This is a genomic window from Vibrio sp. TRT 1302, assembly GCF_050113875.1.
Lineage (GTDB): Bacteria > Pseudomonadota > Gammaproteobacteria > Enterobacterales > Vibrionaceae > Vibrio.
Genome location: NZ_JBNJOF010000001.1, coordinates 57,672 through 173,014, shown reverse-complemented (window position 1 = coordinate 173,014; position 115,343 = coordinate 57,672). Strand labels below are relative to the sequence as shown.

Sequence of the window (115,343 nt, the reverse complement as noted above, 5' to 3'; positions counted from 1 at the left end):
ATTACCTAAGAAAGCGGATGAAATGAGTTTAAGGCTATTTAAGCTCAAAGAGGCGATCAACTCATCGAGAAAAAAACTGTCGCAGACTATTATCAGCATGGATTCCAGTGAAGATGCGACGTTGGAAAGAATGCAGGCATGGGCTGAATACTTTACTGCTGTTCAAGAAGTACAGCACTATCAAGACAAGTTGCGTGAAACCTTGGTGCATGTCCAAGAAATAACCAAAGACGTTGAGTGGTTCTTGGCATCCTGTGAAGCGGCAACGGAGCAGATGACAGCGGAAAACCTACCGAAACTTGAAGAGGCGTTTGACCAAATAAGAAGAGGTTACGGCAACATAAACTCACTCAAGCAATTACAGAATATGATGCTAGAGAAAAACTTAATTGACTCTGGCTTGATGGACCCAAGCATGGCGAAGTACAAGTATTCTGTGTAGTGATGACTTCAGTTACAGAAAAACCGCATCATGGGATGCGGTTTTTTTTTCATATTAACCACGATAGTTTATCGGCTATCAACCACGAGTAGTTTGGCTGTGCGATAAGCGAAAGCCATGCTTTCCACTTCGTTTGGTCGCTGGATGAGATGATCGACAGAAGGTAGCACGACGAAGAACACCAGTGGTTCTGGATAAATGTACTTCCACGTATGGTCACTAGAGGACTTTTTGTATGCCTTGAGATTGATGGTCAGTACCAATTGTTCAGGGGCGAGTCTACTGCCTTTAAATTTACCCAGTTCGTGAACGGCTCCCCACAGAGAGTCTAATGAACGCTCATGGGTACTCTTGAGAAACATCTCTAACTGTAACGTGTCCTGCTTATTCTGTTTTATCGTGCTAATGCGTTGGGTGAAACGTAGTCCTTGTTCAAAAGGGAGGTAATCGAGAGAATTGTCGACAATCTGATTTTGCTGTGGGCATAGCTGAACAGAATCGCCAGCTTGTTGGCTTGCATAAAGTTCACAAGTGAACTGTTTGATGATCTCTTCTAAAGCTAGATGAAATTGTTCACTTTTTAGATCTTCTACCGTTACCGCTTGGTTTTCTATCGCTTCAGCGAAGACCTGCTCGAAAGACTGATTCACACTGTGTTTGTCTTCAACCAGCACGAACTCGTTATGCACAATCGCTGCTTTGAGCACATTGTCCGATTCGATAACCGTGATGTCATCGTCTGAGTACGTTACGTCTCGTATCTGGGGATAGTAGGGCTGACGTTCCGCCGGAGAAAACATCGAGCAACCAGCCAAAGTAACTACTGTTAACCCTAATAGTATGGTTTGAACCTTACCAACGCGCATAAGCCTTTGTCGTTATTTATTCGTGAATGTATCTAGGATACTAATCGCATACTGACTGCGAGTCATTGATATCATTGCAATAATGTCGCCCTAGGTCACATCACCGTTTTTCTTTGCCTTTGTGTGCTTATCTCATTGCTGGCATTTAGCCTACTACCTTAGTCTAAATTGTCGACAATCTACTTGATTGTCGACAATATAATGGTCTATTTTAAACCTGTACCAACAAATTGTAGACAGTCTGCTGTCGTTAGCGTGAGTAATTCAGATATGAACCTAGAACTTAAATCTCGTCGTAAAGAAGGCGCGGCCGAAAAAGAGAATACTAAGTCTGAGACGCTGACAGAGTCTTTGGTCGAGGCCATCGTCAATGGCGATATTGCACCAGGTAGCAAAATTTCTGAGCCGGAACTGGCAAAGAGTTATCAAGTTAGCCGTGGCCCGTTGCGTGAAGCGATCATGCGCCTTGAGGGGTTAGGCTTGATTGAGCGCATTCCTCATGTCGGTGCACGTGTGATTACCTTCTCTCCCGAAAAACTTATCGAGCTCTACTCAGTGCGAGAAGCTCTAGAAGGGATGGCGGCTCGTTTAGCCGCTAGACATATTACTGCTGAGGAGTTGGCGGGCCTTGAAGCCGTTTTGTCGACACATTCAAATCATATTGATGAAGTGGAAGGCGCGTCCTATTTTCACCAGCATGGTGATTTCGACTTTCATTACCGAATCATTTTAGCCAGTCGCAACAGCCAGCTGATCTCGTTGTTATGCGATGAGCTTTACCACTTACTGCGCATGTACCGCTATCAGTCACCGCGAGCACAGTCTCGTCCGGTAGAAGCGTTGGATGAGCACAAATACATTTTACAGGCGATCCGTAACCGTGATGAAGAATTAGCTGAAATGCTGATGCGTCGTCATATCTCTGGAAGCCGCACACTGATTGAACAACAAATCCTAAGGGACTAGAGGAAACAGTCATGAGTTTATCTCAAGGGGCGAAGTTCAGACTTGCCGTCGAGCAAAATAACCCACTTCAAATCGTCGGAACGATTAATCCGTACTGCGCCATGATGGCGAAAAACTTAGGTCATCAGGCGATTTACTTGTCCGGTGGCGGTATCGCCAATGCTTCGTATGGTTTGCCTGATCTGGGTATCACCACTCTAAACGATGTTTTGGTTGATGTAGAGCGTATTACAAACGCATGTGACTTACCGTTACTGGTTGATATCGATACCGGTTTTGGTGGAGCGTTTAACATCGCGCGTACCATCAAAGCGATGGAGAAGGCCGGTGCGGGTGCGGTACATATGGAAGACCAAGTTGCTCAAAAGCGTTGTGGTCACCGACCGAATAAAGCGATTGTTAGCCAGCAGGAAATGGTCGACCGAGTCAAAGCGGCCGTTGACGCCCGTAATGATGAAAGCTTTGTCATCATGGCACGCACCGATGCCTTGGCTGTTGAAGGTATCGACAGTGCCATTGAGCGTGCTATCGCTTGTGTTGAAGCTGGGGCGGATATGATTTTTCCTGAGGCGATGAACAAACTAGAGCAGTACGTTCAGTTTTCACAAGCGTTAGAGCAGGCGACGGGCAAACATGTTCCAATTCTTGCCAACATTACTGAATTTGGTCAAACGCCTTTGTATGGTTGTGAAGAGCTCGCTAAGTCACGAGTGGATATGGTGCTTTACCCGTTAAGTGCGTTCCGAGCGATGAACAAGGCGGCGGAAACCGTCTACAAACACTTGTTGGAAGTAGGGAACCAAGAAGCGCTCACGGAATCGATGCAGACGCGCAAAGAGCTCTACGCTCACCTCAAATATCACGATTATGAAGATAAGCTGGATCAGCTATTTTCAGAAGGAAAATAATCACTCGGAAGCCCAGGAAAACGAATTCGGAATTAATCCAATAACGTGAAATCGTCGGCTATCAAATCGCTCCGCTAAAGAGAGCAGTAGCCGATGGAAAAGGAGTTCAAAATGTCTCAAGCATCAAACAAAACAGCAGAGTTAGGCGGCGCAGGCCTACGTGGTCAGAGCGCAGGTAGCACGGCGTTGTGTACTGTCGGAAAAACGGGAACAGGACTGACGTATCGTGGTTACGATATTACTGACCTCGCTAACAACGCGCAGTTCGAAGAAGTTGCACACTTATTGTTACGTGGTCACCTTCCAACTCAAACAGAACTGGATGATTACAAAACACGCCTCATCAGTTTACGTGGCCTGCCAACAGAGCTAAAGCAGGCACTGGAGTTGATCCCAGCCTCTGCGCATCCGATGGATGTTATGCGCACAGGTTGTTCTGTGCTGGGTAACTTGGAGCAAGAGACCAGCTTTGACGAGCAGGTAGCTGCGACAGAACGTATGCTAGCGCTATTTCCTGCCATTATTTGTTACTGGTATCGCTTTAGTCACGATGGTGTGCGCATAGACACGGCAGATCAATCTGAGACTTGTATTGGTGGCTACTTCCTTAAAATGCTGACAGATAAAACACCCACAGACATGCACAAGCAGGTGATGCACTGCTCATTGATTTTATATGCAGAGCATGAGTTCAATGCGTCGACGTTTGCGGCGCGCGTGTGTGCATCCACATTGTCCGATTTGCATTCATGTATCACGGCGGCTATCGGCACATTGCGTGGGCCACTTCACGGCGGTGCGAATGAAGCGGCTATGGAGATGATTGAGGATTGGCAAACGCCTGATGTAGCTGAAGCGAATATCATGCAGATGCTAGCCAATAAGGACAAGATCATGGGCTTTGGTCATGCGATCTACCGTGAGAGTGACCCTCGTAACGCACTGATCAAACGTTGGTCAAAAGAGCTCTCACAGGCTGTGGGTGATACTCATTTGTACGCGGTTTCCGAGCGCGTAGAAGCGGTAATGAAGCGCGAGAAAGGATTGTTCTGTAATGCAGATTTCTTCCATGCTTCGGCGTACCACTTTATGGACATCCCAACCAAACTGTTTACTCCCATCTTTGTTATGAGCCGTTTAACTGGCTGGGCAGCGCATGTTTACGAACAGCGTGCAAACAACCGCATCATCCGTCCGAGCGCGGATTATACAGGCCCTGATCATCAAGATTGGGTACCAATCGAAAACAGGTAACCCCACAAAAACTGCTCCCTCGCGGTTCGAGGGAGCGAAGAAAAACGATTTACCTGAATGGAAGCCGCTATGACTGTTAACACCCAATATCGCAAACCGCTTCCGGGAACTCATCTTGATTTTTATGATGCCCGAGAAGCTGTCAATGCCCTTTGTGAAGGGGCATATGAAACATTACCCTATACTTCACGTGTCCTTGCCGAACAGCTAGTTCGTCGCTGTGATCCAGACACGTTAACTCAAAGCCTGCAACAGATTATCCAACGCAAGCGTGATCATGATTTTCCTTGGTATCCCGCTCGTGTTGTATGCCATGACATTCTTGGTCAAACTGCATTGGTCGATCTGGCTGGTCTTCGCGATGCCATTGCAAAGCAAGGCGGCGATCCTGCCAAAGTCAATCCAGTGGTTGAAACTCAGTTGATTGTTGACCACTCGTTAGCCGTTGAGCACGCGGGTTTTGAACCTGATGCATTTGAGAAGAACCGAGCAATCGAAGAGCGCCGTAACGAAGATCGCTTCCATTTCATTGAATGGTGTAAAACCGCATTTGAGAACGTAAGCGTGATCCCTGCTGGTAACGGCATCATGCACCAAATCAATCTAGAAAAAATGTCTCCGGTTGTTCAGACAAAAGACGGCATTGCCTATCCAGATACCTGCGTTGGCACCGATAGTCATACTCCACATGTGGATGCTTTGGGTGTCATAGCGATTGGTGTGGGTGGTTTGGAAGCAGAAACGGTCATGCTAGGTCGTCCTTCAATGATGAGATTGCCAGATATCGTTGGTGTGAAGTTGATTGGTAAACGCCAACCGGGCATCACAGCAACGGATATTGTATTGGCGATTACAGAGTTCTTACGCGCTGAACGGGTTGTTTCATCCTACTTGGAGTTTTTCGGAGAGGGCGCTCGAGACCTTACTATTGGTGATAGAGCAACGATCTCGAACATGACTCCGGAATATGGGGCAACGGCAGGTATGTTCTACATCGATGAACAAACCATCAACTATTTAAAACTCACCGGTCGCGATGAACAGCAAGTTGCGTTGGTGGAGCAATACGCAAAACAGACGGGTTTATGGGCTGATGATCTTGAAAGCGCGCACTATGAACGTGTGTTGGAGTTCGATTTATCAAAGGTCAGCCGCAATATGGCCGGCCCGTCGAACCCTCACCGCAGATTGCCAACCGCTGAACTGACTGAACGTGGCATTGCGATGCCTCAGCAAGACCAGCCTAGGGTTGAAGAAGGTCAACTTCCAGATGGAGCCGTGATTATCGCGGCCATTACCTCGTGCACGAATACGAGTAACCCACGCAATGTCGTTGCAGCGGGTCTTGTGGCGAAAAAAGCCAACCAGTTGGGGCTTGTGCGTAAACCTTGGGTGAAATCATCGTTCGCGCCGGGTTCTAAAGTTGCCAAACTCTACCTTGAGGATGCTGGTCTGCTTCCTGAGCTGGAGAAGCTCGGATTTGGGATCGTGGCGTATGCCTGTACGACTTGTAATGGGATGAGTGGGGCGCTAAACCCAGATATTCAACAAGAGATCATCGATCGCGATGTCTATACGACGGCTGTGTTATCAGGTAACCGAAACTTTGATGGCCGTATCCATCCTTATGCCAAGCAGGCCTTCTTAGCGTCGCCTCCTTTGGTTGTTGCTTATGCCTTAGCCGGAACGATGCGTTTCGATATTGAACGTGATTCGCTAGGTAATGATCAAAATGGCAATCCTATCTACCTCAGTGACCTTTGGCCAAGTGATGAAGAAATTGATGCAGTTGTCGGCAAGCATGTAAAACCTGAGCAGTTCAAGCAGGTTTACATCCAGATGTTCAAACTTAATGATGAGCAACGCAACAGCAATCCTCTTTATGACTGGCGTGAGAAGAGTACATATATCCGTCGTCCTCCATACTGGGAAGGGGCGTTAGCGGGAGAACGCACGTTATCAGGCATGCGTCCGCTGGCGGTATTGGGCGACAACATCACAACGGATCACTTGTCACCATCGAATGCGATCTTGGCAAGTAGTGCGGCTGGAGAGTATCTCGCTTCAATGGATGTTCCTGAGGAGGACTTTAACTCCTACGCTACGCACCGTGGCGACCACCTTACCGCGCAACGCGCAACCTTTGCCAACCCGAAACTGTTTAATGAAATGGTCAAGGAGAATGGTGAGGTTGTACAAGGCTCTTTAGCGCGAATCGAACCGGATGGCAAAGTGACACGCATGTGGGAAGCGATTGAAACTTACATGAATCGTAAGCAACCACTGATTATTGTTGCTGGTGCAGACTACGGCCAAGGCTCCTCTCGTGACTGGGCTGCTAAAGGGGTTCGCCTTGCGGGTGTCGAAGCAATAGTTGCCGAAGGTTTCGAGCGTATTCACCGAACCAACTTAGTGGGTATGGGCGTTTTGCCGCTGCAATTCAAACAGGGGACAGACCGCAAAACTCTTGAACTTGATGGCAGTGAATTGTACGACGTAATCGGTGAGATCAAGCCGGGAGCGGATCTTGCGCTTGTCGTTACTCGCGCAAACGGTGAGAAATTTGATGTGCCTGTGACATGCCGATTAGATACGGCTGACGAGGTGAATGTCTACAATGCGGGCGGCGTATTGCAACGCTTTGCTCAAGACTTCTTAGCTCAGTAGGTGACGGTCATGAAACTACGTCAGATAAAAGTACCCGCCACCTATATGCGAGGCGGAACCAGCAAAGGGGTGTTTTTCAGTCTGCAAGACCTGCCGTTGGAAGCTCAACAGCCCGGTGAAGCGCGTGACCGTCTGTTAATGCGTGTCATTGGCAGTCCTGATGCTTACGCTAAGCAAATTGATGGCATGGGCGGCGCAACGTCCAGCACCAGTAAAACGGTGATCGTTTCTAAGAGTGAAAAACCGGAACACGATGTTGACTATCTATTTGGTCAGGTCGCGATAGATAAGCCGTTTGTCGATTGGAGCGGTAACTGTGGCAACTTGTCTGCGGCTGTTGGCCCGTTTGCGATCCATGCAGGGCTAGTTGACCCGGAACGTATTCCTGACAATGGTATCGCTGTTGTTAGAGTGTGGCAGGCGAACATCGGCAAGACGATAGTGATTCACGTGCCGATTGTTGATGGACAAGTGCAGGAGCTTGGAGAGTTTGAGCTAGACGGTGTGACCTTCCCAGCAGCGGAGATTCAGGTTGATTTTATGCAGCCAGGGGACAGTTCGGGCAGTATGTTTCCGACCGGCAATGTTATTGATGAACTCAATGTACCGTCGGTTGGTAGTTTCGAAGCGACGATGATTAATGCTGGTATTCCAACCATCTTTATTGATGCTCATGCCCTTGGCTATACAGGCAGTGAGCTACAGCAAGACATTAACAATGATCAAGATGCTTTAGAGCGCTTTGAAACAATAAGAGCATACGGTGCGCTCAAAATGGGTTTGATTGACTCGGTCGAACAAGCGCAAGCGAGACAACACACGCCGAAAGTGGCCTTTGTCAGTCAGGCGAAAACGTATGTTTCTTCGAGCGGTAAAGTGGTTGAAGAGCAGCAGATTGATCTGCTGGTCCGTGCACTGTCAATGGGCAAGTTGCACCACGCGATGATGGGCACAGCGGCGGTAGCCATTGCTTCTGCTGCATGTGTACCAGGCACGATAGTAAACAGAGCCGCAGGAGGAGGTGAGCGTGAGTCGGTCACATTTGGTCACCCTTCTGGCACTTTGAAAGTAGGTGCTAAGGCGAGCGAGAGCGACAACGGATGGCTCGTTGAAAAAGCGGTGATGAGCCGAAGTGCTCGAATCATAATGGAGGGATTTGTGTACGTACCCTCCGATGTCTTTGCGTAGTTGACTGAATCTGACTACCTACAAGCAATGTCGAGACATACTGGAGGAAGCAATATGTCTGCATATGAAAAAGAATATCAATGGGCCCTCAATCAACCACAAGCGTTTTGGGGTGCACAAGCAAAACATATCGATTGGTTCAAAGCACCGGAAACCATATTGGCGAACGACGAGAATGGCGTAGAGCGCTGGTTCCCTGATGGGTTACTGAATACCTCGTGGCTTGCACTTGATTATCACTGTGAGCAGGGGCGTGGTGAACAAACTGCGCTCATTTATGATTCTCCCGTCACTGACACCAAGCGAAGCTACAGCTACCGTGAGTTACGTGATCAGGTGGCAAAAATCGCTGGCATGCTTGCTCAGCAGGGCGTTGAAAAGGGCGATCGCGTTGTTATTTACATGCCGATGATACCTGAAGCGGCCATGGCGATGCTGGCTTGTGCTCGTCTTGGCGCTATTCATTCGGTGGTATTTGGCGGATTCGCTGCCAATGAACTTGCGGTACGTTTGGAAGATGCTGAGCCCAAAGTGGTTATGACAGCGTCGTGTGGAATTGAAGTGAACAAAGTCATTCCATACAAACCATTGGTCGATAAAGCGATTATGGACAGCCGTTGGAAGCCTGAGCACGTCATTGTACTGCAAAGGTCTCAGTGTGAAGCTTCTTTAGAGAGTGAACGCGATATTGATTGGCAGAAAGCGTATCAATCTGCGTTGCCACATGCTTGCGTTCCTGTTCTGGCAACGGATCCGCTTTATATCCTTTACACATCAGGTACAACGGGCAAACCAAAAGGGGTTGTGCGAGACAATGGTGGTCATGCGGTCGCGATGAAGTACTCAATGACCTCTATCTACAACATCCCACAAGATGGCGTGTTTTGGGCAGCATCCGATGTGGGATGGGTGGTTGGACACTCTTACATTGTGTATGCACCACTGATACACGGCTGTACCACGGTGCTGTTTGAGGGCAAACCAGTGCGTACTCCAGATCCGGGTGCCTTCTGGCGAGTGTGCGAAGAGCACAAGGTTGATGTGTTGTTCTCAGCGCCAACCGCGTTTCGTGCGATTAAAAAAGAAGATCCGGATGGTAACTTCATTAAGCAGTTCGACCTATCAAAATTAACCACAATCTTTATGGCCGGTGAGCGTCTTGATCCACCAACATTGGAATGGGTTGAAAGCAAGGCCGACAAGCCGGTGATTGACCATTGGTGGCAGACTGAAACCGGTTGGGCAATTGCCGGAAATCCGACCGGTATTGAGATGATGCCAGTGAAAGCGGGCTCAGCGACTAAGCCTATCCCAGGTTATCAGGTAGAGATCCTTAATGAGCTTGGCGAGGCTGTTGAGGCGAATCAACAGGGCTTTGTCGCTTTGAAGCGTCCACTGCCACCAAGTTGTTTACCTACGGTGTGGCGTAACCATGACCGTTTTGAATCGGGGTATTTGAGTCAGTTCCCTGGCTACTATGTTTCTGGTGATGGTGGCTATCTCGATGAAGAGGGTTACCTATTCATTATGGGGCGTATCGATGACGTGATTAACGTTGCGGGTCACCGTCTATCAACCGGTGAGATGGAAGAGATAGTTGGCGGTCACCCTGCGATTGCCGAATGCGCTGTCGTTGGCGTGCATGATGATTTAAAAGGTCAGTTACCTCTTGGTCTAGTCGTACTTAAAGATGGCGTGAAGGTTGATGATGCACAACTCGAGGGTGAATTGATCAGCAAGGTACGCGAACAGATTGGTGCGGTAGCCTGCTTTAAACACGCGCTGGTGGTTGAGCGTTTACCTAAAACACGCTCTGGTAAGATTCTACGCCGTACTATTCGCCAGATTGCTGATGGTGAGCAATACACGGTGCCATCAACCATTGATGATCCAACGAGTCTAGAAGAGATCGAGAAAGCACTGCACTCTTAGTTGACGCATCTTACGTAGTTCAAGCCCCTCATGCAAAGGGGCTTTTTTGTTGAAAAAATTTTACTAAACCGCCACACTGTCACTTTATTTTCAACGCAAAAATATTTATGCACCCAGTATCAATTCGTTCTGCAGGCGAAAACGATCTCGAACAGCTTAATGAACTGATGTATCAGCTTCATGATGAGCACCATCGTCAATGCCCTAACTACTTCAAAACAGCAGAAGAGATAGAGCAAGAAAAAAGTATTGCTCGCTATTTAGACGATCCTGAATGTCTTGTTTTTGTGGCATGTCAGGCTAACGACATCATAGGCTTTATCACGGGGCATTTTTGCGAACTCATTTCTACAGTTAGTAAGCCGATTCAAATGGGGAGCATTGACGAGCTATATATCTGTCCTGAATATCGTGGACAAGGTGTGGCTAATCAACTTTGCCAAAAAATAGAACAACGCTTTGTCGAGTACGGTGTACAGGAAATTTTTGTTGAAGTGTGGCAATTTAATGCTTCAGCGGTCGAATTCTATCAGCAGTTCGGTTTTGAACATCACATTCATTGGTTACGTAAGTCAGTCGGGAAGCACAAGCCAGCATCATGAGTTTTTATTCTAATATAGTTATCACCTTTATATTTCTGATCTCAGTCTTCTTTTCTCTTTCATCTGTGGCTGAGTCCGACTCTTCAAATTTAAAGGGTGCGGTGTGCGTTATTCGCTCAGGCGAGAAAGTGGTGATGGTTAATGAAATTATTACCGGCAAGCTTTCACTGCCTGCAGGCACTATCGCCAGCGGTGAAGATCCAAAGCTGGCGGCTCAGCGCGAAGCATGGGAAGAGACTGGGCTGGTGGTTTCTGTAGGCAATGAATTAGGCCGTAGTGATAACGCTGCATTTTATGATTGTGTTGCGGACTCAGATATTGTCGCTTTCCAATACAACAATCTTCTCGATGGTAACGAGTTACCCATTTGGTTTGCGCCACATTATGGCATCGAGATATCGTCAGCAATGTTAGTCGATCCTCAACTGGTCCCTAAGGAAGACTATCGTTTTCCAGAGCAACTTCAGTGGTTGATTGATGCTTTGCCCACTGCCACCGATCAGAGCGTGCTTTACGTGGGCAATCTCGTCGAAGCAGCGCCTTTTTTCAATCAGTTAGAACTTGGTTGGATGGTGCAACTGCAACACTCTTTGCTCAAGATGCCTGAGTATATTTACACAGTTTTAGACCTGATGTTGATCGCGGGTAATTATCTTGCGAATCCGCTAATTTTATTGGGGTTATTTCCTCTGCTTTATTGGCGATTTGGTAAGGAGTTTTGTTATCGAGCGTTCTTTGCCGTTACCGTAACATCACTGCTTAGCCTCGTTGCTCAACAAGGGTTTGCACTTCCGCGGCCGCATGTGTATCTGCCTGCTGTAGAGTTGGCATCAAGCTATGGATTTGGTTTACCGAGTTTACCGATGGCAGTTTGGCTTTGCGTGGGTGTCTTGGTTCTGGATGCACTGAAAAAACTGTATCTTAATCGTTGGTCAATCCTATTCCTGATTGCCGTGAGTTGGCTCGCTATTGCCAAGTTTTACAGTGGTGCTGCTTTCATGATTGACAGTATTAGTGGCGCGTTATTAGGTGCTTTATGCGCATGGCATATCATTAGGTTACAAAGCCGAAGCGAAGTGGATGCGATGGTATTGCTCTCATCGAAGCTGGTTTGGGGTATGCTGGTTTTTGCCGCGACACTGCTTACCATCTTTTGGCCAATACCTGTATTTACTTATTGGTTAGCAATAATAGTGACGGTGTTCGGTTTGGTTTCAACCCAGCGTACAGAGCAGAAAAAGGCGAATGGCAAAGATACGGTGATTGCGATGTTTGCTATGGTAATAACCTATTTGGTGGTCAGTTATGCAGCGACCTTTGTGTCCTCAAGTGGCCTCTATTCGCTGATTGTTGAAACACTTAGATACCCGTTATTGCTGATTGCGTTCGCAATACTTATCAGAGCAAAAGCAAAGGCAGCGTAACGCTGCCTTTGTGCATTAGGGCTTATTTGTTCAAAATGAATTGCTCAATAACTTTTGCTACTCCGTCGTCATTGTTGCTCGACGTAATGTAGTTGGCGATGGCTTTGGTCTGTTCCATCGCGTTTTCCATCGCAACCCCAAGCCCAGCATATTCGAGCATGTGGTGATCATTTTCAGCATCACCCATGCAAATCACCTCGTCAGCCTTAATGCCTAGATAATCTGCAATGGCTTTGACGCCAACGCCTTTATTACTGTCGAGACTCAGAAACTCTAAGAAAAACGGCGCACTTTGAACGATGGTAAATTCCTCTCGCACCGATGGTGGGATCTGATCAACGAGTCTAGTTAGAGCTTCTGGCTCGGCAACAATCATGGCCTTGATGATAGCGTGGTTGTCATCAAGTTGATCAAAGTCCATTTCGGTTACTGGAATTTGGTTAATAGTGGATTCAATTTGAGTGAATTCATTGTGCTTTGGGGTGATAAGCCCTAGCTCTGCACTAAAGGCATGACAGTAGGCACCTAGCTGTTGCGCCAGTGCCGCAACTTGTTTAGCGCGCTTACCATCAATGATGGCAGTGTGAATCAGCTTGTTGGTGCCCAGTTCTTTCACCATTGAGCCGTTGAAGTAAACAACGAACTCATTGTCACCTTCAATGTTGAGCTCCGTTAGCTTCGTTTGCATGCCGTCCAGAGGACGACCAGAGGCAAGAACTACCTTTACGCCACGTTGACGTGCTTCGGCAATCGCGCGTTTTGTTCTCTCGCTAATGGTCTTTTCGCTGGTGAGCAAAGTGCCATCCATATCAAGAGCAATCAATTTATACATAACTTACCTTAAAATAGAGCGTAGACGACGCAAAAGAGCCCAGCATAATGGCTGAGATTCGAATGATCAATTTATGAATTAGTTGACCTTCAACTTGGAGTCCTTTAAGGTCTCGTTCCTGCAAATTTTTGATGATGATTTAGGCTGAGTTTAAGTTGTACAAGATTAACGAAATGTTTCAAACCATTCAGGGAGAAGGGGTCTTTACGGGCGTTCCTTCAGTATTTGTCAGATTGCAAGAGTGCCCAGTGGGTTGTGCTTGGTGTGATACTAAGCAAACTTGGGATGCGACCCCGCAAGACGAATGCTCGCTTGAAGAAATCCTAACCAAGAAAGAGGACTCTCCGACTTGGTGTAGTGTATCAGCACAAGACATTGTTAATGAGTACAACAAGCAAGGCTACACCGCTCAACATATTGTGATTACTGGCGGCGAACCTTGTATTTACGATCTTCGTCCTCTGACGGCTGCGTTTGAAGCTATGGGTTGCCAATGTCAGATAGAGACCAGCGGAACTTATGACGTTGTAGCTAGCGAAAATACATGGGTGACAGTGTCACCGAAAGTGGCTATGAAAGGCAAACTGCCAGTGTTAGACAGTGCATTATTGCGAGCGAATGAGATTAAGCACCCAGTAGCGACCGAGAAAGACATCGACCAGCTGGATGCTTTGCTAGAACGCGCTCAAGTGCCAAAGTCGACAACCATTGCGCTTCAGCCAATCAGTCAAAAACCACGTGCAACCGAGCTATGTATTGATGTCTGTATCGCTAGAAATTGGCGTCTGTCGATCCAAACTCACAAATACCTCAGCATTGCTTAAAGGAAACAAACATGAACAAAGCCGTTGTAGTATTCAGTGGTGGTCAAGATTCAACTACATGTCTTGTCCAAGCACTTAAACAGTTTGATGAAGTTCACGCGATTACTTTTGATTATGGTCAGCGTCATAAGTTAGAAATCGAAGTGGCACAAAGCTTAGCGAAAGAGTTGGGTGTTAAGGCACATAAGGTGATGGATGTCAGCCTATTGAATGAACTGGCAATCAGTTCCCTCACTCGTGATGACATTCCGGTTTCTCATGAGCTGCAAGAGAATGGCCTACCAAATTCGTTTGTACCTGGTCGCAATATCCTGTTTTTAACCCTAGCGGGTATCTATGCTTATCAGATTGGTGCGAAAACAGTGATTACTGGTGTATGTGAAACGGATTTTTCTGGCTACCCAGATTGCCGTAATGATTTCGTTAAAGCGATGAATAACGCATTAGCTCAGGGTATGGACTACCAACTAGAGATTGCGACCCCTTTGATGTGGCTGAATAAGGCCGAGACTTGGGCGTTGGCGGATCAGTATGACGCTCTGCAACTTGTACGTGAGAAAACCCTGACTTGCTACAACGGGATTATTGGTGACGGATGTGGTGACTGCCCATCATGCGAACTGAGAAAAGTCGGTCTGAATGATTATTTAGACAACCGTGAAGCGGTGATGGCCGCCTTAGTGGCCAAGCAATAAGAACAAGAACTAAAAAGCGTCCCGAGGGACGCTTTTTTGTCATTAGTCTAGGTACATTTTCGCTAGATCTGATGGCTCCATCTCTTTACCTTCAAGTTGAGCATTCCAGTTAGTACCAACTAAAACACCATCTTCAGCAAGAGTTAGCAACCAATCTTCAACGAAAATATCCAGTGGGATTTCTAGTACTTCGAAGTCTGCCCACTCTTCAACATTGTGCGCTTGTGCATCTTCTTTATTTGACCAGAATGGCATTACTTCACTGTTTTCAAATTCAGTAGAGTCACAAGACAGCCAGCCTTCTTCATTTCGCATGCCCCAAACTAGCTTAGATTGCTTAGTTTCTGAAACGAATAGCTCAAGGTTTGCTTGAATATCAGAAGTTAATTTGCTCATTGGTTTTATCTCATACGTTTAATTGCTGCTAGGGTAACACTCATCACCCAAAAGCAAAATAAAAAAGGGAGCCGAAGCTCCCTTAATATAAAACAAATGGTTATTTCTCAATCTTAGTGAAGATTGACCACTCTTCTTTAACATTACCTTTGTGGCCGACAACCGTTGCCACTACCTTGCGGTTTTTCGCATGGCTGATTTCGTCTGTGCCTAATGCTTCAAGCGCTGTGTCACCGAAACCTACAATGCGGACACGGTCTGAAGCAACACCGTTTTCTAGCAATGCATTTTCGACTGCTTTTGCACGACGCTCAGATAGCGCCATGTTGTATTCCGCTTTACCTACTTTACTCGCATAGCCACGAAGTTCGATCGACGTTGACGGGTAAGATTCAAGGAAGGCAGACATCTCACGAATCTGAGCTAAGAAAACGGGTTGAATCTGATCCGAGTCATTAGCAAACAGAATATGCAGATTTAGCTGCTCTTCTGTTTTGATGTAAGTACCACATCCGTCGTTATCGATATCGGCTTTAGCCGGAGTTTGAGGACATAAATCTCGCGCATTAATCACACCATCCTTATCTTCGTCCAGCAGGTCTGCTAGCTGATTCGGAGTCGGAGTTGCACGGTACTCGTAAGTGTCTTCGGCTTTGAGTGGTGCTGCAAAAATCGTTGCAGTGATAAGCGCTGAAAGTACTGTTTTTTTCATCTTAGTATTCTACCTTCTTATTCCACTCTTCAGGTGTATCCACACGTAGTGCCGCCATCAAGTTGCCCGTTGCATTCATAACGCGGTACTTTGCGTATTGCTCGTCATACTTAGCATCTAGGTAACCTTTTCGAGCCTCGAACAACTCATTCTCAGTGTTGAGCAAGTCAAGTAGGGTACGTTTGCCGAGCTTGTACTGCTTTTGGTATGCAATAACGGTGTCAGATGCCGAGTCTACGTGGTCAGCAAGAAACTCTTTTTGCTGAACGGTAAGATCAAGAGCGCTCCATGATAGACGCAAACCTTCTTCAACAGTGCGGAATGTACGATCTCGGAAATCTTTCGCTTTATTCAACTGATATGCTGCGCTCTCTGATCGGTCTGCATCAGAGCCGCCGTTGTATAGGTTATAGCGCATACGTAGCATTGCAGAGAATTCGTCGCTTCCACCTTCAATACCGCCTGCATCATCGCGCCAAGTTTGGTTGGCTTCGATTGACAGTGTTGGGTAGTTAACGCCTTTAGTTTGGTCATATTGGAATCGAGCAGAATCAACGTCAGCTTGGGCTATCTTGATCACTGGATGTGAGTTAAATGCGGTGTCTAAAGCTTCATCCACCGTAAAAGGAATTGCTGTTTGATCGGCACGAGGGAAGATTAACCCTTGTGGAGCTTGACCAACGATACGCTTGAATTGAGTGTGGACATCAAACAGGTTGTTTTGCGCAGCGAGCAAGTTGCCGTGCGCTTTGGCTAAACGTGCTTCTACTTGTGATAAATCCGCTGTTGAACCTATGCCTGAATCAACACGCTTGCTGATATCACGATAAATCTCTTTGTGCACAGCCAGATTACTTTCAGAAAGAGCTAACACTTCATATGCTTTTGTCGCGTCCAAGTAAATCTTTGTCACTTGAAGAGCGATATCTTGCGCGTCGGAAAGAAGTTGGAATCGAACAGACTCGGCGTCTGCAGCAGTTCTATCCATGTCGTTAAGAGTAGCAGAACCGTCCCATAACAATTGTGTAAGCGTCAAAGTCGCTTCTTTACGGGTCAATTCATTTTCGGTCCCTGATGCCAAGTCAACCGCTTCATAACCAATACCTGCATCTAAATCCAATTTAGGCATGTAAGCGCCAGTTGATGCTTCTGAGTCATAAAACTTACTCATAAACTCATTGTATGATGCTTTAATTTCAGGATTAGTAGTAATGGTGTAGGCAACTGCTTGCTCTAATGTTTGACTATGTGCTGGAAAGCTAAGTGCAACCGCGCAACTTAGTACTTTCAACTTATTCCAATTCACTCTGACTCTCCTCGAAGTGCTCGTAATTGAGGATAATACTCAACTTTTTTGTCTCGTTTGTGAGATTTATCCATCGATAGCGCCAATAAAATAACACTCTTAGTGCCAGAAAACTAATGAAAAACGCATTTATTGTGTTGCTAACTTGTTAATTATCGACAAGGATTAAAAAATTGGGTGCATATTGGTTAAAGAGTCATCATTTAGACTGTATGGTGCTAAAAGTGTGATCTTAATTCATGGTCTCATTGTTGAGAAATGCAACTTGTGTCGTGTTTGTTGAGGTTTTTATACAAAAAATGTGTTTAGCCGAATAGTTAAAGATGTTAATTTATAACTTGCATGAATTTTTAACATTGCCAAATTTTTGTCGGCAATGACATAAGCAAGAATTTAGTCAAGGATAAAGGGCTTAAAATATGGGTTTTGGTACTTACGTAGCAGTAGGCAATTTAGCAGCAAACCAAATCATCGTTATTGATGCAAACGGTAATGTTCGAGTTTTGGCAGAGGGAGAGCTTCCAAAACCGGGTGAGGTGATTGTTCAGGGAAATCCTGAATTTGCTGAAGATCAACAACTACAAGTCAACCTTGTTGGCGACAACGGCGAGAACCAAGATATCTCAGCAGAAATAGCAGATATCTTTGCTGCGTTAGAAGAAGGCCAAGACCCGACTGAGTTAGGTGAAGACTTTGCAACGGCCGCTGGTGGGCAGAGTGGTTCGAGTTTAACGTCATCAGCGTCTGTTAGCCGCGATGCCGCCGAGACTATAGCGTCGACTAATTTCGATACTTCAGGTTTTGAATCATTAGGCCTTTCTCAGACACAAAGCCTTGCACTCCTAGAACAATTCCGTCTATTCAATCCCGTTTTCGTTGATCTAAACAACGACCCACTAGGTGATAGCCTTGCCGTTGTTACTGACGAAGATACACCTATCAGCGGTACGCTGACTGCTACAGACCAAAATGCCCAAGATATCCTAACTTTCTCCCAATCTTCTGCGCCTTCAAATGGTACCGCTGTCGTAAACCCAGACGGCACTTGGACATATACGCCGAATGAAAACTACAACGGCCCTGATAGCTTCACTGTCATTGTCAATGACGGCAATGGTGGTACAGATACGCTGGTAGTCAATATTGATGTTACGCCAGTGAATGATCCTGCAACAGTTAGTGATGATGCTGGTTTGGTTGTTGAGGACTCCGAGAATCAAACAGTAGCGACAGGTACACTTGACATCGTGGATGTGGATGCTGGCGAAGCATTTGTACAGGCATTCGAATCAACAAATGAATATGGCACATTCAAAGTAGAGGCTGACGGTAGTTGGTCTTTCACAATTAACAATGAGAGTCCAGCGGTTCAAGCACTGCCTGACGGCAAAGAGATTCCGTTAAGCTTTGATGTCACGTCACTAGATGGAACAGGTACTGGTACAGTTTCAATTACTGTTAAAGGCACCAATGACACAGCGACGATTTCAGTTAAAGATGCTCAGAGCAAAGATGTTATTGAAGCGGGTATCGACAAAGATGGCAATGCGATTGGGAATGATTTCGCAGAAGGTAAGCTGTCTGTGTCGGATGCGGACGCAGGTCAGAGTATCTTTGGCAAGGTGACACCAGAAGCCTTGCAAGGTGAATACGGTACCTTTACGTTCGATAGCGATACTGGTGCGTGGACATACCAACTGGATGACAAAAAAGCGGACGCTCTAAAGCAGGGGGAGACGTTTACCGAAACGTTGACCGTTGCGTCAGTGGATGGCACAGACAGCCATAAGATTGAAGTCGAAGTCAAAGGCAGCAACGACGCGCCAACGGTGGAAGGCTCGCTGACTAAGAGAACAAACGAAGACGCGAAACAGAAGCAGCTTGACCTATTGGATGGCGCTGACGATGTAGATAAAGACGCGCAGCTATCTATTGATCTCGATAGCATGAAAGGCTTGGTTAAAGGGCTGAGTATTGCGGATGATGGCCATACGTTGATTATCAACCCAGAAGACTTTAGCTATCTCACTCAAGGTGAAAAAGCGGTCATTAAACTAGAGTACAACGTGATTGATGGTTTGGGTGGTGTGACTGCTCAAACGGCGAAGATTGTGATCAAAGGCCGTGATGATGACGCAGAAATCAGCGTAGAGAATGAGCAAAGCGCCGACATTATTGAAGCGGGTATCGACTCACAAGGCGATGCCATTGGTAATGACTTCGCAGAAGGTAAGTTGTCTGTGTCGGATGCGGACGCAGGTCAGAGTATCTTTGGCAAGGTGACACCAGAAGCCCTGCAAGGTGAATACGGTACCTTTACGTTCGATAGCGATACTGGTGCGTGGACATACCAACTGGATGACAAAAAAGCGGACGCTCTAAAGCAGGGGGAGACGTTTACCGAAACGTTGACCGTTGCGTCAGTGGATGGCACAGACAGCCATAAGATTGAAGTCGAAGTCAAAGGCAGCAACGACGCGCCAACGGTGGAAGGCTCGCTGACTAAGAGAACAAACGAAGACGCGAAACAGAAGCAGCTTGACCTATTGGATGGCGCTGACGATGTAGATAAAGACGCGCAGCTATCTATTGATCTCGATAGCATGAAAGGCTTGGTTAAAGGGCTGAGTATTGCGGATGATGGCCATACGTTGATTATCAACCCAGAAGACTTTAGCTATCTCACTCAAGGTGAAAAAGCGGTCATTAAACTAGAGTACAACGTGATTGATGGTTTGGGTGGTGTGACTGCTCAAACGGCGAAGATTGTGATCAAAGGCCGTGATGATGACGCAGAAATCAGCGTAGAGAATGAGCAAAGCGCCGACATTATTGAAGCGGGTATCGACTCACAAGGCGATGCGATTGGTAATGACTTCGCTAAAGGTACACTTAAGGTCGAGGACGCAGACAGTGGCCAAGACACGTTCGCGGCTGTTGATGGCGCGAAGCTGTCGGGTAAATATGGTGATTTTACCTTCAATGCGTCAACGGGTGAGTGGACATATACCCTTGATGATACAAAAGCGAATAAGCTTGATCACAATGACACATACGAAGAGAAGCTGACGGTTAAGTCGCTTGATGGTAGTGCGAGTCATACTATCAGTGTTGAAGTTCAAGGCAGTAACGATGCACCAACAGTGGTAGGTGCACTGAGCAAGTCAACGCATGAAAATGCTGCTAAAACGACGCTGGACCTATTGAAAGGCGCGGACGATGTGGACGAAGATGCGACGTTATCCATCAAAAACATCTCTGGTCTGGTTGACGGGTTAACCCTTGATGCAGACGGTCACACGCTGAATATTGATCCATCATTCTTTGATTATCTCTCCGTGGGTGAAACCGAAACCCTAGTTTTGTCTTACAATGTAGTTGATGGTCTGGGTGGTATTACTCCACAAACCGCGACCATTACTATTACCGGAACCAATGACGGCCCTGAAGCAAATGATGATAAATACGGGGTAGAAACTACAACGCTACTCTTCTCTGAGTCATTCGAGCATATGGCGAATACTGGTAAGTGGACAGTCGTACATGGCGATCAACTGGATGATTGGGACGGCACTAACGGTCTCGAAATACAACGCGATGGGCTTATCGCCAAGGCTACCGATGGCGATTATATTGCGGAGCTAGACGCTCATCAAAATACTGCGATTACAACTACAATAGACACTGCTGGTCAAGACAGGATCCGCGTAGAGTTTGATTACAACCCTCGCAAAGACGGTAATGAGTCGTCGAACATGACATTTACAGTGGGCTCCACTGTGATAACTGTAAATGCGGATGGCATGCTATCCAATGTCCCTCCTGGCGTGGTGGTTTCAATCACCCCAGCGGATAATGGTTGGTTTAGAGTGTCCGGTGAGTTTGATGTTAACGATAGTGCGACGACACTACTCGGTTTCGCCGGTGATGGTACTTCCGACAGCTATGGTGCTTTGCTAGATAATATTAAAGTGACAGGTATCAACCAGCCAAATCTTGTTACTGAAGAAGAGCAGACGATCACGATTTCGTTTGACGAGCTTTTGGCAAACGACATTGACATCGATGGCGATGATCTCATTATTGTCGAAGGTTCGATTTCGCTACCTAAGCACGGTGAAGATTATGTCGAGTACAAAGATTTTATCGTCGATTACGAAAACGGAACGATAACGTTCACACCAGCAAAAGACTTCAATGGCGAAGTGACTTTCACATACAAAGTCACAGATGGTAACGGTGGTTTTGACGACGCTACAGTTACTCTGAACGTCACGCCAGTTAATGATGCCCCAGAGTTCACTAATGAAAACGGCGTTAACGGTGGCTACGAATTCAGTTATGACGAAGGCATTGACGGAACAACAGTCATTGGTACCGTAACGGCAGAAGATATTGATAACACGCAAGATCAGCTTTCATTTAGGTTTAAGTCAGGTAATGAACAAGGTTGGTTCGAGATTGACGATCAGGGCCGTATTACGCTAACTGACGCAGGTGTTGAATCACTTGCTAACGATTTTGATGTCACGGCAAATATTCATAATTTAGTTGTTACCGTCAGCGATGGTACAGATAGCGTTGATACGATTGTCAAGTTGATGGAAAACAACTTGAATGATGAAGATACTAAGTTTGATTCGGATAAAGTTAGCTTCAACTACCAAGAAAACCACGAGCCTAACGTAACCATCGGTACGGTGACCGCCACAGACAAAGATGGCGACAACATCAGTTACTCAATTGCTGAGGGTGACAACGTATATATTGATGGTAAGCCTTTGTATCAGGTAGATGCTAAGACAGGTGAGATTAGCCTGACTGAAGAAGGTGCGGCTGCGTTCACTAATGACTATGAGATTGCGACCAATACACATGTAATAAAAGTTACAGCTAAAGGATTCGATGGTGCAGGTGACCCTACAGTAGGGACAGTGGAAGTTACTCTCAATGAAACTGATGATGAAACAGACAACAAGCCACAAGCTAAGGACTTTACCGTCTCGCTAGACGCACAGGGTAAATCTGATGTCCTATTTGATTCTAGCGATGAGTCTACGGATCAAATCAGCGACAAAGAAGACGATAGAGATGGCGAGCAGCTTAGCGTTGTCATCACTGAACTTCCTGATTCTGGTAAGCTTTACTACATCGAAGGCGATAACAAGACTGAAGTTGTCGTCGGCCAGAAGTATGCTAACCCGAACAATATCGTTTACGAAGATGATCAGGAATCAACGGGCTTCTTCTTAGGTTTAAATGACACATCTAACCTTGAGAAAGGCAAAGAGAGCACTACGGATTTCCATAACTGGGGTGAAAGAGTAAGCGCTACAGAACGCGTGGTAGAGTTTGCAAATGGTGACAAAGTCACTATTACGTCTGAAACTCGCGACGGTGCCCCAGGTAAACCTTTAGTTCAAGACAACGCTCAATTGGGTCATATGGGATTCGGTATATCTGCTGGCAAAGACCAAGGTATAGATAGCGATGAAGTTATTCGCATTAATTTCGAATCTCGCCCTGCAGATTCAGTGACGCTTGGTTTAAGCGGATTAGGTGGTTGGTTTGCGCCAAATGCAGCTGATAATGTTATCTCTCGAGCAGAGATAACTGTGACTTTTGACTATGGTGATCGTACAGAACAAGAAACTTTCTTTTATGATGACACTCACAACAATCAGACGGTAACCATCGTTGCTCCAGAAGGTGCAGAGATCGTGGCGGTTGAAGCAAGCACGAAAGGACCTGGCAACTGGGAGTTAACTTCTCTTGAAGCTAAAGCGTCTGATTCGTTTGACTATAAAGCGGTAGATAGCGACGGTAATGAGAGTGATGTTAAGACTGTTACCATCGTTGAAGGCAACACCGCCCCATTCGCTAACGATGACCCTGATGGTTACAGTATTAGCTTAGGTTCTTTGAATAATAATGACTGGTCAGGTTATGAATCGGTTGTGTCAGCACACTACCAAGGCTCTGATAAAGCGGTAAATATCTCAATGGACGGCGACCTTAAGATGGGAGTTGATTCAGACGCTAATGGTGGCCCAGGTGCACAAATCCAATATAACCGTGATACAGGCGTTTCTGAGCAACTAGTCTTTAATCTTGGCAAACCATCTACGGAATTCTCGTTTACAGTCTCAAACCTGATTAAAGGTGAAGGTGGACCTGGTAACCACGAACAAGGTAAGTGGGTTGCTTACTTTGGCGACACTGCGGTAGCTAGTGGTATGTTTATTGCCAACGACGCTAATAACACAGGTAGCTATTCATTCGATGCTAACGGAGAGTTTGCGTTCGATAAGGTTGTATTCGAGGCTGTTGACTTTACGGATGTTCCTGCGAAAGGCACGGATTCTTCTGACTACTTCGTCACGGGCTTCAGCGCTTCAAGCGATGGTGGTGCCCATGTCATCGAGCAAGATCCAGATGGCACCACTGAGTTTAGAATTCCGGTTTCTGAGTTGCTAAGCAACGACGGTGATGTGGACGGTGACGAAATTCGTATCACGTACGTATTTGGCGAACAAAATGGTGATGCGTACATCGATGGTGATGAAGTCGTATTTAACTTAGAGCGTGATCACGTAGGTCCTGCTGAGTTTAAATACCAGATCACTGACGATAAAGGCGGTTTTGCCGAAGCAACGGTTAAAGTGATTGTTAACCCTGTTGAACCGAATGATGTCACTGTGAAGTCTATTGAAGGTACGGATGCACTAGAAGGCGATAACTTAGTTTACAAAGTGACTCTAAGTGAAGGTCCTCTGAGCGCCCAGTCTTTCAAACTGACATACGGTGGCGCCAATGATTCGGCTGATAAACAAGCGGATGTTGACTTAAGTAAAGTGGTATTTACTAATGGTGTTAAGTTCGAGAACGGACAAATTACTGTACCAGTTGGCGTTAGTAGTTTCTCTATCTTGGTTCCAGCACTTAAAGACGGTACCTACGAGAACCCAGAAACCTTTAGCATTACGCTAGGTGAAGGCTCGAGCGCAGTCAGTGAGTCAGCAACGATTAGCAATATTGATATTCCTGGGCTAAAAGTGAAACCTGCGGGTGACGTTAGCGAAGGTTCAAATGCAGTATTTGAGGTTGAGCTTACTAAAGACACTGAAGTTAGTGTGAAGATCAACCTTGGGCTTACAGCGGAAAGCGACGGAGCCACTCTGAGCGGTGATGGTGTTGATGTAGGAACTATTAAGGTTGAGTACTACAATCCTGAAACTAAAAAGATTGAAACGCTCGATGTCGCTGACAACGGTGACGTTATTGTACCTAAAGGTGTTACAGAGCTAACTGTGACGGTGCCAACTTTGGACGATAAGCAAGCTCCAGTATTTGAAGGCGAAGAAGCGTTCAACTTGGTAGTTAAAGGTGTTGAAGGTGTATCTAGTGAACAGGTTTCTGGTGAAGCAGTAATTGTTGATGATGGACGAGAGATTGGCGGGGACACAGGCTCACCTACAAACTCAGATGATGACCGTCCTGTCGTTGAGTCGGTAAGTGAGCCGACTATTGAGGAAGCCGTTGGTGCTGCCGCTGAATTTGAAGTTGAATTGTCAGCTAAGAGCGAAACTGAAACAACTGTAACGATGAAACTAACTGAACTTGAGGCGACCTTCTCCGAGGACTTTAATGGTGATCAAGTAAAGGTTGTTTACGACCAAGACAAAGCTCCATTAGTTGTCGACAAGATAAACGGTGAGTTCACATTCACGCTGCCAGCTGGTTATGACAGCTTTAAAGTCCAGGTTGAGATTAAAGATGACTCTGTCTCTGACAATAACGAACAGTTTAAGTTAACAGTTTCTACTGAATACCAAGATGTTGCGGAGTCTGGTAAAGCAACAATTACGGATAATGAGCGTCCTAGCGTTGACTTGAATGGTGTCCAGTATCAAGTAGAAATGGTTTCTGAAAGCGCCGAGTTTAGTAATGTTTTTGGTTATTACATTTGGGATGACGCAACGAAATCAGCAGAGCTTAAAGTGCTAATTCATAACTCACATGATGTCGATAACCCAGATGAGCTTGCATTGCTAGATTCGTTGGATAACGTTGAGTACTTTATTTTGCCAAACGGGGCTAGCTCCATTGACGCGGCTGACGTTCTAACAGTCAATGCCGAAGGTAAACTGCTGGTTAACGGTAATGAAAGTAGTCAGGCGGCTTACTTTAGCCATATCGATACTGAGCAATTCGATATTTCTGATGATAAATCAGAGGTCAGAGTTGCGATGGAAGACTTGCTTTACGATGGCAGTGATAAGGATTTTAATGACTTAGTTATCGCAATCCGTCCTGTCGATGGCGGTATTGATTATTCGACGACTTATGTTGAAGGACAAGGTGCCGTTGCTATCGCCGATGTTGATGCGGATATTTTCGATGACCACAACTTGATTACGTCTATGTCAGTTAAGTTGACAAATGTACAGTCGGGTGATGTCGTTGATTACTCGCGTATAGGTGCTAACTTCTTAGTCGATAATACGAGTCCAGATCTTCTTGTGATTACTGTGTTTGGCGGAGGTGCATTATCAGCATCGGATTTTGAAACGGCGCTAAAAGCGATTACGTTCAGCAATACAAATGCCGATCCAGATAATACCGATCGTGTCATTGAAGTAACCGTAGCTGATGATAAAGGTCAGGCTTCTGCAACAGCGAAAGCAACCGTTGTGGTACAAGATGCGCCAGACTCACAAAACAATACTCCTCCAAAAGCATTCGGTGATGCGTTCGACACCGTAGGGGGAAGTCGAGAAATTAAATTTGATAGCCTAGTTTTGGACGCTGAAGATGACTTAGATGAGAATGATGTTATTCGTTTAGTCATCGAATCCGAACCAAAGTTTGGGGATATTTACTATTTCAATGAGGATGGTGTCCGTACTGAATTGTCCGTTGGGGATATTATTTCTGAAACCACAAGCATTCACTACAGCGTGAATCCCGAACTTATTGCTGTTAACGGCACAATAGTGGCAAAGGATATTGACTCTAGCCTACTTGGTACATCCAGTCTTACAGTTAATGGTTTATACACAATTTCAGGTGGAACTGTCTTAAAAGGGGATATTGCCGAATCCCACCAGTTCACTGAAACAGGGAAGCTTATATATGATCACGCTAAAGGTGAAGAAGGCTTAGCTATCTCTACTACGAAAAACGATGCAGGTAATGGTGATGAAATTAATCGAAATGAATACATATCGGTTAAATTTGAGTCTGTGGAAGTCAACAAAGCAGTGGTATCTCTAGGCAGTATAAATGGTTTGTTTAACAATGATAAATCGTCACTTACTGCACTGTTTTTTAAAGATGGAAAATTTGTTGGTTCTGATGAGCTAGATATTGTTAGGGGTGAACATAATAAGGAAGGTTCAGCTCAGCTACAAAATGGTGTAGCATTTGACGAAGTACGTTTTGTACTAAATGCGAAAAACAATAGTGCTGGCTATGTCTTGCAGGGAATAAAAGTGGTTGAAGTTACGGATGTAGCTGATTCATTTGACTATAAGGCTGTTGATTCAGAGGGCTTAGAGAGTGATAGTGCGACAATTACTCTAAATAGTAGCAACTTGACTATTTCATCTAACCCGAATGCGATCGATCATGTACGAATTAATCATTATGGCGATCAAGTTCATGAACATGTTAGTTGGAGTGCTTCTGGGATTAGTAATCCTATTAGTAATAAGGTGCTAGAAGGACATAAGCAAGGGTTATTTGTTGATGTAGGTGATGCAGGCGATAGTGTTTATTTAGGCGAAGGAAACGATACGATCTATCTTGGACGTAGTCATGCTGGTTTAGATGAGCACGAAGGTCAAGGAGACTTGGTGAGTGGTACGCAACAGACATTAGTAAACATATTCTCGTCCGGAGCAGATGGAAAGCACTTGGAAGCTTCAGATGATAAGTTTGTTGACGGCGTAGAGTATGTTGAACTCACAACAGCTGAAGAAAACAGTGATCTCAATATAAATAGTCTTAGCACTGCCAATATTGACATTGCTCACGGTGGCGGTGGCGATGATATCATCTTTGGTGAAGGTGGCATTGATGCGATCTTTGGAGGTTCTGGTGATGACCAAATATATGGTGGCGCTGGTGTTGATGTTCTTCGCGGTGGTACTGGAAATGACTATATTGATGGTGGTGAGGGTAAAGACTATCTGATAGGTGGTAGTGGCGACGATATTCTCATTGGTGGAGATGATGCAGACATCTTCAAGTTCGTTGACCAGGGCACAGGTGTTCGTGATGGTGAAGTTGATACGATTAAAGACTTTACTGCTCATGAAGATAAGATTGATATCTCTGAACTGCTTCATACAGATGCTAACGACTCAATTACTACGCTGTTAGATAATCATGAGATTGGACTCGCTCTTAATGGCGACAATCTGGAACTAACTATCTCTGATGGTGCGAAGAGTCAGACTGTTATTATTGAAGGTGGTAAGGCTGAGTACACTGAAGAGTTGGCCGGTGGTCCGCTTGATAGTGCAAGTACTACAGCAATCCTGAACGACTTGCTCAAAGTGTACGACACAACTAACCACTAAACCAAAAAGGGCCGCAAGGCCCTTTTTTAATGCACGTTACTTAGGTTGTGTATTCTTCAGTAGCAGTAAAAAGAAAGGGTTGGCATCAAATGCCAACCCTTCAGAATTTTCTCGCAACTCGCAACTCGCAACTCGCAACTCGCAACTACAAAACTTTACAAGCAAACCCTTTTAGGTAGAAACCTTCAGGGTACGCGCTGTCAGTAGGGTGGTCAGCCGCTTGTTCAAAGCGTTCGACAAACTTCACTTGGCGACTAGAGTCTACCGCTGCATCAGCGATCACTTTCTGGAATAGCTCACCGCTCATTAATCCTGAGCAAGAGTAGGTCAGTAGTGTGCCGCCTGGCTTAAGGATTTGCATTGCCAGCATGTTGATGTCTTTATAGCCGTTAGCACCTGAAGTTAGATTGTTCTTGCTGGACACAAACTTAGGCGGATCCATGATTACAACATCAAATTTGGTGCCTTGATCGCGATATTCGCGCAACAACTTAAATACGTCGGCATTGAGGAATACAGCACGTTTTTTAGAGATATCAAACTCGTTGAGTTCAGCGTTGTACTTGGCAGTATCCAGTGCAGGTTGAGAGACGTCTGCGTTGATCACACGTTTGGCGCCGCCTTTAAGAGCGTACAAGCCGAAGCCACCAGTGTATGAGAAACAGTTAAGTACTTCTTTGTCTTTAACGTATTTCATTGCTTGCTGACGGCTATCACGTTGGTCAAGGTAGAAGCCAGTTTTGTGGCCTTCGATGATATCGACGCTGATCTTTACACCGTTTTCTTCAATGACGACTGAGCGCGGTGGCTCTTCACCGTGCAATACACCCGTTGTCTCCTCAAGACCTTCTTTCTTACGTACTGCCACGTCAGAGCGTTCGTAGATGTTGCAATCAGGGAACACTTTTAATAGCGCATCAACTAGGGTTTGCTTGTGGTACTCTGCACCTGCGCTCAGCAGTTGACATACCAAGTAGTTTTGAAACTTATCGATTGTAATGCCTGGTAGACCATCAGATTCTGCCGCAATCAATCGGTACCCGGTTAAACCGTCACGCTCGATGATGTCTTCACGCAGCAACTGCGCGTCTTGAATGCGTTTAACAAAGAAATCGGTGTCGATGTCTTGTTTGTCAAAACTCCAGACTCGTGCACGAATCTGAGAGTTTGGTGAGTAGGCCGCTTTCGCCAGCCACTTTCCATCGTGAGTGTATACATCAACCGTTTCACCTAATGTCGGTTCACCCTCAACACGGTGGATACCACGAGAGAATACCCATGGGTGTTTACGGCGAAGTGATTTATCACGGCCTTTGACTAGATAGATAGCTGGAGTCATTGGTTTACTCAATTGTTTGTTTTTCAAGGTGGGGTATTTTCAAGGAACTACTAGGGAAAAGCAAATAAAAGAGCCGCTTAAAAGCGGCTCAATCGATTAGGCTTTAAGGCCCGTTAGCAGTGATTCCATCTGGTCACTCTGACTTCTGAGCTGGGCGATGTTAGCGTTGGTTGTGTTAATCATGTTGTGAACATTGTCAGCCTGTACGCGAATCTCTTCAACGCTAGCGGCAATGTTGTCGGCAACCACGCCTTGCTCTTCAGCGGCCGTAGCGATTTGTACACTACTGTCTGAGATGGATTGGTTCTTCTCAGCCAATGCGCCAATCTCAACATCGACTTCAGACATCAACTGCTGACCTTCTGAAGCATTAACGACGGTAGTCTCCATCAAACGAGTTAAAGATTGGCTATTGCGCTGCAGCGCTTCGATCATGCTCTGGATCTCAACGGTTGCTTGTTGAGTTCGTCCCGCTAATGCTCGTACTTCATCTGCAACGACGGCAAATCCTCGACCTTGTTCGCCAGCACGGGCAGCTTCAATCGCCGCGTTAAGCGCGAGAAGGTTAGTTTGCTCTGAAATAGCGTTAATGGTTGTCACTACTTCATCGATTTGCGCCGCATTGGCGTCAAGTTCAGCAACGGCTTCAGAGGCAGACTGAATCTCCTTCGACAGCTGTGAAATCGAAGAAAGGGTGTGGCCGACTTTGGCCTGTCCTTGAGTTGCAACGCTACGAGCATCTTCAGTTTGTGTGCTTGAGTCATGTGCTAGAGTGGCCACTTCGCGAATTGTTGATGCCATCTGTTCAGTCGCACTTGCGAGCGAGTTAAGGTGCTCTTGTTGAGTACCCGACACTTCAGCACTCTGTTGGTTAGACAAGTTTAAATCGGAACTAATTTGTTGCATGAGCGCGACAGATTCTTGGATAGAGATAACCATGTTCTGTTCACGTTCAGCAACTTTATCAATGGTAATCGCGATTTCACTGAACTCGTCGCGTACTTTAAAGAAGTTCATACGGCTAGTCAGATCGCCGTTTGCTAATGTGGTCAATGCTTTATTCATGGTAAACATCGCGCCACCAATAAAGGTCATGATGTAGTAAACACCTAAAGCAATAAGTGACAGGGTGACTAAAACAATTGCCATTTGAGTTGTCGACATTGCTGACCATAAATTCTGCTCATGGGAAGCGACGAGGTTGAATGCACCGTTGTTGACACTCACAGAGTTAAGCCCCTTGCCGATTGAAATCGTATCGGAGCTCGCCACAATACTTGCTACCTGTGCTTGCGTCAGGTTGCCTGCTTCAATCAGATGGCGCATCAGGCTCAGTTCATCTTGATAGAGATGAGTAAGCATGGTGTTCGCTGCACTGTTAAGTACCAGCGTTAGAATGATCACAGCCAGTAGGGGTAGAGCAAACAGTAAGTAGAATTTTTCCTGAATTTTGAGATGAATGAGATATTTGTCAATCCAGCGAAACGGTATTTCTTTCATTGCGAACATCCTATTATTGAGAACATGCAAACATTAATACATTTTATATTGAAATATACACAGATAACGTACGGCAGCATAGATAACTGTGATAAATATGCGCGCTTTCAACATCAGCGATTAACTTGTCATCGAACCTTGGTGTGAAAATAGACAGTAACCACTTGTGCATTTCAGTGAATCTATGCTCGCTATAAGTAATAATAGTTAAAGCGGCCTGAAGAGGTGAATGGTGCGAAATATCCAAGACGGTCTGATTGCGAATATATCGACCACAGATTCGCATCGGAATGAATTGATTACTTACTAAAAGTCCAACGGTGGGAGGCGTAAATCATGCAGGAGTGCAGTGCGAAGTTTATCGTTTCAGGAGTGGTGCAAGGTGTAGGGTTTCGTTACCACACTTCGTATCAGGGGAAAAAGTTAGGCCTAGTTGGCTACGCTAAAAACCTCAACAATGGTGACGTCGAAGTCGTGGTTTGTGGGGCGCAAGCGAAAATTGATGAGATGGCTGACTGGCTGACTCAAGGACCTAAAACGTCAAGCGTTGACCATGTTCAAAGGCAGAGCGTTTCCTACAAGCCATACAAAGGATTTCAGATCCTGTAGCGTGGCAGCAGGATCTGAATAGCATATTTTTATAAGCACTTGGCAGGCTTAGGTAGACCCGCTAATTTGGTGGCCTGTTTAGCCGGCCCTTGTTTAAACAACTTAAACAGATATTTGCTGTTGCCTTTTTCTGGGCCGTGGGCTTTTTCCATCGCCTTAACCAGCATTCGAACGGCTGGAGATGTGTTGAATTCTTCATAAAAATCACGCACGAAATGAACCACTTCAAGATGTGCTTCAGTTAGCTCAATGCCTTCTTGTTGAGCCAATAGCTCTATCATGCCTTCTTCCCACTGAGTATGATCCAGTAAGTAGCCCTGAGCGTCAGTTTCGATTTGTTTGCCGTTGTATTCAAACATCCTACGATCCTAAATAGTTTGATATTCAATAGGGTAGCGCAGCATACCGCGATTCGACAATATGGCAAGAAAGAAAAAGCCCGAAAGACGGACTTTCGGGCTTTTGCTGTTCAGTTAACCACTGACTTTAGTCGTCATTCATGATGCCAAGAATGCTTAGCAAGCTAATGAAGATATTGTAGATCGATACATAAAGCGTAATTGTCGCGGATATGTAGTTTGACTCACCGCCACGAATGATGCCTTGAGTGGTCATTAGAATCGCCATCGTAGAGAACACGATAAATAGGCTACTCATAGCAAGATGCAGGATTGTCGACTGAATAAAGAAGCTAGCAATCATGCCCACAACCAGTACGACAAACAATGACAGCATCAAACCGCCCATCATAGACAGGTCGCGGCGTGTCGTTAGAGCATAAGCAGATGCCGCCATGAAGGACAGAGCAGTACCGCCAAGTGCTGTTAGGATAACATCGCCCATTCCTGCACCAACGTATGCGTTAAGGATTGGACCAAGCGTGTAGCCTAGGAAACCAGTAAACAGGAAGGTAAATACCAAACCCATGCTGTTATTACGGTTCTTTTCGGTTAGGAATAGCAGGCCGTAGAAGCCAACAAGTGTGATGATGATGCCAGGACGAGGAAGATTCATCGCCATAGAAACACCAGCAACCACTGCAGACCAAAGCAGAGTCATAGAGAGTAGCGCGTAAGTATTACGCAATACTTTGTTTGTTTGCAGAGCACTTTCTTGCGTTGAAGTGCGAGTAAACATAGGACTGTTCATAATCTTCCTCGTAAGGTTTTATGTTTATATCTACTTTATGAGGTTTAACGACCAAAAGATCAAGCCCCAAGTTAGTGAGTAGTAGTTAAAATAATAATAGAAATAAAAACTTATGTATTTTGAAAGATGTAACACAATATAACAACTGAAAAGGGCGACCGAAGTCGCCCTTGTGTTATGCCATCTTTCGAAATTAGTGGTGTAGGATCTGAGCAAGGAAATTTTGCGTTCGATCTGACTGTGGGTTTTCGAAGAACTCAATTGGGTTGTTCTCTTCAATAATCTCACCAGCATCCATAAAGATAACACGGTCAGCCACCTCTTTAGCAAAGCCCATTTCGTGTGTTACACACAACATGGTCATGCCTTCTCCAGCTAACTCAACCATAACGTCAAGTACTTCACGAACCATTTCTGGGTCGAGTGCCGACGTTGGTTCATCAAACAGCATAACTTGCGGGCTCATACAAAGTGAGCGAGCAATGGCAACACGCTGCTGCTGACCACCAGATAGCTGACCTGGATATTTGTCCGCTTGATCTGGAATCTTAACGCGTTCTAGATATTTCATCGCAATCGCTTCTGCTTCCTCTTTAGGCATTTTCTTCACCCAAATTGGAGCCAGCGTACAGTTTTCTAAAACAGTTAGGTGAGGGAACAGGTTGAAGTGTTGGAAACACATACCAACTTCACGACGAACCGCTTCGATGTTTTTCAGATCTTCTGTCAGCTCATTGCCAGAAACGATAATCTGTCCCTTTTGGTGTTCTTCCAAACGGTTAATACAGCGAATCATGGTAGATTTGCCAGAACCAGAAGGGCCACAAATAACGATCTTTTCGCCTTTCTTAACGTTTAGGTTGATGTTTTTCAGTACGTGGAATTCGCCGTACCACTTGTTCATATCCTTTATTTGGATCATGTAATCTTGTTGTTGCGTCATAATACGTCCTTGAGCTCTAATTATCGTTTGTGACCGGTATGAAGTTTGTTTTCTAGCCAGATCGAATATCTCGACATGCCGAAACAAAATACCCAGAACACTAACGCGACAAATACATAACTTTCCGTTGCAAAGCCTAACCACTCTGGGTCAGTGTTTGCAGCTTGTCCGATACCCAGTACGTCAAACATACCGATGATAAGCACCAGACTGGTGTCTTTGAACAATCCGATAAAGGTGTTCACGATAGATGGGATAGTAATCTTCAGTGCTTGTGGAAGAATAATTAGCCCCATCTTTTTCCAATAACTTAGACCTAACGCGTCTGCGGCTTCGTATTGTCCTTTTGGAATAGCTTGAAGACCACCACGAACCACTTCCGCCATATAGGCAGCACTAAACATCACCACACCAATCAACGCGCGGATAAGTTTGTCTGTTTCTGATCCTTCAGAAAGGAACAGTGGCAGCATAACTGAAGCCATAAACAGAACCGTGATAAGAGGTACACCACGCCATACTTCAATGTAGACAGTACACATACTGCGAATGATCGGCATTTCTGAACGACGTCCTAGTGCCAGAGCAACGCCGATAGGCAGTGAAACGACAATACCGACAAGTGCGATAATCAGTGTAACAAGCAAGCCGCCCCATTTGTGCGTCTCGACAACTTCTAGGCCAAATACACCGCCATAAAGTAAAGCAGCAATGATAAATGGGTAGACGTTCACGAAGAATAACCAAATCCATAGACGCTTAGGTGTTTTCTCGTAAGCCAGCAATACCGTAAAGATAGCCAGTGTCACGTAGAAAAACTGAGGTCGCCAAAGCTCGTCAGAAGGGTAGAAACCATACATGAACTGGTCCCAGCGAACGCTGATAAATACCCAGCACGCACCTTCACGACTACATGCGTCACGGGTTGTGCCAACCCAGTCTGCATTGAGAATAGCCCAGTTAAACACGTTCCATAATAACATCGCGGATAAAACGGCGAGGATAATCGTTACGACTGAGTTTATTGGACCATTAAATAGGTTTTTTCTTAGCCAACCTACCAGACCAACCGTATTTGCTGGCGGCGGAAGGCTAGGCTGAAATTGATGTACTTTCATTCTATCTCTCCACCAAAGCCACTTTCTTATTGTACAAGTTCATCAGAGCAGATGTGACTAGGCTGAGTGTTAAGTAAACACCCATAGTCATCGCAATGATTTCAATCGCTTGACCAGTTTGGTTAAGCGTTGTACCGGCAAATACTGAAACCAAGTCAGGGTAACCAATCGCCATCGCAAGCGATGAGTTTTTGGTTAAATTCAAGTATTGGCTAGTTAGCGGTGGAATAATGATACGCAGTGCTTGAGGGATAACCACCAGCTTTAGCGTACGAGAACGTGGTAGCCCTAGTGACATAGCGGCTTCTGTCTGACCATGACTAACGGCATTGATACCTGAACGTACAATCTCAGCAATGAACGATGCCGTGTAAACACTCAGCGCGATGAGCAGAGCCGCCAGCTCAGGGATGATGGTAACACCACCTTTAAAGTTAAAGCCTTTGAGCACAGGGTATTCGGCAGAGATTGGTGAACCCGCTAAGAAGTAAACTATGACAGGTAGAACAACACAGAGCCCCAGCACGATACGTCCCATAGGCGTTTGCTGACCGGTCAGTTTTTGCTTGTTTTTCGCCCATACACCGATCAAAAGTGTCGCGATAATGCCAATAATTACACTTGCGACAACAATGGAAGAACCTTCGCCAAAGACTGGAGCAGGGAAGTAGAGGCCGCGAACGTTAAGGAAAATGGCTTCACCCAGACTTAAACTTTGGCGAGCTGGCGGAAGTGCTTGCAGAACCGCGAAGTACCAGAAGAAAATCTGAAGAAGTAAAGGAATGTTACGGAATGTCTCAATATAAACAGCAGCAAAACGGCTAACTAACCAGTTAGACGAAAGGCGTGCGATACCCATCAAAAAGCCAATAACCGTCGCAAGGATAATACCAAAAAACGAGACTAGCGCCGTGTTGAGTAGCCCGACCATGAAGGTGCGGCCGTAAGAGAAGGTTTCATTGTACTCAATCAGCGTTAAGCCAATCCCAAAGCCGGCTTCTTGAGTTAGAAAGTCAAAACCCGTGGCAATACCACGTGCTTCTAAGTTGGTTAGTGCATTATTGACAATTGTGTAAAAGAAAAAGACGAGTGCTGAAATCGCTATGATCTGGAAAACAACAGCTCTAAAGGTGGGATTGTATAAAAGGTTAGCGTTTGAATTCGGTCCGTTATCCGATTTCGTCGCAAAATTAGTAGGTTTCATACAGCTATAACCTCAAATCCATTTTTATAAAAAGGGCGGCCAAAACCGCCCATTTTCTATTGTAACTATCTAGAAGTTAACGGATTGGTGGAGCGTACATGAAGCCACCCGCATTCCACAGTGCGTTTACGCCACGTGAAATTTGTAGTGGTGAACCTTCACCGACTGTGCGCTCGAAGCTCTCGCCGTAGTTACCCACTTGTTTCACAACTTGGTAACCCCAATCGTCACGGATGCCTAGGCCTTTACCTTTAGGACCGTCTACACCAAGAATACGCTTGATGTTTGGATCTTGAGACTTAAGCATTTCGTCTGCATTTTTAGAAGTGATGCCGTATTCTTCAGCATTCACCATTGCAGCTAGAGTCCACTTAGCGATGTTGAACCATTGATCGTCGCCTTGACGAACCACTGGGCCTAGAGGCTCTTTAGAAATGATTTCTGGAAGAACTTGAGCAGATGCAGGATCTTGAAGATTCAAGCGAAGTGCGTAAAGACCTGATTGGTCAGTTGTTAGTACGTCACAACGGCCAGCGTCGAAACCTTTCGATGTTTGAGCGGCTGTATCAAATACAACTGGCTTGTAAGACATACCACTGTTACGGAAGTAGTCCGCTAGGTTAAGTTCAGTTGTTGTACCAGACTGAACACATACAGAAGCACCGTCTAGCTCTTTAGCGCTTGTTAGACCAAGGTCTTTCTTAACCATGAAGCCTTGACCATCGTAGTAGTTAACACCAACGAAGTTTAGACCTAGAGCTGTATCACGGTGAAGCGTCCAAGTTGTGTTACGAGAAAGAACATCGATCTCACCAGATTGAAGTGCAGTGAAACGCTCTTTCGCTGTTAGAGGAACGTATTTAACTTTTGATTTATCGCCAAGTACTGCCGCAGCAAGAGCCTGACAGTATTCAACGTCAATGCCTTCCCATTCACCTTTAGAGTTAGGGTTAGAGAAACCTGGCAAGCCAGTACTTACACCACAAGTTAGGAAACCTTGTTTAGTTACTTTATCTAGCGTGCTATCCGCAGCAGCAGCGCTTGTAGACATCAGTGCAGTAGATGCCGCTACAACTGAAGCAAGAAGTGTTAGTTTATGTGCCATTTGTATCCTTCCTGTATGATCCATGTTAAATCAGGTTCAACCTGATACAACGATTAAATGGTGTTGTGTTTCTTAATTATTAGGTTGCGTATGCCCATATTTGAGCCTTAAACAAATCAACCAGTTATAAGCGTAGGAAAGGATCCGCAATTTCTCAAATGTATAATTTAAAAAGATTTTTGAATGAAATCACAAATCCTGACAGACTTTAGAATGACGAAATGTTGCTTAAATGTAAATAGTGCAAGAGTTCACAAATTTGGTGCGACAGGATGGTGTAATAAATTTATCAATACATATAGGGTTCAAATTGGCATCACTGTTATCAATTAGTTCAAAAAGCTAAAAATAGTTCGAAATTTGGTCATTTATTAGGTGTGATCTGAATTGGGAATGAATCTATTGCTCTATTTTTGGTAGTATCAAGGCTGAAGATGTTTTTAGTAACTCAAGGAATGAAATGCAGTATTTTCCACTGTTTATAGACTTAACTCATAAACCCGTTCTGGTCGTTGGTGGGGGCGAGGTCGCAAGTCGCAAAGTAGATAGCCTAGTTAGGGCGGGCGCGAATGTTACGATCGTCTCACCCAATGTGGAGTCTTACCTCGCCAACTTGATTGAAAAAGGGGACTGCCAATGGATCCAAGGGTTCTATTCTGCCGAGTTACTCGAAAGTCGCTATGTTCAAGTTTGGGCGACAACCGATAATCCAGATTTGAATCATCAAGTCCATCATGACGCTAAGCGTAAAGGGATATTGGTGAATGTCGTAGATGACCTACCATACTGCGACTTTATAACACCTTCGATGATTAACCGTGGCCGGATACAACTCGCGATATCGAGTGGTGGCTCTTCACCCGTTTTGATTAGGAATGTGAGAGAAAAGCTAGAGGCTGTATTACCGCAAAACTTAGCGATACAAGCCGACTTCGCTGCCTCTAAGCGTAATGACATTAAAAGTCGTTTTGCTAGCGTTGAAGAACGACGTAAGTTCTGGGAAGCTTATTTTGCGCGCTCAGATGTTGAAAGAGCGACCAACAATGGCGATCTAGAGAGAGCCTATCAAGCGCTGTTACAAGAGGGTGTCGACCAGAGTGGTTCGGTAACTTGGATTGAGTATGGAGAAGATGTCGAGCTTCTTACCTTGAAAGCATTGAGATTGATGCAGCAGGCCGAGATAGTGTTGCATGACCCGAACTGTCCTTTCGCGTTTATTGACCTCGTTCGCCGTGATGCGGAAAGAGTTGAATGTCAGAGTGAGGCAGATTTTAGTAATGAGCTACAGAAAGCTCGAAGTCACGATCAAAGAGTGGTGGTGTTAATGCCGCCTAAATCGAAAAGAGTTACCTTCTTGCAGGGCAAGGACCTGCTAATAGAGCTGGGATCGGTGAAGTAGAAAAGGGCCACTTAGATGTGGCCCTTTTACTTATCAAACAGGCGAATAAAAGATATTAGTCGCGGAAGTTTTCATACTGGAATGGTTGACCTAGATCTGATTCACGGATCAGTGCAATAGCGGCTTGCAGATCGTCACGCTTCTTACCGGTTACACGAACCTTGTCGCCTTGAATTGACGCTTGAACTTTCATCTTGTTGTCTTTAATCAGCTTAACGATTTTTTTCGCCATTGGCGTTTCGATACCTTGCTTAAATACAACGATTTGATGCCAGTTTCTTCCTGATGCTTCTTCTGGTTTGGCTTCCATTGCATTAACATCAACGCCGCGTTTAGTTAAGTTACCGCGTAACATGTCGCGTAGTTGCTTAAGCTGGAATTCACCTTCTGCGCTTAGCTTCACCGATTCGTCTTTTTGCATCTCGAATGACGCTTCAACGCCACGAAAATCAAAACGAGTCGTGAGCTCGCGTGACGCATTGTCTACTGCGTTACGTAGTTCAACTGTATCGATTTCAGAAACAATATCAAATGATGGCATGTTGGAGTCCTTAATTATTACGAGCGAGCTTTTACGGCATTTGCCAGCATGTCAAGCATAGTGGCTGTATCATCCCAGCCCAAGCAAGGGTCTGTGATTGACTGACCGTAAGTAAGATTACTCAGGTCTTCCATGGATTGATTACCTTCGTTAATGAAGCTTTCAGCCATGATGCCTGCTACTTGATTCTTACCTGACTTGATTTGTTCACAGATGTCTTCCGCGACTTCAAGTTGCTTTCTGTGCTGCTTTTGGCAGTTAGCATGGCTAAAATCAACCACAAGGCGTTCAGGTAGGCCAACCTCGCCCAGTTGTTTACATGCTGCATCGACGGATGCTGCATCAAAGTTAGGGCCTTTTTCACCGCCACGAAGGATAACGTGACCAAACGGGTTACCGCTAGTGCGATATACGGTCATTCGGCCGTTTTTGTCTGGTGAATAAAAATAGTGAGACGCTTGAGATGCACGAATCGCATCGATAGCGATCTTGATGTTCCCGTTGGTACCATTTTTAAAACCAACTGGGCAAGAGAGTGCTGACGCCATTTCACGATGGATTTGTGATTCGGTCGTACGTGCACCAATCGCACCCCACGTAATTAGATCGGCAATGTACTGGCCAGTGATCATATCTAAAAACTCGGTAGCAGTTGCTAAACCAAGCTTATTGATATCGAGCAATAGCTTACGGGCTTTGTTCAAACCTGTTTCTAGCGCGTAAGAACCATCAAGATTTGGGTCAGTAATTAACCCTTTCCAACCTACAACAGTGCGTGGCTTTTCAAAATAGGTGCGCATAACGATGAACAGTTCATCTTTATACTGATCTTGCACAGCGGCTAGACGCTCTGCGTAGTCAAGGGCGGCATCGGTATCGTGCACGGAACATGGGCCGACAATGACCAATAGGCGCTGGTCTTCCCCTGTAAGGATATTTTCAATTTGGCGACGTGACTGTGCGATACGCTCAGCGACCTCATCGGTGATTGGATGGGCGCTTCCTAATTCTGCCGGAGTTGGCATCGGACCCAATGGTTGGGTTCTTAATTCATCGGTTTTTAATGGCATACGACAGCCTGTTCTTTTTATTACGAAGCGGTAAAGATAACGGAAACCAAGATAGGAATAAACCACTTATCGCGATTCTTATTGGTATCAAACTGTAAAGTGCAAATTTATGCACTTTTATTTACTAAAAATGCTTCTAAGCCCTTGTGTTATCGAGATACGATAGGTATGTTGAGGAATAGAAATACAACGAAAACCTTTGCCTGGAGCAGTAATGAGTTTAACCCGTTCTAGCAGTATGCATCCTGCGCTAAACCTTGGCGATTCACTTCCTCAGCTTGATCAAGCAACCAGTGGTTCGCACCTTTTTGTCTCATTGTCAGAAATGATTTTAGAACATGTCTTCTACCATCCCGATCATGCAGCGATTTTGTCATCACTTGAAGAGAGTGAAGTGGCATCAATTAATGCCATCTTGGGAGAGCAGACGCTAGAGTCGCACTTCGTATCGACACTGACTGAACAGATTTTGACGGCCGTGAAGCCACAGCATCAGTCGGTACGCATCGATCTAGGTGGTGCTGACAGCTACAGTTTCCGAACACTACTGGGGGGACAACTTGAGCCAAGTGAAGTTAACCCAGCGCTTGGTTTACGCGGTGTCTCTCGTTTTGCACATGAGAAGTTTGTCCAGCTGTTTACGCTAGAGTGTCAGGTGATTAAGGCATTGCAGCAGCAAGGTTGTGATGTTGATATTGTCGTCCCTTTTGTTAGAGGATTGTCTGATGCTGCTAAAGTGATCGACTTACTCGCAGAACAAGGTTTACCAAGGGGCCTCAATGGTTTGAAAGTTCTCTATACCGTTGATGTACCATCGGGCGCGTTGTTATCAGAACGATTGCTTCATTACTTTGATGGCTTGGTGATCAACGTGGAAAACTTAGCTCAATTCACCTTAGGGGTTGATCGCCTCAGTGAGGAGTTGGAGTATCTGTTTGATCCGGAAAGTGAAGCTGTCATGATGCTGATTGAGCAGGCTGTCGACGCGGCGACGAACAGCAATAAGCCTATTGTTTTAGTCAGCAACGGGTTAGCCCAATATGCTCGGTTACAAGAGTACATCGTTGAGCATCCACAGATAGAAACTGTGGTGACGTTGTAACTCAAACTGGTTGTTAAGTCACTGTTTATAACGCCCGATGTTAACGAAATGTTGACATTGGGCGTTATTCGTTATGAACTAAGATAAATTCCACTGGTCGGACTAGTTCAATGTTATCAGCTCTCTCAAAAGCAAATCTCTATCTCAATCTGTTCGGATTTTTTAAAGTGCCGTTTATCTGGCTGGCTCGGCCAAAGATATTGGAACTGAATGCCGAGCGTGTTGAAGTTAAAATTCCCCTAAAAAGAAGAACCAAAAATCACCTTAACAGTATGTATTTTGGTGTATTGGCTGTGGGGGCTGATGTCGCGGGTGGTTTTATGGCGATGAGTAAAGCTGAGCAGTGCGGCAAAAGGGTGTCACTAGCCTTTAAAGCAGTAGAAGGGCAGTTTCTCAAACGTCCCGAAGCGGATGTTCATTTCGTTTGTGAAGATGGCAAGTTGATCGATGAAATGCTAGAGCAGACTTTTGCTACTGGTGAGCGCGTCAATCAAGCAGTGAAAATTACCGCCATTTGCCCAAGTCTGCACGGAGATGAACCTATGGCGGAATTTCTACTTACTCTGTCACTGAAGAGAATGGATGGCTAACGTCATCCACTTCAATTTGTTCAATCGCGACGATCTTGCTTCGGTTAAGAATGATTTTCCAACGATAGTAGCGTGGCTGGCCGTCGTGATTGTCTTCTTTGGCAATCAGATTGATAAGATGACGTTTTTCAACAGACTCGCGACTTACCTGCCCGTTATTGTTCATGTATACCTTATTAGAGCCTTTGTCCATCAAGCGAGTTAATTCACGCATGCTAACCAACAAAGACTCACGTGTCTCTTCATAACCACTCATAAACTTCGATGTCGACATTTCAGTTTTGGAGCTGTAGTGAAGCACTTGTTCTTCACGCTGGACAACGCGTTTCTTTCGGATTGACTGAATTCGGTCAGGTAATTTATCGAGAACCTTATAGTCTAGCCATTCGAGTTTCTGTCCCACCGCTTTCATTGTTGTCGGGTCTAAGTAAAGTTTACGCCATTTGGGGCGGCCTTTGCGAAGCCATCGCCACATCACATCACGCAGGTCATCTTTAAAAATTTCCCTTAATGCGTAAACAAATGACATTAAGACAATGAAAGAGGCGGTGATCTCTCCCCAGTAGTCACGAGCAAGAATGGCTGTAATGGTAACAAATACCATGACAAAGCCAGTCGCACTGCCTTTAACGACTCGCTTCATATTCTTACCCAGCGACTGCGTGCGCTCTTTCAGTACCACCGGATGTTCTATCAGGCGGCGCAATAGGCGCATTTTGTTGCTGAGTCGAGTGACGTCGTCACGAACGCTTTTGGAGTTATAATTATTGAGCTTTCTGTGCGCTGCTTCTTTTTCTACAATCGCGAGTAAGCTCTCTTTAAGGCTCTTATACTCGCTGTCACGAGGCATATGCGCGACAAGCGACATCAAACGTTGTCCTGTGTACCAAGAAAGATAGTTGTCTATATTGGCGTAGTAACGCTTTAAGCTCTCTTCGTAAGGAATACTACGGCGCAGTTTCTTGAGAATATCGAGAGAGAGGTTGATGACTTCGTCGACATCGTCAGTAGTGACAGATTCGGTATTGTGTTTATTGAGTTCATTGACCGCTTTGTCTAGCGCGATAACGTACTGATAGGCGAACAAACTCAAACTGACACGGTATTGAGTTGAAGAGAGCCTACCTCGTTTAGCTAAGCGGCTGTGTACGAGAGGAAGGAGAGTTTTGTCACTGTAGTAAGCGCGTTTTTGAGATATCGACTCATAGTAGAATTCACTCTCTTTAAGTATGTCCGGCGAAAGGCCAAGCTCACCAGGCACGAAAAAATAGAGATCTAAATCGGATTTCTTTGTCGCTGCCATCGCATGAGAAATCTTGAGAGTGATGCCGTCCTGCTTATCAACGGTGATCAATTAATGCTCCTAAAAAAGGTATAAATATCTGGCGCAAGCATAACAGAGATTCGCTATAATCACCGCAAATTTAACAAGAGACAGTTGAAATGATTAAAGTTGGTCAGACGAACCACTTAGAAGTAGTAAAAATAGCCGATTTTGGCGTATTTCTCGATGCCGGAGATTACGGTACGACCTTGCTTCCAAAACGTTTTGTACCTGAAGGTGTGGAAGTTGGTAGCTTTGTTGATGCATTTTTATACTTTGATTCTGACAGTCAGTTAGTCGCAACAACTGAAACCCCTGTTGCCCAAGTCGGCGAATGGGGATTGATGAAGATCGAAGGTGTCAACTCTACCGGTGCTTTCGCTGACTGGGGTATCAAAGGTAAAGACCTGTTGATACCTTTTAGTGAGCAACGTGCACGTTTTGCGGCGGGGCAAACCGTACTTGTTTATGTCTACAGCGATAAAGCTTCTGGACGAATTGTTGGAACGACGAAGTTTAATAAGCTGCTGGATAAAACACCGGCAAATTACACACGCAATCAACAGGTTGATTTAATCATCGCAGAGCGTAGCGAACTTGGTTACAAAGCCATTGTGGAAGGCCAGCACTGGGGTATGATTTTTAAATCAGATGTGTTTGGTAAGTTATTCATTGGTAAGCGACTTAAAGGTTACATCAAGAATATTCGCGAAGATGGCAAAATCGACCTGTCCCTGCAAAAAATCGGGGTTGGTAAGATGGATGAACTGAGCCAGAAGGTGCTGGACTTATTGGAGAAGAAGGGTGGATTCTTACCTCTTAATGACAAGTCATCGCCAGAAGCTATCTTTGCCGCTTTCCGCACCAGTAAAGGCACGTTCAAGAAGACGATTGGCGGTCTGTACAAACAGGGTAAAATTGTGATTGAGAAAGAGGGCATTCGCCTGAGTTAACACAATGGTTTGACTGTTAAGCCGAAAAAAAGGCCCAGAGCTGATCCTGCTTTGGGCCTAGGGGAACGGCTCCTACAGAGCCTGCGCTAACTGTCTGATATATTGTATATATCGATAACCTAATTGTAGTTTATGATTGGCAATGCGCTAGGCTTTTGTAGAATTTCATACTATTTAATGACCGATTAAAACAAGTTTTTATCTCTTACCAACTCTCTTGGTAGTCCATTCTTGATACGGTTACCCACCCACTTTCCTAATCCAATCACATCGTTAGCGAGTGTTACGATCACTTCACCTTGACCGGATAGGTCAGCAGGGCGAACATCACGTCCCATAAACCACTCTCGAGCCTCATCAATAGAAAGTGCTACGGCTGTTCTCTCTTTACCCGTAGCTAATGCCGTTGCAACTTGATGCTGCCAGCGATAGCCCTTTTTGTGGGCTTCAGCGATTTTGATCCCCATTCGGGAGAATCTAAGCTCACCGAGCATCGGTTCAAGAGCATCAGGGAACAGCCAAACGTCGTTGTCTCGTAACCAGATAGACGCGGCTTGAGGTAAGTTAATGTCCAGTTGAGTGTGGAGCTGTTTAGCAATGTCTTCTTGTACTTTAGCGCTCGCTTTCTCAAACGGAAATTTACCTAAACGCTTTTTCACTTGAGGGGCGGTGACTGACGCAAGTTTGCGCATACGTGCAACAAAGAAACCTTCACAATCATATACCTGAGGGAATATGTGTAGAAAACCGTCTTCGGTAAGGGCTTTATCGGCATCAGGGAAAAGGGAAGCGAGGTTATCGAACTCTACAGCATCACCAAAGGTCGCTTTAAGGTGATGACATACTTGTTGATTCTCTTCGATGCTGAGCGTGCAGGTTGAGTAGACCATAACGCCGCCAGGTTTTAACGCGTGAAAAGCGCTTTCAATCAGATCTTTTTGTGTGTCAGAAATCGAAAGGACCGACTCTTTGCTCCAGTTCTTCATGGCGTCTGCGTCTTTACGTACTGTACCTTCACCTGAACACGGTGCATCAATCAATACTGCATCAAAGTGCTCGGGCAACCAGCCACCAAACACACGACCATCAAAGTTGCTAAGGGCGGCGTTACGTACGCCACAGCGCTCAATGTTGGCGTGGAGTACTTTAACACGGCTTGCGGAAAATTCGTTGGCGACGAGCATACCTTGGTTGTTCATCTTTGACGCAATCTGAGTGGTTTTCGAGCCTGGTGCAGCCGCCATATCGAGCACACTAGTGAAGTCGTCTTGGTCATCTAAGAATAAGGCGGATACGGGCATCATAGAGCTGGCTTCTTGGATATAAAATAGGCCAGACATGTGTTCTGCCGAGTTACCTAAAGGGACTTCCGACTCGTCTGCGTCAATCCAGAATCCTTCCTCACACCAAGGTACAGGTTGAAGTTGCCATCCTTTGTGTTCTGCTCGTTGAACAAACTCATCGATTGTGATTTTGAGTGTGTTGACCCGAATACTCTTACGCAATGGGCGCTGACATGCGGCTATAAAATCCGCCATGTTCAGTCCTTGGGGTAGGATTGATTGCATTTCAGCGAGAAAGTCTTCTGGTAGGTATACGTTCTGGTGCAAGGTTCTGTCTCTACAAGCGTAAAAGGTCGGTGATTATAGCTAATTTCAATAAAAAACGCAGCGAATTCGCTGCGTTTCCCATGGATTAAGGCTTTGGTATCGCTGTACGCCATGAGCGCCAGCTGTCTTCTGCTTTGGTATATAAGTAGAACGACTGACCTTGACGAGCGATTGGTTCCAATTGTTTTTGTTCTGGCGTCGCAAAAGTTATTCCACCACGAACAATACTATCAATTGTTCCAGCTCTCACATTGGCACCGGTAATGCCGATCGATACGTCGACGCCAGATGTGTTCCAGAAAACACTGTTTTGACGAACTAAATAGGCGTATTGAGGCTCAATAGCAATGGTCGATATGACGCGATCAGCAAACTCACCTAACTGAACATTGGTTACTTCACCGACTTCTATCTCACGATAGAGTACAGGTGTACCAACAGTGATAGAGCCGCGAGATTCACTTTGTAGGGTGAAGGTAACGCCGTTTATCGCTTGTTGCTCGTGGTTAAGTTCAAAGGCATATGTCGCTTTGCCGTTGCCCGGTAGCACGTTGATGGATTGCGACAGGAGATTCTGAATGTTCTTCACACCACTAAGACCCACTTGCACTTTAGGTAACCAGAAGTACGAACCTGCTACGGCTATTGTATTTGTGTATTCAGGTAATATACGCGCTTTGACTTCTACTCTGTCGAGTTTGAAGTCTGGAATAACCAAGGTGACTTCACCAACTTTTACGCCGTTATAGTTGATTGACGTGCCTTTTGTGACTGTGTTTTCGCCACTGAGTGTCAATGAGATCACTTGACCATATTTTCTTGCAGTCTTGAAATCTGAGTAGAGCAACCATTTGTCGTTTTGCTTATTGTCGACTCCAGGCAGAGAATCGAAAGCAATGCCTCCCTGTATCAAAGTGGTGAGAGGGGCAGCCTTAACGTTGATGCCCGCAAGACTGGCATCTATCTCAACGCCTGAACGGTTCCAGAATACGGTTTGATCAGTGACAAGGTGTTTGTATTGATTTTCTATACTTGCGCTGATGATGACACCACCGTCGACCAAATAGAAGTCAGCAACATTACCCACTTGCAGATTTCGATACAACAGAGGACTGCCTTTGCTGATCGAAGGTAATTCACTGGCAAAAAGGGTCAACTTGGTAGAGCCTGACATATTGTACTTAGCGAGTTCAGCAAGTGACTTGTTTTGATAGAGAGTGTATTGCACTTGTGGCTGAGTTTTCCCTTCACTAACGAAACTAATTGAACCGGTTAGAAGCTGTTTCGCTGGTGGTACGGTAATATTCAAGCCTGATTCAGTCAATTCGGCACTGGCGCTACCTGTTACGAAGAAGCGGTTTTGAGACTTAATAAGGTGCGCATAGTCACTATCAATTAGCGCATCTAACTGCACTTTGTCGTTAACTAGGCTGACTTGTGTCACCGAACCTACGCTGATGCCACGGTAGAGGATGTTGGCACCCTGATCGAGTCCAAACGAATTGTCTGCCACTAATTGAAGTGAGACGGAGCGGGCTTGTTGGCGTTTGAAGTCGTCTTTTCTTACTGCGCTAAAATGTCGTGAACGCTCGCCGTCACCAGGAACCACGGTCAGGAAATTACCTTTAACGATGTTAGCGATGTTTTCTACTCCCGATAGAGAGACTTTCGCTTCTTCAAGAATGAAGCGGCTACCCGTCGTCAACATGTCACTAAAAGCAGGCTGGATTGCCGCAGAAGCAACGATGTTCTCTCTGCCATGACTCAACTCTAAATCTGTAATCTGTCCGATTTCGATACCACGGTACATGATTGGTGCGCCAGAAGCGTTGATCTTGTTGTCATCTGGTAAATCAATCTTTATTGCGATACCTCGACCAGCGGTTTTCAAGTCGGGGTAGAGTTTAAATTGAGAGTTATCTGCAACAGGCTCACCACCATCAGGCGAGTCGACAGCAATAGAGCCTCCAAGCAGAGCACTGAAACTTTCCAGTCTTACATCAACCCCTTCGAATCCGATGTTGGCACCGATACCACTGACGTTCCAGAAGCGGCTATCGTCGGTGATGATGTGGCGATACTCATCGCGTATCGAAGCTTGGATGATGACGTTCTTCGAATCACGGTCAAGTTGATAGCTATACACTTCACCAATCGGTATCTTTCGATAAACGATTTGCGAACCGACCGAGATACCACCTAAGTCTCGTGACTTTAGTGAAATATTAAGGCCTTCGTTAGCCAGTAAATCGGAGGGAGCACGCTCTAGAGCGGTAAACTTGGTCTCAGGCTCGGAAGGGTTATTACCGGGAGAAATCGCGATATAGTTACCCGAAACAAGGGCATCAAGGCCAGAAATCCCTGACAGACTTGCTGTCGGTTTGACCAACCAGAAACGCGCCTCTTTGGTCAGCAATTTCGTGGCTTGTGGGTAGATATCCGCATCGACGTAGATACTCTGTAAGTCTGGGGACAAGTTGATATCTTTCACCATGCCCACTTCTAGGCCTTGGTAGCGGATAGTGGTTCTTCCTGCGATCAAGCCTTGCGCATCAGAGAAGTAGATCTGGACTCGTTGCCCAGCATCTTGCACAGCTTTGAACACCAGCCATCCTGCCAGTACCATCGTTAAGATTGGTAGCAGCCAAAGTGGTGATATTCCTTTATTGCGCTTGATATGCGGGGAATATGAGTTTTGTGTGGGAGAAGGGTTACTCATTTAACGACTCTTTTCTATCAAATTCTTCTGGGTAATTGTCCCAAATTAGTCTCGGATCCATGCTTTCTGCGGCTAACATGGTGAGCACAACTACAATACCAAATGCGACCGCGCCATAGCCTGGTGTAAAGTCGAGAATTTGGCCTCTATCAACTAATGTCATCATGATCGAGATTACAAATAGATCCATCATCGACCAGCGCCCAATCCATTTGATGACAAAATAGATGCGCATTCTGTGTTTGTGGTAAATCTTGCGTTTGAACTGTATCGCCAGTAAGAGGTAAGACAACCCTAGGATCTTGGCAACGGGAACCACGATACTGGCAACAAAAATGATGATGGCGATGCCAGTCATACCGCTATTCACTAACGAAGCAACGCCAGAAAAGATGGTATCTTCTAAGCGTTTGCCGTTAGTCAATAAAATTGAAATGGGAATGATGTTAGCGGGAAATATCGCGATACTGGCCGCGATCAAATAGGCCCATGTTTTTTGAATCGAGTACGGTTTTCGGTGATGGATAGGGCTTTTACAACGTAAGCATTCTGTCCCTTCTGGTTGAGAAAGGTGACAGTGGTGGCAGTGGAGCGTTTTTTCTGACAACGTGTATTGCTCTTCCGCATGAAACACTTCCCAGTAACGGCGCACGCTGACTCGTGTCACCAGTAGTACGGTAGAGATTTGCAGTAACACTAGACCAATCAAGCCCGGTCCAACGTAGATATCCGAGTAATCTTGGAGTTTGAAACACGAAATGGCGATGCTAACAAGAAATACATCAATCATTACCCACGCTTTGACATAGTGAATAATTGAAAGGGAACTCTTGAGTAAACGAAACGAGCCATTGCTCAGCGCGATATGCGCCGCGACAACCGAACTACACAACAAAAGGGGGGCTATCGAACTGCAAAAGAAAATAAGCAGTGACAGAAGCACAAAACCCTCTTGAAAAAGTGCAAATACGCCTGAGGGTAGAGTCGCCGGAATCATCACGCCGAAAAGACGAATGCTAATAAACTCGAAGAAGTGCGAGGGAACAAACAGTAGAAGGCAAGTTATCGCAATTGCTAAGTTACCTGACAGAGAAGGATTACCCCCTCGGTATAGATGACTGTTACATCTCGGACAGTAGGCGCTTTTCCCTTTCTCCACCGAGACAAGGTCAACGGGTAGCTCACAGCCATGGCAAAGCCTGATATTGGTAGGCTTGGAGTCATGAGCATGCAAGACCTGAGGGGCGTTCATCGCAGCCCCTCTATATTTTTGGCACGAGAAAAGGGGCTAAGCGTGAGATTGCACGTTGCCGTATAAGGTTTGATATAAGCCTTGCTGTTCAACCAATTCTCCATGAGTACCTGCTTGAGATACTTGACCGTCTTCAAGTACGTAGATCAAATCTGCCTGTTTAACCGCAGACAATCTATGTGCAACAATTAACGTTGTACGACCACGTAGAAACTCGGTAAGCGCTTTATGTAATGCGGCTTCTGTTGCCGTATCGAGTGCCGACGTCGCTTCATCCAAAATGACAAACTTAGGATTACTCAAGATCATTCTTGCAATCGCTAGGCGCTGACGTTGTCCACCTGACAGCCGAATACCATTGCGGCCTACTTGCGTATCAAGTCCATCACTGAGTTGACTGATGACATCTTGCATTTGCGCGACTTCAAGCGCGCGCCATAAAGCTAAGTCATCATATTCTGAGCCTAGTGTCAGATTATGCCTTAAAGTGTCATTAAAGAGTATAGGCTGTTGTAATACAACGGCAATTTGCTCTCTAATTATCTCAAAACTGATATCATTTGTGGTTTGACCATTGTAGCGGATATAGCCGGAGTTAGGCTGATACACACCGATAAGCAACTGGATTAATGTTGATTTTCCCCCGCCGCTGGAACCGACCAGTGCCACTTTTTTACCCGCAGGTACGGTGAGGCTCAATTTTGAGAGGACTTGTACTTCATCATTGTAAGAAAAACTCACGTTGTCGATTTCAACATCGACTTCTCGATCATCAGTAAATGGATTCACCTTACTTTGAGGGCGATGTTCTTCTTCTAAATCTAATAGGGCATTAATCCGTTTCAGTGCCGCTTTGGCACTATACCAAGAAAACTGAATGCCAAGCAGTTCTTGAACAGGAGAGAGCATGAACCAAAGGTAACCAAATACTGCGAAGATTTGACCTATGGTCAGGTCACTAAACAAGACCATTAACATTGCAACAGCACGGAATAACTCAAATCCCAATAAGAATAGAAGGAAAGAGACTCGACCAGCGGCTTCCGATTGCCATGCATACTTATCGGCATCTCGGCGAATGTGATCTGCATGGGTCTTTAGCTCGTTAAGAAATTCCCGCTCTCGATTTGCCGCTCTTAGTTGATAGATGCCATTTAAGGTCTCGACTAATCGATTCTGAAAACGTTCAAACGATTGATTTTCGCGCTTTTTAAGATGCTTTACTTTACTGCCTAGCTTACGTGAAAAATAGATTACAACCGGATTGACCAGAAGAATAAACAGACCCAAACGCCAGTCTAGCCAGAGAAGGACCCCTGCGGTACCTATGACAGTCAGCAGGCTGATAAGAAATTTACTGAGAGTTGAACCAATAAACTGATCGATGGTTTCTATGTCTGTAATCAAGTGAGCGTTGATACCTCCAGATCCACGAGTCTCATACTGGCGAATGCTGATACGGCCCAGCTTATCGATCATTTTGCTACGCATCTGATACGTAATGGTTTTAGATACCAACGTAAACTGACGGCTCTGTACGATCGAAAGTGCTTGGCTAGCCGTACGCATAAGTACAACTAGGAGTAGGGTCAAAAAGATATAGCCTGTTGCTGTCTGCATTGAATCAGGTAACAGCTGGTTCATTACTTTAAGGCCTGTACCAGGCTGGTTGAGCAACACCTCGTCGACCATAAGTGGCATCAACAATGGAATAGGCACGCTGATTAAGGTGGCGATTAAAGCAATGACATTGGCAAATATCAGCTTATTGCGGTGTTTTTTTACTTGTGTTATCAACCAAGAACGGCTAATAGTGTTGGAATTATTAGTCATTATAATGAGAATGCTTACTATTTGTAGTTTGCGAAATTGTACGCAGATTCATAGTGGAAGTCTCTAGTTTTCAAATGGATGTATAAATGAAAATAGAACATTATCAACGCTTAACCAAACAAGTCATCGCACTTATCGAATCTGAGACCGATTTGATCGCCAATTTGTCAAACATCAGTGCTTTGCTCAACATGGAACTTGAAGAGTTAAACTGGGTTGGTTTCTATTTAATGAAAGATGACCAACTGGTGCTTGGTCCGTTTCAAGGCAAGCCTGCATGTGTGCGCATTCCGGTAGGACGTGGAGTCTGTGGAACCGCGGTCGCGACCAATACGGTTCAGCGTGTTCATGATGTGCATGAGTTTGCAGGGCATATCGCCTGTGATGCAGCGAGTAACTCAGAGATCGTGATTCCATTTTCGATTGATGGTGAAATTTTTGGTGTGTTGGATATTGATAGTCCAAAAGTGGGGCGATTCAATGAAATAGATGAGCAGGGTCTAACTTTTTTGATGCAGGAAGTAGAAAAGCTGCTTAATTCACACGCTATCAAGGCATAAATTATCTATTGAGTGTGGTTTTTCGCTTGCAGGTCACTATAATACCTCAAATATTTAATCTTAATGCTCGCGGATGTACCGCAATAACCAGGAACCCACATGGAAAACACTGAAAAGTTAAAAAACAGCAAAGAAGTTATCGCATATATTGCTGAATGTTTCCCTAAGTGCTTTACTTTAGAAGGTGAAGCGAAACCACTTAAAATTGGTATCTTTCAAGATCTTGCGGATCGTCTAAGCGATGATCCTAAAGTAAGCAAAACTCAACTTCGTGCAGCGTTAAGACAATACACTTCATCATGGCGTTACCTTCACGGTGTTAAGCCTGGTGCAGTCCGTGTAGATTTAGATGGCAACCCAGCAGGCGAGCTTGACGAAGAACACGTAGAACACGCAAAAACAGCACTAGCTGAAAGTAAAGCTAAAGTGCAGGCTCGTCGTAAAGAGCAAGCGACTAAAACTCGCGAAGAAAGTAAAGCGAAAGCTAAGCCTGCGGCGAAGAAGTCTCAAGGCCGTCGCCCGCAACAAAATAAAGTACAAAAAGCCGCTAAGCCTGTAGAAACGCGCGCTCTGAATGCTGACGAAGTTAAAGTTGGTAATCAAGTGAACGTTAATATGGGTAAAGGAAACATGGCTGCGACTATCGTTGAAATCAATAAGGAAGATGTGCGTGTTCAACTGACTAACGGCCTACAAATGGTTGTAAAAGCGGAGCACTTGCGCGCATAAAGGAGATACTCCTACGCATGAAATGCCGTTCAAAATTGTCGCTGATTGCTGCTAGCTTATTGCTAGCAGCTTCTACTGCTCATGCTTTAGAAGCAAATATCAGTTTAGAGGACCTGCCAGTCCTGACTCCAGAAGCTCAGCATGAGACAGCCAGCAAACGTGTCACATCTCGCTTTACACGTTCTCATTACAAACACTTCTCGCTAAACGATCAATTTTCTCAAGCTATTTTCGAACGTTATATCGAAATGCTTGATTACAATCGTAATATCTTTACGCAAGCAGATATCGACTCTTTCAAAAAATGGACATCAGGAATCGATGACCAATTGAAAGCGGGAGATAACCAGATTGCATTTGATGTCTACAATCTGTCAATCAAGCGTCGTTATGAACGTTTTAAGTATGCTTTGTCTATTCTCGATCAGGAGATGAGTTTCGATAATGACGAAACCATTGAGCTTGATCGCAGTGAAGCTGCATGGCCAGCCGATACCGCAGAGCTTGATGAACTTTGGCGTAAGCGAGTCAAGTATGACGCATTGAATTTAAAGTTAACGGGCAAAGATTGGGATGAGATTAAAGACACGTTAGGCAAGCGTTATAACAACGCGCTCAAACGTTTAGGTCAAACTCATAACGAAGATGCATTCCAGCTCTACATGAACGCATTTGCTCGTCAGATTGATCCTCATACTAGCTATCTTTCACCTCGCAGTGCCGACCAGTTTCAAACCGATATGAATTTGTCGCTTGAAGGTATTGGTGCGGTACTTCAAATGGAAGACGATTACACCGTTATTCGTTCGTTGGTGGCGGGTGGCCCTGCGTCGAATAGTAAGCTTCTAGCGGAAGGTGACCGAATCATTGGTGTTGGTCAAGATGGTGAAGATATCGTTGATGTCATCGGTTGGCGTCTTGATGATGTTGTTCAGCTCATCAAAGGACCGAAAGGCACCAAGGTTAACCTGCAAATCTTGCCTGAAGGCAAGGAAGCGAAAGCGGATGTTGTTACCATCGTTCGAGACAAAATCCGTCTAGAAGACCGAGCGGTAAAATCTGAAGTGATTGAGAAGGATGGCAAAAAAATTGGTGTTCTAGAGGTGCCAAGTTTTTATGTCGGACTTGCAAAAGACACCGATAAACTTATCGAAGAGCTCAAAGGCAAGGGCGTTGATGGCATCATTGTTGATCTTCGTAACAACGGTGGCGGTGCACTCACTGAAGCAACCGCACTTTCCGGTTTGTTTATCACTAGTGGTCCTGTTGTCCAAGTGAGAGACAGCTATGGTCGAGTGAACGTCAATAGTGATACAGACGGCAAGATCAGTTATGACGGTCCATTAACGGTATTGATTAATCGCTATAGTGCTTCCGCTTCAGAGATTTTTGCCGCGGCAATGCAAGACTATGGGCGTGCCATTATTTTGGGTGAAAACTCTTTCGGTAAGGGTACGGTTCAGCAACATCGTTCGCTAAACCACATCTACGATCTTTTCGATAAAGAGCTGGGTTACGTTCAGTACACCATCCAAAAGTTCTACCGTATTGATGGTGGTAGCACACAAAACAAAGGTGTTGCGCCCGATATAGCGTTCCCTACAGCAATAGATCCAAGTGAAACGGGTGAGTCGGTAGAGGACAATGCATTGCCTTGGGATAGTATTGACAAGGCGAAATACGAAGTGTTACAGCGTAACGAAGCGTTGATTGGTAAACTTGCCGCTAACCACCAAACTCGTATTGCTAAGGATCTTGAGTTTCGTTTTGTGGCCGAAGATATTGAAAAATACAAGGCAGAGAAAGACGATAACTCATTGTCGCTCAACGAGAAAACACGTAAAGCGGAAAGCGATGCAGCAGACGCGCGACGTTTAACTCGAATTAATGAGAGACAAAAAGCTGCAGGTCAAGAGCCGTATAAGACACTGGATGATATCCCTAAAGATTATGAATCGCCGGATGCCTACCTTAACGAATCGGTAGCGATAATGGTTGATATGATTAAATCTTAATTGAAATCAATCTATTAAAAAGCGAGTCATTTTGGCTCGCTTTTTTTATTCAATAAAATATTGTGATAAAGATCAATTTTTTTAGCTAAATATACCTGACGTGCCTAAGCTTAAAGAAAAGAGTGAGGAGCACGTGATGAGATTGTTAGCTCTAATATCATTAATTTTTAGCCTTTCGGCGCTCGCTGATGGAGTAAGAGACAACAGCGATTTAACTCAGTTCGACCAACCGTTTCTGCTAGGAGACTGGTACCTCGTTAATCCTAATCCTGAACAGTCGCGTGAAAACTTTTTGGCGATCAAGCTATCCTTAGATTCAAACTATAGTTTTAAGATCGATATTCAGAAAAGGGACTATTCAGTCGATCACTGGGAAGGGTTGTACACAGCCAATGAAGATACTTTGGTTCTTGGATTGAATACTTCAGAGCCTCAAATGTACGAGTATTCAGCCAATCACAATTTACTCAGTTTAAATGGCGTTACTTTCACTAAAGCGTTGTCCAACGCATTGGCTGGCATGTGGTCAAGTGCGCATTTGGGTGGTGATGATATTCTCGCCAGCGACGTACAGAAGTTAGATCTGATTTTACAGCCAGATTTTGTCTTTATGTTCCGAGTGAGTAATGATCATGGCGATGAGGCGATACACAAAGGTGTTTACTATACAGAGGGTGAGCACTTGGTGCTTCTCTATGAAAATGGTGAACATGAAACACGATACACGCTGAACCGAGATACGCTGACTTTGGAAATGGAAGAAGGCGCGCTGTATGCCGTACTAAATCGAATCCGTTGATAAAGCGTGGTACATAAACGTGATACTTGCTGACTAAATAGACAAACAGTTTGAGTTTTACGTCAACAATAGACAAAAAACGAGGTATTTCGACATCGAACCTCGTTTTTTTATATCCAGAGTTGTAAGCTAATACGCAAATTGTAACGGGAAAATTCCCGGACTTTATTATTACTGCGCTAGACTTTTACAGCGCAATGTTCAGATGCATTCAGTCAGAAGGATTTCGACATGGCTCAGACTCCTCAAGCCAAGTACCGCAAAGATTATCAATCACCATCACACACGATCACTGATATTGATTTGACCTTTGATCTCTACGATAACGAGACGACAGTAACCGCGGTGTCTCAAGTTAAGCAACTAAAAGATGCGACAACACTTCGCCTAGATGGAGAAGAACTCAAGTTACAAAGTATTGCCGTCAATGGTGAAGCTTGGTCAGACTACAGCGAAATTGAAGGTGGATTAGAAATTCATCAGCTGCCATCTGAGTTCACTCTGACGATTGTGACCTTAATTGATCCTGAAGCTAATACCGCTCTAGAAGGTCTGTATAAATCAGGAGGGGCTTTCTGTACTCAGTGTGAGGCGGAAGGTTTCCGTCGAATCACTTACTACATGGATCGCCCAGACGTTCTAGCGAAATACACCACGAAAGTGATTGCAGATAAAGCGCAGAACCCATTCTTACTCAGCAATGGTAACCGTATTGCAGAAGGTGAGTTAGAAGGTGGACGCCACTGGGTACAGTGGCAAGATCCGCATCCAAAGCCAGCTTACTTGTTCGCTTTGGTCGCTGGTGATTTCGATGTACTACGCGATAAATACGTGACTCAATCTGGTCGTAATGTGGAACTCGAAATTTTTGTTGATAAAGGCAACCTTGATCGCGCACCGCATGCGATGACGTCATTGATCAACTCGATGAAATGGGATGAAGAGCGTTTCGGCCTTGAATATGACTTGGATATCTACATGATTGTAGCGGTCGATTTCTTTAATATGGGAGCGATGGAGAACAAGGGGTTAAATATCTTCAACTCTAAGTTCGTATTAGCGAATGAGAAAACAGCGACGGACACTGATTATTTAGGCATTGAAGCGGTTATTGGTCATGAATATTTCCATAACTGGACTGGTAACCGTGTAACCTGTCGCGACTGGTTCCAACTGAGCCTTAAAGAAGGTTTGACCGTATTCCGTGATCAAGAATTCTCTTCAGATCTTGGCTCTCGCGCTGTGAATCGTATCAACAATGTGAGAATCATTCGTGGTCCTCAGTTTGCTGAAGATGCCAGCCCAATGTCTCACCCGATCCGCCCAGATCAAGTGATTGAAATGAACAACTTCTACACTTTGACGGTTTACGAAAAAGGTAGTGAAGTGATTCGTATGATGCATACCTTGCTTGGCGAAGAGGGTTTCCAAAAGGGCATGAAGTTGTACTTTGAACGCCACGATGGTACGGCTGCGACTTGTGAAGATTTTGTCTCAGCGATGGAAGATGCAAGCGGTGTTGACCTTAAGCAATTCCGTTTATGGTATAGCCAGTCTGGAACTCCAACATTACGTGTAGCGAGTGAGTACAATGCACAAGCAAAAACCTACACATTGACGGTTGAACAATCGACGGAGCCAACTCAGGATCAAGCAGAAAAGCAGGCCCTGCATATTCCTTTTGATGTGGAACTCTATGCGGCAAATGGAGATGTGATTGAGTTACGCTGTAACGAATCTGTCGTTGGCAATGTTCTTGATGTGACTGAAGCGAAGCAGACATTTGTGTTTGAAGACGTTGCTGAAAAGCCCGTCCCTTCATTGCTACGTGAATTCTCTGCGCCTGTAAAACTCGAATATGACTACAGTGATGAAGAGCTGACTTTCTTGATGGTTCATGCGCGCAACGAGTTTGCTCGTTGGGATGCAGGACAAATGCTTCTTGCCAAGTACATTCGTACGAATGTCGAAAACGTTCAAGCTGGTGGCGAGGTTAAACTTGCTGAGGCGGTCATTGACGCTTTCCGCGGTGTACTTCTGTCGAGTGACCTTGAGCCAGCGTTCATTGCAGAGATGCTATCGCTACCAAGTTTCAATGAAGTGTCAGGCTGGTACAAGCAGGTGGATGTCGATGCGGTTGCTAAGGTGCTGAAAGCATTGAAAGTGATTCTCGCCACTGAATTGAATGATGAGCTGAGTGCCATTTATCACAGTTCAAAACAAGCTGAGTACTCTATCGAACATGCGGCAATCGGCCAACGTTCTCTTCGAAACACTGCTTTGGGCTTTTTGGCTTATACCGAGCAGGGTAACGAACTTGCCAAAACGCAATACGCTGAGGCAAATAACATGACTGACACCATCGCGGCAATGAGTGCCGCTAATAGTGCACAGCTAGAATGTCGTGAAGCATTAATGCAAGACTACAGCGACAAGTGGAAACACGATGGCCTTGTGATGGATAAGTGGTTTACTCTACAAGGTACCAATCCAGCGCAAGATGCATTAGAGGTGATCAAGAAGACGATGGAACACGAAGCATTTAGTCTTAAAAACCCTAACCGTACTCGTAGCCTAATTGGTTCTTTCCTCAACATGAACCCAGTACGCTTCCATGCAAAATCTGGTGAAGGCTATCAGTTCGCTGGCGAGATCTTACGCGAGCTAAATAGTAGTAACCCGCAGGTCGCTTCTCGTCTAATTGATCCTCTGTTGAAGTTCCGCAAGTACGATAGTGCTCGCCAAGCGCTTATCAAAGTGGAACTAGAGGCATTAAAAGCAATGGATAATCTGGCTAAAGACCTGTTTGAAAAAGTGACCAAAGCGTTGGAATCTTAATCAATATGGCGGAAACAGTAGCACTTTTTAGTGCTACTGTTTATTTATACAGTTATTTGTCACTGTCAGATAAAACGTTACTTTTTTGACCGATTTCATGAAGCATTACTATTTTACTCTTAACATCAGTTATCAAACTTTTCTCGCACACTATAGTGGGGCAGCAAGCAATGTTTTAGTGGTGACTGACAATGGCTTACGCCTACAATTGCCTGCATCGCGTTTCAGGCCTTTTCTTAGTCAAATTGGCCTAAAAGGGCGTTTTAGATTAACAACTGACCAAAATAATAAGTTTTTAGAGTTAGAACTTCTGTGAGCAACTGATTTTATAGAAGTTTAAATAGAACATCAGTCACATTATCAAACATTTCACCTCTTACCACTCCCAAAAGAATTAACTATTTATCAATAAAGCTTTTACAATAAAGCGGCATTACCCGTGTTAAGCACTATGCTTACAACATCCCCAAAATACATACAATTCTAATTGTGGAGTGTGATTATGACCGCGCGTGAAACATTGATGCCGGTTCTGCTTGAAAAAGTTTACAAACTTATTCAAGACAAACTCGAGCTTGCTCATCAACCCCTAGTCACCCAACTTGCTCAACATTTATTTAGTAACATTTCTCAGGACGATTTGGTCGAACGTAACGAATCTGACTTGTATGGCGCAGTGGTTTCACTTTGGCACCATATCAATGAGAAAAAAGCTGACGAGATTTCTGTTCGAGTTTTTAATCCAACCGTAAGTCGCCAAGGCTGGCAATCAACGCACACAATCGTTGAGATTGTGGTACCTGATAGTCCGTTTTTGGTGGACTCAGTAAAAATGGCACTAAGCCGTTTGGATCTTTCATCACACTTAATGCTTCATGGTCCGACTCAAATCGCTCGTTCTAAGACAGGGGCGATTACCGGTATTAACCAAGGTGAGGGCGGACTTCAATCTCTCTTCCATGTTGAGGTTGACCGTCTGAGTGACAAAGAAGCGATGGCGTCACTTAAAGAAGAGCTATTGAGTATCCTTAACGACACCGGCTTGGTTGTTCAAGACTGGTTACTGATGGTCGAAAAATTAGAAGAAGTGACCACAAAAGTTGAGGCGCAGCAGGGTAAGATTGAGATTCAACGTGATCGTTATGATGAATCTATCCAGTTCCTACGCTGGTTAGGTAATCACAACTTTACCTTCATGGGTTACAAAGAATACGATCTTGTTACTGTCGATGGTGATACAGAGCTTAGACCGACTGCGGATAAAGGACTAGGTTTGTTTGCAAGCCGTGACCGTGTTCGTACGGTGAAGCTTTCGGACTTCCCTGATTCTGCACGATTAGAAGCGAAGAAACCTTTCCTACTGATCGTCACTAAAGGTAACCAGCCTTCACGCATCCATCGTCCTGCATATACTGACTACATTGGCATCAAGAAGTTTGATGATAACGGCAAGGTGATTGGTGAGCATCGCTTCACAGGTCTATACACATCAGCGGTGTACAACCAAAGCGTTGCGAGTATCCCTCTGATCCGTGAAAAGGTAGGCCGTATTCTTGAAGCGAGTGGCTACCGCGAAGGGTCATACTCTTACAAAGCACTTCACAACATTCTAGAAAACTACCCACGAGATGAGTTACTTCAAGCAAAAGAAGAAGAGTTACTAGAAGTCGGTATGGGTGTTGTTCAGATGCAAGATCGCGATCTGCTGCGTCTGTTCGTTCGCAAAGACCCGTTTGGTCGTTTCTTCAGTTGTATGGTGTATGTGACAAAAGATCGTTACAACACAGAACTTCGCCGTCAAACACAGCGCATTTTGAAACAGTATTTTGGCTGTGAACAAGAAGTCGAATTTACTACCTACTTCTCAGAGAGCCCTCTCGCTCGTACACATTACATTGTTCGTGTTGATAACAACAACATGGACGTAGACGTTAAAACGATTGAGCAAAATTTAATGGAAGCATCTTCAACTTGGGATGATCGTTTATCAGAAGCGATCGTAGCGAACTTTGGTGAGAGTAAAGGCCTGCCTTTAGCGAAAGAATACCTTCGTGCTTTCCCACGTTCGTACAAAGAAGATGTTATGCCAGGTTCGGCAGTTGCAGATATTGAACGTCTAGAAAAACTCAGTGATGATAACAAACTGGGAATGCTGTTCTATCGTCCACAAGAGTTGGCGGCGGACTCGAAGTCTGTACGTCTAAAACTATACCATCGTGATGAGCCAATCCACCTTTCTGATGTAATGCCAATGTTAGAAAACCTTGGTTTACGAGTGATTGGTGAGTCTCCTTATGAAGTTCGCAAAACGAACGGTCAAGTATTCTGGATCCTCGACTTCTCAATGCTTCATAAGAGTGAAAAGAGTGTTGATCTTCGTGAAGCTCGAGATCGTTTCCAACAAGCTTTTGCTGCTATCTGGGCAGGTGAACTAGAGAGTGATGGCTTTAACCGCTTAGTTCTTGGCGCTTCACTGACAGGTCGCGAAATTTCGATCTTGCGTGCTTATGCTCGCTACATGCGTCAAGTGGGCTTCCCATTTAGTCAACAATACATCGAGGATACTCTTAGCCATTATCCTGACTTGGCGAAAGGTTTAGTTGATCTATTTACTAAACGTTTTGAACCAAAATTCAAAGGCAGCCAGAAAGGGCAAAGTGAACTGATTGCTCATATCACAGAGCAACTTGATCATGTTGAGAGCTTGGACGACGATCGTATCATCCGTCGTTACATGGAGATGATCACGGCAACACTGCGCACTAACTACTATCAAGTCGACGATAACAAGCAGTTCAAGCCTTGGCTATCGTTGAAGATGAAACCAACCGAGATCCCAGAGATTCCTCAACCGGTACCTGCGTTTGAAATCTTTGTTTATGCACCTGATATCGAAGGTGTTCACTTGCGTGGCGGTAAAGTGGCACGTGGTGGTTTGCGTTGGTCTGATCGTCAAGAAGATTTCCGTACTGAAATCTTGGGATTGGTTAAAGCTCAGCAAGTTAAGAACACGGTCATCGTTCCTGTCGGCGCTAAAGGTGGTTTCGTTTGTAAACGTCAGCACACGCTTAACGGCCGTGATGAGATTTTTGCTGAAGGTCAACGTTGTTACAAACGTTTCATCCGTGCATTGCTAGACGTTTCTGACAACATCATTGAAGGTGAAGTTGTTCATCCTAAGAATGTTGTTCGTCATGATGAGGACGATCCGTACTTGGTTGTTGCCGCTGATAAAGGTACAGCGACTTTCTCAGATTTGGCTAACTCTGTATCAGAAGAGTACAACTTCTGGCTTGGTGATGCATTTGCTTCTGGTGGTTCAAATGGTTACGACCATAAAGCGATGGGTATTACGGCTAAAGGCGGTTGGGAATCGGTCAAACGTCATTTCCGTGAAATGGGCATAAACTGTCAGACCACTGACTTTACCGCTATCGGTGTTGGTGATATGGCAGGGGATGTGTTCGGTAACGGTATGTTGCTATCTAAACATATCCGTCTCCAAGCGGCATTTAACCACATGCACATCTTTATTGATCCAAATCCAGATTCAGCCACAAGTTGGGAAGAACGTAATCGTCTGTTTAATCTACCTCGCTCTAGCTGGGAAGATTACAACGCGGATCTCATTTCTAAGGGTGGTGGTATTTTCTTGCGTAGCGCAAAATCAATTGCACTGACGCCTGAAATCCAGAAAATGCTGCGCACTAAGAAAACGTCAGTCGCACCAAGTGAATTGATCAAAATGATTCTATCTATGGAAGTGGATCTTCTATGGAATGGTGGTATCGGTACTTACGTTAAAGCATCGACCGAAACACACACTGATGTTGGCGACCGTGCTAACGATGTATTGCGTATCGATGGTCGCGATCTGAAAGCTAAGATTGTGGGTGAAGGTGGTAACTTGGGTATGACTCAGTTAGGACGTATTGAATATGCTCTAACTGGTGGTCGTGTCAATACTGACTTCGTCGACAATGTTGGTGGTGTAGACTGTTCGGACAATGAAGTTAACATCAAGATCTTCCTGAATGGTTTGGTTGCCAATGGTGATCTTACTGTTAAACAGCGCAACGAGATCCTTGAGTCGATGGAAGATGAAGTGGGTCAAATTGTTCTGGAAGATGCTTACTGTCAGTCGGAATCGATTTCTGTTACTGAACAGCAAGGCACTTCTCTAGTCAAAGAGCAAATTCGCTTTATCCATACAATGGAAAAAGCAGGGTACCTTGACCGTGCACTTGAGTACATCCCTGATGATGAGACGCTAATCGAACGCGAGAAACAAGGCATGGCTCTAACTCGTCCAGAGCTAGCTGTGTTGGTTGCGTACGGTAAAATGGTGTTGAAAGAAGAACTGGTGCACGAAGACATCGCCAATGATGAATTCCATGCGCAGCAGTTAACTCATTATTTCCCAACCGAGTTACGCCGTAACTATTCAGCGCAAATGGTTAACCATCCGCTACGCTCTGAAATTATTGCTACTGCGCTAGCAAATCAGATGGTGAATGAGATGGGGTGCAACTTTGTCACTCGTCTTCAAGAAGAAACCGGAGCGCATGTTGTTGATATTGCCAACGCTTATGTTGCATCACGTGAAATCTTCGGTCTTGGCCAAGTTCTCGAACATATCCGCAAGCTAGACAACGACGCATTAACGGTTGCTCAGTATGACATGATGTTCTACGTGCGCCGTACTCTACGTCGTCTATCTCGCTGGATCCTACGTAATCGCAGTGGGCGTCAGAGTGTTAAATCTTTGATAGAGCTTTACCAAGCTGATGTAGAAACAATCAAGCAACACTTGGATGATATGCTTGTTCCTTCCGAAGTAAAAGAGCACAACCAAATGGCTCAAGACTGGATCGAGCAGGGTATTGAAGCAGAACTTGCGAATTATGTTGCTCGTCTCTCTAGCTTGTACTCAGTACTGGATATTTCTACAGTGGCGCGTGAAAAAGGCAAAACTGTCGAACAAAGTGCAAAACTGTACTACAACCTAGGCGATCGTTTGTCACTGCACTGGTTCTTGAAACAGATTAATGGCCAAGCAGTAGACAACCACTGGCAAGCACTGGCACGTGCCGCTTTCCGTGAAGATCTAGATTGGCAACAGCGTCAGCTAACAGGTCAAGTTCTCAGCTGTGCTTGTGCACCTGAAGATTTTGATGTGATGAAATCGCTTGATGAGTGGATCGTGACAAATGAAATATCGCTACATCGTTGGGAAAATATCCTCAATGAATTTAAAGTAGGTTCAGTACATGAATTTGCAAAATTCTCGGTAGCGCTACGTGAACTGATGTTGCTTAACTTGAATTGTTCAGCAAATGAGTAAACGATTGCTATAATTCGTTGAATTAATCGGTAAAACATTTAATAATACAGCCCCGTTTACACGGGGCTTTTTTCTTTCGGAGGCACAATGCTTTACCGTCTAGCCAGAACTGGCTTTTTCCAACTTGATGCCGAAAAGGCACATGATCTTGCAATTCAAAACTTCAAACGTTTTACTGGCACTCCATTCGATCTTCTTTATCGTCAGCAGTTACCTCACCGTCCCGTCGAATGCATGGGTTTAACATTTCGCAATCCAGTCGGCTTGGCAGCAGGTTTAGATAAAAACGGCGAATGCATTGAAGCATTTGATGCGATGGGATTTGGCTTTGTTGAAGTAGGGACCGTTACACCACGACCTCAATCTGGAAATGATAAGCCACGTTTGTTCCGTCTGGTTGAAGCGGAAGGCATTATCAACCGTATGGGGTTCAACAACTTAGGCGTTGACAACTTAGTTGAGAACGTGAAGAAAGCTAAGTTCGACTGTGTGCTTGGCATTAATATTGGCAAAAACAAAGATACTCCGATCGAAAAAGGTGCTGAAGACTACCTAATTTGTATGGAAAAAGTCTATGAGTATGCCGGCTACATCGCGGTAAATATTTCATCACCAAACACGCCGGGACTACGCTCTTTGCAATATGGTGAAGCTCTGGATGAATTATTATCAGAGCTAAAGGTGAAACAGGCAGAGCTAGCCGAAAAACACGGTAAATATGTCCCGCTTGCACTGAAGATCGCACCGGATCTTAGCGATGACGAGATCAAACAGATCTGTCAATCACTGCTCAATAACAAGATTGACGCAGTCATTGCTACCAACACTACATTAGATCGCTCTATTGTAGAGGGTATGAAGCATGCTAATGAAGCAGGGGGGCTAAGTGGTCGTCCTGTACAACTGCGCAGTACTGAAGTGGTTCGCCGCTTACATGAAGAATTAAAAGATCAGATCCCAGTGATTGGTGTTGGTGGTATTGATTCGTATGTTGCAGCAAAAGAAAAAATGATGGCTGGCGCTCAACTGGTTCAGGTGTACTCTGGCTTCATTTATCACGGCCCAAGCCTAGTACGCGATATTGTAAAAAATCTCTAAAGTTTAAAGGCTTAGTGACATTGTCACTAAATCAATACGCCGAACAAACAGCATTAATTGAGAGGGAATGAGTTTTCATTTCCTCTTTTTTTTCATCTCTGAGCTAATAAAATCCAGATATTACTTGGAAAGGTAATTAAGCGTTTTACCTAATTTCACACAACAATACAGAGATGGAACGATGCTTAAACCCAATGACAAATGGACTTGGTACTATGATGACGCAGAACAGCATCTGATGTTGGATCTGGGTGATGATATGGTATTCAAGACCAACCTTCCACGTAAGCTGATTGTCGATTGCGCAATTGGCGTCAATGAATTCTCAGTTGATGATGCGTCTGCATTTCAAACTTACAAAGAGCAAATCGCGCTATTAGGTTTGAGTGAACCTAGACAAGCAGAGTTGGCTTTGTACTGTGTCGCAGCAAAGCGCTTCCATAAACCTGTACAACCTAAGAGCTGGTTTTTCGATAATCTGTCTGACGGGCAGATGACTCCAGAAGAGGGTGACTTAATTCGTTTAAGCAACTCCTATAGCGACGGATATTTTATCGTCCTTGAAGTGGGAGAGTGCGCCAGTTTATGTGCGTCCGTATGTTTGGAAGAGTTCGCTCTAAATGGCGCTAAAAGCCTTCAATTTGGACAGGCGATTAAAGTCATGCATGACCGTCTCGTGATCTGCAACCATCATTTCCATGCCCAGCCAATTGCTTTGGTTAGCTGATATAAAGTAGTTATCGTTCCTTTGTTTCATTTCCCGCCAGCTCAACGCTGGCATTTTTTTGCCTAAAATATGGCTGGCCTGATACGACCTGGCAGTCAATTAAATGTGATTCCTGTACAAATTTTAACCGAACGAAGCGGTTAATTTTCACTCATTAGAACACCTCTAGCGTATACAAGCGCACTTAAATTCCTCATTTAGCCCAAAACTGTAACTAATTTTCACTAAAAATCACATCTGGTATAGACCAATTTTAAAGAGTATAAGTATTCACTTCGCTCTGAGGGCTTGATTTTTCGTTGGATGAGTTTGCGAAAAGTTTTCCAAGTGAAATTTGGCTACAAACGATGAAGAGGTTAGGAAATGAACGTTTAAAGGGATAATTGATGGGAAATTTTGGAATGAACTAACGATAAAGTGATGATGTCAGGTATAATGCGGGGTCATTTTCTACAGAATAAAAACATCACTATGCATCAATATCTTGCGGTTACGTCCAATGGTTTAGAAAACCTATTGGTTGATGAGCTAACTAAGCTAGGGATCAACGACGCTAAACCAGTACAAGCTGGCGTTCGCTTCAAGGCGAGCAACGAGCAGATTTACCGTTGCTGTCTATGGAGTCGTTTGGCATCCCGTTTTGTGCGTGTACTCTCAGAGTTCACCTGTAACGATGATATGGATCTCTATCTAGCCTCTTCTTCAGTGAACTGGGTTAATCAATTCCACAGTTCTAAGACGTTCGTCGTTGATTTCAATGGTACTAACCGCGAAATCCGCAATAGCCAGTACGGTGCAATGAAGGTCAAAGATGCCATAGTGGATTGTTATGAGAAGAAGAATCTACCTCGTCCTTCGATCAGTAAAGATCAACCTGATCTTCGTGTCCATGTGCGCCTGCACAAGGACAAAGCCATCCTTGGCCTAGATATGGTCGGTGGTGGTTTGCACCAACGTGGCTATCGTCCAGAATCGGGTCGCGCGCCGCTACGCGAAACGTTAGCCGCTGCAATTATCCTTAGAAGTGGTTGGAGTGCGGATAAACCATTACTTGATCCGATGTGTGGTTCAGGCACATTACTTATCGAGGCAGCGATGATGGCTGCTAACATGGCTCCAGGTGTGAACCGCGCTAAGTGGGGCTTTGAGTCTCTAGAAGATTTTGAACCTGAGCTCTGGGCAGAGATTAAATCTGAAGCTTCAGTGCAGGCTCGTCGTGGTGTCAAAAAGATTGACACTAAGTTTTTCGGCTTTGATAACGATGCTCGTGTACTAAAAACAGCTCAAGATAACGCACGTCGAGCTGGCGTTGATTCATTGATTGAATTCAAACTGGGTGACGCTGCCGAGATTAGGCGCCCAGAAGGATTCGAAGCAGGGGTCATTGTTTGTAACCCACCTTACGGTGAACGTTTAGGCACTCATCCTGGTTTAATTGCTCTATACACCGCATTTGGCGCACAGTTAAAATCGCAATTTGGTGGATGTCAGGCATCAATTTTCTCTAGTTCAGATGAACTGCTGAGCTGTTTACGTATGAGAGCAGACAAGCAGTTCAAATTGAACAATGGTGCGTTACCGTGTCACCAAAAAAATTATTCTATTAGTGAGCGTGCTGCTCAAGACTCTAGTGACAATGTCACAGAATCATTGGTTGCTCCAGATTTTTCAAACAGACTGAAAAAGAACATCGCTAAGATTGGCAAGTGGGCGCGTAAAGAGAAACTCGATTGCTACCGTGTTTACGATGCGGATTTGCCTGAGTATAACGTTGCAATTGATGTTTACCTGGACCAGTTGGTTATCCAAGAGTACGCCGCACCTAAGGATATTCCCGAGGAGAAGGCTAAGCGCCGCTTGACGGACATTATCCGTGCGACTATTCAAGTGACGGGTATCCCAGCGAATAAGGTGGTACTAAAAGTACGAGAAAAGCAGAAAGGTCGTGCTCAATACCAGAAGCTGTCGCAACAGTCAGAGACACTTGTGGTCAATGAGTATGGTGTAAAGCTTTCAGTTAATCTCCACGATTACTTGGATACGGGTTTATTCCTCGATCATAAGATTACCCGACGCAAACTGGGTGAAATGGCTCAGGGTAAGGATTTCCTTAATCTATTTGCTTACACAGGCTCTGGCACCGTTCATGCGGCATGTGGTGGTGCAAAATCCACAACGACGGTTGATATGTCGAATACCTATCTTGAGTGGGCGAAAGAGAACATGAAGCTCAACGGGCAGGTTGGTCGTCAACACCGATTTGAGCAAGCAGATTGTTTACAGTGGTTAGAGAAATCGACTGCTCAGTTTGACCTTATCTTTATCGATCCACCAACGTTTTCTAACTCTAAACGTATGGAACAGAGTTTTGATGTCCAGCGCGACCACATTCAGTTAATGAAAAACTTAAAACGTCTGCTTCGCTCTGGCGGCACGATAGTGTTCTCGAATAATAAGCGTCACTTTAAAATGGATTTAGAGTCGCTTGCAGAGCTAGGACTCCAAGCGAATAACATTTCTCACCAAACGTTACCTATGGATTTTGCGCGCAACAAGCATATCCACAACTGCTGGGTGATAACACACAAGGAATAACGTTGACGTGATTACGTTATACAGTACAGAAGGGTGCCATCTTTGTGAGATGGCATTTTCCCTAACTCAACAACTCCACATTTCAGATCAAGTCGAGATTATCGATATTGCTTTCGATGATGAGCTGTTTTCTCGTTACGGCGTCACGATTCCGGTGCTCAGTTACCAAGGTAACGAGTTAAATTGGCCGTTTGATTTGGAACAATTAAAAGTTTGGTTAAGCAATAATGGCATTACTTACAATTAATAATGGATTGCTGGCATACGGTGATCATCCTTTACTAGACCATGCTGACTTCGCTCTACAAACCAACGAACGAGTCTGTTTGGTTGGCCGAAATGGTGCGGGCAAATCGACCTTAATGAAAGTTCTGGCGGGTGAGGTGCTATTAGATGATGGCAAGTTGACGGTTACTCAAGATGTTGTCGTCTCTCGCTTAGAACAAGATCCGCCGCGTAACGAAGAAGGGACAGTCTTCGAGTATGTTGCTGGTGGGTTAGCAGAAGTCGGTGAGCAACTGAAGATTTACCAAGATCAGTTGGATCTGATTGCTCATGATGCCTCTGAAAAGAACATCAACAAATTGGCTAGAATTCAAGAGCAGCTTGAACACTCGGGCGCATGGCGTTTCGAAGATCGCATAAAAAATGTTATGGACGCGCTAAATCTTGATGGTCACACCAAGCTGACGGATTTGTCTGGTGGGTGGCAGCGTAAAGCAGCGTTAGCGCGCGCCTTGGTGCGTGATCCTGATGTTTTATTGCTTGATGAGCCTACTAACCACCTCGACGTTACGACAATCGAATGGCTGGAGAACTTTTTAAAGGATTTCCGTGGTTCGATTATCTTTATTTCTCACGACCGTGCATTCATCAAGTCTATGGCTACACGTATCGTCGATCTTGATCGTGGTAAGTTAGCGTCTTTTCCTGGTGACTATGATAATTACCTTGTAGAAAAAGAAGAGATGCTGCGTGTCGAAGAGATGCAAAACGCAGAGTTTGATAAAAAGCTCGCTCAAGAAGAGGTCTGGATTCGTCAAGGCATCAAAGCGCGTCGTACCCGCAACGAGGGTCGTGTTCGCGCACTTAAGAAGCTTCGAGAGGAACGCTACAATCGCCGTGATGTGCAGGGTAAGGCGAACATTCAGATTGATGATGCATCACGTTCAGGCAAGATCGTATTTGAAGCTCAAAATCTTGGTTACAGCATTGAAGGTAAATCCATCGTTAGTGATTTCTCTTTCAACATCATGCGCGGTGACCGTATTGCTCTAATCGGTCCTAACGGGTGTGGTAAAAGTACCTTGCTTAAGTTGCTGCTGGATGAGCTCAAGCCTTCGCAGGGCAAACTTCACTGTGGTACCAAGCTAGAAGTCGCGTATTTTGATCAATACCGTGAAGTGCTTGATCCAGAGAAGTCTGTTATCGACAACCTTGCTGATGGTAAGCAAGAGGTGATGGTTGGTGGCCGACAGCGCCACGCGCTGAGCTACTTGCAAGATTTTCTATTTGCTCCGCATCGCGCGCGAACACCGGTTAAAGCTTTGTCTGGTGGTGAGAAAAACCGTCTTCTTTTGGCGCGTATTTTCCTTAAATCCAATAACTTGTTGGTACTTGATGAACCAACTAACGATTTAGATATCGAAACATTGGAACTTTTAGAGGATTTACTTGCCAATTATCAGGGTACATTGTTGCTTGTCAGTCACGATCGTCAGTTTGTCGATAACACTGTGACCACCAGTTGGATATTCGAAGGTGATGGTGTTATTGAGGAATTTGTGGGTGGCTACCACGACGCACAGCAACAACGTCTTCAGGTTAAAAAAGCGCGTAATAGCGAAAAAGTTGAGTCGAGCGTTAAACAGGTTGAGGAAACTCCCAAAACCGCTGTAACAAAGAGTAAACCTAAGAAGTTATCTTATAAACTACAGCGCGAGTTAGAAGCATTGCCAGCCAAACTCGAACAATTAGAAGTGGATATTGAAACCTTGCAAGAGCAAGTTAACAGTGCTGATTTCTTTTCCAAACCCGTAGAGCAGACGCAACCCGTATTAGATAAGCTTGCTGCAACAGAGCAGGAGCTTGAGATTGCTTTCGAACGCTGGGAAGAGCTCGAAGCGATGCAACAGGAAAGTTAAGATTAATGAGTAGTAATATTTTTAAAGTTTCACTAGTGGCAGCAACGATCGCTGCTTCTTTCGGTGCTCATGCAGCGCTTTATAATGTTTATTTGCAAGACCCAGAGGGAACCAGTTCTAGCCTACAAACTTACGGTGTAGCTGTTGCTCCAAATACGACTAATTGTTGGAGCGTTGGCAGTACCTGTTCAGATTCTACTTCTGAAATGGCGACAGAAGTTAAGCGCTACCGTGAAGGGTTCCAGTATCGTGATGAATCACCGTTCTTTTTACCATACGGTTGGACATACCTTGATGACAATTACGATGGTTTTAGAAACTACTGTCGTAACTTCCTAGGTTACTCATATTCTTTGTGCGATGACTGGGCTGATAAGCAGTACACACAAGGCTACGCGAAAGAACAAGCTGGCAACTATGCGGGGTCTATTGCTTACTTAAATAGTTCAGCTTTGTACGCAGAGAATACCGTAGTCAATAGTATTGATAATGGCTTTGCAACAGGGAATAGAACTATTGGCGGTTCTCCTCGTAACGTTGCGTTTACTAGTATCAATGGCACATCAGTTGATGATTTATCTCGAACTCACAATAGTACGACTTACGCAGAATCACATGCTTGGAAAACTTTGGAGGATGGTGGCACGTACTACACAGTAGGAAGCGTTACTAAAACATCAAACCACGCTACCAGTGATAACAATTCGTATGCTGCTGTTTGGGTCGATGGAGTATTACAAGCTCCGATTGACTGGATCAGCAGTACTACCACAAATAATGGCGATCGTAGAGCTCACGCTAGTGCTCGAGATATTATTAAAGACGGGAATGTTCTATATGCTGTTGGTTATAACTCCGACAGCGATGTGTATTTCAGAGCAACCGTGTTTAAGTCGGACAACAATGGTGGAACGAGCTGGACTTCGAAAGCTGTTGATGGTTTCCCTTATGCGACTTCTGAATACGCTAACCAAACGCTACAAGCAGTTAATAACAATGGTATCGCAATTGGTACAGCAAAACTGAATCAAGCCCTTAATGGTGCATATGCGAATACATTGTTTTATGTCGACAGCTTAACTTCACCAGTATACAAAGCATTTAGTGGTAGCATCTTTTTTAACGGCGCAAGTGGTAAAGCCGGCGGTATTAACAATTCCAACGATGTCGTTGGAACTATCGACTTTGAAAGTCACAAAGAGACCAATGGTAAACCGCGTGCTAAACGCGCGTTTATCACTAACTTAGGTACTGTCGCTGGTTCTGCGCCTATCGGTGGTATTGCGCGTTACTTGGATGATCTAACCTATGGTTCTGGTGCTTCTACAGATAACAATCAATATCGCATAATTGAAGCGGCTGACATCAACGACGCAGGTATCATTGCAGCGACAGCATACTACTGTGCTGGTGGCTTTGACAGTGAAGCTATTGATGCTACATGTAATGCCGGCGCGTCACTTGTTGGGGTGAAACTTGTCCCTATCAATGGTCAGACAGCGACAGATATAAGCACACGTCCTGTAACTCAGGAGACGGTTGAGCGTCAAGGTGGCACAATTGGCTTTATCGCTCTGACTCTATTAGGGTTTCTAGGGTTCCGTAGAAAATAGGTTAAATTTTCAACTAGGGCACAGGTTCACAGTTTTGGATCTGTGCCTTTTTTATACCTTGAATTAAGCGTCATTTTGATCGAATCTTAATGGTGAAGTCATAAAAACTTCACTTCTATCGACTAGTGCTGTGCTAACGATAGTCAGTCTGCGATAGATAAAGTAGTACGTTAAGACACATTTTATGTATGAGGACGACACTATGAAGAGACAAAAGCGTGACCGCTTAGAAAGAGCTCAATCTCAAGGATATAAAGCGGGCCTAAATGGCCGCTCGATGGAGGCATGTCCATACCAACAGATGGATGCTCGATCTTATTGGCTTGGTGGTTGGCGCGATGCCAGAGAAGATAAACACTCTGGTCTCTACAAATAACACTCACTCTCCACATACGAAATAGGATTTAGCCCCGAAAGGGGCTTTTAATGATATAATTAGCGCACTATAACTAAATACATTTGACTCAAAAAAACGACTCCGAAGAGTCGTTTGTTGAAACATTTGCGCTTAAAAAGCAGAAGTGTCTTGGAAAAGGCCTACTTTAAGGTCTTTTGCCACATAAATCTCTTTGCCATCAACTAATACACGGCCATCAGCAAGACCCATTACTAGCTTACGGTTTACAACACGTTTCATGTTAATTTCGTAAGTGACTTTTTTGGCAGTCGGTAGGATTTGGCCAGTAAACTTAACTTCGCCGACACCTAAAGCACGGCCTTTGCCTTTACCGCCAACCCAGCCTAGGAAGAAACCAACTAGCTGCCACATAGCATCTAGACCAAGACAACCAGGCATTACTGGGTCGCCAGGGAAGTGGCAATCAAAGAACCATAGATCCGGAGTAATATCTAGTTCTGCTAGAATTAGACCCTTACCGAAATCACCTTCAGTTTCTGACATTTTAGTGATGCGATCCATCATTAGCATATTAGGTGCTGGAAGCTGAGGATAGCCTTCACCAAATAGTTCACCTTGGCTAGATGCTAGAAGATCTTCACGGTTATAAGAATCACGTTTGTTTTGCATTATCAATTACTCCAAATTTTGATAGCAGCATGTTAGTGAACACGTGTACGCTAAACAACTCCGATCAGTAAAAATATGAATTAAAACTCGGTTAAAACAACCAGTTTTTGATGCGTTCCACAATTCCTTGTGGGTGCTCATGTCTTTCAAAGTTTTCAATACGTTGCGCGATTCTACTGATCACGCTCTCTTCGTCATCACCACGGAATGGTTTACCCATAATGATAGGAATTGCCTCATCGACGTTAGATACCGACCAAATATGAAATTCGTTATTTTTGATACTTTCTACGACATCTTTATTGAGCGATAAATGTTTTAAATTCGACTTAGGCAGAATCACACCCTGATCACCTGTAAAGCCATTATGCTTACATACGTGATAGAAGCCTTCGATTTTCTCGTTGAGACCGCCAACAGCTTGCACGCGCCCAAATTGGTCTACCGCGCCAGTCACCGCGATCTGCTGATCAATCGGATATTCCGAAAGTGCGCTGACAAAAGAACAGAGCTCTGCCAACGACGCACTGTCTCCATCTACTTCACTGTATGACTGTTCGAAAACAACTGAAGCAGAATAGGGCAAAGGTTCATCTAAATTGAGTGCACTGCTGACGAAAGCTTGCATGATCATCATGCCTTTGGCGTGTAGATTGCCACCAAGTTCCGCTTTGCGTTCCACATCTGAGATATCACCATCACCAAAATGGATCACACAAGAGATTCGTGCTGGTTCGCCGTAAGACATGGGATGCCCAGGGACGTCAATAACAGTGAGTCCATTTACCTGACCAATACATTCACCCTCAGTCTCGATGATAACTTGACCGTCCGTAATGTCAGCCAAAGCGCGCTCTGGGAGATAAGATTCGCGCTGATATTTATTTGCTATCGCTTGGTCAAGGTCTTGCTCTGAAATGACTTTACCATTTGACGTGAGTAAAGCTTCATTAAGTAATGAAAGATACCAAAGTGTCTCTATCGGCATGTAGTGCTGATCTTCTGTGTACCTTGCACCCGCAATCATTAAGCGGTGAATAGCGCCAAAGGAGAGTGTAGGGAGTTGGTATTCATCAACTAGCCAAGCAATATACCCTAAGTAAGTTTCGATGCTCTGCTTATTGAGAGGAAGTTCTTGCTCAATCTCTGTAAACATCGCAAGGCCGCAATAAAGCTCTGGTTCAATGTATTCGAAATCTGCAATTTGGTGACGATCACCAACAAGAACAAGCTTGATTTCGTATTGACGACAAGGTTTCTCTAAAGCAATTTTGCGAGGATTGGCATTGACAGGGCTAATCTGTTCACCAAGAACAGCTGATTTAATCATTTGCCAACTAGCGGGATTGGCGAGTAATAATGTGACCGGTGTGATCAGATATCCGCCGTCTGCCTTGTCTAAAAGCCCTTCGACTTTAGTGACAATGTCACCTTTGTCGTCGCAGGTATATGAACCGACTAAAGTAGCAATGTCTAAAGATTCAGTCGTTAATACCGGTTTGGAACTATCCGTTCTAACTAGACCATCTTTAACGATATTGCGGTAAAAGGCGTTGTCTACCGCATTGACCATCAATATACGGTTAAAGCCATTCACGTTACATAGGGTATTAATTGCTTGTTTGAGACGTGGCTGGATGTCAAAAAAATCAACTTTCTCTAGCTGATTAAATCGATTGATTTGAGCGTCATATTGCGAATATTGCGGGGTAACAGCGTGCCAGCTTTCTTGATTCATCAATTCAGTTCATATACGTAAAATGGAGCGAAATTATATAGAAAAATGCTTCTGGTATATATAGATAATTTTATCTCATGATCTTGATCGCTTTTCGATTACAATAGGGATTGTAACTTTGCATCGTTAGGGTTACGCTGTCACCTAGAACTGAAACGGAATGACTTTGCAATGAAATATCAACAGCTTGAAAACCTAGAGTGTGGTTGGAAATGGAATTATCTAATCAATAAGTGGAAAGCGGGAGAAGCGATCACTTGCCACATTGATACTAGTGAAGCAGATAGCGCGGTTAACGAGTTACGTCAGTTAGAACACCAACCCGTAAAGGTGGTCGAGTGGATAGAAACTCATATGGCTCCTGAACTCGATAACAAGCTCAAACAGGCCATCCGTGCAAAACGTAAACGTCATTTCAATGCGGAACAGATACACACTAAGAAAAAATCGATAGACCTTGATTACCGTGTATGGGAGAAGTTGTCACACCGAGCTAACGAGTTGGGTTGTACTTTATCCGATGCTATTGAGTATCTGCTTTCTGAAGCCTCTCGAAGTGAAAAAGCGAGTAAGGCAGTGAGCAGCCTCAAAGAGGATTTAAGTAAGCTTCTCGATTAATAAGGATAGAACTATGCTATACGTTATTCTTGTCGCATCCGCTATTATATTTTGGTTAGTTGCCGTCGATAGGCCAGTACTTAGAGTGACCTTTACCGATGGTAAAATCACTAAAGAAAAAGGGCATTTTCCACCGGGCTTTAAACACAATGTTGTTGAAATTGCGGAACGTACGCCATTCAGTGGTGAGCTTAAAGTTTATCAGCAACGTACAGGCACTAAACTCGTGATGTCTAAGCAGATTCCTAAAAAAATACAGCAGCGTATTCGCAATGTATTCCCTTTTCAAGGTTTTACGAGTAAAGGTAAAAAACGCAGCAGTTAAGCTGAACGTCACCAAATCTCTAATCTCACGTTCCTCCTAGGTATTAATCCCAATCTCTTGCTATAGTTGAAAAAGCTATAGCAAGTCATGCCAACTCTATAGAAAGTAAGTTAATTAGAACTCTCATTCATCTGGCATTTCAAAAACGTACACTGTTCTTTAATAGCGCCAGCTAAAGGCGACAAAAAACTTAAACGAGAATATGTCAAACCTGTTAATAACGAACAAGAAATACAATAGTGAAGCGAATGAGTTAGCTCAAAAAATCGCTCTACAAACACGCGCTCGCCACGCAAAGTGGTTGGTTAGTTTAAAGTATATTCTTGATCAATCAGATGTTGATGGTGCTCTGAGTCGTCAAAGTGAGTTTTGTGACAGTGTCATTCTTAAAGAAGAGGAGCGTATCACCGAGAATCAGCGGTTACTACTGGAGTGCGAAAGTTCAAAAGTAAAGGAGCGCAGAAAAGCGATTGAGGAACGGCAAAAGATCTTTGGCCAAGTTGTTGGCGACATTGCTGAACACGCTGAAAAAACGATGGTTGAAAGGCTTTCAAAAATGACGCCATTGCAATTGTTTGGCAAGTTTCCTGATTTCTCCTATTTTCTTAGTGTTGCTTACTCGCCATCTTTAACTTTTCCTAAACTGTCAGTCCTTACCACAAATGATCATCAGTTGAAGTCCAACGTACTGGCGTTAGTCAACAATCCCAAGTTTTGTGGCAGATTAGGGAAAACAGTCAGAAATCAGCAGGACCCGATAGCAGCCATCGGAACTCTTGGGATCGACAATTGCAGCTTACTGTTTCCGATATTAATGGCCAAACCATTGTTGCGTTGGCATGACCCTGTGACCAAAAGCATTGCCCCTAAGCTCTGGCAGCATATGATTTTAACCGCCAATGTGACCAGGCTGCGGTTAGAGCAGGCTAACTTTAAAAATCCGCAACAAGGTATATTGCTTGGTGTGTTGCGCACTATTAGCCATTTCGCGATCGTCAATCATTTTAGTCAGCTTTTCGAAGACGCTCAGATAGAAAAAATGCAATCTTACAGAGAAAAGAACATGCGAGAAGAGTACTACGCATGTGCTGAAATCAAACCAGAGCTGAGTATTTTACCGAGCGTTATTAGCCGATTAGAGCAACAACTTACGCAAAAAGTTGTTGATGCTATCGAGTGGACACCATTTACGTTTCCATTGAAAAACGCGCTACAAGAAGACTTAGACAATATTGCTGTTATCGAACGTAGCGAAGCAGGGGTTGCTTTAGCTCAGGCCCAAGCTTACGCAATGTTTGATACTCTAGATCGTAGCGGTGTGTTCGTTGAGAAGCATAAGCCTTTTTGGTTCGCTAATGTTCAAATGCCACCGGATGCTTTGCTAGCGATTCGGGATAAGCATCCTGGAATGATTGACCTCGCACGCTAAAAAACACCCACTTGAAGCACTATAACTAAATGCCTGATAGCAGAATCCCAACTTTTAGCCCATCAAACCCCCAATTATTCAGTAGCGAAACGGTTGTTACGCTGTAATGTTTATGAAGGATGGATTTAAAGATGATACGAATCTGAAACACGCCATCATCGATAGATAATTAATCTGTAGTGAACATATTCACGCAATGAAATTATTATGCTCAATAAACAGCACTACCTATTAATTTTGGCTTCTCTATTAGTATTCGAATCATCGCGAGCTGAGGAGAACAGCTACACACTTTCACCATTCATTGGTCAAAAGGACGGATACCAATTTCCTGTCGATACCTCAAATGGTCAAGCTTCAAAGGGAACAATGTTAGGAATCTATGGCGGACTTGAGTTCAATCGAATGTATAGTTGGGACATTGGATTTCAACAGCGCGGAGACTTAGATACAGAAAACGCGAGCACCACCTCAATAGTTGAAAGTGCGCTCAAGTACGACTACTTTCTGTCAAATGACTACAGTATCTATGCTCGGGTCGGGGTCGCATATTGGGATTCGAAAAAAAGCCAAAGTACGTTAAAAGGCGTATCCCCGATGGTTGAAGCTGGCTTAACTTATTGGGTTACCGATAAATTTAGGGTTTCTGGTGGATACCAGTACATTGACGAAATTGATAATTACAACAGCCATACCTTACTGTTTAGCGCCGCATTTACTCTGGGAAGTTCCGTACCACGTTTACCCTCTGTGTCACCGATGAATATGGAGTTTGACGAACCTGTTCTGTTGGAAGCTGTAGAGCCAGTAGATAGCCGTATGAATTCGATTTATTTTGATACCGACAGTTACGATATAGACGGCCAACAGGTTGTCGAACAAAAAGCCCAGCGCATAATTTGCGTATTGAAGAAATCTACACAGGCTAAAGTTGAACTCATTGGTCACACTGATGCTGAAGGTACTGATGAATATAACCAAACGTTATCAGAGAATAGAGCGCGCTCAGTCGCAATGTGGCTTGAAGGCATGGGAATACTTCCTGAGCAAATAGAGGCTAAGGGCGAGGGTGCATCAAAGCCTATAACATCGAACATGACGCCAGAAAGCAGAGCTTTGAACCGACGTGTAGAAATGCGCCTGTTAACGGTAGATGACAGCGAAACATCATGTGAAAGCGATACGCCGTAAACCCACTGAGCGGTGTTTCATTAAAATGAAGTGTACTATGAGTGGCATATTGATTACATAAAGGAGGTTACATGTCTGTAGCCACATGTGTTTACAATGCGTTATAGAAAACAATATGTCACTGCATTATTCATGTTCCTTACTTTACCAGCCAGTGCCATGAGTTGGCCTGAGCACCTCCGCATGAACATGCTACAGGCTTACGATAATTTAAACCTTAAAGTGGAGCAATGTGCTCAAATGCGACGGCCGCTTGAAAAGCAAGAAGTGGCCTCACTATGGTTTAATGAACTGAGCAGTGAGCAGAAAAAGGCAGCATTATTGCTACTAAGTCAGATGACAATGGATACATGTATCGCGCAACAAGAAGCCGAATATAGCCGAACGTTGCTGGCATATGTAGCAGAAACAGGCGACTCTCAACGACTGGATGATTGGCTAACAATTAAGAAGGTGTTTCGACATCGAGAGCAACAAGATGTCTTTGAGAGTATAGATTTGCGTCAAATTCAAATCCTCTTAGAGACCAAGCCATTCAATAAACCATTTGATCCGTTACAAGTATATGAGCTATATGATTAGCCCAGATATGTGGGGTGTTATTTACTGAGTCTAGAAATGGCCTTAAAGCCGTGCTCGATGGTGTCGTGAATGACGCTGACACCACGGTCATTACACGTCGTGATGCTGATTGAAGGTTATTGGAATAGTCGAAGAATAACCCGTTAACCAGCGCGAGACTGTGTAAAGTTGAACGTGGATAAAAGACACAGCTCAGATTTCACACGCAGTGTGATGGCCGTTGTCTCGCTTACAATCCCTAAATCCAAGTGCGTATTATGTAGTTTGGAATTATGTTGAGTGGTTCGCCGTAGGCCTGAACGAAAGCAAAGGGTGGGCGAACGAAGTAGTGATTCCGAACAGAGGGCAGCTCGCTGTCCGCCAGTTCGTGAAGATGGTGAGGGCGAATCGCTTTGCCAGTGAAGCCCGTAACATAATTTCCATAATACGCTGAATAATCCAGAACTGGACGCACCGAAAGGGGATCGTTTATCGATCCCCTTTCAGCGTTTAGATAACTAGCCCCGCAGGGATAAGCGATTGCGGAGCGAGAGCGCGGCACCAAGCCCCTGATGAACTTGTTGTAAGCTGCGGAATTGATGGGGCGCGGTTAGCAATACACTGAGCTTTAAGAATTCTACAAGCCATTTCCTACAAAGCCCTAGCAATCTTCTAGCGTGTAAAGAGGTTATTTGTGCATTCCTTTCAATCTATCATGTAGTGAATTGATGCTATCGACAAACCGCTCAAATTGCTCCCAATCGTCAAAAGAAACCCTATTGAGTAACTGACCAAATTCACCATCAGTTACATCTATCATCGGTTTAGCAATGCAATCTTTTACCTCGATGAAATTAGAACCTTCTTCACTATCTACTTGCTCTGAAAAAAAACTGATTGTTCCCATGTTTAGCTAACTCCTCAGTGGGTTTGTAGTGTTAAAAAGCCGCATGCTCTAATAGCGGCTTATGTTGTCATTTTGATTTATTCAATCAACGGGGCGTCAAATTCATCCATGATTCTATCTAGAAATTCATCCAGTTCTTTCTTTTGATCTGGTGTACTAGCGATAGTCTTAAGTGAGCCTAGTACCATGCCAAACGACATTTTTAGTGCTGACATGTCATAGTCTTTCTTTCTAGCCTCTCTAATCATGTCAGCCATAAGCATTTCAAACTTAGACTCTAGTACGCTGCCATTTCCATAGGCGAGAAACATGAGTGGGGTTCTGGTTGCCTCAGCGATGCTGACAATATCTTTAAACTTAGGCTCTGTTTTGCCTGCGGCTATGCGCTTTAAGGTACTAACACTTATGCCAGTGTATTCGCTAGTCAGATCATAACCACCATTATCTTTAATGGCGTGTTTGACACGTTCGGAAAGGGCGTCAATGCCACCAATCTCTTCAAAAATCATAGGTAAGCCTCATAGCATCGTTCTCGCTATTATATCCCAACTTTGTGAGGCTAGTTCTTTCTGGGTGCCAGATATGACCCTTATCTTGTTGTTTGCAAGGTCACTTTTGGTTGAATAGTGAATTTCATTTTGATAGCATAGTTGACACTTTAAATGACATTATTAGTGTCACAATTGATATTGACAGGGTTTTGACTTGTACGACTTTCTAGAAATTGCAATTCCACTTAAAGCTGAGTGCGTTACCGTAATGGGTGACTGTGGCTTCGTGGATTTTGAAAAACTAGGAAGAAAAACAGGTCTTAAGATCGCATCTGGATCTGTTGAATTTGCTATTGATGGTAGTGACCACACGATAACAGATGACCTTTATCATCCTTGGTCTCGAATCCCATCTTCATTTACTGATATTGCTTGTCGTGTATTTGATGCCTGTCCAAAAGCTAACCAGTTCTGGGCATATGCTCGAATCAAAGCTTCTCCAGCTAAGGTTATGCAGGGGCACAACGTGTACGGCTCCGACAATTTACGCCTATGTACTGAGTATTTACTGTCAGCGCTTCAAGAGGCTCAGCCAGAATTTTTTGACATGCTCGATGTTGGTTTAGCGGAGTTTCGACGTATTGATAGCACTTACTCGATCCAGTGCGAGAGTGAAGATGTCCTCAGACAAACAATTAAGGCACTTGGCAATATCTCTAACCGCTACCTAAAGCCAGCCCGTAATTCAGACTACGAAACTACGCTTTACTTCAACAAGGCTTCAGAAAGTACACCGGATGCCGGTCGCGCTTATGTGCTAGCAATCTACTCTAAGCTTGATGAAATCTCACACCAACTAACAGAGCTAAAACGTCGAGCAAGACGAGAGAAAACATCTCGCTATGAACGAGTGATAAACCAGCTTTCTGACTTTGAGTTACGTTCTTTTGCTGCTAATCGCTTGCGCTTTGAAGGCCGAGCGAAAAAACGTTTTCTAGAGCGTGTTGTTGGTACTTGTGGGGTCTGGAAAGTGATTCGTCATGCCGAACAATTTGAGCACATGAACAACTATTCATTCTGTGAGTGGATGTTTAAAGAATTGTTTAAAGACTTGCTTGAGGCGGTCAAGGGTGAAGAACTTGAGATATACAACGACTCAAAAATTAAAGCGTTGTTGCGTGATATGTACTCGATGGTAACGCCTAAAGGAAACATTTCTTATGCAAAGGCCGACCGCCTTTTTCGCTTCTACATGACGCTATGTGATCGTGGTTATGATGAGGTTAAAGCGCACTCTTCTCCATCGACTTTAGGTCGGAATATACGGGATCTAATGGCTATTGGTTTGTCGAAAGCAGATTTGCAAAACTTAAGTACGGGGGAGCGCATGCCACTTGCTCAAATTCTACAGTTTGATTTTGATAATCAGCGTCCAGGCGATTATGTAGAGCCTGAATCACCGCTTGCTAATGTTGATGATTCTTCCGCTTTAGCTGTGGCCTTTGGCGTGACAAGTCGACTTGCACATGAGTTTGGTTTGGCAGATGACCCAGCAGAGCGATTGAAGTCTTATCTAGGTTTGGGCGATGACTTTGATTTAGATCCTTTCTTAGGTGGAGTTGAAGTTCCAGTCTCCCCACGTGAATCAATATCACTGGTTATTTGGCCAGATGGTGAGTTAACTCTCACACGACACGAGCAACGAAAATTTAAACCTAATCCAATCACAAGGCACCTTAACCCGAAACCAGAACGGGACTATGAAAGCCTTATCACTAAACACTAGGACAAACTATGAAAGTTGTATTTATGGGCATCAGCCAACGCAGTGGCGTATCGAACAAAGGGCAGGGTAATCCCTACGAAATGAGCAAGATTCACCTTGCAATGCCGATTGATGAAATCAGCACTCCACATATGACCGCTTCGGGTATCGGTTATCAAGAGCGCCAGCTCGACATTGACCCGTTATGCATCTCTCAATTCCAACAACTCAAACCCTTTTCAAATGTCGATGTTAAGGTTGAGCCTAAACCAAATAACTTTAGCCAAACTTGGGTTGTTGGTCTCTTTCAGTAAATAAATAAAGGCTGTGCAACCTAGCGGTTACATAGCCTTTTTTGTATCTGGAATCTGTGCATGCGATAGATTCCAACTGCATGCAAACATTGCATGAACCCTTGCAGTGCAATGCCTAGCAACTGCTTTGCAACTGCAAATCAAGTGTTATCGATCCTATAGGAAACTTAAATTATGAATGTAAACCAACTTACCGGAGCACAGTTTTTTGATGCTCGAACTTTTATCGGAATGTCCATTTCTTCAGCGGCTAAATTATCTGGTTTAAACCGGAATGTGATCAGTCAATTCGAAAAAGAGAAGGCGACCTTAACCAGCAATGAGAAACGAAAACTTATCTCATTGTACGAAGAACGTGGTTACGACTTTGAACAATTGGAGTCGGCTAACGAAGACACTTTTGAGGCTAACATTGAGGACTCTAAGGCCAACCTTGCTCAGGCGGAGCCTAAAGAAGTTGGTCAGCGCATGATTGAATTGATGGATGATGTGTCCGACCTAATTACTAGCAAACTTGTTACGCCAACGGTTAACACTGGGCTTCAATTCCACGCTGAGATTGAAGAGAACAATGATACGTTGTCACTTTTGAATGATTACCAGCAACTCGACAAGCTAATCACTGAACATTTAACCAGTGACAAGGCCGGAGAGACAAAAGGCAAAGTAGGGTTCTTTGCTGAAGATGGTGAAGCACGTTCTGATAAGTTGATTGGCCTAATGGCGTTGCAATACATGCGCACGTTGGCTGCTACCGATTCAGAACTGGCGTTATTGACGTTGGGTGATGTTGCAGAGCGTGACAGCGACAACTATCGACTACTGAAGCGACTTGCTACGGTTTTTGATTACAACGCTTTAAAGCTGGATGGTGTTTCTTCGAAACTGGTTAAATAAACAGTAACACTTAAGAATGGAATCGCAGGTCTCCCGACATGACAACAAAAACAGAAAGATACCTAACGTTTAGGGATGAATTACATCAGTGTGGCTATTTACGGAGTCAGCTCAAAGAGTTGATGATGTATCACTTCGATAATTATGCGGAGTGTGCGGCTTATTTCGGTTACTCAGAAAGCTCAGTTAAACGTTGGGTCACAACAAACAAATGGCCCATAGCGGTAGCCCGTTTGCTACTGACCAAGCATCGAGGATTTCTACCAACAACCAGAGAATGGGCGGAGTTTAGAATTGATGGTGAATATCTGACAACGCCTTACGGCAAGAGCATTCACGCAAGAGAGCTTGCCTTATTACATATTGACTTTAGACGACGTCGTGAGAGTCGGTCTAACTTTACTAGGCTTCATGCTGTGTGATTTATTTCAAATGTTATTTCAAATAAACGCCTTTGGGACGCAACTCAAGGGCGTTTTTGTTTGTAGTGAGGTCAACTCACATAAAGTGTGATTTGGATGAGTTGATAGAATTTCTAAGCTAACATAAATGCTTCTTTATGGCAGTTGGCCTTGAAAGCTGTAACAAGAATCAAAACCCTAAAGTGCGTATTATGTAGTTTGGAATTATGTTGAGTGGTTCGCCGTAGGCCTGAACGAAAGCAAAGGGTGGGCGAACGAAGTAGTGATTCCGAACAGAGGGCAGCTCGCTGTCCGCCAGTTCGTGAAGATGGTGAGGGCGAATCGCTTTGCCAGTGAAGCCCGTAACATAATTTCCATAATACGCTGAATAATCCAGAACTGGACGCACCGAAAGGGGATCGTTTATCGATCCCCTTTCAGCGTTTAGATAACTAGCCCCGCAGGGATAAGCGATTGCGGAGCGAGAGCGCGGCACCAAGCCCCTGATGAACTTGTTGTAAGCTGCGGAATTGATGGGGCGCGGTTAGCAATACACTGAGCTTTAAGAATTCTACAAGCCATTTCCTACAAAGCCCTAGCAATCTTCTAGCGTGTAAAGAGGTTATTTGTGCATTCCTTTCAATCTATCATGTAGTGAATTGATGCTATCGACAAACCGCTCAAATTGCTCCCAATCGTCAAAAGAAACCCTATTGAGTAACTGACCAAATTCACCATCAGTTACATCTATCATCGGTTTAGCAATGCAATCTTTTACCTCGATGAAATTAGAACCTTCTTCACTATCTACTTGCTCTGAAAAAAAACTGATTGTTCCCATGTTTAGCTAACTCCTCAGTGGGTTTGTAGTGTTAAAAAGCCGCATGCTCTAATAGCGGCTTATGTTGTCATTTTGATTTATTCAATCAACGGGGCGTCAAATTCATCCATGATTCTATCTAGAAATTCATCCAGTTCTTTCTTTTGATCTGGTGTACTAGCGATAGTCTTAAGTGAGCCTAGTACCATGCCAAACGACATTTTTAGTGCTGACATGTCATAGTCTTTCTTTCTAGCCTCTCTAATCATGTCAGCCATAAGCATTTCAAACTTAGACTCTAGTACGCTGCCATTTCCATAGGCGAGAAACATGAGTGGGGTTCTGGTTGCCTCAGCGATGCTGACAATATCTTTAAACTTAGGCTCTGTTTTGCCTGCGGCTATGCGCTTTAAGGTACTAACACTTATGCCAGTGTATTCGCTAGTCAGATCATAACCACCATTATCTTTAATGGCGTGTTTGACACGTTCGGAAAGGGCGTCAATGCCACCAATCTCTTCAAAAATCATAGGTAAGCCTCATAGCATCGTTCTCGCTATTATATCCCAACTTTGTGAGGCTAGTTCTTTCTGGGTGCCAGATATGACCCTTATCTTGTTGTTTGCAAGGTCACTTTTGGTTGAATAGTGAATTTCATTTTGATAGCATAGTTGACACTTTAAATGACATTATTAGTGTCACAATTGATATTGACAGGGTTTTGACTTGTACGACTTTCTAGAAATTGCAATTCCACTTAAAGCTGAGTGCGTTACCGTAATGGGTGACTGTGGCTTCGTGGATTTTGAAAAACTAGGAAGAAAAACAGGTCTTAAGATCGCATCTGGATCTGTTGAATTTGCTATTGATGGTAGTGACCACACGATAACAGATGACCTTTATCATCCTTGGTCTCGAATCCCATCTTCATTTACTGATATTGCTTGTCGTGTATTTGATGCCTGTCCAAAAGCTAACCAGTTCTGGGCATATGCTCGAATCAAAGCTTCTCCAGCTAAGGTTATGCAGGGGCACAACGTGTACGGCTCCGACAATTTACGCCTATGTACTGAGTATTTACTGTCAGCGCTTCAAGAGGCTCAGCCAGAATTTTTTGACATGCTCGATGTTGGTTTAGCGGAGTTTCGACGTATTGATAGCACTTACTCGATCCAGTGCGAGAGTGAAGATGTCCTCAGACAAACAATTAAGGCACTTGGCAATATCTCTAACCGCTACCTAAAGCCAGCCCGTAATTCAGACTACGAAACTACGCTTTACTTCAACAAGGCTTCAGAAAGTACACCGGATGCCGGTCGCGCTTATGTGCTAGCAATCTACTCTAAGCTTGATGAAATCTCACACCAACTAACAGAGCTAAAACGTCGAGCAAGACGAGAGAAAACATCTCGCTATGAACGAGTGATAAACCAGCTTTCTGACTTTGAGTTACGTTCTTTTGCTGCTAATCGCTTGCGCTTTGAAGGCCGAGCGAAAAAACGTTTTCTAGAGCGTGTTGTTGGTACTTGTGGGGTCTGGAAAGTGATTCGTCATGCCGAACAATTTGAGCACATGAACAACTATTCATTCTGTGAGTGGATGTTTAAAGAATTGTTTAAAGACTTGCTTGAGGCGGTCAAGGGTGAAGAACTTGAGATATACAACGACTCAAAAATTAAAGCGTTGTTGCGTGATATGTACTCGATGGTAACGCCTAAAGGAAACATTTCTTATGCAAAGGCCGACCGCCTTTTTCGCTTCTACATGACGCTATGTGATCGTGGTTATGATGAGGTTAAAGCGCACTCTTCTCCATCGACTTTAGGTCGGAATATACGGGATCTAATGGCTATTGGTTTGTCGAAAGCAGATTTGCAAAACTTAAGTACGGGGGAGCGCATGCCACTTGCTCAAATTCTACAGTTTGATTTTGATAATCAGCGTCCAGGCGATTATGTAGAGCCTGAATCACCGCTTGCTAATGTTGATGATTCTTCCGCTTTAGCTGTGGCCTTTGGCGTGACAAGTCGACTTGCACATGAGTTTGGTTTGGCAGATGACCCAGCAGAGCGATTGAAGTCTTATCTAGGTTTGGGCGATGACTTTGATTTAGATCCTTTCTTAGGTGGAGTTGAAGTTCCAGTCTCCCCACGTGAATCAATATCACTGGTTATTTGGCCAGATGGTGAGTTAACTCTCACACGACACGAGCAACGAAAATTTAAACCTAATCCAATCACAAGGCACCTTAACCCGAAACCAGAACGGGACTATGAAAGCCTTATCACTAAACACTAGGACAAACTATGAAAGTTGTATTTATGGGCATCAGCCAACGCAGTGGCGTATCGAACAAAGGGCAGGGTAATCCCTACGAAATGAGCAAGATTCACCTTGCAATGCCGATTGATGAAATCAGCACTCCACATATGACCGCTTCGGGTATCGGTTATCAAGAGCGCCAGCTCGACATTGACCCGTTATGCATCTCTCAATTCCAACAACTCAAACCCTTTTCAAATGTCGATGTTAAGGTTGAGCCTAAACCAAATAACTTTAGCCAAACTTGGGTTGTTGGTCTCTTTCAGTAAATAAATAAAGGCTGTGCAACCTAGCGGTTACATAGCCTTTTTTGTATCTGGAATCTGTGCATGCGATAGATTCCAACTGCATGCAAACATTGCATGAACCCTTGCAGTGCAATGCCTAGCAACTGCTTTGCAACTGCAAATCAAGTGTTATCGATCCTATAGGAAACTTAAATTATGAATGTAAACCAACTTACCGGAGCACAGTTTTTTGATGCTCGAACTTTTATCGGAATGTCCATTTCTTCAGCGGCTAAATTATCTGGTTTAAACCGGAATGTGATCAGTCAATTCGAAAAAGAGAAGGCGACCTTAACCAGCAATGAGAAACGAAAACTTATCTCATTGTACGAAGAACGTGGTTACGACTTTGAACAATTGGAGTCGGCTAACGAAGACACTTTTGAGGCTAACATTGAGGACTCTAAGGCCAACCTTGCTCAGGCGGAGCCTAAAGAAGTTGGTCAGCGCATGATTGAATTGATGGATGATGTGTCCGACCTAATTACTAGCAAACTTGTTACGCCAACGGTTAACACTGGGCTTCAATTCCACGCTGAGATTGAAGAGAACAATGATACGTTGTCACTTTTGAATGATTACCAGCAACTCGACAAGCTAATCACTGAACATTTAACCAGTGACAAGGCCGGAGAGACAAAAGGCAAAGTAGGGTTCTTTGCTGAAGATGGTGAAGCACGTTCTGATAAGTTGATTGGCCTAATGGCGTTGCAATACATGCGCACGTTGGCTGCTACCGATTCAGAACTGGCGTTATTGACGTTGGGTGATGTTGCAGAGCGTGACAGCGACAACTATCGACTACTGAAGCGACTTGCTACGGTTTTTGATTACAACGCTTTAAAGCTGGATGGTGTTTCTTCGAAACTGGTTAAATAAACAGTAACACTTAAGAATGGAATCGCAGGTCTCCCGACATGACAACAAAAACAGAAAGATACCTAACGTTTAGGGATGAATTACATCAGTGTGGCTATTTACGGAGTCAGCTCAAAGAGTTGATGATGTATCACTTCGATAATTATGCGGAGTGTGCGGCTTATTTCGGTTACTCAGAAAGCTCAGTTAAACGTTGGGTCACAACAAACAAATGGCCCATAGCGGTAGCCCGTTTGCTACTGACCAAGCATCGAGGATTTCTACCAACAACCAGAGAATGGGCGGAGTTTAGAATTGATGGTGAATATCTGACAACGCCTTACGGCAAGAGCATTCACGCAAGAGAGCTTGCCTTATTACATATTGACTTTAGACGACGTCGTGAGAGTCGGTCTAACTTTACTAGGCTTCATGCTGTGTGATTTATTTCAAATGTTATTTCAAATAAACGCCTTTGGGACGCAACTCAAGGGCGTTTTTGTTTGTAGTGAGGTCAACTCACATAAAGTGTGATTTGGATGAGTTGATAGAATTTCTAAGCTAACATAAATGCTTCTTTATGGCAGTTGGCCTTGAAAGCTGTAACAAGAATCAAAACCCTAAAGTGCGTATTATGTATATTATGTTAAATGAAGTATTGATACAGCTAAGCAATTGCCCCGTTTAACTGACTCTACTGCGTTTGTCGCCTAAGTCATTCAACATAATTGATTTACCATAAAATACCTAATAATCAGTAAGATAATCAAAGATTCACTTACTGATTATTAGGTTCTTTTTTAATGACCAAATTCCAGCTGGTTATTTTTAACTAGATTCATACATGTATCAATTACTGTTGCGTCAAATGCCGTACCTCGACCTTCACACAAAACTTCAATCGCTTTATCTAATCCTAATGCAGGCCTGTAAGGTCTGTGAGATGTGATTGCTTCTAGTACGTCAGCGACCGCAATAATTCTTGCTTCTAGGATGATTTCATCTCCCTTGAGTCCATTTGGATAACCAGAACCATCGAGTCGTTCGTGATGCTGTAATATCATTTCGCCAATTGGCCAGATAAACTCCACTTTTTCTACGATGTCATAGCCAACATTTGGATGTGTTTTAATTATTTCGAATTCTGGCTTACTCAATCGCCCAGGTCGATTCAAGATTTCCATAGGCACCATGACTTTTCCAATATCGTGCAACATAGCACCGAGTTTGATCCCTTCTATTACTTTTTCGTCGAGACCCATTTCTTCGGCGATGCGAACCGCAATTTGCGATACCCGCTTTTGATGGCCTGCAGTATAAGGATCACGAAAAGCCAACGTTGCGGCTACAGCATCAATAGTCTCAATTAAGGATGTATAACGCGTCTTTTCTTGGGCAATTTTTTCTAATTCAGCTTTTTTAGAGTGCGTTATGTCCTGTACCGCGCCTAAAGCTCGAATTGGACGACCTTGTGAATCGCAAATAAACTCACAAAATTCACGCACTACGCGTGTTTTTTTGTCTGATTGTCGAATGACGTGATGTTCGACTTCATAACTTGATGCCGTTTCTAGAGCATCACTAAAGCGAGTATTAACGAGCTCTTTATCCTCGCAAGGCAAACAATCGAGAAAGGCTTCGTAAGATGCACCGAATGATGTTTTTTCGATGCCAAACATGGTGTAGATTTCCTCAGACCACTGGAGTTCACCCGTAATTAGGTCGAGATTCCAATGCCCAAACTGCGCCAGTCGTTTAGCAACACTAAGCAGTTGCTGGTTTGTGCTTAAATCTTCTTCCTTTATATGCTCTTCAGTGGTGTCAATGGCAAAACCGTGGATTCCTAAAGTTTCCCCAGTCGGTCCTCTAAGAATAATTTCACTGATCAGCAATTGTTTGATTGCGCCGCTTCGATCTGAGACAACGACTTCAAATGAAGGATGGTCTTTTTTGCTTTCTAACTCATGTCGCTTTTGTTGAATGGCCTGAAGAATGGTTTCCAAGTACCCTTCTTTATCACGGTGTTTTGACTGATTGTAGATTTCTTCCGGGTAACACCCTAGCACAGCAAGAACTGAATCACTGATATAGGTAATTTGATTACGTTCGTTGCTGGCGTAGAAGAAAAAGTCAGACTGACTGCGTGACAACATCCGTTTGGAATTGGCCATTTATCGCTTTCCTTTCAATTAATTACTGTGAGTATAGTTAAACTGCAGTATTAATCGAGCGATGAGTTTGTGAGCTAGAGCTAACTCTAAATAAGCGGTGGTTAGAATCGTATTGTGGCTATCGGTTTGTGTGTATTACCAACGATGTTTAATTCTAAATCTTCTAATTTTTCAGCTTCGATTACCCACATATTTGCATCTTCAAGCACTTTAACTGAATTATCAGGCGCAATAATTTTCAAATCCGTTGCTGACTTGTTAATCAATAGGCGATCTTTTGTACGCTTGGCGGCAAATTCGTTGCCGTTAACAGTAAAAGTACAGTTTGTTTTCAATCTGCAATCGATTATTTCCCCATCGCTGAATGTGATCGTACGCCAAATAAACGCTGTAATTAGTAGGGTTAACATGATGATTATTTGAACAAAACGTCCACGCGTCAGTTTTTCAGCTGCCATTTAAGGGGTTCTCCGTGTAACAAACTTCAAAGTTTTAAAATAAAAGGCCAAAACCTGACCGACTGTAAGGTTACTACTCTGTCATTGAATTGTTAAATGCAGTATAGTTGGCGGCTGAAAATGCCACTTTTTTTTAAAATCGGCAAGAATATTTAACCGACTGAATAGGTTCTATTTTCTTAACGGTTTGGGTGGCATTACGACATGTGTCGTGTTGGAAGTAAAGTGTAGTTAATTAGAAATTGGAAGCATGCAAATGAGCCAAGAAAAGCAGCTTGAACAAAACTACAACTATACAGTCGTTCGTCAGTTTACCTTAGTGACTATTCTCTGGGGTATTGTTGGCATGGCTGTTGGTGTTTTGATTGCCGCTCAATTAGTTTGGCCACAGCTAAACTTTGATACGCCGTGGTTGACGTACAGTCGCTTACGTCCTCTGCATACTAATGCGGTTATTTTCGCGTTTGGTACAAGTGCCCTATTCGCAACGTCTTATTACGTTGTTCAGCGTACCTGTCAAACTCGTCTATTTGGTGGCCCTCTTGTCGCCTTCACCTTCTGGGGTTGGCAAGCCATTATTTTAGCAGCAGCAATTACTCTGCCATTAGGTTTTACCTCTGGTAAAGAATACGCTGAGCTAGAATGGCCAATCGATATTGCCATCGCAGTTGTCTGGGTTTCTTATGCGATCGTGTTCTTCGGAACATTGATTACCCGTAAGACCTCTCACATCTACGTAGCAAACTGGTTCTTCGGTGCCTTTATTATCACTGTTGCGGTACTTCACATCGTAAACAGCATGGCAATCCCTGTCTCAATGGGTAAATCGTACTCGATTTATTCGGGCGCAGTGGATGCGATGGTACAGTGGTGGTACGGTCACAACGCAGTAGGTTTCCTACTGACGGCTGGTTTCCTAGGTATGATGTATTACTTCGTACCTAAGCAAGCTGAACGTCCAGTTTATTCTTACCGTCTGTCTATCGTTCACTTCTGGGCATTGGTTTCTCTGTACATTTGGGCAGGTCCTCACCACCTACATTACACTGCACTTCCAGACTGGACGCAGTCACTAGGTATGGTGATGTCACTTGTTCTATTCGCTCCTTCTTGGGGTGGTATGATCAACGGTATCATGACTCTGTCAGGAGCATGGCACAAACTACGTTATGACCCTATCCTACGTTTCCTAATCGTGTCTCTATCGTTCTACGGTATGTCTACGTTCGAAGGTCCAATGATGTCTATTAAGACAGTTAACGCACTGTCTCACTACACAGACTGGACTATCGGCCACGTACACTCTGGCGCATTAGGTTGGGTTGCTATGGTATCTATCGGTTCGGTATACCACCTAGTTCCTCGCCTATTCGGTCAAGAGCGCATGTACTCTGTTAGCCTAATCAATACGCACTTCTGGTTGGCAACTATCGGTACTGTACTGTACATCGTAGCAATGTGGATTTCGGGTGTTATGCAAGGTCTAATGTGGCGTGCAGTTAACTCTGACGGTACATTGACTTACAGCTTCGTTGAGTCAGTTCAAGCGTCTTACCCATTCTACTTCGTACGTTTCCTAGGTGGTTTCATCTTCCTAACTGGTATGTTCCTAATGGCATACAACACGTACAAGACGGTAACAGCGCCAAAAGATAGCCTAAAAGCTATCCCTCAGCCGGCATAAGGAGATTTAAAGAATGAGTTCTAATTCTAACAATCGCCACGAAATTGTTGAACGCAATGTCGGTTTACTCGCGATTCTTATCGTTTTTGCTATTAGCTTGGGTGCGCTTGTTGAGATCACTCCGCTAATTTTCCAGAAACAAACTACTGAGCCAGTTGAGAACCTACGTCCTTACACTGCGCTTGAAATGGAAGGTCGTGACGTATACATCCGTGAAGGCTGTAACGTTTGTCACAGCCAGATGATTCGTCCATTCCGTTCTGAAACAGAACGTTACGGTCACTACTCTGTTGCTGGTGAAAGTGTGTATGAGCACCCATTCCTATGGGGTTCTAAGCGTACAGGTCCAGATCTAGCACGCGTGGGCGGTCGTTACTCTGACGAGTGGCACCGTGTACACCTTATTGATCCTCGTGAGTTAGTTCCTGAGTCAAACATGCCTGGTTTCCCATGGCTTGCAGAGAATGTTCTTGATGGTAAGGACACTCAGAAAAAACTAACTATTTTCCGTGATCAATTCGGTGTTCCATACACTGATGAGCAGATCGCTAATGCGTCTAAAGATGTAGAAGGTAAAACTGAGATGGATGCCATCATCGCTTACCTTCAGTCTCTTGGTCACGCAATGAAGTAATTAAGGTGGTATTTATGGACATTGGTACTATTCACAGTATTTGGACCATAGTGCTTTTTGTGAGTTTTATTGGTGTGGTTTGGTGGGCTTACGGTAAGAGCCGTCAAGCTCGTTTCGACGAAGCCGCTAACCTTGTATTCGCTGACGAAGAGCAAGCACCTTCTAAAGAACAAGGAGTGACTAAGCAATGACTACATTTTGGAGTCTTTGGATAATCATCATTACAGTCGGTACACTTCTCGGCTGTGCTGCTGTCCTTTATTGGTGCCTTAAAGATAAAATGGGCGTCGAAGAAGGTGCAGATATGGGTCACGAATACGATGGTATTCGTGAATTGAACAACCCACTTCCTAAGTGGTGGACCTACCTATTTGTTGGTACGTTTGTATTTGCTGCGATTTACCTAACGCTTTACCCAGGTTTAGGTAACTTCAAAGGCGTTCTAGGTTGGCAGAGTTCTGACCAAACTGTACGTTCAGTCGAAGAGTCGAAAGCTTCTATCGCTGCATCACAAGAGAACAAGCATCTAGTTCAATACGCAAAAGAGTTAGACGATGCACAAGCCTACTTTGGTGAAGCATTTAAGAAACTTGCTTACGTAGATGGTTCATCTGAACTGCGCCCTATCCCAGAAATCGCTGCGGATGGCGAAGCAGTTAAAGTAGGTCAACGTTTGTTCCTGCAAAACTGTTCACAATGTCACGGCTCAGATGCTCGTGGTCAGAAGGGTTTCCCTAACCTAACTGACGACGCATGGCTGTACGGTGGTGAACCTCAAGCTATCGTTACGACTGTAATGAATGGTCGTATCGGTCAAATGCCTTCATGGAAGGATGCTCTAGGTGAGCAAGGTGTGAAAGAAGTTGTGAGCTACACACTGAGCCTATCTGGTCGTTCTGTGAATGCACGTGAAGCTGAAGCAGGTAAAGCACGTTTTGTTGTATGTGCTGCGTGTCACGGTACTGACGGTAAAGGTAACCCAGCTGTGGGTGCTCCTGACCTAACAGACCAAGACTGGTTGTTCGGTGGCTCTCGCGCGGATGTAACTGAAACAGTGATGAACGGTCGTTCTGGCGTAATGCCGGCTTGGAAAGATATTCTAGGCGAAGACAAAGTTCAGCTAGTTTCAGCTTACGTTTGGAGCTTGAGCAACTCAGATAATAAGTAACATTTCAATAACAGCCCCTTTTTAAGGGGCTGTCTTTCCTTTACAGTTAAAGCCCTAATATCTTTCATTTTTTTTCATTGAGAACTTTTTTATGGTAAAGCCTTGGTATAAGCAGTTCTGGCCGTGGTTCCTAATCATTCTGCCACTCACCGTTGTTGTATGGACGATCATCACCGTTATCGTTTTTTCACAGAATTCTGTTTCATTAGTGACTGAGGATTACTATAAAAAAGGCAAAGGCATCAATATCGATATCTCTAAACTGAATGTGGCGAAAGAGCTCGGTCTTAGCGCGGCTGCATTCTCCCAGGATAACGAAGTTGTGATTCAATTTGATAAAGGTCAACTAGACCACTATCCAGCGATAACGGTCATGTTTGCTCACCGTACACTACCGGACCGTGACTTCAGCCGACTACTTACTTCTGATGCGAGCGGGCAATATCGCTTTAAGTTAGATCAAGAGCTACAAGGACCTTGGTTTATTGAACTTACGCCGCATGATCAACAGTGGCTGCTACAAGGTCGTGTCACTTTCCCATCTTCGACTCCAGTACAACTAGCGAACTAATAGCTTATGTGTAAATCGTGTTACCACTGCGGTGAAGAAGTACCAGTCAACACGGACTATAAAGTAGAGATTCTGGGCGATATCAGAGAAATGTGTTGCCCAGGTTGTGAGACCGTCGCTCAGACGATCGTTGATAGCGGTTTAGTCTCATACTACCAATATCGCACCGCACCTGCCGAAAAAGCAGATCTCGTTCCTGAACAGTTACAAGCATTAATTCACTACGACAATGATGATGTTCAGTCAGAGTTTGTCCGCAATAGCGAACATTGCTCTGAGGTCACTCTCTCGCTTGATGGGGTTTCTTGTGCAGCTTGTGCCTGGTTGATTGAAAAACAGGTATCAAACAAATCGGGTGTGGTCTCTATTCGTGTCAACACAACCACAAACCGTGCGTTGCTGGCTTGGGACAAAACTCAGGTTCGTCTTAGTGAACTGTTGTCGTTAATCCACCAGTTAGGTTATAAAGCGGCACCGTTTGAAGCAGATAAGCAGGAAGCCGCTTATCATCAGCAGATGAAGCAGTATCTGTATCGACTCGGCATAGCTGGCTTGGCAACGATGCAGGTTATGATGCTTGCGGTTGCGCTCTACCTAGAAGTCTTTGGTGACTTAGAGCCCGAGTTTAAAAACTACTTTCGCTGGGTGAGTCTAATATTTGCCACGCCAGTGATGCTCTACTCTGCCTTGCCGTTTTATATCAACGCGTGGCGAAGTATTCGCAGCCGTACACTCGGTATGGATGTCCCTGTGTCCATTGCCATGATCTTCGCCTATTTCGCTAGTTTGGTCGCAACAGTGACTGAAAAAGGAGAAGTGTTCTTCGAATCTATTTCGATGTTTGCATTCTTCTTATTGGTTGGCCGCTTCTTGGAAATGCGCGCTCGTCGTAAGGCTGCGGCTGCGAGTGGAAACTTGTTGAAGTTAATCCCTGCGATTGCGAACAAGTTAAATGGTGACCAAGTACCGGTGAAAACATTGAAAGTCGGTGACCAGATCCGCGTTCTCCCCGGTGAACATATTCCTGCAGACGGTAAGATAATTTCTGGACGCGTCCACATCGACGAATCCATGCTTACAGGTGAGTCTTTACCTGTGGTCAAGCAAGTGGATGATTATGTGTTTGCAGGGACATTAAACGGTGAAGAATCGTTCGAACTTGAGGTGACCTCTTCAAAAGCTGACTCAATGATTTCGAATATTGTTCGTCTTCAGGATGAAGCTCAGTTATCTAAGCCCAAAATTGCGGAGATCGCTGATATTGTTGCACGCTATTTTGTAGCGGTGATCCTCATTATTGCTGCAGGTACTTGGTTTTTCTGGCACTCAAGTCGTCCAGATGACGCGTTTTGGATCATGTTATCGGTTTTGGTTGCGACGTGTCCGTGCGCGCTTTCACTTGCTACGCCGACCGCTTTGACATGCGCGACATCCAGAATGGGTAACCTTGGTATTTTGCTGCGTAAAAGCCATGTATTTGAAACTTTGTGTAAGGTTAACCATCTCATTATCGACAAAACAGGGACACTTACCCATGGCGATATCGAGATCAATGAAGTGGATGTGCACGGCGAACTTGATAAGCAACAAGTTTTAGCTATTGCTGCGTCACTAGAGTCGCACGCTAACCACCCTATTGCTCGCGCATTTAAACAGTACGCAGATACCGACGTTGTCGTCGATGACGTAGAAAACGTGATTGGTTCAGGGATTAAGGGACGTTATCAAGGTTCAGAGGTCAAAATCGGTAGCGCACACTATGTGTTGGGTGAAGCAAAGCTCGCACAAGCGAATTCGGTTTATCTGTCCTTAGATGGCATTCATGTTGCGACATTTAGTTACCGCGACCCAATACGCGCTGAAGCAAATGAGTTTGTAGAGAAGTTCCAGCGTTCGGGTGTCAAAATTACGCTTTTGACTGGCGATACCAGTGAAAACGCGCACCTTGTAGCGAGCAAAATTGGTATTCAAGACGTGGTTGCAGGTGCAAAACCACAAGATAAGCTGAATTACCTCAATAATGTCGACGCCAAAGACATCACCATGATGATTGGTGACGGCATTAATGATGCTCCAACGCTTGCTGGCGCTCATCTATCGGTGGCAATGGGCGGTGGTGCTGACGTCGCTAAAGCCTCCGCAGATATGGTGTTACTCGGTGACAGGCTTGACCGAATTTTGGAAGCTCGTGAACTGGCTTTGCAAACACGTAAGATCATTCGCGAAAACCTAGCTTGGTCGCTTGGTTACAACCTGCTGATCCTGCCACTTGCCGTTGCGGGATTTGTTGCACCCTATTTTGCAGTTGTCGGTATGTCTGCGAGCTCAATTATTGTAGTATCTAACTCTCTACGCTTGCTCAAAGAAAAAGGTAAATAGATGGAAAGCCTTTATATACTCATCCCTATTGCTATCGTGCTGGTCTGTGTCGCTGTTGCGGTCTTTCTGTGGGCAGTAAGAAGTGAGCAATTTGAAGATCTTGAACGTCAAGGTCATAACATTTTGTTTGATGAAGACGAACGCAAAGAGAATCCGCCTAAGTGAGCATTGATTGGTTAGGTGCTTTTTTCATCGGCCTTGTGGGAGCTGGCCACTGCATGGGAATGTGCGGAGGTATAGCGTCCATGCTGACAATGGGACAATCGCAACCATCGAAATGGATTCCGTTGTTCTATAACAGTGGTCGCTTAATTAGCTACGCTGTCATTGGCGCCATCGTAGGTGGCGCCTTTTCGACAATTTCACAAGTTAGCCAACTTAACGATGCATTGATCTGGTTGAGACTTGCAGCCGCGCTATTTATGGTTCTACTGGCCTGTTATATCGGTCGTTGGTGGCAAGGCTTACTTCACATTGAAAAACTTGGTCAAGTTATCTGGCGATTTATATCCCCTGCTGGTAAATCCCTGTTGCCACTCAAATCTTCATTTCATGCGCTTCCATTTGGATTTGTTTGGGGCTGGCTTCCATGCGGACTCGTTTATTCAACGTTAACATGGTCAGCCGTATCCGGAAGTGCACTCAACGGTGCGTTAGTCATGCTAGCATTTGGGGCCGGAACCCTACCCGCGATGCTGCTTGTAGGACATGCTGCGACCTCACTCCATAAGCTTCAAAACTCTGATATATTTCGTCACATTGTTGCATTTACTATCTTAATCTATGGCCTGTATACAGGCTATGGTGCGCTGTCTTTGCTTAACATTAGTTTTTAGTCGGCTGTTTTTATGCGCTTTTTTCCACTATCCTTTAGTCGTAATGGGTGCTAAAATATTGATGTATATCAAATAGTGAAAGGTTGTTATGATTTCTGAAAAGCCTGCAACAAAGCGCATTCAATCTGGTGGTTGTGCAATCCACTGTCAAGACTGTAGTATCAGTCAGCTTTGTATTCCGTTTACGCTCAATGAATCTGAACTCGATCAACTCGATCAAATCATCGAACGTAAAAAGCCAATCCAGAAAGGACAGGAATTGTTTAAAGCAGGAGATGACCTTAAATCTCTTTATGCAATCCGTTCAGGTACGATCAAAAGTTACACCATCACAGAACAAGGGGATGAGCAAATTACTGCTTTCCACCTAGCGGGTGACCTAGTAGGTTTTGATGCAATTACTGGTGATTTGCACCCTAGCTTTGCTCAAGCGCTAGAAACCTCGATGGTTTGTGAGATTCCGTACGAAATTCTTGATGACCTTTCAGGTAAAATGCCGAAATTACGTCAGCAAATCATGCGTTTGATGAGTAACGAAATCAAAGGCGATCAGGAGATGATTCTTCTGCTATCGAAAAAGAATGCTGAAGAGCGTTTAGCGGCATTCTTGTACAACCTTTCTACTCGTTTCTCTCAACGTGGTTTTAGTCCACGTGAATTCCGTCTTACCATGACTCGTGGTGATATCGGTAACTATCTTGGACTTACCGTCGAAACGATTTCTCGTCTCTTGGGTCGTTTCCAAAAGTCAGAAATTCTAAGTGTTAAGGGTAAATACATTACTATTCTTAACCACGATGCGCTGATGGAACTGGCTGGCGTTTCAAAAGAATCATAATAATTTTCAATGATGTAGCTCGTTTTTCAGCATGATGATGAGCTACATCATACTTCTCTCACATTCCTCCAATTATTTCTAAAACTCTACGCCCAACTAAGCTACATTAATCATATACCCTCCTCGTCTCTAAGGAGTCAATATGAGTATCTACAATAAGATTTTGGTCGTTGCCGACATTAATAAAGATGAACAGCCAGCCTTAGCTCGTGCTATGCAACTTGCAGCGAAAAGTCGATCTCCAAGCCGGGTAACCTTCTTTCTTTCTATCTACGATTTTTCCTATGACATGACGTCCATGTTATCTGTCGATGAACGGGACGCAATGCGTCGTGGCGTCATTCAGCAGCGCGAACAATGGATGCGTAAAATCGCCAAAGATTACATTAATGACGACGTCGACTTCGATGTTCGCGTGGTATGGCACAACCGCCCTTATGAGGCGATTATTGCTGAGGTATTTGCCGGCGAACACGACATTGTTATTAAGGGAACACGTAAACACGATGTGCTCGAGTCGGTGATTTTCACTCCGACTGACTGGCATCTATTACGTAAATGTCCATGCCCTGTTCTGCTAGTGAAGAACGCTGATTGGCCAGCAGATGCGAGTATCTTGGCTTCCGTTCACGTTGGTTCAGAGAACGATACTCACCTTGGCCTAAACGATGCCATGGTAGAACAGCTCAATAGCCTCACTGAGCGGTTAGGCGCCAAACCTTATCTGGTCAATGCGTACCCTGTTACTCCAGCAAACATTACGATTGAGTTACCCGAATTCGATCCAGCGACCTACACCGACGCGGTACGTGGGCATCATCTTACTGCGATGAAAGCTCTGCGTCAGAAACACGGTTATGACGAGGAACAAACTGTTGTAGAACAAGGATTACCTGAAGACATCATTCCTGAAGTCGCTGAGCGACTCAATGCTGCGATGGTTATCATTGGCACGACGGGCAGAACAGGATTGTCAGCCGTCTTTATTGGTAACACAGCGGAGCACGTGATCGATAAGATTAATTGCGATGTGATGGCGTTGAAACCACAAGGTTATATCAGCCCGCTCGATCCAAAAACCGCTATCTAGCGTAAAGCCTCTCTCTCCGTCCCCTCTTAGAGGGGACTTTTTTTTGTTCTCCGCTGAATAGATCTAGCATCTGTTCCATTTATCCGTATCATACGCACTTCATTTTGTTTTGAAGATTGATGAAGACTGCAAGCTAATGACTGAGCAAACTCAAGAGCGTACTAAAGCTCAACAATATAATTTTAACAAGCTACAAAAGCGTATTCGCCGCAATACAGGCCAAGCGATCCAAGACTTCAATATGATTGAAGATGGTGACCGTATCATGGTGTGTTTATCTGGCGGTAAAGATAGCTTTACTATGCTTGATATCCTAATGAGCTTACAAAAGAGCGCGCCGATTTCATTTTCGCTAGTTGCAGTTAACCTTGACCAGAAACAGCCAGGTTTCCCAGGTCACATCCTTCCTGAATACCTTGAATCTCTCGGCGTTGAGTACAAAATTGTCGAAGAAGACACTTACTCAATCGTTCAGGACAAGATCCCAGAAGGCAAAACAACCTGTTCACTTTGCTCTCGTTTGCGCCGTGGTATTCTTTACCGTACCGCTAACGAACTTGGTGCGACAAAAATCGCATTAGGCCATCACCGTGATGACATTCTAGAAACTCTATTCTTGAACATGTTCCATGGCGGAAAAATGAAGGGAATGCCTCCTAAGTTGGTATCAGATAATGGCGAACATGTTGTTATTCGTCCGCTCGCATACTGCCGCGAAAAAGATATCATCAAATATTCAGAGATGCGTGAATACCCAATCATTCCATGTAATCTTTGTGGTTCACAGCCTAATTTGCAGCGTCAAAACATCAAGCAGATGCTCAATGATTGGGACAAACGCTTCCCTGGGCGTATCGAGACGATGTTCCGTGCAATGCAAAATGTGGTACCAAGCCATCTTGCTGACTTCGAACTGTTTGATTTCAAATCGATCGACAAAAACTCTGGTGTAATCAACGGTGGTGATATTGGCTTCGATAAAGAAGAAATGCCAACTCAAACTGTTCAAGACCCAGATATGGTTCACGAGTTTGACCCAAGCCTTCAGCTTAATGTCACCAACATCTAATCCGTACTAAAAAGGGTCGCAATGCGACCCTTTTGTATTTTATTTTGCTCTTGGCAAGTACGGTAGCACTCGCGCCGTCTCTTGCGGCAAGGTCATATAGCCTCCCTCACCAATCTCATCTAAAGAGACTTGAACTTTACCATCAATAATGGGTTTTGATTTACCGTTAGAAAAAACGATTTTTGAATTGAGTTTGTCTGCAAACTCAAGTGTGACACCTTCGACATCAGGTGTGAACCAACTAGCAAACATCCCCCCTAACTGCTCTAAAATAGCCTGCATTTGCGGTAGGAGAACTTTTACTTGGTCGTACGTGACATTGTCACTCATCGGTTGTTTGGTCATCACGACCATAGAAAAGTCACAGCGCATATCCATCGGTGTATGGACAAAAACCAAAGGGTTAGCCGATCGTAAGTTATCGTCTAGAGGAACAATCACTTCGTTATATGGTGAAACCTTAAGGTCTTCGTAGTGTTCTTCTTTCTCCATCCACGCTTTTTCAATATTACACAATTGTTTGGTATTGGCGTTAAGGAAGAAGAACCCTACTTTCACATCATCATGTCCCTCTTTCGCATTCTGCTTCATATGTGAGTAGAGCTTTGAGTAGGTGAACATGTATTCTTGAGCATGAGCAGGTAAAACGGCCGCACCTGTTAGCGCTGCAGCCAAAATCATTGACGTTACTTTCTTCATGAAATTATATACTTATTGTTTGACGATCGGATTTTCCCAGAAGCTCTGATTGTGCCTGATCATGCTTTGTAAATCGTTGACGTAGGCCTCACCTCGTTCAGAGTACTTCAGTAATCCATTGGACAGCGCCATTGCAGCCTCAGTATCAGTCAAGCTTTGTCCGGCAAGATGTCGTTGATAACGAATTTCTCGTAGCTCTTCATATGCGTTATTGCGATTGACGTTCATAAAATAGCCGTAAATCGACTGCTGAGCCGAACTGAACTTAGCCACTTCATGAGTCATGCCGTCACCACGTTGAAGAGGGACAAGCCCACAACCTGACTGATAACACCATTGTCCAAAGTAGTTATTGGCTTCAGTGGCAAAACGCGAGGTGCCCCAAGCCGATTCATTTGCGCCTTGAACCAAAACCAGTGCTTCAGGTATGACGTCCACCCGATGAAGCATATCATCGAGCCACTGTTGCGATATTCCATCAGCAGGCAGTTCAACATTGTAGAGTTTGCCTAAACGCTGCGCGTAAGACTTATCCGCATCATCAAGCGATTGTTGCAAGTAGTTCTGCTGAATTGAATCTAAGCGCAGACGCTCGTTTCTCACTCTCTGGTTTTCGAGTGCGATACCAGGTCGAAGGTAGTCAAAGAATGCCTGCTTCTTCTGTTTTACATCGGTGATAGCAGCAAAATTAGGCGCGCTACCTACAGCAGACGGCTTAACTTTTTGCTGCATCTCTGTTTCAACCGCTGCCACTCTCTTTTTTTCGCGCTCTTCTGCGGCATTTCGTTCGTACCCATAAAGAGAACAGCCAGCAATAATACTTGCAGCAGCAATTGCTATAAATTCACTTTTACGCATTGAACACTTGTGGATCGTTGTCATTATCGTCTTCATCTTTTGGTCGGTCTGAGGCAATGATTTTTAGTTTGATGCCAAACATGTTGCGGTAAACAATCCCCTTAACATGGAAGAAAAACGGCAACACAAATATTAGACCTAAGCCGTAAAACATCATGCCGAGTACAAACATAATCGACACAACAATATAGATACCCGCCAGAGCAAATATCTTTTTGTTCACCGCTCGCAGAGAAAGCAGCAGTGATTGCATTGGCGGAACTTGTTTCTCACAGATTAAAAGAATCGAGTTACTGAATGCCAGCGACAAGTACAAAGATAGGAACGGAAATATCATTCCGGCGATACCTTGTAGTAATAAACTGAACAGTGTAGCCAGAATCACAGGTACGGTATATTGCAGCCCTTTGCCAATATGACGAGGTTTGGTTGAAAGGCCCGCAGCGTGGCTCATCGCCATTAAACTAATCCCCGCATAGATAGGCGCGCTGATGACTTCATAGCTAAAGTTAGCGATCATGATGGCGTTGAAGATACTTGGATCAAATGCTTCTGGATTAGTAAAAGCATCAATAATGATACCAGGGTTACCCAGTTGCAGTTTTAGCGCTATGTAGAAAATCGCCAGTTGTAAGGCGATCAAAATAATGATCGAAGGTGAAAATGAGAGGAAGTTTTTAACGGTATGTTGCCATGCTTCCTTAAACACGTCCCCTGCTTTAAGGTCGTAGTCGCCGGACAAAGCACGCTCTACGCTACCGCCCAAATTGAAGTCTTTTTCAATGTCGTTATTCATTCTTGAATCCAGTGGCCAGTTGTACGTTCATTCCAGCCAACTTGTTAATAAAAAATTTCGGCTATTATACTGCAACACTAAGCGGTCTAAAATCGAATCTCAATGATGAGCTTGCTTTCTCAATTGTTTGGATGATAATTAACCACTAATGCGTCATCTAATTGCATTTATCTTACTCTAAGGTAAAGAAAAATAACCCTTATCTGCAAGCCGTTAGCCATATATAGAGAGTATGGTAAGGAATGTTTACTTTAGCCTGCAAAATTTTTTGTGTTTCAGAATAAGAAAATGCTTTGAATTCACACTTTTGATGATTATGATGCGCGCCTCTAATTTGTGTAACTACGGGTCATTCAGTTAAGTCACTTTAAATGACCAATGTGGGAGAAAAACAGACGTTGAACGCTAAACAAAATGCAGGACAACCAGTAGTTCGTCTTACTGGAATTAGCAAAAGTTTCGATGGTAAGGAAATCATCGCAAATCTTAACCTTGATGTTAATCATGGTGAGTTTCTAACGATTTTGGGCCCTTCAGGTTGTGGTAAAACAACCGTATTAAGAATGATCGCTGGTTTTGAAAGCGCCGACAATGGTCAGATCATTCTAGACAACCAAAATGTAACTCAAGTTCCTGCAGAGCAAAGGCACGTAAACACTGTTTTCCAGAGTTATGCACTATTTCCCCATATGACGGTGTTTGAAAACGTCGCTTTTGGTCTCCGCATGCAGAAAGTGAATGCAGCTGAAATCGAACCTAGAGTGATGGATGCGTTACGTATGGTTCGCCTAGAAAAGATGGCCCAACGTAAACCTCATCAGCTTTCAGGTGGTCAACAGCAACGTATCGCTATCGCTCGCGCCGTAGTGAACAAGCCAAAAGTACTCTTGCTTGACGAATCCCTATCAGCACTTGATTACAAACTGCGCAAACAGATGCAAATTGAGTTAAAACAATTGCAGCGTCAGTTAGGTATCACCTTTATTTTCGTTACTCACGACCAAGAAGAAGCATTATCGATGTCAGATCGCATCATTGTTATGCGTGATGGTGTTATCGAGCAAGATGGTTCACCACGTGAGATTTACGAAGAACCTAAGAACCTGTTTGTCGCTCGCTTCATCGGCGAGATCAACGTGTTCCACGCTACTATGATTGAGCGTCTAGACGAAAAACGCGTCCGAGCTGAAATTGAAGGCGTAGAGTCAGTTGTTTACTACGAAAAAGAAGCGTCAGCAGGTGACAAACTGCAAGTACTACTTCGCCCAGAAGATTTACGTATCGAAGAGATTAAAGAATCAGAACAAGAAGGTATCGTTGGTCACGTTACTGAGCGTACCTACAAAGGTATGACGTTAGATTCTGTCATTGAACTGGAATCTGGCATGCGTGTGATGGTCAGCGAGTTCTTTAATGAAGATGATCCAGATGTGGATCACTCATTAGGTCAAAAAGTCGCTATCACTTGGGTTGAAAGCTGGGAGGTAGTACTCAATGAAAGCCAAGAAGCTTAGCCTTCAGAACGCAATCATTGCCTTAATTGTTGGTTGGCTAACACTGTTTGTGCTTGTGCCAAACGTAATGATTATTGGCACCAGTTTTCTGACTCGCGACGAAGCAAACCTGATCGAGATGACGTTTACTCTCGATAACTATTTCCGATTGCTGGATCCGTTGTACGCCAAGGTGCTATTGCACTCATTTTACATGGCTATTATTGCGACTTTACTGTGTTTAGTCATTGGTTATCCATTTGCTTACATCGTCGCTAAGATGCCAGAGAAATGGCGTCCATTTATGCTGTTTTTAGTGGTTGTTCCATTTTGGACTAACTCTCTGATCCGTACCTACGGACTTAAAATTGTGTTGGGTACTCAAGGTATTCTAAACCAATCGCTCATGGCGCTGGACATTATTGATAAACCACTTCGTCTTATGTACACAGAGACCGCAGTGATGATTGGTTTAGTCTATATCCTGTTGCCTTTTATGATTCTGCCCCTCTACTCGGCTATTGAGAAGTTGGACAACACATATATTGAAGCAGCGAAAGATTTAGGTGCGAATAAGTTTCAGACCATCACAAAGGTTATTCTACCGCTAACAATGCCAGGCATTATCGGTGGTTGTTTGTTGGTACTGTTGCCTGCTCTCGGTATGTTCTACATATCGGATCTACTGGGTGGAGCGAAGAATCTACTGATTGGTAACGTGATTAAGAGCCAAGTGCTTAACGCTCGTGACTGGCCGTTTGGCGCAGCCACAAGTATTGCACTGACCATCGCGATGGCAATCATGCTCTACGCCTACTACAGAGCGGGTAAATTATTGAATAAGAAAGTGGAGCTAGACTGATGGGACGTACTGTTCGATTTAGCTTTATGACATTGGTGTATGCATTTTTGTATTTGCCAATCGTGGTGTTGATTGTTAACTCATTCAATGCCAACAAATTTGGAATGAAATGGGGTGGCTTTACCACTAAATGGTATGAGACGCTGATCAACAATGACAGTTTAATGCAGGCAGCTTGGCATTCACTAAATGTGGCCATCTTTTCTGCTACAGCTGCTACAATTATCGGTAGTTTGACGGCTGTTGCCCTATTTCGTTACTCGTTTAAAGGTAAAGGCGCAGTTAATGGTATGCTGTTTGTGGTCATGATGTCTCCAGACATTGTCATGGCAATCTCGTTACTGGCATTGTTTTTGGTGCTTGGCGCTCAATTGGGCTTTTTCACCCTGTTGATTGCTCACATTACATTCTGTCTGCCATTCGTGGTCGTCACCGTCTACAGTCGCTTGAATGGCTTTGACGTAAAAATGCTTGAAGCGGCGAAAGATCTGGGAGCCAGCGAATGGACCATTTTAAAACAGATCATTTTGCCACTGGCTAAACCGGCAGTTGCTGCGGGTTGGCTATTGAGTTTCACCCTTTCACTAGACGACGTGATCATCAGTTCGTTTGTGACAGGGCCAACTTATGAAATTTTGCCACTGAAAATTTATTCAATGGTCAAAGTCGGCATATCACCGGAAGTGAATGCCTTAGCAACAGTAATGCTGATTGTCTCACTTGTTCTAGTCGTAGCATCACAGCTATTGGCTAGAGAAAAAGTGAAGTAATTCAGTATTTAAAACGAGACAGAATGGGTTCAGCCATTCTGTTTTTCTATCTACGTTTGGTTTGGAGCTAACGTCAATGAAGAAATGGGCTACTCTATTAGCTGGTAGTGCATGTGCGCTTTCTCTGTTCTCTGGTTCAGTGGCAGCGGACGAAAATAAAGAACTGGTATTTATGAACTGGGGTCCTTACATCAACAGTAATATCCTAGAGCAATTTACCAAAGAAACGGGTATAAAAGTTATCTACTCGACTTACGAGTCTAACGAGACTTTGTACGCGAAGCTAAAAACTCATAATCAAGGTTACGACCTAGTAGTACCTTCAACGTATTTCGTAGCAAAAATGCGTGACGAAGGTATGTTGCAGAAGATTGACAAGTCTAAGCTGTCAAACTTCGACAACCTTGATAAAAACTACCTAGATAAGCCATACGATCCTAACAACGACTACTCTATTCCACACGTTGTTGCGATTACTGGTCTTGCGGTAAACACAGACATGTACGACGCGAATGATTTTCAAAGCTGGGCGGATCTATGGAACCCAGAGCTTGAAGGTCAGCTAATGCTAATGGATGACACTCGTGAAGTGTTCCACATCGCTCTGCGTAAGTTAGGTTACTCTGGTAACTCAACTGACCCTAAACAGATTGATGAAGCGTACGCGGAACTTCAAAAGTTAATGCCAAACGTATTGGTATTTAACTCTGATAACCCGGGTGCTCCTTACATGTCAGGTGAAGTTGGCGTTGGTATGCTTTGGAATGGCAGCGCAGCGGCAGCTCAAAACGAAGGTATGAACCTTAAACTTGTCTTCCCTAAAGAAGGCGGTATCGGTTGGGTTGATAACTTTGCTATTTCTTCTGGTGCGAAAAACGTAGATGCGGCACATAAGATGATCGACTTCTTACTACGTCCAGAAATTGCTGAGCAGATTTCTCGTGACACAGGTTATCTGACTGCTGTTGCTGAGTCTAACGCGAAGTTCAAAGACATCGCTCCACTATTCCCTTCTCAAGAAGATCTTGACCGCGTAGAGTGGCAAGATTCAGTGGGTGACTTGACGGTTAAGTACGAGGAATACTTCCTTAAACTTAAAGCTGGTCAATAAGTCAGCGAAAATTATGAAAATAGGCAGCCTTGGCTGCCTATTTTGGTCTTGGGCTGATATAATTCCGTTTTGTATCTCTTGTTGTCCTGACAAGAAAGTTAACTCACTGCTTAATCAGAGTATTTGGCTTGGATGGGCCTTATGCTGACTAAGCAAAGAAAAACGGAAACATAATGAAAAGTAAATTCTATGCAAGCGCACTGTGCGCAGCGACTTTGATCGCTACTCCTGCAATGGCTGCTGATCAAGAACTCTACTTCTACAACTGGTCTGAATACATTCCAAATGAAGTTCTTGAAGACTTTACAAAAGAAACTGGGATCAAAGTTATCTACTCGACTTACGAGTCTAACGAAAGCATGTATGCCAAGCTTAAGACCCAAGGTTCTGGTTACGATCTAGTAGTACCGTCTACTTACTTCGTGTCAAAAATGCGCAAAGAAGGCATGCTTCAACAAATCGATAAAACTAAGCTGTCTCATTTCAGTGATCTAGACACTAACTTCCTTAACAAGCCGTTCGATCCAAACAACAATTACTCTATCCCTTATATCTGGGGCGCAACGGGCATTGGCATCAACTCAGACATGCTAGACAAGTCGTCAGTCACCAAATGGGACGATTTCTGGGACAGCAAATGGGAAGGTCAATTGATGTTAATGGATGACTCTCGCGAAGTGTTCCATATTGCCCTAACCAAACTAGGTTACTCACCAAACACAACCGATCCAAAAGAGATCGAAGCTGCTTACCACGAACTGAAAAAGCTAATGCCAAACGTATTAGTTTTTAACTCTGATTTTCCTGCAAACCCATACCTAGCTGGTGAAGTATCACTCGGCATGCTTTGGAACGGCAGTGCGTACATGGCGCGTGAAGAAGGCGCTTCAATCGATATCATCTGGCCAGAAAAAGGCACCATTTTCTGGATGGATAGCCTAGCGATTCCAGCTGGCGCTAAAAACGTTGATGCTGCACACAAAATGATCGACTTCCTACTTCGTCCAGAGAACGCCGCTAAGATTGCACTAGAGATTGGTTACCCTACTCCTGTTGCTACTGCGCATCGCCTACTCCCAGAAGAATTCGCGAATGATCCAAGCATCTTCCCTCCACAATCTGTTATGGACAGTGGTACATGGCAAGATGAAGTTGGTGAAGCAAGCGTACTTTACGACGAATACTTCCAGAAACTAAAAGTGAATAACTAATCCAAAAATTGGTTTCGGTTATATACTTAAAAAGCGGCTCCGGTCGCTTTATTTGTATCCCGCCGCCTCAAAAGCCCTTCTCTAAGGAGAAACTAGTGAATATAAATACTAAGTATCAACTAGTCCTACTCTCTTTAGCTTTCATCGGTGCTGCCACACTCATCTCGACTTACTTCGGTCGCACAATGAACATTGAATCTCGTCACGATTTACTGTTCGAGTCAAATACCTTATTCATCTTGCTCTTTATCTATTTCGTTTTAGCCAAAAGAGTGGCGACGAATCGTTTAGTCAGGAACGGCTTCTTACTGCTAATGATTAATCAAGCTTATGATGTGGTGACGGAGATAGAATTTCTCGACCAATGGGCAGATCGCAACGATTTTCTTCACACAATGATTGAAGATGGTAGCTTGCAAATCGCTTATCTCTTAATCGCGTTTGGCATGACACGACTGATTAAAGAGATGCACAATAAAGCCACCGAAGATGAACTCACCGGTCTCTATAACCGCAAGAAACTGGCAGAGATAAAACTGGACACGTTTGACTTAATTTACTTCGACCTTGATGGCCTGAAATTGGTGAACGATAACGAGGGACATTCAGCTGGTGACTTACTGATCATTCGCTTCGCTCAAAGTTTGAAATCCTCGCTACCTGATGAAGGTAGCGCCTATCGCATCGGTGGTGATGAGTTCGTTGCGGTTGTGCCTGTAGGAAAAAGCTCGCTATTAATTGAACGTCTTGATAAAACCATTGAAAAGCAGGCGATCAGCTATAGCTACGGTATCGAATCAGAAACCAAGCGACACGAGTTCAAAGAAGCGCTTATCAAAACGGATCAAGCGATGTATCAAATGAAACACTCTCAGCGCGAAGGCTGAGAGTAGACATAAGCGGGTTTACGCGTGTTTGACATCTTCACGTTGCAGTTGGAGGATCTCTTCCACCAATTTAGGCACCTCCACACTTGCCTTACCGTAGCGCTTCTCTTCAAACTCACTTTCTACTGCACTCGGTTCCAAGTTGATTTCAATCGTGTGTGCGCCATGCATTTTAGCGTCATGCACGAATCCAGCGGCGGGATAAACGACCCCAGAAGTGCCAATAGAAACAAACAAGTCAGCAGCTTCTAATGACGCATAAATATCGCCCATTTTTAAAGGCATCTCGCCAAACCAAACCACATGAGGCCGCATTTGAGCAGGGATCTGACAGCAATGGCAAAGATCACCCGTTTGGATTTCACCCTTCTCTTCAACAACCTGATTGGATTCACTGCAACGCGCTTTTAATAGCTCGCCGTGCATATGGATGACATTGTTACTTCCTCCACGTTCATGGAGATTGTCAATGTTTTGGGTAATAACGGTGACAGTACCTTCTAGCTCCTGCTCGAGTTTGCCTAAAGCAATGTGAGCAGGATTTGGTTTGATTGTCGGATTTTGTAGTCCTAAGCGACGTTTATTATAAAAGTCTTGCACTAAATCTGGATTACGCTCAAAGCCTTCTGGCGTTGCCACATCTTCTATACGGTGGTTTTCCCACAGCCCATCCTGTGTGCGAAACGTTTCAATACCAGACTCAGCAGAGATTCCAGCGCCGGTTAATACAACGACATTACGATACGGGAGCTTCATACCACATCCTCTTTAGTGTTCATTGAGTTAGCTTAGCATTGTCTGATTCTCGGTATAAGCCAACAAGATTAGACCATGGTCGAAGTTATCGCAGTTTTACCCATTTTTTGTGAGGTTAAACAAAAAGGCAGCCACTTGGCTGCCTTCCGAAACATCAATCTTCACGAGTTTAATCTTCGTTTGTTGACGAAATTTTGTGAATCGCTAAATCTGCACCGTTAAACTCATCTTCTTCAGAAAGGCGAAGACCAGTCAGTTTATTGATGACACCATAAACGAACACAGCACCGACTAGAGCAACGGAAATGCCCGCCAAGGTCCCTAAAACTTGCACTGTTAAGCTGACGCCACCAAGGCCGCCGAGAGCACTCTGGCCGAAAATACCTGCCGCTACACCGCCCCACGCGCCACATACGCCATGCAGAGGCCAAACACCCAGTACATCGTCAATTTTTGTCTTGTTTTGTAGGTAGGTAAATAAGTAAACAAACAGAGCGCCAGCGAGTGAACCTGTGACCAACGCACCAATTGGGTGCATTAGGTCTGAACCCGCACAAACCGCGACCAGTCCTGCTAGAGGACCATTGTGAATAAAGCCAGGGTCGTTTTTGCCCGCAATTAGCGCAGCGACAATACCGCCCACCATCGCCATTAATGAGTTCATTGCCACAAGGCCACTGATGCCATTCAGTGTCTGAGCTGACATGACGTTAAAGCCAAACCATCCGACGCATAGAATCCACGCACCTAACGCCAGAAACGGAATATTAGATGGGGCAAAGTTTGTGTGTTTACCTGCACGAACACGGCCTTTACGCATGCCCAGGAAAATCACCGCGACTAGCGCTATCCATCCACCGACACCATGAACAACGACCGAACCTGCAAAGTCATGAAAACCATAGCCAAACTGTGTTTCAAACCAGTTTTGAACACCGTAGTTGCCATTCCAAATCATGCCCTCGAACAGTGGATATACCAAACCTACCGTAAAAAACGTTGCAATTAAAATGGGATAAAAACGTGCACGCTCGGCAATACCACCAGATACGATAGCAGGAATCGCAGCGGCGAACGTTAGTAAGAAAAAGAACTTCACTAATTCGTAACCGTTTCCTTGCGATAAGGTTTCTGCGTCAGCGAAAAAATTGGCTCCATAAGCGACCCAATATCCAATGAAGAAGTATGCGATGGCAGAAATGCCGAAATCGGCAAGAATCTTGACGAGTGCGTTGACTTGGTTTTTGTGACGGACTGTCCCTACTTCAAGAAAAGCAAAGCCTGCGTGCATCAAAAATACCATGATTGCACCGAGTAATAAGAACAGTGTATCTGAACTTTGTGTCAGGGTTTGTACCGCTCCATGTACCTGACTGGCATCTACGCTCATTGTCATTTGTCTCCTTTGTCGCCCAACGTCTGTGCGTTAGGCTTTTTTATTTCACCATATTGGTGAATTGATAGTGAGACATAGCTAGGGCAAGCTTTGTGCCAAATAAATCACATAATTATCAATTCATGTAATTCATTGATTTTAATTATTAAAATGAAATTCGAGTGGTAAAGACGCGCAAAGAAGGATAAGAATGACGCATAAAAATGCACTTATTTGGTGAGTCCGCACCAATTTAATGCGCTCAAATTTTGTGCAGGCAATAAAAAAGCCCTGTTGAACAGGGCTTTAGATTAGCTATAAATTTGGGCCTTTGACCATGCTAAACGGCTGGTTCGCTTTGAGCTTCTGCATCCCTTGATACATGCGCACAAACCACAACAATATTGCAATCGCACCAAACAGCATTCCCACATAAGGGATGTAGTACGCGATTTCATCGATAACATTACTGTTGTACCAGTAGTCGTTAACACCAATCAGGACACCATTAGACGTCGCGACTGTGATAATCAGAACCACAAAGAAGGTTAGGTTTAGGAAGAAAGTACGAATCAAACCATAATAGTGTGAATCAACAATCTCACCATCCTCTCCTTTATCCAAACGATAACCGGCATAGATAATCGCGATCACTCCAGAGATAAGACAAGTGAACGGAGTAAATATGCTCAGGATATACGCTACCCAAATCCCGTTATTAGGCTTGCTCATCGGCGCGCACTCCTTTCACATCTTGAGCGGTTGTTGTTTGTTGTTCCTGCTCTTTAGCCATCATTTCTTGGTACCAAAGATCGTGATGTTCTTTTGCCCAAGTCTCATCAACTTCACCGGTAACCATACCTTCAAGCGCACCTTCCATACCGAACAAACCGATGTAGATATGGAAGACAAAGCCGCAGATAAGGATCAGCGCAGCCAACATATGAACTAAGTTAGAGAGCTCCATGTCGCGACGAGTCTGACCGAAGATTGGGAAATCCAACACTAAGCCACTGAACGCGACAACACTACCAACAACGATCAGAAGCCAAAATAACGCTTTTTCACCCGCATTCGAGAACTCAGCTGAAGGGTGAGAACCTTTGTGTTTACCAACCATACCTCCAAGCTTCATAAACCAAGCAATGTCCACCTTCTTGAAGGTAGATTTACGCCACCATTTAATGAGCACACATAGCAGCAACACATAGAAAATGGGTCCTATGTAGTTGTGATATTGTTTAGCCAACATAATGATAAATCCCCACAGCTCTGTTGGGATATAAGGTTTAAGGAAATGCTTACCGTAAACCAGCATTAAGCCGCTAAACGCAAGGGTTAAGAAGGTGAATGCCATACTCCAGTGCAGCGCACGATCAAGACGAGACCAGCGTTTGATCTTTTTGCCTGTTCGTGGCGCACTTAACATTAGCGGACCAATCACGATATACATCATGGTCACTAATGCGATACTACCGAAAATCGCCACAGCTCCCGCAGGAGACATCCATTTTTCTTTTAAAATGTACCAAGTTTGACCTGGGGTACTAATTAGCATTCCGTGCTCTGGGAACTGAGACGTCGTGTAGCCCACTTCGCCCTGACGAACTTGACGCCAATAATCGGCACCAGCTAATTGCGTCATTTCACGTTGTGCAACATCAGACTCTTTTTGCTCAGCATGCGCAGGCAACGACAAAGCAAAAAGCAATGCTGCCATCAGTGACAGCATCGCAAGAGATGCACGTTTAAACATTGAAAACATGAATCTCTCCGCCTTTAGCTTTTCGTTGCGTCATAAGACAGATCATTGCCATCTGTCCAGCCCGCGCCCTTGGCTCCACGTTCAACAACACGTTGACGGAAGATGTCAGAGACTTTTTCTGCATCACCGGCAAGCAGCGCTTTTGTCGAGCATAGAGAAGCACACATTGGTAGCTTGCCTTCTGCAATACGGTTGGCACCGTATTTTTGGCGTTCTTCTACTGAACCTGGTTCAGTTTCAGGGCCGCCAGCACAGAAAGTACACTTGTCCATTTTACCGCGTTCACCAAACGAAGCTTGTTTAGGGAACTGAGGAGCCCCAAACGGGCACGCGAATAAGCAGTAACCACAACCGATACAAAGATCTTTGTTGTGCAATACGATGCCATCTTCGGTATGTTCAAAGCAGTCAGCGGGACACACGGCTTTACATGGCGCATCGGTACAGTGCATACATGCAACCGAAATCGAGTTTTCACCCGGTTCACCGTCATTGAGTGTGACCACGCGACGACGTTGAATGCCCCATTCAAGCGCATCGTCATTTTCGTTCTTACATGCAGTGACACAGCCGTTACATTCGATGCAGCGTTTGGTGTCACAAAGGAATTTCATTCTAGCCATCAGTGGACTCCTTACGCTTTGCGAATGTTACATAGGGTGACTTTAGTTTCCTGCATCTGAGTAACAGGATCATAGCCATAAGTGGTGGCAATATTTGCAGATTCACCAATGACATATGGGTCACAACCTTCTGGGTACTTCGAACGAAGATCTTCACCTTGGAATTTACCGCCGAAGTGGAACGGAATGAAGGCAAGGCCTGGTTTCACTCGACGAGTCACCATAGCTTTTACGTGAATGCGGCCTTTCTCAGCACCTTCTACCCACACCATATCGCCATCTTTAAAGCCAAGGTCATTCGCATCTTTCGGGTTAACTTCAACAAACATCTCTTGTTGTAGTTCAGCGAGCCATGGGTTTGAACGCGTCTCTTCACCACCACCTTCATACTCAACCAAACGACCAGAGGTTAGTATGATTGGGTACTCAGCAGAGACATCTTTATCTTGGATCGACTTGTACATGGTCGGTAGACGGTAGATTGACTCACTGTCATCCCATGTTGGGTAATCAGCAACAAGGTCGCGGCGAGGTGTGTATAGTGGTTCACGGTGTAGCGGAACACGGTCTGGGAACGTCCAAACCACAGCACGCGCTTTCGCGTTACCAAATGGAATACAACCATGTTTAATCGCAACTCGCTGAATACCACCAGAGAGATCCGTTTTCCAGTTTTTGCCTTCTGCTGCGGCTTTCTCTTCCGCTGTGAGGTCATCCCACCATCCGAGTGCTTTGATCAGTTTGTCGGTAAATTCTGGATATCCATCTTCAATCTCACAGCCTTTAGAATAACTATCTTCAGCTAGGATATTGTTGCCTTCAAATTCGACACCAAAGCGAGCACGGAAGTTACCACCGCCTTGAGCAACTGGCTTAGATGTATCATAAAGAATATGCGTACCCGGATGTTTCATCTCAGGCGTACCCCAACATGGCCATGGTAGACCATAGGTTTCACCATGAGCAGGACCACCCTCGCCTTCTAACGACGTCTTGTGGAAGGTGTGCCAGTTTTGTTGGTGTGTTTTCAAACGCTCAGGGCTTTGACCAGTGTAGCCAATCGTCCACATACCACGGTTGAATTCACGCGTGATGTCTTCGATAAGTGGTTGGTTGTTTTCAACTTTTACGTTTTTAAACAGTTGATCGGAGAAACCAAGCTTCTTAGTCAGAAGGTACATGATTTCATGGTCAGGTTTTGACTCGAACAACGGCTCTACCACTTTGTCACGCCATTGAATAGAACGGTTTGACGCTGTCACACTGCCGTAAGTTTCAAACTGAGTGGTCGCTGGAAGAAGGTAAATGCCGTCTGTACGGTCGTTCATTACCGCAGCAACTGTTGGATATGGATCAACGATCACCATCATATCCAATTTTTGCATTGCCTTACGCATCTCGACGCCACGAGTTTGCGAGTTGACCGCGTGTCCCCAGTAGAACATCGCGCGAATGTTGTCATTCTGCTCGATATTTTCTTTGTTCTCTAAAACGCCATCGATCCAACGAGAAACCGGAATACCCATATTGTTCATAGGTTTCTTACCACGGTACTCATTTTGGTCGAAGCGATTTTTAACCCACTCGTAGTCAAGATCCCACACTTTCGCCCAGTGTTTCCATGAACCATCTGCAAGGCCGTAGTAACCTGGAAGCGTATGAGAAAGTACGCCTAAGTCTGTCGCGCCTTGCACGTTATCGTGACCACGGAAGATGTTCGCACCGCCACCTGACTTACCCATATTACCTAGCGCAAGTTCCAGTACACAGTATGCACGGGTATTATTGTTACCTGTGGTGTGTTGAGTACCACCCATACACCAAACAACACATCCAGGGCGGTTTTCAGAAAGCAGTTTCGCCGTT

At 44.5% G+C, this 115,343-nt stretch carries 98 protein-coding genes and 1 pseudogene (2 of these 99 cut by a window edge); 62 read left to right on the top strand and 37 right to left on the bottom strand.

The window, feature by feature from the left end; genetic code table 11:
* Positions 1-442, top strand: the final stretch of a protein-coding gene (locus tag ACQEXP_RS00750) for a hypothetical protein (protein ID WP_426967529.1). 461 nt of this gene lie to the left of the window's left edge; only the last 442 of its 903 coding nucleotides appear in the window; its start codon lies beyond the left edge, outside the window; the stop codon is at positions 440-442.
* A gap of 68 nt (positions 443-510) precedes the next feature.
* Here ACQEXP_RS00750 and ACQEXP_RS00745 read toward each other — a convergent pair whose 3' ends face one another.
* The gene (locus ACQEXP_RS00745) at positions 511-1,308 is read right to left on the bottom strand and encodes a hypothetical protein (protein ID WP_426967528.1); all 798 of its coding nucleotides are present in this window, start codon (positions 1,306-1,308) and stop codon (positions 511-513) included.
* A 270-nt stretch (positions 1,309-1,578) separates the two neighbouring features.
* On the opposite strand from ACQEXP_RS00745, the gene ACQEXP_RS00740 reads away from it, so the two are divergent.
* The 8 genes from ACQEXP_RS00740 (at position 1,579) to ACQEXP_RS00705 (ending at position 12,249) form a co-directional block, all read left to right on the top strand.
* Positions 1,579-2,274, top strand: coding sequence for a GntR family transcriptional regulator (locus tag ACQEXP_RS00740; protein WP_269376801.1), 696 nt, complete (start codon positions 1,579-1,581; stop codon positions 2,272-2,274).
* A gap of 11 nt (positions 2,275-2,285) precedes the next feature.
* Complete coding sequence (gene prpB, locus ACQEXP_RS00735; protein WP_426967526.1) at positions 2,286-3,182, top strand: methylisocitrate lyase; 897 nt, start codon at positions 2,286-2,288, stop codon at positions 3,180-3,182.
* 111 nt (positions 3,183-3,293) lie between these two features.
* A complete protein-coding gene (gene prpC / locus ACQEXP_RS00730; RefSeq protein WP_426967524.1) occupies positions 3,294-4,436 on the top strand; it encodes a bifunctional 2-methylcitrate synthase/citrate synthase in 1,143 nt (380 codons plus the stop codon).
* 69 nt (positions 4,437-4,505) lie between these two features.
* Entirely contained in the window at positions 4,506-7,103 is a 2,598-nt protein-coding gene (gene acnD / locus ACQEXP_RS00725; RefSeq protein WP_426967522.1) for a Fe/S-dependent 2-methylisocitrate dehydratase AcnD, read from the top strand.
* Positions 7,104-7,112: 9 nt separating this feature from the next.
* On the top strand, positions 7,113-8,291 hold the full coding sequence (gene prpF / locus ACQEXP_RS00720; protein ID WP_269376797.1) for a 2-methylaconitate cis-trans isomerase PrpF: 1,179 nt from the start codon (positions 7,113-7,115) through the stop codon (positions 8,289-8,291).
* A 54-nt stretch (positions 8,292-8,345) separates the two neighbouring features.
* A complete protein-coding gene (locus tag ACQEXP_RS00715; protein WP_426967520.1) occupies positions 8,346-10,223 on the top strand; it encodes a propionyl-CoA synthetase in 1,878 nt (625 codons plus the stop codon).
* A gap of 107 nt (positions 10,224-10,330) precedes the next feature.
* On the top strand, positions 10,331-10,825 hold the full coding sequence (locus ACQEXP_RS00710; protein ID WP_426967518.1) for an N-acetyltransferase family protein: 495 nt from the start codon (positions 10,331-10,333) through the stop codon (positions 10,823-10,825).
* Positions 10,822-12,249, top strand: a complete 1,428-nt coding sequence (locus ACQEXP_RS00705) for an NUDIX domain-containing protein (protein WP_426967517.1) — start codon at positions 10,822-10,824, stop codon at positions 12,247-12,249. The genes ACQEXP_RS00710 and ACQEXP_RS00705 overlap by 4 nt, the downstream gene beginning before the upstream one ends.
* Before the next feature lie 22 nt (positions 12,250-12,271).
* On the opposite strand, the gene ACQEXP_RS00700 is transcribed toward ACQEXP_RS00705, so the two are convergent.
* Positions 12,272-13,081 (bottom strand): Cof-type HAD-IIB family hydrolase, encoded by an 810-nt coding sequence (locus ACQEXP_RS00700; RefSeq protein WP_426967515.1) that lies wholly within the window; start codon positions 13,079-13,081, stop codon positions 12,272-12,274.
* A 173-nt stretch (positions 13,082-13,254) separates the two neighbouring features.
* On the opposite strand from ACQEXP_RS00700, the gene queE reads away from it, so the two are divergent.
* Together queE and queC are read left to right on the top strand one after the other, a co-directional pair.
* Positions 13,255-13,905: a 7-carboxy-7-deazaguanine synthase QueE gene (gene queE, locus ACQEXP_RS00695; RefSeq protein WP_269376792.1), complete on the top strand. Its 651-nt coding sequence runs from the start codon at positions 13,255-13,257 to the stop codon at positions 13,903-13,905.
* An 11-nt stretch (positions 13,906-13,916) separates the two neighbouring features.
* The gene (gene queC / locus ACQEXP_RS00690) at positions 13,917-14,600 is read left to right on the top strand and encodes a 7-cyano-7-deazaguanine synthase QueC (RefSeq protein ID WP_269376791.1); all 684 of its coding nucleotides are present in this window, start codon (positions 13,917-13,919) and stop codon (positions 14,598-14,600) included.
* Between the two features lie 42 nt (positions 14,601-14,642).
* Here the strand turns inward: queC and ACQEXP_RS00685 are convergent, their stop codons facing one another.
* The 3 genes from ACQEXP_RS00685 to ACQEXP_RS00675 all read right to left on the bottom strand — a co-directional run bounded on the left by ACQEXP_RS00685 (position 14,643) and on the right by ACQEXP_RS00675 (position 17,014).
* Positions 14,643-14,996: a DUF2750 domain-containing protein gene (locus ACQEXP_RS00685; protein WP_138972336.1), complete on the bottom strand. Its 354-nt coding sequence runs from the start codon at positions 14,994-14,996 to the stop codon at positions 14,643-14,645.
* A gap of 100 nt (positions 14,997-15,096) precedes the next feature.
* A complete protein-coding gene (locus ACQEXP_RS00680; protein WP_426967513.1) occupies positions 15,097-15,708 on the bottom strand; it encodes an OmpA family protein in 612 nt (203 codons plus the stop codon).
* A 1-nt stretch (position 15,709) separates the two neighbouring features.
* Positions 15,710-17,014, bottom strand: coding sequence for a TolC family outer membrane protein (locus ACQEXP_RS00675; RefSeq protein ID WP_331418616.1), 1,305 nt, complete (start codon positions 17,012-17,014; stop codon positions 15,710-15,712).
* 419 nt (positions 17,015-17,433) lie between these two features.
* On the opposite strand from ACQEXP_RS00675, the gene ACQEXP_RS00670 reads away from it, so the two are divergent.
* Positions 17,434-27,600 (top strand): VCBS domain-containing protein, encoded by a 10,167-nt coding sequence (locus ACQEXP_RS00670; RefSeq protein WP_426967511.1) that lies wholly within the window; start codon positions 17,434-17,436, stop codon positions 27,598-27,600.
* A 145-nt stretch (positions 27,601-27,745) separates the two neighbouring features.
* On the opposite strand, the gene ACQEXP_RS00665 is transcribed toward ACQEXP_RS00670, so the two are convergent.
* Positions 27,746-28,939, bottom strand: coding sequence for a class I SAM-dependent methyltransferase (locus tag ACQEXP_RS00665; protein WP_426967509.1), 1,194 nt, complete (start codon positions 28,937-28,939; stop codon positions 27,746-27,748).
* 96 nt (positions 28,940-29,035) lie between these two features.
* Entirely contained in the window at positions 29,036-30,439 is a 1,404-nt protein-coding gene (locus ACQEXP_RS00660) for a methyl-accepting chemotaxis protein (RefSeq protein WP_426967507.1), read from the bottom strand.
* 336 nt (positions 30,440-30,775) lie between these two features.
* Here ACQEXP_RS00660 and yccX point away from each other — a divergent pair, with 336 nt between their 5' ends.
* A complete protein-coding gene (yccX, locus tag ACQEXP_RS00655; protein WP_269376782.1) occupies positions 30,776-31,048 on the top strand; it encodes an acylphosphatase in 273 nt (90 codons plus the stop codon).
* Positions 31,049-31,077: 29 nt separating this feature from the next.
* On the opposite strand, the gene ACQEXP_RS00650 is transcribed toward yccX, so the two are convergent.
* The 6 genes from ACQEXP_RS00650 to ACQEXP_RS00625 all read right to left on the bottom strand — a co-directional run bounded on the left by ACQEXP_RS00650 (position 31,078) and on the right by ACQEXP_RS00625 (position 36,567).
* Entirely contained in the window at positions 31,078-31,407 is a 330-nt protein-coding gene (locus ACQEXP_RS00650) for a TusE/DsrC/DsvC family sulfur relay protein (protein ID WP_426967505.1), read from the bottom strand.
* 127 nt (positions 31,408-31,534) lie between these two features.
* Positions 31,535-32,197 (bottom strand): Bax inhibitor-1/YccA family protein, encoded by a 663-nt coding sequence (locus tag ACQEXP_RS00645; RefSeq protein ID WP_269376780.1) that lies wholly within the window; start codon positions 32,195-32,197, stop codon positions 31,535-31,537.
* Positions 32,198-32,390: 193 nt separating this feature from the next.
* The gene (locus ACQEXP_RS00640) at positions 32,391-33,140 is read right to left on the bottom strand and encodes an amino acid ABC transporter ATP-binding protein (RefSeq protein ID WP_138972344.1); all 750 of its coding nucleotides are present in this window, start codon (positions 33,138-33,140) and stop codon (positions 32,391-32,393) included.
* 20 nt (positions 33,141-33,160) lie between these two features.
* A complete protein-coding gene (locus ACQEXP_RS00635; RefSeq protein ID WP_269376779.1) occupies positions 33,161-34,258 on the bottom strand; it encodes an amino acid ABC transporter permease in 1,098 nt (365 codons plus the stop codon).
* A 1-nt stretch (position 34,259) separates the two neighbouring features.
* Positions 34,260-35,462 carry an amino acid ABC transporter permease gene (locus ACQEXP_RS00630; RefSeq protein ID WP_426967504.1) on the bottom strand — a complete coding sequence of 401 codons (1,203 nt, stop codon included), beginning with the start codon at positions 35,460-35,462 and terminating at the stop codon, positions 34,260-34,262.
* 76 nt (positions 35,463-35,538) lie between these two features.
* Complete coding sequence (locus ACQEXP_RS00625) at positions 35,539-36,567, bottom strand: amino acid ABC transporter substrate-binding protein (protein ID WP_138972347.1); 1,029 nt, start codon at positions 36,565-36,567, stop codon at positions 35,539-35,541.
* 460 nt (positions 36,568-37,027) lie between these two features.
* Here ACQEXP_RS00625 and ACQEXP_RS00620 point away from each other — a divergent pair, with 460 nt between their 5' ends.
* On the top strand, positions 37,028-37,966 hold the full coding sequence (locus ACQEXP_RS00620; RefSeq protein WP_426967502.1) for an NAD(P)-dependent oxidoreductase: 939 nt from the start codon (positions 37,028-37,030) through the stop codon (positions 37,964-37,966).
* Positions 37,967-38,021: 55 nt separating this feature from the next.
* Here the strand turns inward: ACQEXP_RS00620 and ACQEXP_RS00615 are convergent, their stop codons facing one another.
* Together ACQEXP_RS00615 and ACQEXP_RS00610 are read right to left on the bottom strand one after the other, a co-directional pair.
* On the bottom strand, positions 38,022-38,507 hold the full coding sequence (locus ACQEXP_RS00615; protein ID WP_138972349.1) for a YajQ family cyclic di-GMP-binding protein: 486 nt from the start codon (positions 38,505-38,507) through the stop codon (positions 38,022-38,024).
* A 17-nt stretch (positions 38,508-38,524) separates the two neighbouring features.
* Positions 38,525-39,577, bottom strand: a complete 1,053-nt coding sequence (locus ACQEXP_RS00610) for a 3-deoxy-7-phosphoheptulonate synthase (protein WP_269376776.1) — start codon at positions 39,575-39,577, stop codon at positions 38,525-38,527.
* Between the two features lie 214 nt (positions 39,578-39,791).
* On the opposite strand from ACQEXP_RS00610, the gene ACQEXP_RS00605 reads away from it, so the two are divergent.
* A complete protein-coding gene (locus ACQEXP_RS00605) occupies positions 39,792-40,679 on the top strand; it encodes a putative PEP-binding protein (protein ID WP_426967500.1) in 888 nt (295 codons plus the stop codon).
* A gap of 110 nt (positions 40,680-40,789) precedes the next feature.
* Positions 40,790-41,269 carry a DUF4442 domain-containing protein gene (locus tag ACQEXP_RS00600; RefSeq protein ID WP_269376774.1) on the top strand — a complete coding sequence of 160 codons (480 nt, stop codon included), beginning with the start codon at positions 40,790-40,792 and terminating at the stop codon, positions 41,267-41,269.
* Here ACQEXP_RS00600 and ACQEXP_RS00595 read toward each other — a convergent pair.
* A complete protein-coding gene (locus ACQEXP_RS00595) occupies positions 41,238-42,623 on the bottom strand; it encodes a hypothetical protein (RefSeq protein WP_269376773.1) in 1,386 nt (461 codons plus the stop codon). The genes ACQEXP_RS00600 and ACQEXP_RS00595 overlap by 32 nt on opposite strands.
* Before the next feature lie 89 nt (positions 42,624-42,712).
* Between ACQEXP_RS00595 and ACQEXP_RS00590 the strand changes: the two genes are divergently transcribed.
* Positions 42,713-43,546 carry a CvfB family protein gene (locus ACQEXP_RS00590; protein WP_426967498.1) on the top strand — a complete coding sequence of 278 codons (834 nt, stop codon included), beginning with the start codon at positions 42,713-42,715 and terminating at the stop codon, positions 43,544-43,546.
* 185 nt (positions 43,547-43,731) lie between these two features.
* Here ACQEXP_RS00590 and rsmF read toward each other — a convergent pair whose 3' ends face one another.
* The 4 genes from rsmF to ACQEXP_RS00570 all read right to left on the bottom strand — a co-directional run bounded on the left by rsmF (position 43,732) and on the right by ACQEXP_RS00570 (position 50,960).
* Positions 43,732-45,156, bottom strand: a complete 1,425-nt coding sequence (gene rsmF / locus ACQEXP_RS00585) for a 16S rRNA (cytosine(1407)-C(5))-methyltransferase RsmF (protein ID WP_426967496.1) — start codon at positions 45,154-45,156, stop codon at positions 43,732-43,734.
* Positions 45,157-45,241: 85 nt separating this feature from the next.
* Positions 45,242-47,875, bottom strand: a complete 2,634-nt coding sequence (locus tag ACQEXP_RS00580; RefSeq protein ID WP_426967494.1) for an MlaD family protein — start codon at positions 47,873-47,875, stop codon at positions 45,242-45,244.
* The gene (locus ACQEXP_RS00575) at positions 47,868-49,127 is read right to left on the bottom strand and encodes a PqiA/YebS family transporter subunit (protein ID WP_426967492.1); all 1,260 of its coding nucleotides are present in this window, start codon (positions 49,125-49,127) and stop codon (positions 47,868-47,870) included. The genes ACQEXP_RS00580 and ACQEXP_RS00575 overlap by 8 nt, the downstream gene beginning before the upstream one ends.
* A 36-nt stretch (positions 49,128-49,163) precedes the next feature.
* Complete coding sequence (locus tag ACQEXP_RS00570; protein ID WP_426967490.1) at positions 49,164-50,960, bottom strand: ABC transporter ATP-binding protein; 1,797 nt, start codon at positions 50,958-50,960, stop codon at positions 49,164-49,166.
* Positions 50,961-51,046: 86 nt separating this feature from the next.
* On the opposite strand from ACQEXP_RS00570, the gene ACQEXP_RS00565 reads away from it, so the two are divergent.
* From ACQEXP_RS00565 to rmf, 14 genes are all read left to right on the top strand, one after another.
* Positions 51,047-51,520, top strand: a complete 474-nt coding sequence (locus ACQEXP_RS00565; RefSeq protein ID WP_269376767.1) for a GAF domain-containing protein — start codon at positions 51,047-51,049, stop codon at positions 51,518-51,520.
* A gap of 99 nt (positions 51,521-51,619) precedes the next feature.
* Positions 51,620-52,249, top strand: a complete 630-nt coding sequence (gene proQ / locus ACQEXP_RS00560) for an RNA chaperone ProQ (protein WP_426967488.1) — start codon at positions 51,620-51,622, stop codon at positions 52,247-52,249.
* A gap of 17 nt (positions 52,250-52,266) precedes the next feature.
* Entirely contained in the window at positions 52,267-54,264 is a 1,998-nt protein-coding gene (prc, locus tag ACQEXP_RS00555; RefSeq protein ID WP_426967486.1) for a carboxy terminal-processing peptidase, read from the top strand.
* 136 nt (positions 54,265-54,400) lie between these two features.
* On the top strand, positions 54,401-55,063 hold the full coding sequence (locus tag ACQEXP_RS00550; protein ID WP_269376762.1) for a hypothetical protein: 663 nt from the start codon (positions 54,401-54,403) through the stop codon (positions 55,061-55,063).
* A 231-nt stretch (positions 55,064-55,294) separates the two neighbouring features.
* Positions 55,295-57,901 (top strand): aminopeptidase N, encoded by a 2,607-nt coding sequence (gene pepN, locus ACQEXP_RS00545; protein WP_426967484.1) that lies wholly within the window; start codon positions 55,295-55,297, stop codon positions 57,899-57,901.
* Between the two features lie 97 nt (positions 57,902-57,998).
* Positions 57,999-58,217, top strand: coding sequence for a DUF2835 domain-containing protein (locus ACQEXP_RS00540; RefSeq protein WP_269376760.1), 219 nt, complete (start codon positions 57,999-58,001; stop codon positions 58,215-58,217).
* Between the two features lie 186 nt (positions 58,218-58,403).
* On the top strand, positions 58,404-63,245 hold the full coding sequence (locus ACQEXP_RS00535) for an NAD-glutamate dehydrogenase (protein WP_426967483.1): 4,842 nt from the start codon (positions 58,404-58,406) through the stop codon (positions 63,243-63,245).
* Positions 63,246-63,332: 87 nt separating this feature from the next.
* Entirely contained in the window at positions 63,333-64,343 is a 1,011-nt protein-coding gene (gene pyrD, locus ACQEXP_RS00530; RefSeq protein ID WP_269376758.1) for a quinone-dependent dihydroorotate dehydrogenase, read from the top strand.
* A gap of 181 nt (positions 64,344-64,524) precedes the next feature.
* Positions 64,525-65,070 (top strand): cell division protein ZapC, encoded by a 546-nt coding sequence (locus tag ACQEXP_RS00525; protein ID WP_426967480.1) that lies wholly within the window; start codon positions 64,525-64,527, stop codon positions 65,068-65,070.
* Positions 65,071-65,541: 471 nt separating this feature from the next.
* Positions 65,542-67,665, top strand: coding sequence for a bifunctional 23S rRNA (guanine(2069)-N(7))-methyltransferase RlmK/23S rRNA (guanine(2445)-N(2))-methyltransferase RlmL (gene rlmKL, locus ACQEXP_RS00520; protein ID WP_426968013.1), 2,124 nt, complete (start codon positions 65,542-65,544; stop codon positions 67,663-67,665).
* Positions 67,666-67,672: 7 nt separating this feature from the next.
* Positions 67,673-67,912 carry a glutaredoxin family protein gene (locus ACQEXP_RS00515; RefSeq protein WP_269376756.1) on the top strand — a complete coding sequence of 80 codons (240 nt, stop codon included), beginning with the start codon at positions 67,673-67,675 and terminating at the stop codon, positions 67,910-67,912.
* A complete protein-coding gene (locus ACQEXP_RS00510) occupies positions 67,893-69,809 on the top strand; it encodes an ABC transporter ATP-binding protein (RefSeq protein WP_426967478.1) in 1,917 nt (638 codons plus the stop codon). Before ACQEXP_RS00515 ends, ACQEXP_RS00510 begins: the two co-directional genes overlap by 20 nt.
* Before the next feature lie 5 nt (positions 69,810-69,814).
* A complete protein-coding gene (locus ACQEXP_RS00505) occupies positions 69,815-71,422 on the top strand; it encodes a DUF3466 family protein (protein WP_426967476.1) in 1,608 nt (535 codons plus the stop codon).
* Positions 71,423-71,624: 202 nt separating this feature from the next.
* Positions 71,625-71,798 carry a ribosome modulation factor gene (gene rmf / locus ACQEXP_RS00500; RefSeq protein ID WP_004414030.1) on the top strand — a complete coding sequence of 58 codons (174 nt, stop codon included), beginning with the start codon at positions 71,625-71,627 and terminating at the stop codon, positions 71,796-71,798.
* A 132-nt stretch (positions 71,799-71,930) separates the two neighbouring features.
* On the opposite strand, the gene fabA is transcribed toward rmf, so the two are convergent.
* Together fabA and ACQEXP_RS00490 are read right to left on the bottom strand one after the other, a co-directional pair.
* Positions 71,931-72,449 (bottom strand): bifunctional 3-hydroxydecanoyl-ACP dehydratase/trans-2-decenoyl-ACP isomerase, encoded by a 519-nt coding sequence (gene fabA, locus ACQEXP_RS00495; protein ID WP_138972371.1) that lies wholly within the window; start codon positions 72,447-72,449, stop codon positions 71,931-71,933.
* Between the two features lie 91 nt (positions 72,450-72,540).
* The gene (locus ACQEXP_RS00490; RefSeq protein ID WP_426967474.1) at positions 72,541-74,187 is read right to left on the bottom strand and encodes a S16 family serine protease; all 1,647 of its coding nucleotides are present in this window, start codon (positions 74,185-74,187) and stop codon (positions 72,541-72,543) included.
* 171 nt (positions 74,188-74,358) lie between these two features.
* Here ACQEXP_RS00490 and matP point away from each other — a divergent pair, with 171 nt between their 5' ends.
* From matP to ACQEXP_RS00460, 6 genes and pseudogenes are all read left to right on the top strand, one after another.
* Positions 74,359-74,805, top strand: a complete 447-nt coding sequence (matP, locus tag ACQEXP_RS00485) for a macrodomain Ter protein MatP (RefSeq protein WP_269376752.1) — start codon at positions 74,359-74,361, stop codon at positions 74,803-74,805.
* 13 nt (positions 74,806-74,818) lie between these two features.
* Entirely contained in the window at positions 74,819-75,130 is a 312-nt protein-coding gene (locus tag ACQEXP_RS00480; protein WP_269376751.1) for a DUF3634 family protein, read from the top strand.
* 202 nt (positions 75,131-75,332) lie between these two features.
* Positions 75,333-76,559: an HDOD domain-containing protein gene (locus ACQEXP_RS00475; protein ID WP_426967472.1), complete on the top strand. Its 1,227-nt coding sequence runs from the start codon at positions 75,333-75,335 to the stop codon at positions 76,557-76,559.
* Positions 76,560-76,766: 207 nt separating this feature from the next.
* Positions 76,767-77,750, top strand: a complete 984-nt coding sequence (locus ACQEXP_RS00470; protein WP_426967471.1) for an OmpA family protein — start codon at positions 76,767-76,769, stop codon at positions 77,748-77,750.
* Positions 77,751-77,846: 96 nt separating this feature from the next.
* On the top strand, positions 77,847-78,332 hold the full coding sequence (locus ACQEXP_RS00465; RefSeq protein WP_426967469.1) for a hypothetical protein: 486 nt from the start codon (positions 77,847-77,849) through the stop codon (positions 78,330-78,332).
* 5 nt (positions 78,333-78,337) lie between these two features.
* Positions 78,338-78,442, top strand: a pseudogene (locus ACQEXP_RS00460) (type II toxin-antitoxin system prevent-host-death family antitoxin); the annotation flags it as partial.
* A gap of 557 nt (positions 78,443-78,999) precedes the next feature.
* Here ACQEXP_RS00460 and ACQEXP_RS00455 read toward each other — a convergent pair.
* Both ACQEXP_RS00455 and ACQEXP_RS00450 read right to left on the bottom strand, forming a co-directional pair.
* Positions 79,000-79,218: a hypothetical protein gene (locus tag ACQEXP_RS00455; RefSeq protein ID WP_426967468.1), complete on the bottom strand. Its 219-nt coding sequence runs from the start codon at positions 79,216-79,218 to the stop codon at positions 79,000-79,002.
* Between the two features lie 77 nt (positions 79,219-79,295).
* Positions 79,296-79,727, bottom strand: a complete 432-nt coding sequence (locus ACQEXP_RS00450) for a helix-turn-helix domain-containing protein (protein ID WP_426967466.1) — start codon at positions 79,725-79,727, stop codon at positions 79,296-79,298.
* 196 nt (positions 79,728-79,923) lie between these two features.
* Between ACQEXP_RS00450 and ACQEXP_RS00445 the strand changes: the two genes are divergently transcribed.
* The 4 genes from ACQEXP_RS00445 (at position 79,924) to ACQEXP_RS00430 (ending at position 83,107) form a co-directional block, all read left to right on the top strand.
* The gene (locus ACQEXP_RS00445) at positions 79,924-81,495 is read left to right on the top strand and encodes a phage/plasmid replication protein, II/X family (RefSeq protein ID WP_426967464.1); all 1,572 of its coding nucleotides are present in this window, start codon (positions 79,924-79,926) and stop codon (positions 81,493-81,495) included.
* Positions 81,496-81,518: 23 nt separating this feature from the next.
* Complete coding sequence (locus ACQEXP_RS00440; protein WP_426968011.1) at positions 81,519-81,788, top strand: hypothetical protein; 270 nt, start codon at positions 81,519-81,521, stop codon at positions 81,786-81,788.
* A gap of 174 nt (positions 81,789-81,962) precedes the next feature.
* Positions 81,963-82,685, top strand: coding sequence for a helix-turn-helix domain-containing protein (locus ACQEXP_RS00435; RefSeq protein ID WP_426967462.1), 723 nt, complete (start codon positions 81,963-81,965; stop codon positions 82,683-82,685).
* A 38-nt stretch (positions 82,686-82,723) separates the two neighbouring features.
* Complete coding sequence (locus ACQEXP_RS00430) at positions 82,724-83,107, top strand: DUF3653 domain-containing protein (protein WP_426967460.1); 384 nt, start codon at positions 82,724-82,726, stop codon at positions 83,105-83,107.
* A 601-nt stretch (positions 83,108-83,708) separates the two neighbouring features.
* Here ACQEXP_RS00430 and ACQEXP_RS00425 read toward each other — a convergent pair.
* Entirely contained in the window at positions 83,709-83,927 is a 219-nt protein-coding gene (locus tag ACQEXP_RS00425) for a hypothetical protein (RefSeq protein ID WP_426967468.1), read from the bottom strand.
* A 77-nt stretch (positions 83,928-84,004) separates the two neighbouring features.
* Positions 84,005-84,436 carry a helix-turn-helix domain-containing protein gene (locus ACQEXP_RS00420; RefSeq protein ID WP_426967466.1) on the bottom strand — a complete coding sequence of 144 codons (432 nt, stop codon included), beginning with the start codon at positions 84,434-84,436 and terminating at the stop codon, positions 84,005-84,007.
* A gap of 196 nt (positions 84,437-84,632) precedes the next feature.
* Here ACQEXP_RS00420 and ACQEXP_RS00415 point away from each other — a divergent pair, with 196 nt between their 5' ends.
* The 4 genes from ACQEXP_RS00415 (at position 84,633) to ACQEXP_RS00400 (ending at position 87,816) form a co-directional block, all read left to right on the top strand.
* Complete coding sequence (locus ACQEXP_RS00415; RefSeq protein ID WP_426967464.1) at positions 84,633-86,204, top strand: phage/plasmid replication protein, II/X family; 1,572 nt, start codon at positions 84,633-84,635, stop codon at positions 86,202-86,204.
* A 23-nt stretch (positions 86,205-86,227) separates the two neighbouring features.
* On the top strand, positions 86,228-86,497 hold the full coding sequence (locus tag ACQEXP_RS00410; protein ID WP_426968011.1) for a hypothetical protein: 270 nt from the start codon (positions 86,228-86,230) through the stop codon (positions 86,495-86,497).
* Positions 86,498-86,671: 174 nt separating this feature from the next.
* Entirely contained in the window at positions 86,672-87,394 is a 723-nt protein-coding gene (locus tag ACQEXP_RS00405; RefSeq protein ID WP_426967462.1) for a helix-turn-helix domain-containing protein, read from the top strand.
* Positions 87,395-87,432: 38 nt separating this feature from the next.
* Complete coding sequence (locus ACQEXP_RS00400) at positions 87,433-87,816, top strand: DUF3653 domain-containing protein (RefSeq protein WP_426967460.1); 384 nt, start codon at positions 87,433-87,435, stop codon at positions 87,814-87,816.
* Positions 87,817-88,173: 357 nt separating this feature from the next.
* Here the strand turns inward: ACQEXP_RS00400 and ACQEXP_RS00395 are convergent, their stop codons facing one another.
* Positions 88,174-89,544, bottom strand: coding sequence for an HD domain-containing phosphohydrolase (locus tag ACQEXP_RS00395; RefSeq protein WP_426967458.1), 1,371 nt, complete (start codon positions 89,542-89,544; stop codon positions 88,174-88,176).
* 101 nt (positions 89,545-89,645) lie between these two features.
* Positions 89,646-90,002 (bottom strand): hypothetical protein, encoded by a 357-nt coding sequence (locus tag ACQEXP_RS00390; protein WP_426967457.1) that lies wholly within the window; start codon positions 90,000-90,002, stop codon positions 89,646-89,648.
* Positions 90,003-90,258: 256 nt separating this feature from the next.
* Here ACQEXP_RS00390 and ccoN point away from each other — a divergent pair, with 256 nt between their 5' ends.
* The 11 genes from ccoN (at position 90,259) to ttcA (ending at position 100,271) form a co-directional block, all read left to right on the top strand.
* Positions 90,259-91,686, top strand: a complete 1,428-nt coding sequence (ccoN, locus tag ACQEXP_RS00385) for a cytochrome-c oxidase, cbb3-type subunit I (RefSeq protein ID WP_426967455.1) — start codon at positions 90,259-90,261, stop codon at positions 91,684-91,686.
* Positions 91,687-91,699: 13 nt separating this feature from the next.
* Positions 91,700-92,320 (top strand): cytochrome-c oxidase, cbb3-type subunit II, encoded by a 621-nt coding sequence (gene ccoO / locus ACQEXP_RS00380; protein ID WP_269376481.1) that lies wholly within the window; start codon positions 91,700-91,702, stop codon positions 92,318-92,320.
* A 14-nt stretch (positions 92,321-92,334) separates the two neighbouring features.
* Positions 92,335-92,511, top strand: coding sequence for a cbb3-type cytochrome oxidase subunit 3 (locus ACQEXP_RS00375; protein WP_269376480.1), 177 nt, complete (start codon positions 92,335-92,337; stop codon positions 92,509-92,511).
* Entirely contained in the window at positions 92,508-93,488 is a 981-nt protein-coding gene (gene ccoP / locus ACQEXP_RS00370) for a cytochrome-c oxidase, cbb3-type subunit III (protein ID WP_426967452.1), read from the top strand. Before ACQEXP_RS00375 ends, ccoP begins: the two co-directional genes overlap by 4 nt.
* Positions 93,489-93,579: 91 nt before the next feature.
* On the top strand, positions 93,580-94,059 hold the full coding sequence (locus ACQEXP_RS00365) for a FixH family protein (protein ID WP_269376478.1): 480 nt from the start codon (positions 93,580-93,582) through the stop codon (positions 94,057-94,059).
* Positions 94,060-94,065: 6 nt separating this feature from the next.
* A complete protein-coding gene (locus ACQEXP_RS00360; RefSeq protein WP_426967450.1) occupies positions 94,066-96,438 on the top strand; it encodes a heavy metal translocating P-type ATPase in 2,373 nt (790 codons plus the stop codon).
* Positions 96,439-96,603, top strand: coding sequence for a cbb3-type cytochrome oxidase assembly protein CcoS (gene ccoS, locus ACQEXP_RS00355; RefSeq protein ID WP_138971890.1), 165 nt, complete (start codon positions 96,439-96,441; stop codon positions 96,601-96,603).
* Positions 96,600-97,274 (top strand): sulfite exporter TauE/SafE family protein, encoded by a 675-nt coding sequence (locus ACQEXP_RS00350; protein ID WP_426967448.1) that lies wholly within the window; start codon positions 96,600-96,602, stop codon positions 97,272-97,274. Before ccoS ends, ACQEXP_RS00350 begins: the two co-directional genes overlap by 4 nt.
* 88 nt (positions 97,275-97,362) lie before the next feature.
* Positions 97,363-98,112 carry an FNR family transcription factor gene (locus ACQEXP_RS00345; protein ID WP_138971892.1) on the top strand — a complete coding sequence of 250 codons (750 nt, stop codon included), beginning with the start codon at positions 97,363-97,365 and terminating at the stop codon, positions 98,110-98,112.
* A gap of 142 nt (positions 98,113-98,254) precedes the next feature.
* Positions 98,255-99,202 (top strand): universal stress protein UspE, encoded by a 948-nt coding sequence (uspE, locus tag ACQEXP_RS00340; protein ID WP_426967446.1) that lies wholly within the window; start codon positions 98,255-98,257, stop codon positions 99,200-99,202.
* Between the two features lie 136 nt (positions 99,203-99,338).
* The gene (gene ttcA / locus ACQEXP_RS00335) at positions 99,339-100,271 is read left to right on the top strand and encodes a tRNA 2-thiocytidine(32) synthetase TtcA (RefSeq protein ID WP_269376474.1); all 933 of its coding nucleotides are present in this window, start codon (positions 99,339-99,341) and stop codon (positions 100,269-100,271) included.
* A gap of 39 nt (positions 100,272-100,310) precedes the next feature.
* On the opposite strand, the gene ACQEXP_RS00330 is transcribed toward ttcA, so the two are convergent.
* From ACQEXP_RS00330 to ACQEXP_RS00320, 3 genes are read right to left on the bottom strand one after another with little or no spacing between them, the layout of a single operon-like run.
* The gene (locus ACQEXP_RS00330; protein ID WP_426967444.1) at positions 100,311-100,970 is read right to left on the bottom strand and encodes a DUF2987 domain-containing protein; all 660 of its coding nucleotides are present in this window, start codon (positions 100,968-100,970) and stop codon (positions 100,311-100,313) included.
* Positions 100,971-100,982: 12 nt separating this feature from the next.
* Entirely contained in the window at positions 100,983-101,828 is an 846-nt protein-coding gene (locus ACQEXP_RS00325) for a glucosaminidase domain-containing protein (protein ID WP_426968009.1), read from the bottom strand.
* The gene (locus ACQEXP_RS00320; protein ID WP_269376472.1) at positions 101,821-102,624 is read right to left on the bottom strand and encodes a hypothetical protein; all 804 of its coding nucleotides are present in this window, start codon (positions 102,622-102,624) and stop codon (positions 101,821-101,823) included. The genes ACQEXP_RS00325 and ACQEXP_RS00320 overlap by 8 nt, the downstream gene beginning before the upstream one ends.
* Positions 102,625-103,004: 380 nt before the next feature.
* Between ACQEXP_RS00320 and potA the strand changes: the two genes are divergently transcribed.
* From potA to ACQEXP_RS00290, 6 genes are all read left to right on the top strand, one after another.
* Complete coding sequence (gene potA, locus ACQEXP_RS00315; protein WP_269376492.1) at positions 103,005-104,138, top strand: spermidine/putrescine ABC transporter ATP-binding protein PotA; 1,134 nt, start codon at positions 103,005-103,007, stop codon at positions 104,136-104,138.
* Positions 104,119-104,979 carry a spermidine/putrescine ABC transporter permease PotB gene (gene potB, locus ACQEXP_RS00310; protein WP_426967442.1) on the top strand — a complete coding sequence of 287 codons (861 nt, stop codon included), beginning with the start codon at positions 104,119-104,121 and terminating at the stop codon, positions 104,977-104,979. Before potA ends, potB begins: the two co-directional genes overlap by 20 nt.
* A complete protein-coding gene (gene potC / locus ACQEXP_RS00305; protein ID WP_138971898.1) occupies positions 104,979-105,749 on the top strand; it encodes a spermidine/putrescine ABC transporter permease PotC in 771 nt (256 codons plus the stop codon). The genes potB and potC overlap by 1 nt, the downstream gene beginning before the upstream one ends.
* 76 nt (positions 105,750-105,825) lie before the next feature.
* The gene (locus tag ACQEXP_RS00300) at positions 105,826-106,860 is read left to right on the top strand and encodes an extracellular solute-binding protein (protein WP_269376471.1); all 1,035 of its coding nucleotides are present in this window, start codon (positions 105,826-105,828) and stop codon (positions 106,858-106,860) included.
* 173 nt (positions 106,861-107,033) lie between these two features.
* The gene (locus ACQEXP_RS00295; RefSeq protein ID WP_269376470.1) at positions 107,034-108,071 is read left to right on the top strand and encodes an extracellular solute-binding protein; all 1,038 of its coding nucleotides are present in this window, start codon (positions 107,034-107,036) and stop codon (positions 108,069-108,071) included.
* Between the two features lie 95 nt (positions 108,072-108,166).
* On the top strand, positions 108,167-108,958 hold the full coding sequence (locus ACQEXP_RS00290; protein ID WP_426967439.1) for a GGDEF domain-containing protein: 792 nt from the start codon (positions 108,167-108,169) through the stop codon (positions 108,956-108,958).
* An 18-nt stretch (positions 108,959-108,976) separates the two neighbouring features.
* Here the strand turns inward: ACQEXP_RS00290 and cobB are convergent, their stop codons facing one another.
* The 6 genes from cobB to ACQEXP_RS00260 form a co-directional block, all read right to left on the bottom strand.
* Positions 108,977-109,714, bottom strand: a complete 738-nt coding sequence (gene cobB, locus ACQEXP_RS00285; protein WP_269376467.1) for a Sir2 family NAD+-dependent deacetylase — start codon at positions 109,712-109,714, stop codon at positions 108,977-108,979.
* Positions 109,715-109,883: 169 nt separating this feature from the next.
* Positions 109,884-111,104 (bottom strand): ammonium transporter, encoded by a 1,221-nt coding sequence (locus ACQEXP_RS00280; RefSeq protein WP_426968007.1) that lies wholly within the window; start codon positions 111,102-111,104, stop codon positions 109,884-109,886.
* 300 nt (positions 111,105-111,404) lie between these two features.
* The gene (locus ACQEXP_RS00275) at positions 111,405-111,821 is read right to left on the bottom strand and encodes a hypothetical protein (RefSeq protein WP_269376466.1); all 417 of its coding nucleotides are present in this window, start codon (positions 111,819-111,821) and stop codon (positions 111,405-111,407) included.
* A complete protein-coding gene (locus ACQEXP_RS00270) occupies positions 111,808-112,854 on the bottom strand; it encodes a formate dehydrogenase subunit gamma (protein WP_269376464.1) in 1,047 nt (348 codons plus the stop codon). Before ACQEXP_RS00270 ends, ACQEXP_RS00275 begins: the two co-directional genes overlap by 14 nt.
* Before the next feature lie 14 nt (positions 112,855-112,868).
* On the bottom strand, positions 112,869-113,477 hold the full coding sequence (gene fdh3B / locus ACQEXP_RS00265) for a formate dehydrogenase FDH3 subunit beta (protein ID WP_006878919.1): 609 nt from the start codon (positions 113,475-113,477) through the stop codon (positions 112,869-112,871).
* A gap of 11 nt (positions 113,478-113,488) precedes the next feature.
* A protein-coding gene (locus ACQEXP_RS00260; protein ID WP_426967436.1) for a formate dehydrogenase subunit alpha crosses the window boundary here: on the bottom strand, positions 113,489-115,343 show its 3' portion. Its footprint extends 1,001 nt past the window's final position; only the last 1,855 of its 2,856 coding nucleotides appear in the window; its start codon lies off the right edge, out of view; the stop codon is at positions 113,489-113,491.

Excerpts from the sequence above, each read along its gene's own strand:
- queC (WP_269376791.1), top strand. The coding sequence starts at position 13,917 with ATGAACAAAGCCGTTGTAGTATTCAGTGGTGGTCAAGATTCAACTACA.
- ACQEXP_RS00295 (WP_269376470.1), top strand. The coding sequence starts at position 107,034 with ATGAAAAGTAAATTCTATGCAAGCGCACTGTGCGCAGCGACTTTGATC.
- ACQEXP_RS00455 (WP_426967468.1), bottom strand. The coding sequence starts at position 79,218 with ATGGGAACAATCAGTTTTTTTTCAGAGCAAGTAGATAGTGAAGAAGGT.
- ACQEXP_RS00525 (WP_426967480.1), top strand. The coding sequence starts at position 64,525 with ATGCTTAAACCCAATGACAAATGGACTTGGTACTATGATGACGCAGAA.
- ACQEXP_RS00745 (WP_426967528.1), bottom strand. The coding sequence starts at position 1,308 with ATGCGCGTTGGTAAGGTTCAAACCATACTATTAGGGTTAACAGTAGTT.
- ACQEXP_RS00395 (WP_426967458.1), bottom strand. The coding sequence starts at position 89,544 with ATGGCCAATTCCAAACGGATGTTGTCACGCAGTCAGTCTGACTTTTTC.
- yccX (WP_269376782.1), top strand. The coding sequence starts at position 30,776 with ATGCAGGAGTGCAGTGCGAAGTTTATCGTTTCAGGAGTGGTGCAAGGT.
- ACQEXP_RS00475 (WP_426967472.1), top strand. The coding sequence starts at position 75,333 with ATGTCAAACCTGTTAATAACGAACAAGAAATACAATAGTGAAGCGAAT.
- proQ (WP_426967488.1), top strand. The coding sequence starts at position 51,620 with ATGGAAAACACTGAAAAGTTAAAAAACAGCAAAGAAGTTATCGCATAT.
- ACQEXP_RS00365 (WP_269376478.1), top strand. The coding sequence starts at position 93,580 with ATGGTAAAGCCTTGGTATAAGCAGTTCTGGCCGTGGTTCCTAATCATT.
- ACQEXP_RS00420 (WP_426967466.1), bottom strand. The coding sequence starts at position 84,436 with ATGATTTTTGAAGAGATTGGTGGCATTGACGCCCTTTCCGAACGTGTC.
- acnD (WP_426967522.1), top strand. The coding sequence starts at position 4,506 with ATGACTGTTAACACCCAATATCGCAAACCGCTTCCGGGAACTCATCTT.
- ACQEXP_RS00625 (WP_138972347.1), bottom strand. The coding sequence starts at position 36,567 with ATGGCACATAAACTAACACTTCTTGCTTCAGTTGTAGCGGCATCTACT.
- ACQEXP_RS00540 (WP_269376760.1), top strand. The coding sequence starts at position 57,999 with ATGAAGCATTACTATTTTACTCTTAACATCAGTTATCAAACTTTTCTC.
- ACQEXP_RS00470 (WP_426967471.1), top strand. The coding sequence starts at position 76,767 with ATGCTCAATAAACAGCACTACCTATTAATTTTGGCTTCTCTATTAGTA.
- cobB (WP_269376467.1), bottom strand. The coding sequence starts at position 109,714 with ATGAAGCTCCCGTATCGTAATGTCGTTGTATTAACCGGCGCTGGAATC.
- ACQEXP_RS00390 (WP_426967457.1), bottom strand. The coding sequence starts at position 90,002 with ATGGCAGCTGAAAAACTGACGCGTGGACGTTTTGTTCAAATAATCATC.
- ACQEXP_RS00575 (WP_426967492.1), bottom strand. The coding sequence starts at position 49,127 with ATGAACGCCCCTCAGGTCTTGCATGCTCATGACTCCAAGCCTACCAAT.
- fdh3B (WP_006878919.1), bottom strand. The coding sequence starts at position 113,477 with ATGGCTAGAATGAAATTCCTTTGTGACACCAAACGCTGCATCGAATGT.
- ACQEXP_RS00375 (WP_269376480.1), top strand. The coding sequence starts at position 92,335 with ATGGACATTGGTACTATTCACAGTATTTGGACCATAGTGCTTTTTGTG.
- ACQEXP_RS00410 (WP_426968011.1), top strand. The coding sequence starts at position 86,228 with ATGGGCATCAGCCAACGCAGTGGCGTATCGAACAAAGGGCAGGGTAAT.
- fabA (WP_138972371.1), bottom strand. The coding sequence starts at position 72,449 with ATGCAAAACAAACGTGATTCTTATAACCGTGAAGATCTTCTAGCATCT.
- ACQEXP_RS00535 (WP_426967483.1), top strand. The coding sequence starts at position 58,404 with ATGACCGCGCGTGAAACATTGATGCCGGTTCTGCTTGAAAAAGTTTAC.
- pyrD (WP_269376758.1), top strand. The coding sequence starts at position 63,333 with ATGCTTTACCGTCTAGCCAGAACTGGCTTTTTCCAACTTGATGCCGAA.
- queE (WP_269376792.1), top strand. The coding sequence starts at position 13,255 with ATGTTTCAAACCATTCAGGGAGAAGGGGTCTTTACGGGCGTTCCTTCA.
- uspE (WP_426967446.1), top strand. The coding sequence starts at position 98,255 with ATGAGTATCTACAATAAGATTTTGGTCGTTGCCGACATTAATAAAGAT.
- prpF (WP_269376797.1), top strand. The coding sequence starts at position 7,113 with ATGAAACTACGTCAGATAAAAGTACCCGCCACCTATATGCGAGGCGGA.
- potC (WP_138971898.1), top strand. The coding sequence starts at position 104,979 with ATGGGACGTACTGTTCGATTTAGCTTTATGACATTGGTGTATGCATTT.
- ACQEXP_RS00275 (WP_269376466.1), bottom strand. The coding sequence starts at position 111,821 with ATGAGCAAGCCTAATAACGGGATTTGGGTAGCGTATATCCTGAGCATA.
- ACQEXP_RS00665 (WP_426967509.1), bottom strand. The coding sequence starts at position 28,939 with ATGACTCCAGCTATCTATCTAGTCAAAGGCCGTGATAAATCACTTCGC.
- ACQEXP_RS00280 (WP_426968007.1), bottom strand. The coding sequence starts at position 111,104 with ATGAGCGTAGATGCCAGTCAGGTACATGGAGCGGTACAAACCCTGACA.
- ACQEXP_RS00510 (WP_426967478.1), top strand. The coding sequence starts at position 67,893 with ATGGCATTACTTACAATTAATAATGGATTGCTGGCATACGGTGATCAT.
- ccoS (WP_138971890.1), top strand. The coding sequence starts at position 96,439 with ATGGAAAGCCTTTATATACTCATCCCTATTGCTATCGTGCTGGTCTGT.
- ACQEXP_RS00400 (WP_426967460.1), top strand. The coding sequence starts at position 87,433 with ATGACAACAAAAACAGAAAGATACCTAACGTTTAGGGATGAATTACAT.
- ACQEXP_RS00550 (WP_269376762.1), top strand. The coding sequence starts at position 54,401 with ATGAGATTGTTAGCTCTAATATCATTAATTTTTAGCCTTTCGGCGCTC.
- ACQEXP_RS00580 (WP_426967494.1), bottom strand. The coding sequence starts at position 47,875 with ATGAGTAACCCTTCTCCCACACAAAACTCATATTCCCCGCATATCAAG.
- rmf (WP_004414030.1), top strand. The coding sequence starts at position 71,625 with ATGAAGAGACAAAAGCGTGACCGCTTAGAAAGAGCTCAATCTCAAGGA.
- ACQEXP_RS00590 (WP_426967498.1), top strand. The coding sequence starts at position 42,713 with ATGATTAAAGTTGGTCAGACGAACCACTTAGAAGTAGTAAAAATAGCC.
- ACQEXP_RS00740 (WP_269376801.1), top strand. The coding sequence starts at position 1,579 with ATGAACCTAGAACTTAAATCTCGTCGTAAAGAAGGCGCGGCCGAAAAA.
- ACQEXP_RS00360 (WP_426967450.1), top strand. The coding sequence starts at position 94,066 with ATGTGTAAATCGTGTTACCACTGCGGTGAAGAAGTACCAGTCAACACG.
- ACQEXP_RS00430 (WP_426967460.1), top strand. The coding sequence starts at position 82,724 with ATGACAACAAAAACAGAAAGATACCTAACGTTTAGGGATGAATTACAT.
- ACQEXP_RS00650 (WP_426967505.1), bottom strand. The coding sequence starts at position 31,407 with ATGTTTGAATACAACGGCAAACAAATCGAAACTGACGCTCAGGGCTAC.
- ACQEXP_RS00320 (WP_269376472.1), bottom strand. The coding sequence starts at position 102,624 with ATGAATAACGACATTGAAAAAGACTTCAATTTGGGCGGTAGCGTAGAG.
- ACQEXP_RS00325 (WP_426968009.1), bottom strand. The coding sequence starts at position 101,828 with ATGCGTAAAAGTGAATTTATAGCAATTGCTGCTGCAAGTATTATTGCT.
- ACQEXP_RS00405 (WP_426967462.1), top strand. The coding sequence starts at position 86,672 with ATGAATGTAAACCAACTTACCGGAGCACAGTTTTTTGATGCTCGAACT.
- ACQEXP_RS00705 (WP_426967517.1), top strand. The coding sequence starts at position 10,822 with ATGAGTTTTTATTCTAATATAGTTATCACCTTTATATTTCTGATCTCA.
- ACQEXP_RS00330 (WP_426967444.1), bottom strand. The coding sequence starts at position 100,970 with ATGAAGAAAGTAACGTCAATGATTTTGGCTGCAGCGCTAACAGGTGCG.
- ACQEXP_RS00565 (WP_269376767.1), top strand. The coding sequence starts at position 51,047 with ATGAAAATAGAACATTATCAACGCTTAACCAAACAAGTCATCGCACTT.
- ACQEXP_RS00685 (WP_138972336.1), bottom strand. The coding sequence starts at position 14,996 with ATGAGCAAATTAACTTCTGATATTCAAGCAAACCTTGAGCTATTCGTT.
- potB (WP_426967442.1), top strand. The coding sequence starts at position 104,119 with ATGAAAGCCAAGAAGCTTAGCCTTCAGAACGCAATCATTGCCTTAATT.
- pepN (WP_426967484.1), top strand. The coding sequence starts at position 55,295 with ATGGCTCAGACTCCTCAAGCCAAGTACCGCAAAGATTATCAATCACCA.
- ACQEXP_RS00640 (WP_138972344.1), bottom strand. The coding sequence starts at position 33,140 with ATGACGCAACAACAAGATTACATGATCCAAATAAAGGATATGAACAAG.
- ACQEXP_RS00440 (WP_426968011.1), top strand. The coding sequence starts at position 81,519 with ATGGGCATCAGCCAACGCAGTGGCGTATCGAACAAAGGGCAGGGTAAT.
- ccoP (WP_426967452.1), top strand. The coding sequence starts at position 92,508 with ATGACTACATTTTGGAGTCTTTGGATAATCATCATTACAGTCGGTACA.
- ACQEXP_RS00345 (WP_138971892.1), top strand. The coding sequence starts at position 97,363 with ATGATTTCTGAAAAGCCTGCAACAAAGCGCATTCAATCTGGTGGTTGT.
- ACQEXP_RS00505 (WP_426967476.1), top strand. The coding sequence starts at position 69,815 with ATGAGTAGTAATATTTTTAAAGTTTCACTAGTGGCAGCAACGATCGCT.
- ACQEXP_RS00620 (WP_426967502.1), top strand. The coding sequence starts at position 37,028 with ATGCAGTATTTTCCACTGTTTATAGACTTAACTCATAAACCCGTTCTG.
- ACQEXP_RS00710 (WP_426967518.1), top strand. The coding sequence starts at position 10,331 with ATGCACCCAGTATCAATTCGTTCTGCAGGCGAAAACGATCTCGAACAG.
- ACQEXP_RS00435 (WP_426967462.1), top strand. The coding sequence starts at position 81,963 with ATGAATGTAAACCAACTTACCGGAGCACAGTTTTTTGATGCTCGAACT.
- ccoO (WP_269376481.1), top strand. The coding sequence starts at position 91,700 with ATGAGTTCTAATTCTAACAATCGCCACGAAATTGTTGAACGCAATGTC.
- prpB (WP_426967526.1), top strand. The coding sequence starts at position 2,286 with ATGAGTTTATCTCAAGGGGCGAAGTTCAGACTTGCCGTCGAGCAAAAT.
- ACQEXP_RS00635 (WP_269376779.1), bottom strand. The coding sequence starts at position 34,258 with ATGAAAGTACATCAATTTCAGCCTAGCCTTCCGCCGCCAGCAAATACG.
- ACQEXP_RS00680 (WP_426967513.1), bottom strand. The coding sequence starts at position 15,708 with ATGAAAAAAACAGTACTTTCAGCGCTTATCACTGCAACGATTTTTGCA.
- ACQEXP_RS00670 (WP_426967511.1), top strand. The coding sequence starts at position 17,434 with ATGGGTTTTGGTACTTACGTAGCAGTAGGCAATTTAGCAGCAAACCAA.
- prpC (WP_426967524.1), top strand. The coding sequence starts at position 3,294 with ATGTCTCAAGCATCAAACAAAACAGCAGAGTTAGGCGGCGCAGGCCTA.
- ACQEXP_RS00300 (WP_269376471.1), top strand. The coding sequence starts at position 105,826 with ATGAAGAAATGGGCTACTCTATTAGCTGGTAGTGCATGTGCGCTTTCT.
- ACQEXP_RS00465 (WP_426967469.1), top strand. The coding sequence starts at position 77,847 with ATGCGTTATAGAAAACAATATGTCACTGCATTATTCATGTTCCTTACT.
- ACQEXP_RS00425 (WP_426967468.1), bottom strand. The coding sequence starts at position 83,927 with ATGGGAACAATCAGTTTTTTTTCAGAGCAAGTAGATAGTGAAGAAGGT.
- ACQEXP_RS00615 (WP_138972349.1), bottom strand. The coding sequence starts at position 38,507 with ATGCCATCATTTGATATTGTTTCTGAAATCGATACAGTTGAACTACGT.
- ACQEXP_RS00610 (WP_269376776.1), bottom strand. The coding sequence starts at position 39,577 with ATGCCATTAAAAACCGATGAATTAAGAACCCAACCATTGGGTCCGATG.
- ACQEXP_RS00630 (WP_426967504.1), bottom strand. The coding sequence starts at position 35,462 with ATGAAACCTACTAATTTTGCGACGAAATCGGATAACGGACCGAATTCA.
- prc (WP_426967486.1), top strand. The coding sequence starts at position 52,267 with ATGAAATGCCGTTCAAAATTGTCGCTGATTGCTGCTAGCTTATTGCTA.
- matP (WP_269376752.1), top strand. The coding sequence starts at position 74,359 with ATGAAATATCAACAGCTTGAAAACCTAGAGTGTGGTTGGAAATGGAAT.
- ACQEXP_RS00480 (WP_269376751.1), top strand. The coding sequence starts at position 74,819 with ATGCTATACGTTATTCTTGTCGCATCCGCTATTATATTTTGGTTAGTT.
- ACQEXP_RS00660 (WP_426967507.1), bottom strand. The coding sequence starts at position 30,439 with ATGAAAGAAATACCGTTTCGCTGGATTGACAAATATCTCATTCATCTC.
- ACQEXP_RS00600 (WP_269376774.1), top strand. The coding sequence starts at position 40,790 with ATGTTATCAGCTCTCTCAAAAGCAAATCTCTATCTCAATCTGTTCGGA.
- rlmKL (WP_426968013.1), top strand. The coding sequence starts at position 65,542 with ATGCATCAATATCTTGCGGTTACGTCCAATGGTTTAGAAAACCTATTG.
- ttcA (WP_269376474.1), top strand. The coding sequence starts at position 99,339 with ATGACTGAGCAAACTCAAGAGCGTACTAAAGCTCAACAATATAATTTT.
- ACQEXP_RS00270 (WP_269376464.1), bottom strand. The coding sequence starts at position 112,854 with ATGTTTTCAATGTTTAAACGTGCATCTCTTGCGATGCTGTCACTGATG.
- ACQEXP_RS00450 (WP_426967466.1), bottom strand. The coding sequence starts at position 79,727 with ATGATTTTTGAAGAGATTGGTGGCATTGACGCCCTTTCCGAACGTGTC.
- ACQEXP_RS00715 (WP_426967520.1), top strand. The coding sequence starts at position 8,346 with ATGTCTGCATATGAAAAAGAATATCAATGGGCCCTCAATCAACCACAA.
- ACQEXP_RS00490 (WP_426967474.1), bottom strand. The coding sequence starts at position 74,187 with ATGAATCAAGAAAGCTGGCACGCTGTTACCCCGCAATATTCGCAATAT.
- ACQEXP_RS00700 (WP_426967515.1), bottom strand. The coding sequence starts at position 13,081 with ATGTATAAATTGATTGCTCTTGATATGGATGGCACTTTGCTCACCAGC.
- ACQEXP_RS00570 (WP_426967490.1), bottom strand. The coding sequence starts at position 50,960 with ATGACTAATAATTCCAACACTATTAGCCGTTCTTGGTTGATAACACAA.
- ACQEXP_RS00605 (WP_426967500.1), top strand. The coding sequence starts at position 39,792 with ATGAGTTTAACCCGTTCTAGCAGTATGCATCCTGCGCTAAACCTTGGC.
- ACQEXP_RS00645 (WP_269376780.1), bottom strand. The coding sequence starts at position 32,197 with ATGAACAGTCCTATGTTTACTCGCACTTCAACGCAAGAAAGTGCTCTG.
- ccoN (WP_426967455.1), top strand. The coding sequence starts at position 90,259 with ATGAGCCAAGAAAAGCAGCTTGAACAAAACTACAACTATACAGTCGTT.